Genomic DNA, 100,301 nt, shown 5'->3' with positions numbered 1-100,301 from the left:
CCTGGGATGCGCCGCCGTTGAGCTTCATCTCGTCGGTGGTGGGGAAGCCGAGAATCCCCTGTTCGAACTTCAGGACCGAGTACCTGCCGCGGATACCGTCTTTGACGGCGTGTGCTCCGGTGCTGTTGGACCAGAAGACGGTGCCGTGCTGGAAGGTCTGGGATGCGCCGCCTTTGACGGTGAGTTCGTCGCCGGTGGGCCAGCCGAGCCAGCCGTCCTGCCAGCCGCGCTGGCTCCAGTACTGTTGGATGGCGCCTCTGGTGAATTGTGCCCCGGTGCTTGGCGACCAGTGGATCTGCCCGCGTTGGAAGACCTGGGATGCGCCGCCGTTGAGCTTCATCTCGTCGGTAGTCGGGAAGCCGAGGTCCTGTAGATGCTTCTGGTAGCAGGCATCGATATTGGAGCGGACGGTGTGAACATTGGTGCTGCTGGACCAATACACCGTACCATTCTGATAAGTGCGTTCAGCTCCGCTCTCGATTGCAGTGATCGGCGTGACTTCTGCAGTGGGCGATCCCAGCCATGTATGCGTGGCGGCATAAGCATCGATCGCGCCGTTGGACGGATCGGTGTGCTGATCGGAATCGGTGCCAGGATTATCGGGCTTACTAGGGTTATCCGGATTATCTGGAATGTCCGTATTGTTGCTATTGCTTGTCGTCTGCTGTTGTGCAGGTGCTGTAGCATCGTCCGCATATGTAGGCGATGCCGGAGCAATGACCAACGTCAAGCACATTGTTGCTGCGCATGCCGTTGCGACTGCCCTGCCTCTGGTGAATGGCTGATGATTGATCATCAGGTGTCCTTGTTTCCTCTTCATGTCCCTCCTATGACTGTTCAGTCTTTGCTGGTGATATACAGATCGAGTCCGCTTCTCGTGTTGTATGTCCACTGGGCGGAATAGCCGTCCCAACTGATGGACACCATGCTGGGGTTATCCTGCTTCTTAAGCATTTCCGCAGTGTAGCCAGCCGGAATATTCAGATGATTGGCTACACATTTGAAGGTGGAGAAGTCTGAAGCATTCCCTGAGAAAACGGTCAGTGATTTGCCGTTGTCTTCGAGTACGAGGGCTTCAGTTGTGGTGGCTGTTTCGTCGAATGCCACGCCTTTGTCGCATGCTTGATATGCCGCGTTCAGCGATTTCGCCATCTTGGTCGAAGTAGGTGTGCCGGAGGAGCGTGGCGCCATTGCCGATGTTTGAGTGCTTGACGCAGTATGCTGGGCGGTTCCATCACTCTGTTTGGAGTAGTGCATGAACGCTAGTGCCGCGATAATGCAGACGATAATGAGGATGCCGCCAATGGCTAACCCCAATGCTTTACGATGGTTCCCCATGTGTTTTTTCTCCCCAGATGTCATTGCAGGCAAAAGGTCTTTCCTTACATGGCGGAATCGTACTCCTGGGTGCTGCCATTCAGCTCGCTGTATGGGTTTGCGAATGACTATTGGTTCGCATGGTGGAATCGAAAAGAACAGGATATCTCGGTGGTGATTTACCGGATTCGCGAATACAATGTATGTATACGTGTGCCCTGATGCGGAGCGGCGAGTTTCGTGCGCAGAGTCACCGGTGAGGGGCTGAAGAAAGGAACATTTCGGATGGCTTGGAAGAAGATGTGGTCAGTGGTGGCGACAACTGCTGCGGTCATGGTTTGCGCGGGGGTGCTTGCTTCGTGCGGAACGTCAGGTTCCGCGGCGAATACGACGGTTGATACGGTACTTTCCGCGTCGGCCTCGTCGAACGGGGTCGATAGTGCGCAGGCGGTTATTGCCACGGATGATACATCAGACACGACTGGTACTGATACCATGCCGAGCAATCCCTCCCAGGAGCTTCCGGATTCGGTGGATTCGTCGATTCCGAACAATGCGACCGTGGTTTCCTCTGATCTTGCCGTCACCAAGGACGGTGCGGTGAAGAATCTCGAGACCGGCGAGACCGTGACCGATCCCGAGATTGTGGGTACTGAAGACACGCCTCCGGATCCATTGGCCAAGACCAACGGGCAGCGGTTCATCCCGGTATCGGTGAAGACCGTGCGTAACGCCATCAAAGAGGAATCCAACACCAAGGCGTCGGCATTGAAGCCGAAAGCGTTGTCATCTGCGGGTGCGAGCGTGATGTCTGCTGTGTTGAAGTCCAATACGGGAACGTCGGTTAAGCAGGCGGCGTTGCAGAATAATAGTTACGGTGCGTATTGGGGAACCTATGGCGGTACACAGGCATTCTTTGAGTCAAACGGCACGTTGTTCGCGCAGAACGCTCAAGGTGTGATTGACGTTTCGGAGCATAACGGCACCATCGATTGGGCGAAAGTCAAAGCTAGCGGAGTGCAGGGGGCGATTATTCGCTTGGGCTTTGCCTGGGCGAATCGTTTCGACTATCAGGCGCTACGGAATATCCGCGAATGCAAGCGGCTTGGTATTCCCTTTGGCATCTACTGGTATTCGTATGCGTATGAGGCATCCCAAGCAGCGAAAGAAGCAGACAGCTTGGTTTCCCAGTTGAGGCAAGCCGGTGTCAGCCCCTCTGATCTCTCGTACCCGGTCTTTTATGATTTGGAAAAGTGGACTTGGACTGGGCATACTCCGCCAACCAGCACCTCTGTGTATCAAAGCATTGTCAGCGCGTGGTGGCAACGAGTGCAAGCTGCCGGATACTCCAATCTCAGCGTCTACTCGTATGCCAGCTATCTCAATGGGCCGCTGAATACGAGCGATATCCATTCCAAGACTCGCTGGGCTGCTAGCTATGGTGCACATGTAGGATTCGGTTTCGGCAGTGGATTGCGTGGATGGCAGTATGCGGATAACGGGAATATTCCAGGCATTCCTAATGTTGTGGACCTCAGCGCCTTCGGCAATGTCTATGAGGTTCGAACACTTCCCACGGTCGCCATTCCTAACGGCACGTATTACATCAATGCGATGGTGAAGGATTCGTCTGGTGTGGATATCCAGTGGGGGTCTGCGAGCAATGGTGCTCGAACCCAGCTGTATCAGGCTAACGGTTCATCGGCGCAGAAGTTCGTGTTCACCAAACAGAGTGATGGCAGCTACGTGATCACCAATGCACTCAGCGGCAAGGCTCTGGACGTTGCAAGCGGCTTGGCTGGCGATGGCGCGGTGGTCCAGCAGTACACGCCGAATGGAACCAAGGCACAACGCTGGTACATCAGGGATACCGGCTCAGGGTATTGCATCCAGTCGGCGTTGGGCAACTGGGTACTTGATATTGCAAGCGGGTCATCGGCTAACGGAACCAGCATCAGCCTGTATACGCCGAATGCGAGCAATGCCCAGAAGTTCACCTTGTCTTCGGCGACTGCTGCGATTCCAACCAATGTCAGTCTCAAGATTTCTTCTGTGGAGAATACGTCATTGGCTATGGATGTGCCTGGTGCTTCCACTCAGAACGGGGCGAGGATTCAGATCTATCAGGCGAATGGCTCGAACGCGCAGACATTCAGCGCGCAGCAAGTGGGCAACGGGGTCTATAGCCTCATGAATACCGCTTCCGACAAAGTGCTGGATGTTGCCGGGGCCTCCACCTCGAATGGAGGTGTAGTGCAGCAATATGCATCGAATGGCACTGCGGCACAGCACTGGTCTCTCCTCGACTATGGCAATGGCAAGATTTCATTGACCAGCAATGTTTCTGGCAAGGCAGTCGATATTCCATCCGGTAATGCCTCTTCGTCGGTCAAGCTGCAGATTTATTCCGCGAACGGCACGAAGGCTCAGCAGTGGACGGTGACGAGGGTCAAGAGTGAACGTGACAAGCTCGATGATCTCGCCGCGAAAAACAAAGGCGTACTCACTGACGGTACGATTGCGGTGGTTTCCGCGCTGTCGGCTTCCAAAGCGCTTGATGTGTCCGGTGCGTCACGTTCCAATGGCGCGAACGTGCAGCTGTACCAATCCAATGGTACAGGTGCACAGCGTTGGATTGTTTCGCACGACGGCCAAGGGTACGTTACGCTCCGCAATGCCGCCTCGGGTAAAGTGCTCGATGTTTCTGGCGCGTCAACCGCGAATGGCTCGAATGTGCAGCAATATTGCTCGAATGGCACGTGGGCGCAGAAGTGGATTGCCGTTTCGAACGGTGATGGCACGGTGACCTTGCATTCGGCTTTGAAGTACGGTCTCGTGCTCGATGTCTCTGGCGCGTCCACCGCGAATGGTGCAAACGTGCAGGTGTATGCGTCCAACGGTACGAGGGCACAACGCTGGGTGAGGAAGTGACCATGTGTAGAGGACGCAGACGAGCGGTCTTCTAATCGGAAAAACTTGTGGGGCGGTGCCGATGGCCTCGCCCCACAAGTGTCATTAAGCTTGAATGTCAATCATTTTGATGATTGGCCAGGTGCCGTTTCAAATACGTGAAACGGTTCGCCTCGAGAATGAAGGTCTTCCTGTCGTTCTTAGCCATGACGTCGAGTATGATTCCTGCGACGATGAGCAGTAGTCCCGCGATGACCAGCATGACTGCGCCGATGAGTGTGGGGAACCGTGCAACCATGCCGGTCGCCCAGAATTCCGATGCCACCTGCCCGCAGAGAATGATGCCGATGATGCCGATGATCGAGCCCAGTCCGCCGAAGAAGGGGAGCGGCTTGTACTCGCGGATCATGCGGAAAATCGTTGACATGACCTTCACGCCATCGCCCACGGTGTTGAGCTTGCTTACAGAGCCTGCTGGGCGGTCACGGTATTGGATAGGCATCTCGTAGAGGCGGAGATTGTTGTTGAGTGAGTGGATGGTCATTTCCGTCTCGATCTCGAAGCCGCGGGACAAGACCGGGTACGTTTTCACAAAGCCGAAGGAGAACGCGCGGTACCCGGTCATGATGTCGGTGACATGGGCGCCGAACAAGCCATTGATTGAGCCTCTGACCAGTCGGTTTCCGAAGTTGTGGAAGGGTCGCTTGTTCTCCTGGAAGTACGTGGAACTCAGACGGTCGCCGATCACCATGTCGTAACCTTCGAGGATTTTCGCGACCATGGCCGGGGCCGCATCCGCCGGATAGGTGTCATCACCGTCAGCCATCACGTATACGTCGGCGTCGATGTCCTCGAACATGGCTCGGATCACGTTGCCCTTGCCTTGACGCGGTTCCTTGCGAACGATTGCGCCCTCGGCGGTGGCGATTTCCGCGGTGCGGTCGGTGGAGTTGTTGTCGTACACGTACACGTCGGCACCCGGCAGCGTGGCCTTGAAATCACGCACCACCTTGCCAATGGTGATTTCCTCGTTATAACACGGCAGAAGCACCGCGACCCTAGTATTCTCTTGCACGGGTATCACTATAGCTGATATCGCCGTTGATAGCAGGTACAGGAATGCACTTGCATTTCTGGAGGTACATCTCTGAGTGATGTGTAATGGGGCAAGTGGATGTGAAATCGTACAATCATACGGAAACATGGTGAATGTTAAATAATATGGAAGAAGATAATTTCAAGAAGCAATAAATACGTGCGATAATTGTACCTTTAAGTGGTAGATAATTGCAGGATTGAGAATAGTGCGCCGACAATTCTCGTACTAATACCAGAAGTCACGAGAATGGAGTGTTGTCATGCGCAACGCTATACTGAGAGGGGCCAAGTGCCGAAATTCAGTATTATCTGAGCGTACTACATGGAGCCACTTGTATGAATGTTGCTGTAAAAACAAAACTGGAGCCAAGGGTTGTTATTCCTGTTATTTTAGGTTTCATGTTTGCATTTGGGGATGAAGCATCTAATCCTAACGGTACTTTGACCAAAAATGTAGCGGCATTGTGCCTGAAAATAGTCCTATATTGTGCAACCTTTGTTGCCCTATTCCGTTTCGTTGATACTTGGCGCAAGCGAAAGATGGGTAGTGCATCTGGCGATACCTCAGATATCAACAAACATCATATTTTGAGTTATGAATATTCTGTCAAGGCTTGGCTCTTATGTGCGTTTACTATCGCCATCGGCTGGCTGCCGTATGAAATCTGGCTATTCCCGGGGGTATATTGGTCCGATACTTCGAAGCAGCTTCTTATGTACTATGGTGCGGTTGAGTTTACTGATCATCATCCTTTTTTATTGACTTATATCTTCGGGTGGTTCGCGGATTTTGGCCAGTTGTTGTTTGGCAACCCAATTTATGGACTATATTTGTTAATTATTATTCAACTAATAGCCGCACCGCTATTGTTCTCTTGGATGGTATTGTATACGAAAAAAATAGGTTTGCCGTATCATGCTTGTAGTACAGAATTAGCGTTCTTTGCTCTATTTCCTTTTTTCCCGGTAATGTTTTCGTCCCTAGCTAAGGATATAATTTCCGTCTTATTCTTCATTCCATACACAATTTTGTATATCGATGTGTTTCGCACCAAAGGTGAGTCGACTAGTAAGACGCGCACCCTTGTGCTGATTCTGCTATGTGGATTGCTGACTTGCATGACCAAGAAGGCTGGAGTTTATATAGTTGTGCCTTCATTGTTGTTAATGGTCATAGCTAAAATATCGATAAAGGCGAAGGCGCTCTTGGTGTCGGCAGGTCTTATTATCGCCATCGTAATGGCTATTGTATTGCCGCACCTCATCATGCCTGCGCTACACGTTGCACCCGGTGGGAAGCAAGAAAGTATTCCTTTTGCTATACAACAAGTGGCACATGATGTCAAATACAATGGTAACAATATCACGCCATCGGAGAAGGAACTTATTTCTGATTTTTTAACTATTAAGTATAGTGATATACCTAAGGCTTATAATTCGCAGAGCGTCGACCCTGTGAAAGGGACAAGTTTAAGGAATCCAAAGCTGTTTGGCGATTTCATAAAACTGTGGTTGAAAAAAACTGTTGAACATCCAGTTGGTCATTTTGAAGCGTGGATTGGCTTGGTGCGTGGATGGTTCAGCTTCCAAAATATTGACGGGTCACCCAACAATATGGTGGTGTGCACAGAATCTGCTTGGTACTATGACCCCATTCGAACTTACATTCCTCAGTGGCCTGTCGAAGAGTCACATAGTGCTCTAGCGAGGTCAATGTATAACACTGAACAAAGCATTCCTGTGCTTAATGTACTGTTTTCGCGATCTGTATGGGCTTCAATCATTCCATTTTATATGTTGTATCTTGCCATAAGACGAGGGAAGGGAAAACTGCAACGATTACTTGCAATGCTCCCGCTCAGTTTGACGTTTTTGTATTTATTGTTGGTTCCTGTGTCCGGATATGGAGCGGAACCGACCAGATATGTGTTGCAGGCGATATGTATTTCTCCGCTGTTGCTTGCGTATCTGAGTGTAGGATGCGGAGATGAGAAAAATGCAATGATTGCAAGCTGCAAGACAAGTGTTAAATCAAACCGTTAATAAGAATGAAAACAATATAAGAAACTAGCAATTTACGGATAAGACTGATGAGCCTAATGTCATAAACCAATTCTTATCAATATTCAATAATGTAAATGTTTTATTAATGTCATATGTGGTATTATAGTATTTTGCAATCTAAACATTGCAGCATCAAATTTGAGAAATAAGTAATAAGATTGTGATATAGTATGTGACTCTAATATTTATCGAGTATAAATATTAGAGTCACATTAAGTTATATCAATATATCTGTTGTTAGAAAAATACTGGCACTTTTTGACGTTGTTCAATTGGAAGTTGATGACACTTCCAATTGAACAACGTCGTTGTTGAAGCATACTATTCTCACAAGTGAGCCAACTACCTAGTGTGAACAAAAGCGAGAAACAGACCAGAAAGAATAGAGTCGGCATCATCAACGTTGGTCGAAATTGGACGTTTTGCAGAGTTAGTCGTGGTGCAGACGTCAAGCACTATGCAAAAAGCGACGGGAAAGATGTACGGCCAACGTGCATAGCTGCCGCTTTTAGGCTTCGGAGGTTGAGCAGAATTGCATTTTGGCTGGTGAAATATTTGTACTGCTAAGACTCATGTCGTTTCTCTTTGATTGACAGATTTACCTTGCATTCTTTGAATTATATATCTGCCTAAATAGGCTAATTAGTTTCTTGGCTGCTAACAAGAAGAAGACAGTTAACGAATAATATATCACTCCGCGTAATAGCGGAAGTTGGGGAAGTACAGGAACGATAATCAACTGATTCACAAACAAGATATGGAACAGATACACGCCAAGCGACGCGCTTGACAATATGCGGATCACTTTTGAGAATGACGCAGGTGTGTGCCGTAATCTCGGCTCAAGCCATGCAAAGAGCAAGAATAGGCTGATTGCCTGGATGACTGCCAGCGGTGAGGTCGTGCCGGACCAATAATTGATATATTCGCTGCTCAAACCGGCGGCAGAGCGCCAGCCATTATTAAGCAGTGTGGCAAAGAACATAGCGGTGGACGACAGCAGGAACGCGATTGACGCCATCCATGGGTGTGGTTTGACAACCGGAATGACATAGTTGTTCAGGTAGTAACCAAGCGCAAAGTAGAGTAGTGAGACGGAAGCGAACAGAGGCCATCCGAACAGTTGCCCGAAGTACTTCGAGGGGACGCCAAGGTGTGTGAACAATGGCAGAATAACCGCTACGAAACCTGTCACGGCGATGAGATACCGCATGGTCTTGCGTTCTGTGCATTTGCTGAGCAGCGGGGTCAGCATATACAGGTACAGAATCGAGTAGAAGAACCAGTAGATATCATTGATGCTATTGGTCAGGAAATGCTTCGCGAAACCGATGATGCCGAAGTCGGCGGAAATCGCATCGGTGCCGTAGAACGAAGATGGGAAAAGCCCGAATACCAGATAGCATACGACGCTTCCGACTATCAGTGCGCGGCCTGTACGCCAGGCGCGCTTCTTGAAGAATGTGACGGTGTCGTACTTCTTGCGATACCCGAGCAGGTTCATGCCGCTGATCATGAAAAATATCGGCGTGGCAAAGATGAACAGTGACTGCATGACAACTTGGCGTTTCCACAACATCGTCTGCTCGGGGTGGAATGCCCCGAGCGAGGTATGCAAACAGACCACCGCGATACACGCAATGACGTTCAACACGTCGACAAACAGCCAGTGGCGTTTTACCTGAGTTGTTGCCTGTTGTTCTGCCAGTACGGGATGAACAGTCGCCGTGTCTGTTGTTTCGGCCGTCATATTGTATTTCTTCCCTTCTCGTATGATGACATGTTGTAAAACAGACAGTGCGGTCAGTTCACCGCCCGCGCACAGCGCGCCCGAAGCTCTTGAGCACTTCCCGTCGCCGCGACCCAATCGGCGCGAGCGGGTCGACAACCTTCCTCAGCACGTTGTCTTCGCCGACGGCTCGTGGTGGCTTCGGGCCGCCGACCGGCTTCGCATTGGGAGAGACGATTTTGCCGATGAGCTGCTCATAGAAGGGTGTCTGCCTTGCGTAGCTCCAGTACACGGGCGCGAAATCGCAGTCCGGTTTCACCCACGGCTTCTCGAATCCGGCGTAGTGGATGATCTTCGGATCCTTGCGGGATGCGATGTACTCATCATAGGAATCGTTCGGTGCGAAGGAGAACACGTTCGCCACGCGGTTCGCGCAATCATGGACCACGTTCCACGACCAGTCGAGGAACACGACACGGCCCTCGCAGTGCGCGTTGAGCACGTCTTGGTCGTTGTAGATGAAGTCGGGGTCTGACGCGTAATCCAGCCACTGCTTGATGCTGTACGCCCTGCGCATCTCTTTCGTGTTGAGCACGAGCACGCCCGCCTGGAAGTACTGGAACGGGTGCTTCATGTGGAGCTTCTCGTTCGTGTACTTCAGTCGCTTGCCGTCATTCATGTTGAGGTTGCCCTGATAATCGATGTCGTGTACGGCGGCCAGCAGGTTGTCACCGAGTTCGGTGTCGTACAGCTGGGCGATGTCGCCGTTGATGACGATGTCGGAATCGAGGTAGAGCACCTTGTCGTAGAACGGCAGGGCTTTCTGGATCAGGAAACGGTAGTAGGTCTCAATGCTGATATGCGCGTTGCTGGTCGTCAAGTCGTAGCCCGAGATTTCGCGGCTTACGTCGGCGAAGCGCAGGTTCAGGTTCTTGAACCTGCCAAGCAAGAACTGTCGCATGCGTTCCTGGTTTTCCCAAGCGATGTCCTTCTGCAATACGGTGACGTCATAATACCGGTCAGGATCGGCATTGCTCATCGCCGAGTAGATGGTGGTCGTCAGCTGCGGAACATAGTTGTTGTCAGCCGCGAACACCACCGGGACCACTGTCGTGGGGTCGATTTCGTCGGCAAGCCGCTCAAGCGGGTGGTGCGGCTCGGGGTGAGTGAAGTGCACGCACTGCAGCTCCTTGACCTTCCAACCACTACCGATGCGCTGGTGATGCATCAGGTAGATGTTCAGCAACCGTTCGGACAGATGCCCCGGCGTGCGCAGGGCTTCCTTGCTGTACAGGGACATATCCGTCGTCTCTTCGAACTTCTGGAGAATCGGGAACAGCCATGCGCAATAATCCTGGAAGATATCCTTGCGCATGATGAACATGTTGCAGAAGCAGGAACGATGTCCATGCAGGAACGCGTCGGCATCGGTCTTGTAATCCGGGTGTATCTCGCACAGGATGTCATACATGTGCCGCAGGTCACGCAGGTGGAGCTTCGGCGCATGCTGGTAGATCTTGATGGGGGATCCATAGCCCTCGATAATCTCGCGCAGGTCGCCCCAGCGCGTGGTCACCACGTCGGCGCCGGCAATCGCCTTCTTGATGGATTCGTCATCGAGGCCGTATCGCTTGATGCTGGCGGCGTCGATGTAATCATCCATGATCTCGCCGTACGTGTTCTCCTTGTGCTCAACGCCCGAGAAGTCGAAATAGCGGCGGTAATGGCAGAATCCGTAATAATCGGCATCGACGTTCTTCCACGCCCAGTACTGCGTGGTCAGCTCGCAGTACATCGGGTTCTTGTCGGCGATGTTCTCGCCCTCATCGTCTTGGAATGCCCAAGGGAACCGTGTGGTCTTAGGCCCGACCTGGACCGGCTGGAGAATATCGCTCTGCGGCTTGTCGACCTCCTTGTGGGTGGTCACGAAAATGCGGATGCGCTGCTTGTCGTATTGTTCCTTCAAGGCTCTGCTTTCAATGTCTGTAAGGTGTCCCAATGCGGCCGCTTTCATCGTTTTCAAACGATCTGATGAGGAAAATGGGCGCCCATCATCTTCGATTGATTCAGCTATACTTCTCCAAGAAAACATTTCGTCTTGCTTCTCGGGAAGCGTATTCGAATCAAGGTATGAATATGCGCGATCTCTGACAAAACGCCAGATTTCACGGCATGTGACATCGGTGCCGAACACGTCGTTCATCTGTTGGGCGGCCGCAAGCTTCTCTTCTTCGGGAACTCGTGTCAGCCAGTCGTTTGCGAGAAGCTCTATGGACTTATGTTTCAATCCGGCCAGGCAATCGTCGATGGAATCGATTGCCGCATGCGTCTTGGCAAAATCCTCGGATGCTGTGATGCAGGCGTGGAACTGGTTGCAGAATTCCCTGAACCGTTGAGCGGAAATCTGGGAAACGCCGGTTACACCGATACCGTAGTGGTAACGATACCCGCGGATATCTTCAGCTGGTGCGCATGAATCAGCCAACGCGCAAAGCACAAACATCTCGTATGCGTCTTCAGCGCGTTCGAGACGGGTATCGGTCATGGCGTTGAATCCGCGTACGAGCAGTTCCGTATTGAAGATGCGCTGAGTGGCCCGCCAATCCATGGTCTGGCCGTTGTTCTCATCGAATGTCGCACGCAGAATGTCGCTTCCGTGCAGCAGCTGGCTGGGGGCATTGATGAAAGAGGCGAATGAGGCCGCATCGGTGGCGCTGATTCCGTTCTCGCCAATCACCGAAATGCCGAAATGAAGCATGTCGGCATGAGTTCCCGAGAATCTGGCGACAAGCTGCTCGCACATGTTCGGGTCAAGTTCGTCATCGCCGTCGAGCATGAGCGTGTATGCGCCTGTAGCGGCCAGAACGCCTGTCTTGCGGGCGAGATGGAGGCCTTTGTTCTCGTCATGCCGTAACGCCACGATGCGATGGTCTTGCCGCGCCGCTTTCTGTAGTATTTCCGGGGTGTCATCCGTGCTTGCATCGTCGACAACGATGATTTCAATGTCATGAAGAGTCTGGTTGCAAACGCTGTCGAGACAACGTTGGAGATACGGGCCTACATTATAGGCCGGGATCACAATGGAGACCTGTGGCATGCTTCCTCGTTTCGCTATCATTCGGAACCAGTCTACCCGTATGGGTGCGCAAGAGGCCACTGCTTGTCGCACGCGGCCGGAGGAGTAGGGGAGTTGTGCTGATTGGATGCGGATTGCAACAGGCGCGGACGGGGTGCGCTACCATGACGCTGTCTGTTGGTATTGACTGATAGAGTAGGTTCTTTGTGAAGCAGATGTTCGAACGTATACAGAAGAAATACCACTACGCGATGGTGGTGTTCAAGGAGCTGGTGAAGACCGACTTCAAGCTCCGATACCAAGGCTCGTTCCTCGGCGTGGTATGGTCGGCGCTCAAACCGCTGATGCTGTTCGCCGTCATGTACGTGGTCTTCGTCAAGTTCCTCAAGTTCACTGATGGAACCCCGACCTTCCCCATCTCCCTGCTGTGCGGTACCAGCCTGTGGGGGTTCTTCTCCGAAGCGACGAGCATGAGCATGCACTCGATCGTCGATCGCGGCGATCTGCTGCGCAAGGTGCATTTCCCCAATTATATCGTGGTCGCGTCCACCACCATGGGTTCCATGATTTCCTTGGGCATCAACCTTGCCGTGGTGATCCTGTTCGGATTCTTCGCTCACGCGCAATACACCTGGCGCATTCTGCTGGTTCCGTTCAGCATCATCCAGCTGTATGCGGTCACACTCGGCTTCGCGCTCATCTTGGCGACGATGTTCGTGTATTTCCGCGATATCGCACAGATCTGGGAGGTTGTGCTTCAAGCGTTGTTCTATGCGACCCCTATCATCTACCCGATTTCGATGGTCCAGAACAATCCGGAGTTTAGCTGGGCTGCCGGCCTGCTCATGCTGAGTCCTACCTCACAGGCGATCATGGATATCCGGCATAATCTGCTGTCGCCTCAATACGTTCCCACGGTATGGGATATCGTCCATAACCCGCTGGTGTGCCTGATTCCGTACCTGCTGTCCGCGGTGATTCTCGATGTCGGCATCATGGTGTTCCGCAAATACAGCGCGAAGTTCGCGGAGGTGTTGTAATGGCAAGCAAGGAAACGGCGAAGAAGGAAGACGACCGCCCTGTCGTCCTGTCTGTGCAGCATGTGGCCAAATCGTTCCGTCTGCCCACCGAGCAGGCTACGGGGCTGAAGATGGCCTTCCTCAACTGGGCGAAGGGGGTGAGCGGATTCACTGAGCAGAAGGTGTTGCGTGATATCTCCTTCGAGGTAAAACAGGGTGATTTCTTCGGTATCGTCGGCCGCAACGGCTCAGGCAAATCCACGCTGCTGAAGATTATCTCTGGGATTTACGTGCCGAATAAGGGCACGGTTACGGTCAACGGCAAGCTCGTCTCGTTCATCGAACTGGGTGTCGGCTTCAATCCGGAACTCACCGGTCGCGAGAACGTCTATCTCAATGGCGCATTGCTGGGATTCACCCGGGACGAGATCGACGCCATGTACGACGATATTGTCGATTTCGCCGAACTCGGCGACTTCATGGACCAGAAGCTCAAGAACTATTCTTCCGGCATGCAGGTACGTCTCGCGTTCTCAGTCGCTATCAAGGCGCAGGGTGACATTCTCGTGCTCGACGAGGTACTCGCCGTCGGTGATGAAGCCTTCCAGCGCAAGTGCGACGACTTTTTCGCGCAGATCAAAAAAGACCCGACGAAAACCGTCATTCTGGTCACTCACTCGATGGACGCGGTCAAGAAGTACTGCAACAACGCCATTCTCATCAAGGACGGTGAGATTATTGCATCGGGTGATAAAGATGATGTCGCCGACCGGTATACGCTTGAGAATCTCCGGCAGGAGAAGAAAGAACAGAAGAAGAACACCGGCGAGAACGGCGGTGAAGACCAGCCCGAACACCCGCTTGGATTGAGCGATACGGTACCGGTGCTGGCAGTAAGGCCGACTCGTGAGCCGCTATGCACCATCGACGGGGGATTCGACTTCGAGGTCGAATACGACTACCGGGGAGACAAACCGTTCTACGTGGCGCTGGCTTTGCACGACCTACGTCGCGGTGGCTTGCCGTACGGCGATAGTTTCGACTTGACGCAGCGGGGCCACCATACCGTACATTTCCATCTTCCGATGGATTTGTTCAATAATGGTGATTTTCGCCTGGTCGCTTCCATGCATACATGGGACGGGTCGCATCCTTCCACCGCCGAGATGATCGCGTTTACCAGTGAAAAGAACTGTTGCGATTTCTCGTTGCGTGACAACAAGGGTAAAGACAATTTCGCCTTGATCAACAAGGTCTCGATGTCCTATCAAAGTCTGGACGAGCAGCTTGCCACCCGCCAGCATCCCGTTGAAGAGCAGTGAGTGTGTTCTCGTCTGATGCGCGTGCTATCGCGTGGTAGCTGCTAGGCAAACAGTACAGAAAGGTCTCTGATGTCGTTCACCGTCAATGCGCTGCGCAGGGGTACAGGAAAAGGTTATGTCTCGATTTGCGCTGACACGGATCCCGGGAAGCTGCGTGCGGAAGCGGTGAAAGATGACGGCACCGTGTTTCCGTGCCCCATGTACCGTTTCAGCTTCCCCGGAGAGGATCCTACAGCCAGCAGACAGTGGGGAGAAACCGCCGGTGACCGCCAATATTCGTTCGTGCTCGTCGTTCCGCTGTTTGAGGGAATTGACCTGACTATCCGTCTCGCGTCGCGTGAATCCGGCGAGACGCTGGCGACAATACCGTTCGGACACGTTGCGACAAGAATCCGTTCAAGACTGACTTACCGGCTTCGCCCGGAGACCGCGGCGTCAATGCGCGATATCGATCAGCGGCGGCTGTCGGGCGGGACGTATGTCTACATCACCGGGATTTATCCGGTCGAGGAGCATGAAGTATCTTGTCGTTTCACTGTCCGCTACCCTGTTCTTCAAGACAGCGAGGCGAAAGCTCCCTGCAAGATCGCAGTGTACGACGGCTCTGCCACGCCCATCCAAGTAACTCCTTGCATTCTCGAGGATTCAGTCATTACCGATCCGCATGATGCACACCAGCGGATTCGGCAAATCGTAGCTGCGATTCGTTTGTCCGATACCCCACGGACCTTGTGCATCTGTGCTACGCCTGAACACGGGAACGGCAATTTCACGTGCATCCCCGCATCTTCGTTCAGCGGTTTCTTTACCGGCGCGCTTGACCTGACCAGGCACGTGTTCAACGATGAAGGATACAGCGTCTGGTTTGAGCAGCATCGTGCGACATTCGCTGATATTGACAATCAGCGGCAGATTTGCACCACATGGGATAACACCCCGTTGATTTCCATCGTCACGGTTGTCTACAACACCCCCTTCCCGTATCTGCATGCGTTGATTGACTCGTTGAAAGCTCAGTCGTATGCGCATTTCGAAGTCGTTTTCGTCAATGTCAGCAATGACGACGGTACCGTGGAGCGCGAACTCGAGTCGATCAATGATAAGCGGTTCCGCATCGTTCATGCAGAAAACAAAAGCATCGCCGACAACACGAATGCAGGAATCGTCCAGACCAAAGGCGACTACATCGCTTTCGTGGACCACGACGATGTCATTGAGCCGGATACGCTGTATCAATATATGTGCGTCCTCAGGGACCACCCTCACAGCGATGTGCTGTACTGCGATGAAGACCTCATGGATGAGTCGGGCCATTACTGGAAGCCGATATTCAAGCCCGCTTTCAACCCTGATCTGCTGAATGTCAACAATTACATCACACATATGCTCATGGTGAGTCGTCACGTACTTGAGCAGGTGGAGTTGTCGCCATCCGACGTCGCCGGGGCGCAGGATTACGACTTGACCATGAAATGCGCTGAGCAGGCGCGAGAAATCCATAATGTCTCCAAAATGCTCTACCACTGGCGCATGCATCGGAATTCCACGAGCACCAATCCAGACAGCAAGCCGTATGCCCAGGAAGCAGGAAGAATCGCCCTGACACGGCACTACGAGAGAATCGGCGTTGATGCGACGGTACATGATTCTGAGCTCCCGTTCCGATATCGTACCGAATATCATTGGAATCAACCGCCCAAAGTCAGTATCGTGATCCCGACGAAGGATCACGTCGATGTGCTTTCCAAGTGTCTCGAACGCGTCTTACACGCCACGAACTACCCGAATTTCGACGTGACCCTCGTGGAAAACAACAGCGAGGACCCCCGAACATTCGAATATTACCGTGACATCGAACAGGACGATGCCCGAGTCCATGTCGTCACATGGAAAGGGACGGGGTTCAACTACTCCGCCATATGCAACTACGGCGCCTCTCAATGCGACGGCGAACTGATTCTGTTCCTCAACAACGATACCGAAGCCATCAACGAGGACTGGCTGACCTCCATGGTCGGCTTCTTCGCGCGACCCGAAGTCGGCGTAGTAGGCGCAAAACTGCTATTCCACGATGATCTGGTGCAGCACGGAGGCATCTGGGCCTCGATGGATCATTGCGGGTATTTCGGTGAACTGCTCTCATACAAAGACGGCGGCTATATGGAAACCATGCGATACCCCTGGGATTGTGCGGCTGTCACAGGAGCATGCCAGATGATCAGGCGCTCGCTGTTCACGAAAATCGGAGGACTGGACGAGCAGCTTGCCGTTGTGCTCAATGATGTTGACCTATGCCTCAAAGCTCGGCAAGAAGGATACCTTGTAGTATTCAACCCCCAGGCGAAGCTGTATCACAACGAGCATACGAGCCGTGGACGCGATGAGCAGGACGTGCACAAAGAGCTTCGCGCAATAAACGAGCAGGCGCGTTTCTATGCGAAATGGGATAGCTCGCTGCACCGCGGTGAATTCATCAATCCTAATCTCAACCAGTATGACGGGCATTTCAAGCTCAAATGGTGATTGGGTGCGTTGATTGAGTTCGTTGATCGGACGCATACTAATCGAACGATTCCCGGATGATGCATGATGACGGCACAGGCCTGCATCATGCATCATCCGGGAATTGCGCGGAAATACAAGATATCGCTAGTATTTACCAGTGGTTATCTTCTGTGCAGGAATTCACGGATCTTTCGAAGAACATGATTCGGCGCGGATTCTTTCGCTGAAGAGACAAGCCGTGCGTCATGAAGATGAGAATACGCGATATCCCGAAGTTGCGTGTAGTGGATATTGGTGAGCAGTGGAGGAGTCACCTGCTCAATATCAGTGGCGTACTTCAAATACCGTAACGTGAGATTCTTGTCAGTGTCTTGTCTGGTGGCATCCTCGGGATGCTGGAGATAATCGTAGGCGTAATCCCTCACATACCGGAATAATTCGGCGCATATCACATCACTTGCCCAAGAGCGCTGGATGATAGGCAAAGCCTCGGGTTGCATCGGGGCGGGTAGATTATCTTTCCATTCATTCATCATGTGCTCGCCGAGCCGGTCTCTCACGTCCGCAACACGGTCGTCCCAGTCTTCGCGCGGTATGGTGTTCCGGTTAGCTGCGACGAACTCCTGGATGAGCTGGAGTGCTTTTGCATCCCGTTGCACGAGCCGGGCGAAGGATTCGACCGTTAATGCGCGCCCGAAGGTGTCGCCACGCCCAAGATGATACAAGTACCAAGGGGAGTCGGGCACTGCGAGATAGGTGGTCGCATACGCGTCGATGATGAAGTTCATGTACAGGTCGTCGGAGAGAACCAGACGAGTGTCGGCGCAGGCCATGTACGCCCGGCGCAGCAATTCGCCGCGGAATAGCCTGTGGTGAACATGCCAGTCAAACCCATGTTCGGCAGCGAACTGGAGTTTGAGGATGTCTTGGCCGTGTAACTCCCGTGGAGTGGGACACAAAAACCCCTCCATACCAGCGGCGGCTTTTCGTGCAGCCGCATTTTCCGGTACAACGTGCACTCCGAAGTGGATGATGTCGAATTTGCTGCCTGCAATGTACTGGCGAAGCTGATTGAATGAATTCGGCGCTATTTCATCATCCTGGTCGATGAGCATCACGTAGTCGCCAGTGCTGGCAAGTACACCGTCCCTCCGGGATCGTAACGTGCCGAGGTTGTCGGAGTGGAGTATCAGCCGGATTCTGTGGTGTTGCGAGGATAGGGCTTGCAATGCCTCGACGGTGTTGTCGCTACTGGCATCATCAACAACAATGATTTCATCGTCGCCGGCAAGTTGCGGCAGTACGCTCTCAATGCACTGTGTGCAGTAACGGGCACAATTGTAGACAGGAATGACAACGGAAATACTTGTCATGTGCTACTCCTTTTCTGTTGGTGCATGCGGCTTTCGGCTGGGCATTCACGTTCGCGACTGATGCCGGTACTGCTTGTACACATACTACCTATCTGCATGTGACGGTTGTTGTTGCACCGTCAGTAACGCGCACCCGATCGGTGCGACGCCGAGCATCGGCATAAGGTATCGCAGGCCTTCATAGGTCACCGAACCTCCGGATATCCACATGAACGGCAAGGAGACGAGCATCGGGACTAGCCAAGCGGCATACGTCCAGGACAGTTCTTTCGCTCGTAGTCTACGGACTGTTTCATACAGCTGCATGAACGGCAGCCATGTGACCCAGAACGCCCGCGAAAGCCACGGCTGCATGAAGAACTGATTGCCCAGCCAGATGACGAACTGATCGATGCCGTCGTACAACTTGGTGTGCCGGGATTGCGGTAGACCGGCTTCACCGGTATTCTTCCCTGACGCAGTACGGGTATACAAATAATTCGATTGGAGATTCTCATTGACAATCGAATTGGGCAACGCGATCCACCCTTGTTCCAGCATGAAATACGCTTTTGCGTAGGTTTGCGGATATTTTGTGGCGTTCTTCGCCCAGGCTTGCAGGAATGGCCCGAGCAAGCACTCACGCTGTTGCGTCCAATGCGTGCCCTTGACCTTGTCAACAGCCCACCATTCATAGTTCTCTGCCGCGTTGGGTTCGAGCATCCCGGTAAGGATGTCCTTATCTGTCTTCGACAACTCGTCGCCATGCTCACGCAGCAACAACGCCGATTGCTGCAGAGGGATTGCAATCATTTCCTGCTTGCCGCCAGGAATGATGTGACATGCGGGGAACAGTACGACGGGAAGCAGTACGAATATCACCAGGCCGCTGGCGACAGCTGTTCCCATCAGCTTCATGCGTGCCCGGTTTCCGGCGACGATGAAGACAAGAAGTATGCATGCGAGAACCACCGAGTAGACGCCGGTTTTCTTGGTCAACGACACAAGGAAGGCCAACATAATGAACAATGCGAGAGTCCGGCGGTTCTTCAGGCAGGCACCCTTGGTGCGGGCGACTTCCATGCATTGGGCCGAGAACAGCATGAACACCGGCAGGAAAACAGCATCCTTAACCATTGCCATCGAGAAAATTGGAATAAACGGGAACACACAGAAGAACAGAAACGCCCCAAGATACGCTTTCCTGCTGACTCCGGATTTGGCGAGATAACGGACGGTGTATACGAATACGGCAATTGCGACAGCAGCGATGCAGGTCGTGTACAACGCCACACTGACGGACGGTTGCCCGATCCACGCGCCTAATTGATAGAACACTCCGAAAATGAGCGTGTCAAGAACAGGATGATGATCCGACCATGCACCGCTGGTGATTGCATTGGGCAATCCCTTCCATTGCAATACCTGCTGGACGGTGTCATACCAGATTTCGCCGGGGAGCGCCAGCAGATAGTACGGCAGCCAGCACACTGCCATAACCCCCGCTGCTTTCAGCGCCTGATGCCTGTCTCCAGTGAAATCGGGGGCGATTCGTCGCAGAAGTCTTGACAGGATGCTCGGGTGACTTTGGCTGCTTTCAGTCTGCTTTGAGTCGCGTCCCAGCCAACTGATGAAATGCTCGAACACCAGTGTCATCACCATGAAGAACACCGTCAACGCGATGACATGCAGGGCACGCCTGACGTTACCGCCGCCTTCGTTCAGATAGGCGCAGTATTCTGCCAGCATTGCAAGAACAAGACTGCAACAGAACAACCCGAACCGGGGCAGGCGCAATTTCCGCCGTGTCGCGCTCGTGCTGGCGGTTGACGATTCGACTACTGTTGACATCCTATTCATCAAGGTTCCACCATATCAACTAGGCGCCACGAACACAGCCGGGTATGAGGATTGCGACAATTCTCGCACCCGGCTTGCGCCTGGTTGCTCTTGGCGACCTCCCGCAACTAATCCTGTGCCGGATTCTCCTTGAAAATCCGTTCCCACGTCTCGAAGCTCGTGAAACGCGGATCGCTGTATGCGGTGTGGAGCCGTTTCCAGTTGCGCCTCAATTCGCTGGAAAGATGGAGCGCTTCGTTGATGTCCCGGCGGAATAGACGGTCATCACGACGCATCCAAGTGACGGAATTACCGTCCGGTGAGGTGACCAGAGCCGAATCCACACCATTGTATGCGTTCCAGGTGGATTCCATGGTCGGTACGGCAACATCCGGAGCTGTGGACTTGCGTCCATCGCGAGGCAACAACATCGCCTTCCCGAAGTTCACCGCGCAATCAATGGCACGTCGGATAGACGTCGTCGGCCGGGTGCTGGGCGAAACGAACCTGCGGCGTGGCTCCGGGAACTCATCGAAATCCATAACCGCATGCGTATCTGGGAATGTCGAACGAAGCTTCCTGACACTCGCCATCGCGGTCGAATAGATGCCGATGATGTATTGCGGACCTCGCAGCAGATCCTGGATGGCCCGGTGATGCAATCCGATGCCGGAATACACCAGATGGAGTCCCATATTGATATCGGCGGAAAGCACGTTCACCGGCATGGTCCGAGAAGGTTCCGGATTATGTCGCAATGCGAAAATCCAACGGTTGCGCTGCATGAAATACTCCTCCCATGTGCGGGAGATATCCTTGTCATGCCACCCCTGATGCCACACCGCGACGCCGGGAAGCGACACCGTAGGATAGCCGTGTTCCTTGGCTCGGAATGCGTAATCAATATCGTCGTACTTGATGAACACCGGAATCGCAAGACCGATTTCGCGAATCACCGATGTCGGAATCAAACACATCCACCAGCCGTTGTATTGCGCGTCAAAACGCTGGTGGCATTCGGGGGAGTCCCGTAGCGGATTCGTAGCGAAATCGTGGGATCCGAAGGCATTGCGTAACGGCATCTGGCGCCCGTCGATATCTTCTCCCTGTGACCACAACACCGTACGGTTATCCAGATGCAGCATGCCGCCGCCTACCAGCAACGGCCGTTTCGCGTAATCCGCGAACTGCACGGCGCGCAGAATCGCCTCGGGCTCGCTGATTGCGTCATCGTCCAGCAACAGTACATACTCGCTGTTGCCGGCCTTGCAGGTCTCATACATGCCACGGGAGAAGCCGCCGGATCCGCCGAGGTTACCCTGCCGCAGATACGTGAGCTGGCTGCCCAAATCCTTGGCAACCGCATCGAAATCCGGCTGATTGCGTACCAAATCGGTGCCTTGGTCGGTGCAGTAGATGGTGTCGAGGCGCTCGCGGACGGACGCTTCTCCAGCAATCGCCTTGAGCTGGTTCATGCAGTAGGGTGCGCGGTTGAAAGTGGTGATGGCAATCGACAGTGTGGTGCGGTTCTTCGCTCTGCGCTCTTCGACCGGTGCCTGCCAGCCGGCATCGCTGACCGTGAGTGTGGAATCCGGTGCGGCTTGGGCGTCGAACCAGAAGAATCCGCCGTCCATGAGGCCTTTCATGTCGAATATGCCGGAAACCGCCGTGGGGGTGTCGGCATCGATATTGATGCTGCCTGCGGGGGTGATCAGGCCGCGGCCGTTCGACCGGAAGAGGTTGATTCGTCCCTTACCTGCCGCCGTGGCTACGAACCGTACGTGGCTCACCGCAGTCCACCGGCGCCAGTATGAGGCGGGGAACGCGTTGAAATATGTGCACAGGGAGGCGTGGCCGCCCTGTTGAACTTCCAGCTTGGTGCGGGACACGCATGTGAAGGAGTTTTCGGGTGCTGATGCATCCGCGACTCCCTCGCGCAACAGATGCATCAGATCGCGACGATTCATATGCTTGGTGTCCACGCGGAGCTGGTTGACACGAACGTCCTGGGCTCCGGCGTCTACATGCGGACGCGTCCACTCGACGGCATAGAGGGGAAGAGTCAAATCAGCGTCTTTGACGGGGAAAACAACACGATTGACGGTTTCCCATGCCGATGCTGCTACGGAATCTGCGATATGGGTATCGGACTGCTTCATGCCGACAAGTATACAAACCGTGGCGTATCACGGAGTGGGCTCGCGGGGGAGCGGACACCTGGTAATCTTTCAGCTATTTCGCGGTGGCCATGAAGCTGGTATCTTTCAGATACTGCTTGCCGGCGGTCAAATCGTATTGGATCAGCTGATAATCATGGAGCAGCTCTTTCTGCTGCGTTGTCAGATCCTTCGGCTGGATTCGATTCCCGTCCGCATCCAGATAGACAGGCTTGCTGGCATCGCCGGCGGACGCGGGAACGGAAATCGCTGGAATCGCTGCGTGCATCTCGGTCAAAAATGCGAGATAAGGCGAGACCTTGGCATTGAGATGCTGTGCTGCTTGAGCCATGAAATAGTTGGATGACGTGTAGTCGCTTGTGGTGTCGTCCAGCTTGGTATTTGCAGATGCCGAGGCCGCGTTCGACCAGATGAAGTAGTCGGTTTCGTGCAGGGTGATTTGATTGTGTTTGTCCTCGTTGGCGGTCGAGTAGATACCGGGAAGATGGTCCCCGTAGAAAATCACGGTGATCGGACGGTTGATCTGGTTGAGCTGATTGAGGAGATCCGCAGTCGCCTGATCGGTGTAGTTCACGCCTTTGGCATAGGTCTCGATACTGATTTTCTCATCATTGTCGATATCTGACGATGTATCCTCATCTTTGAATTGGTTGTTCTCATACCAATCGTTATATGGCAGATGATTCTGCATGGTAACAATTTGTATAAATTGTGATGTTTGTTGATTGTCCTCCACTGATTCTAGAACCTGTCTATAGAATGAAGAATCGGAATAATACCAATCTGAATCTATTGATTGTAAGTCTTGGAGCACAAGTTTTCCGTCAGTTGAATAGAATTTTGAGAAACCGAATTTTTGATAATTTCTATCTCTGAAATACATGATGCTTGAAAAATCATGGAACGCAATCGAGCTGGATTTGCCGTTCGCTTGGTTCCAGATTTGATTGAACGTGGGCGTCCACTTGAGCTTCGGCACCAGCTGCTGGTAGGCGATGGACAGCGATGAGTCGTAATTGGCCATGTTGAGGCCTGTCAGCGCCTGATACTCGATATTCGCGGTACCGCCGCCGTACCCAGGGGAGAGCATGAGCCCTGATGTGGTCGCCGACTTGATGGCCCTGATTTGCGGCATCGGGTCTTCAGTGAATGACACGCCCGGCACGCGGGTGGGGTCGGAGAACGATTCGGACAGCACCATGATCACCGTGCTGTCGGTAAGATTCGCTGTGCGAGTCTGGTTGATGGTTCCGGCTTCGCCCGCGTATTTCTTGGCAAGAGCTTCCATGCTCTCCTTGCTGTACCCGCTCGGCTTGTCCATAATCTTGACGCGTGCGAGCCGCAGAAAATTCATGGTAGGGCCGTTCGCCGCCGCATCGCCCATTGCGTTCCATAGTTGCGGGGCGTCCGACAGACCACTTGCGAAATTCTTCGCCCAGGACCCCTCGACAGGCAGCCCCACGTAAACGACGCGCACAGCACCACGCTGAGTATGGCGGTCGCCCACCTGCATACCATGGCGGTGATGTTCTTGACGCTGACGAATGCCGAACGCTTCCACGTGTACGGGATCAGCCCGCGACGCCGGTCGAGGAACTGCAATACCACGCACACCACAATCAGCCAGATTACCCCGGTGACGGCCGAGTTGATGAGCATCATGTCCTTCTTCGTGGTGAATGACATGATGCTGTCGCCGTTGCCACCCGTGATGAACTGCAGATCGGCCGGAATAATCGGCTCGTTGCGCAGCTCCACCTTGATCTTGTCGGCGATGGCGAACACGGTCATCAGTGCGCCGAAGACCGCGGTCGCCACCCAGAACCGGTTGATGACCAGGATCACCGTGAGATAGAGCACGCCCAGCACAATGAAGTTCAGCCACGCCTGGTAGCTCTGGTGCAGCCAGATCTGGCTGACGAAACTCGTAAGCTGCCCGGCGACGGAATTCAGCGCCTTGGTCTGGTCGTCCACAACCTGCCCCTTGGCGTACGTCGGCTCGGTGTAGACGCTCCATTGCAAGCCGATGACACTTGCCGCGGTCACCACAATGAACACGATCGTGTAGAAGGCGAAGGAGAAGCGCATCCGCTTGTCCCAGATGCGGGTCTTGAAGAATCTCAGCGCAGACCAGACAGCCTGCACGGCTTTCAACGCCACGAACGCGTGCCAGCCGCGTGAAATGGTGGATGCGAACGCGTGCCAGCCACGAGCGATGGTGCTGAACATGGGTGCGAGGAACGAAGCCACTGCCGTGAAAACGGTGGATACCCCGCCTCTAAACACACCCCATGCCGTGCTGAAGCGGGCGGCAAACCCTTGCAATCCAAGCTGCATGCGATGCAGCGGAGTCTCAGCGCTTTCGGTATCCGCAGTATCCGGCTGTGCTGCATCGCCGTGTGATTGTGGGGAGTCCGCCGGGGCGCTCGCCGTCTGGGCGGACTGTGATGATGCGTGGGTATCGGGCGAAGCGTTGGAGAAGTCGACCGTGCCATCTGGCCTGAACACGGTGCCAGTCGGCGGTGCCGCCTTTGAAGCAGACCGTTCGTGGTCTGGCTCTTCGCGTTTGGACTCTTCGTGTACCGGTTCTTCGACTGTCGGTTCTTTGCTCATGGGCTTTTCGCTCTTCGGCTTTGCGCTCGTGGACGCCTGTCGTGCGGATTGGTCGGTTGCGGATTGGCCGGTTGCAGACTGGCCGGCATTGGTGTCCGTGGGCTGGTTCGTCATGGTTTCAGCCGTGGATTCGGAATCCTGTGTTGCATCGTTGTGGGTGTGGATCAATCCGTCGTCTCCCGGAGAAACCGTGTAATACCCGATTTCATTCGTATCAAGCAATTCCGCGAACGAGGATGCATCACCAAAGCCACCATCGGTGCGGTTTTCGGCACCCTGTTGCTGTCCTTGTTCGTGTTCCACGAGGCATATCGTACCGGCACCGTGTAGACAAGCAAACCCGTTGATAGACAACGCGTGGGCGACTGAACAATAACTGAATGGTAGCGTAACCATGGATGCCGTGCCGCAACGAGCATCACGGATATTCCCGACCTGAATACAGAAAGCGTGAAAGATGCGTTTTCAAGGTACAACACCGAAAACAATATCGGTTCCCGGTGCATGCCACCGGGAACCGATTACTGCTTGGACTGGTTGGGTCGAGGCCGCCGATACGTGTCAAGTCGTGTCGTATCTGCGTCGCGGCCGTCGATTACTGCCGAGTCTGTCCCTTCCTGCGGCCGCGACGCTTCATCACGCCGGCAGTCGCGTCAGAGGCATCGAACACGGCCACGTGGTCGTCCTGGGAGATTCGCCCGACAATGGCCTGGTATGCGACATGATCCTCGTCGACGTCGGCGAAATCAAAGAACGATACGATTGCGTCCACCACCGACTGCTCGCGCACGGTAACCGATGACGGCTGGTTGCCGTCATCGGCTTTCGTGCCCTTGGGCCGGCTGAATTTCACCGCGTTGCGATCCTCGGCGCTACAAGGCTCGACGGCGATCTGCCGCGTATCAGGGTTGACGAGGATTTTCACGTACTCCGGGCATTCCATTGCGACCACCGTCGCCTTGTTGAACCGGACCAGCGTCTTGGTAACGGTCATCACGACCTTGCCGATGGGCTTGCGGATATTGATCTCCTTGAATCCGTGTAATGAGGTCATTAGATACTCCTTTATATTCTTGCGTTGTTCCGCGGACGTATCCGCGAATTTAACTCAGGCTTCATGCTTGAGTGTTCGTGTATATCGTGATTAAAAAGTATACCGTTGATTTGTGTACTTCTTACCGATTTTTCCGTGAATATTGAAAATGAATACTTTTGACTTCGAAACCAGTAGTGTATCCAGCAGATGCACGGACAAGACAATGCAAATCATCTGAGAATCATGAGCAACAAATCAGCTAGCGTTACCGGCATCCAGCAAGAATTAGGTGGTCGTGTGAAAGAGTGGGTAGGTGGCGGAGCGAATTCTCCCGCTAGTGGTATCGTATAAGAGTTTTTGAGGAGATTCCACGAGAATTGGGGAACCATTGACAATCGCTGATTTACTCCAGGCTGTACGCAAGCATATGGTGGCTGCGATCGCTACGTTCGTCGTGATTGTGGCCGCAGTCGCGGGATATACGTTCTTGGTGCCGCCTCAGTACACTGCGACCGCGGAGCTGTTCGCAACCTACGCTTCGCAAGGGGAGTCGCAGAATTCATCGGACATGAACTCGGGTGCGTCATATCTGTCAACCCAGATCAAGACCTATCCGCAACTGGTGAAAACCGAGGCCGTACTGAAGCCGGTCATCAAGGAACTCGGTCTTGACATGACAACCGAAGAACTCGCCGACAAAGTCACCGCCACCAATCCAAGCAACACATTCATGGTCGATGTCTCCGTACAAGACGGTAACGCCGAACAGTCCGCCCGCATTGCCAACAGCGTAGCGAAGAACCTTTCGGAGCAGATTTCGTCGTCTCTGTACACCGATGAATCCGCGAAATCCCCCATTCAGCTCAACCTCGTGCAAAAGGCCCGTACGCCGCAGTCTCCGAGTTCACCGAAAGTCGGGCTGTACCTTGCAGCGGGCGTGGTGCTTGGCCTGATCTGCGGAGTCGGCATGGCGTTGCTGCTTGACGTGATCAACACGCGTGTCGAGAGCTCCTCCGATGTGCGCGAGCTGACCAAGGCTTCGTCGCTCGGTTCGATTCAGCGTTCGGAACTGCTTGACGAACCGCGGCCTGTCGTTATTTCGCAGCCGAGTAGTAAAGAAGCGGAAGAGTTCCGCAAGATTCGCACGAATATCTCCTTCCTTGCACCGAATGTCAAGGAACACGGTCATCTGCTCGTCTTCACGTCGACCAGGCCGGGCGAAGGCAAGACCACCACGGCAACCAATACCGCGGCCGCCATCGCCGAAGTCGGCAAGAGCGTGCTGCTTATCGACGCCGATTTGCGCCATCCGTCCGTGGCGAAGGAAATGGGCATCGAGGGCCACGTCGGCTTGTCTCATATTCTTTCCGCTCAGGCGACGCCGCGTGACGTGGTGCAGAAGTACTGGAAGCAGAATCTTCATGTGCTGCCCGCAGGCAAGCGTCCTGCCAACGCCAGCGTGCTGCTCAATTCGGAGCTGATGACCGAGATGGTCGAACAGGCGCTCACCCAGTACGATTACGTCATCATCGATACCGCGCCGCTGTCTGTGGCGAACGATGCGACGGTGTTCGGCCGTATGGCGCATGGTCTGATTCTCGTCGTCGGCAGGGGTGTTGCAGAGAAGAAGGATCTTGCAGATACCGCCACATTGCTGAAGGAAGCGGATGTTCCGGTTCTCGGCTTCGTGCTCAACTTTGCGGACGAGAAGAAGCATTCCAATAAGAACGGCAATTATTACTACTATTATTATGATGAATCCACTGGTAATCATGGTGGGAGCAAACATAGCAAGTGACACCCGTCATTGAGACGAAAACGGGGGTAGACGGAGTCGAAGGATTCCGGCTGCCCCCGCGTGTATTTTCTTGGTGCGCGGTGGTACCGACGAGCTAGTAACCGATCGCAATCCGTAGAGGTACCGGCAATGACCTACCATAGGTAAAGATGTGCATGGCGTGACGCGCGGCAAGAGTTGCGCGAAGTGAAACAAGGAGAAGTCGATGACAGGACAGGAGCATCAGCAATCGGATATGAACCTGCTGTTTCCGATCGCCAAGCCGACTGACGATGCTGACAAAGCCTGGCATGCTGACAAAGACGCAGCTGCTGGTAATGCCGAGCAACAGGGGAGTCAGGGGTTCTTGGGTAATGTGGGCGGTTCTGCTGACGCGAATGGTCTCAACGGTATGAATGGCGTGGCTGACTCGGATGCTCCGGGCGGCATCACCACCGATTCTTCCAGCATTCCAGCTGCCGGAGCGCTCGGAACGGGTAATGCTCCGGCGTTCGCCGATGAGGACGGGATACTGCCAGGGGATATCGTTGACACGAACTGGGATATTCCGCTTATCACGTTCCCGATGCTGGACAATGAGCAGAGTGGCGAGGTTTCGCCGATCAGCAAGATTGCGGATATCAGCTCGCGCGCTCCCCGCACCAGCAAGTCAACTGCCGGCGGGCCTGCGGCTGCTTCCGGTGTTGCCGGCGCCGCAGGCGATGTTGCCGGCTCTGCAGTTGCAGGTTCTGCGGCTGCTGCGGCTCCAATATCCCCGTCCAATCTCACAGCGGGAGCGCCTCAACATCGTGCCGGAACAAAAACCGAACAATGGTTGAATGCGGCGAGGCAAGACAATAATCAGGCGGAGACCCAACAATTCGGGGCCGCGCTGGCGCCATCGAATATTGGAACGCAAAGTGGCGTGTCGAATGCGGCGCTTGGGACGTCAAACATCAGCTTGTCGATGCCGGATGTGCCGGGAATGACGATGCCGAATCCGGTAGCTGCTGTTTCGGGTGGTGTTGCTTCGGGCACGGCTGCTTCAGCTGCTGCCACTGCTACTGTTGGTGCTGAGGGTGCTACAGGTGCGGCTGGGGCTCAACGGGGCGGTAATCAACATGTCGATCAACACGTCGGTCTTCAGCAGCCGGGACCATCATTGCTCACTCCTCCGGCTCCGCGCGCGGATGATATCGCTCGTGAACGCGTCGCCAATGCGGAAACCGAAACTATGACGCCCGTCTCCTCGGCGGCTGTCGTCGCTGGAACCGCTGCGATTAGCGCAAAAGTCACGGCTCCGGGGGCTGCAAAAACCAATGCCACCAGGACCATCCATACCCCTCAAAGCGGGATGACCGGTCCGCAGGATGCCGTCGGTTCCTTGCAGGAGGAACTGGTCGACAACAGCGTGCGACAAGCATCGGGTAACGAGCGGAGGCGTGCTGAGGAAGCCGACGACTCTCCATCATCGCGCGGAACGAAAACCCGTAGCCGGGTGATTGTCGTGATATTCCTGATCATCACCATCATCGCTGCCGGGGTGGGCGTGTACTACCTGTACGGGATGGTCCGGACCAATCGCAATCGCAGCAATGCATATTCAAACTGCACGAAAGCGTATAGCCAAGTCAAAGAAAACTCAGAAACCCTTACAGCAACGCTGAAAAGCACTGCGGCGCAACAGAAAATCGGCACCGATCAGGTCGCCGATGTCATGACCGTAGAAAAGCTGAAAACCGCGGTAAGCAAGGCGAAATCCGCGAGCAAGCCGGTCATGTGCAAGACGTCCCTGAGCACGGACGCACTCGGCAAGGCGGCGGAAACCAATCAGACACTGGCCACGCAGCTGGTCAACTTGAATTCCACCGTAAAAGCCGCTGCAAAGGATGTGAAGACCAGCGCGAAAACCAAGCAGACCAATGATTACAACTCTGCGGTCGACACGCTGAAGACAACGACAAGCGAAGCCTCGACTTTGCTGTCCAACAGCCAAGGGGTTGTCGCGGATGACAACACGCGGACGACGCTGCAATCCGCGATTGACGCGGCCAATACGCTGTTGCAGAAGGAAAAGCCGGCGCTCGTGGATGTGCAAAAGGCGCAAAACGACTTGCAAACCGCTTCTGACGCGGTGAACGCATCGATGGAAGAGTACAAGACCCAACGGGCCGCCGCTGATGCTGCAGCTGCTGCCTCGGCCGCGGCTGCGCAGGCTCAAAGTCAAACGCAGGGGCAGACGCAGCACCAGACGCAGAGACAGAATCTGGGCGGGAGCACGACTTCAACCGGTGGGGATACTGGAGATACCGCGAAACAACCAGATAACAAACAATCCACTGATAACACGAGCAAGAATCCCACCACTCCCAGTACTCCTGATGATTCCGTCGCCAATTCCGCCGACAGCACGAGCGGTAAGTAGTTGCCGACGGCTGGTACGTTGGGTGCCAGTGGTGCTGAGCACGGGTTGAACCGGAGATCTAGTGACTATTTCCGGTTCAGTTCGCTGGCGTGGGCTGTCTGATGGCCGGTGTATCGGTTGATCGTCTTCCGAGCGCTGCTGGAGTGTTGGTATTCTGCGGTTTGGTGATTATCGCGGTTGGTGGTCTGTTGGCTGGTGGTGTCGTGCGGACTGGATCGGGAATCGGCCAGTGATTTGCGATTTGGTCCGTGGATCTGGTCAGAGCCGTGGTTGGTGGCTAGGTGGCTGATGTCTGCCGCGCTGGTGGAGTGTTGGTATTCTGCGGTTTTGAGGGAATCGGCCTGGTCGATGGTCTGGAGTCTGGGTGCGTGGCACGGACTGGATCGGGAATCGGCGTACGATTCGCGATCCAGTCCGCGGATTTGGGCCGCCAAGCAGCATCGGCTAGGTGGCTGATGTCTGCCGCGCTGGTAGGTTGTTAGTATTCCGCGGTTTTTGTGTTGTTGTAGTGGATCGGTGGTTTGGTGCTGGATGGTGTGGTCTGGACTGAACGGGATATCAGTACACGATCTCCGATTTGGTCCGTGGGCACGGCCGTCTGATGACCGGTGCCTCGGTTGATTGCCTCCCGAGCGCTGGTCGATTGTTGGTATTCTGCGGTTCCTGTGCTGTCGTTGTGGTCGATGGTCCGGAGTCTGGTGGCATGGTGCGGACCGGATCGGGAATCAGCATACGATTTTCGATTTGGTCCGTGGGTTTGGGCTGCACTGTGGTTGGTGGCTCGATGCCTGGTGTCTGCCGTGCTGGTGGATTGCTAGGATTGAGCGGTTCTTGGATAATCGTCATTGTCGGTGGCAGGGCGCCGGGTATTGTGATTGTGCCCTTGATTCGAAATCGGCGTGTAATTCCTGAGCTGGTCCATTGATTCGGCTACTTGGCGGTTGGTGAGGCGTGGTCGATTGTTGGTATTCTGCGGATCCTGTGTTGTCGGCGTGGTCGATGGCCCGTTGGCAGGGTGCGTGGCGCGGACTGGATTGGGAATCGGCATGCGATTTCCGATTCAGTCCGCGGATTCGGCCGATTTCAAAGATCGACGAGTCGAGGGCCTCTCCGAGGTGTACGCAGATGACCAGAATTCCAGTGCCCGCGCTGCCATGCTGGCGGACCAATCCGTTGCGCGAGGCTGTCGCATGGCAACAAATGGGACCGAATCAGGAATCAATCCCCGATACTCGCTCTAGTCCTGTCATCTGGCGCGTTCGTCAATCAGGCAAAGAATCCGGTCATCAGCCAGCCAATCAGCCCGTAATCTGCCCCAAATATCAATCCAGCATAAGTCCAATCACCACCCCGTCATCGTAGCGAATGCCTACGCCGGTCAGCCAACATCTCCCACGGAATTTGAGTGGACAGCATGAGCGGGTGTCCGGCTCTTTGCGCCCGTGCTGAGGCAATTCTCATGGCAAGGCGCTCGCGGTTGATGGGATTCGCAAGATCAAGTTGGGTCACCTGCAGAATCATCCAACCCATGGATTCGAGAAGACGGTGCTTCTGCAGATCCCTACGCCATTGACGTTGTTCAGTCCGATGCTGGTCACCCGCGTACTCGATGCCGATTTTCAGTTCGCAATCAGCGAGATCAAGAGTGATATCTCCTCCCTGATCGGAAAGGATATCCGGAACCCGATAATTCACTTCGAATCGCTCCAGTCCGTATGAATACAGGCATAACCGCAGCTGGGTCTCCTTTGGCGAATCACTTCCGGTGACGACCAGTGCGAGCGAGGCACGGCATTTGGCTTTGCCCGGGAAACGCTGTGATGTGAGGAATTCTTCAAGTGAGGCTTCCGTCGCATGCCCATGTCTGATAAGCGACTCGGCGACTTCGGTGAGTTCATCGATTCGCAAGCTCGGTGCCAGCAATCCCCATGTCGCTTCAGGCGATAACACCCGCAATCCGGCGGACAGCATAATGGTATGTTCTGCAGTCAGGTCTTTCCACTGGTGCATCGCAATATCCGGACTGTCCGGACCGAATTGTTGACGACGCAAATGGCGTTTGCTTACGGTGATATGAAGCTGATGATCGTTGAGTAGCCGTTCTGGACGTTCGACCCGAAATAGGTCGAGAGCCGTGGTGTGCGAAACCACCCCTTTGAAGCGCACGCTCAGGCAAGTCCGTAACGCTTGCTGTTGTCGTTCTGATAGCGTTTTCGCTGTGATTGGCTTGTACAGTTTGTCTGGGTTGGGTGATGGACTGCTCATGGTTCGACGATATGTGATGGTTAGTGGGAAAACGATTCCGCGCGAACAATGTGGTCAGAAGATGATGGTGAGTTGTCATCAGTGATTCTTGAGGTCGATTACGGATACGTTGTGCTGACAGGAGTAACTCGGGCGCATGATATCGGACGATGGACTGAATCGGAGATTCAACGCCGAGATTGGATTCATTGCAGGGAATGGATACTGTGCAGGGATCGGGTATGGATGCAAGCAAGAGGGCGAATACCGCTGCCTTGCAGGTATCTGATGGGGTGAAACGGTGGTTGAGCGGGACCCATGTGTGTTGGACTGCATCCGATATTCATGATTGATTTAGGATTTGAGCCTAAGAACGGGATATGCGGCGTATGAGTGCTGAGGGAGTGATGATTATGAATTGTTGGTATTCTGCGGATTTCGGTTTAACTGTGAGAGTGGCCGGGGTCCGTCTGCGCGAGGGGCTTGGACCGGATCGGGAATCGGTGGTTGATTCCGGGATGAGTCCTCGATCAGACGCCCTTCAGAGCATGACGGTGTGAAGGCTATGAGGTTAGGCGAGGTGTGGTCTTGCGAGATGGCAGATGCAGGGTGGATATTCGTGGATTGGAATCGAGTTCGGGAATAGATTTTGCATTCAGTCACCGAGGATGGGCGAATGTGCAGGCTCGGCTGATGCAAGCAGAATAGATCTGTTGGTATTCTGCGGATTTCGGTTGCGCTGCAAGAGTAGCCACGGTATGTGCAGATGCGAGGCTCGGACTAAATCCGATACTGCGGGGCAATCCTCGTATTAATCCGCGTCGACGTGCCGGGGAATGGATATCAACCAGGTGCGCCGGATTACAGATCGTTGGTATTTCTTGATTGTGAGATTGGTCATCGGCACAGAATGACTTGGGAATGAACCGTGGGAACTGCCACCGGCGGACTGAATATGATTTCCATACTCGATTTCAGATTCAGTCCGTAATCTGAGGCCGGCTTATGACTGCAGTGATTGAGCGCACGGCCAGGATTGTTGCTATTCCAAGATTCTTGAGCCCTATGCACCTTACATGCGATACGTGGTAGGTGGCAGACATGGACTGGTTCAGTTTTCACCGGTCGATTCCGGCATTGGTCCGTGGAATCGATCACCCGCCCATGTCGGGGGTGGAACATCTCTATTGACAACACACGTAATCGCGGAAATCGTTGGTCGGAGATGTAATGGCGGTATCCAGCTGATGGTAAGCGGAATCATCGCGGGAAATTCTCATCACGCTCAATCAGAGCAAGCCGCTGAACAGCACGACACACGCGTGGAGTCATCCATAGTCATCATTTGGGGCTACATGACAGAATGTGTGTGGTATTCTGCCACTTATCCTTACTGCCGGAAGACGCGTCGCGGTGTAGATTCCGTGGACAACCGAGCAGGTTGCATCGATGGCGCTACCTAGACACACTGGAGTACAACACAGCAAAGCAACACCACACCCTACAAAACAACCTGGCTACGCTGAGCGAGGTCTCAGCGTAGCCAGGTTGTGAGAAAAACAGCCGGCAATCACTGCCAGCAGCAATCGAGCAGCGGATCAGTAGCTGTGCGCGCTCAGCCAGTGGCTATAAGCCCCCTGTACCGAGCCATAGCGGGAGTTGCAATACCCCCAGAACCACAGGAGCTGCGTCTGGTAGTTGGTTGCCCAGTCGGCGCCCGCGGAGGCCATCTTGCTGCCGGGGAGCGCCTGCGGCAGGCCGTACGCGCCGGAGCTTGCGTTGGTGGCGTTTACACGCCAACCTGATTCATGCGTAATGATGTACACGGTCGCCGTGAAATCGGCTTCGCTGCCGCCGTTGGCGATGAGATAGTCATGCGCCCACTGCTGCATCTCGCCAACTGGGGTGGTGGTGCCGATGTCGGTGCTCGTCGGGTTGGAGCTGGCCGTCTTTGTGGTGCCGGTGCCCACGAGAATCACCTTGTCAACAGGAGCTGTCTTCACATACGACGCGAACACGTTGGAAGATACGACCTTGCCGCCTGCGCGCTGCACGAGGCTTGTGGTCTCCATGACGCCGTCCTGACCTTCGGTTTCGACCTTTTCGGTGCCCTTCGGCAGGTCCGCGGTCTCCTTGCGCACGACGTTGTACGCGATTGCGTCATCCGATGTTTCAAGATCTGCACCGGAACGTTCAATGGTGATGACCGTGGATTCGGTGACCTCGGTGGTCAGCGAGGGGGAGACGGTGTCGTTCGGCTCAAGTGTGATATTGCCCGCTTCAAGAACGGACTTGACATTCGTGAAGTCCTTGCCGAGCACCACGCGGGATTTGCCGTTGATCTTCACCGTGATGTACGAGGTGTCGGCGTCGGCGCCTTTGAGGCTGCTACGCGTGGTACCACGGGAGACTTCATCGGCGTTGGCTTCCGTCGCCGAATATGCAGTGACAGTGGACTGGTGATGTTCGGCGGCGTAGTAGTTGCGTGACACGGCACCCGTCCCCACAAGAACGCCCACTGCGGCGATTACCGCCATGACCTTGATTCGCTGACGCTTGCTCAGCGACCTGAGGGTGGACACTTTCTTACGGTGGTTAGCCATGTCGCTCCTTGCTCGACCTACAGATGCCGTGTGCCGGGGTCATCAACTGCTTAACCCCACGTCGCGGACTGCTCAACGCTGCCGCCGTCGGGTTGCACACCTCCTCCATACTACCGCGCTGATGTGAAACATCAAATCCCGGTCGTGGGGGTGGCGGGTGACGGTCGGGCGTCAACCACGCGGAATCCCGGCCTTGCACAAGGGCGTATAGCTGCTGGCGTTCGGAGTGTCATACGGTGTTCGGGCACGTGTCGACGGACGCGTGTTCCGAACTGATCATGAGCGCGATAAGCGCTGTTCGCCTTCTGCATAATTCGTCATCGAGTCGGGGGAAATCGTCTCGGAGGAAATCATCTGTTTTCGGATTCCGGACAGGTGGCAGCGTCGAGATCGGCAATTCTTGTGATAACTCTGATGGTTACGCAGCAGGGGCGCACAGCGTGTGCACTGTACGCCCCTGCTGCATGGGGATTCAGGTTCAGGGGTTTTCAGAGGTTTCAGAAACCAGATCAGGCTTCCTGATCGTCTTGATAAGCCTTCGCCTGCTCGATGAGATTCTCGAGGTCGGAGCCGCGCAAAGCGCCTGCCTGCTTAAAAATGACCTTGCCACCCTTGACGACCATTAGCGTGGGCACGGCCTGGATTTGGGCCGCGGCGGCGAGTTCCTGATTCTGATCGATGTCGACCTTCGCGAAGGTGATGTCGGGATGCTCTTCGCTCGCCTTCTCAAACACCGGGCCGAAGGCCTTGCACGGTCCACACCAGGTGGCCCAGAAGTCAACGAACACCAGGTTGTTGTCGGTGATGGTCTTCTCGAATGTCTGTGTAGTTACTGCGGTGGTTGCCATGATGGCTCCTTACTTCCGGTGTCCCCGCTTTCCGGGCGACTGTCGTGCTATCCGTGAGTCGGATTGTCGCGGTTCGTGTGTGTTTCGTGGTTCCCAGCATCCCACACCGTGCCTGAAAGTCAAGCGCTGTCCGCCGATAGCCGAACCGCAGATGGTTCGGATGCTGGCATGGGGATTGCGCCCCGTGAACGGGCGGATGCGGCGTTGTGTGAGGATTGGTTCGCATGATGGCGGTTTGGCGGGGTGGTTTGGTTGGTTTGGTGGTGCCGGGTGGTCGTTGTGTGAGGATTGGCTCGCATGGTGACCGGTTGGGTGGTTGCGTTTGGCTGGATTGTTGGTCTTGACCTTGTGTGAGGATTCGCTCGCACGATGGCGGGTGAGGCAGTCGGGATTGGGGTTCTGGATGGCTTGGGAAGTCAGTGTGTGAGGATTGGCTCGCATGGTGGCGGCGGTCGCGTGCTTGCACAATCAACAGCAGTCACGGCATCGTGAGGATTCCGTTGTCACCTGCTTGCGACCCCGCGGTCCGCACCTGCTGGCGAACACGCCGCCAGGATTCTTGGGGTTGGGCAATAATGGAACCATGCCAGTGCTGAATGACGAGGTGCCCGACGAGGGCGACTACGATGCGAATCGCCGCAGAGGCGAGTTCGACCATATCACGCCGGAGGATTTCATCCGCGGATCAGGCCACGGCAACCCTCCGGGATGGCTTGACTCGGGCGAAATCACCCGGATCCGTCGTGAAACCCCGATGCCGTACGTTGTCGTTGTGCCGGTGCGCGTTGATGATTTCGGCCGAATCAGCAAGGTCGGCTCCCTCTTGTGTGTCAGCGAGGACGGGTCGGTTGAGCGCACGTTGATTGCCGGGCGAGTGCTGTATCACGAATCCGTGCGTGAGGCCATCGCCCGCAATATCTCCAAGGATCTCGGCGATATCGCGCTGCCGACCCTGCCGCAGAGCCTGCAGCCGTTCACTGTGGCTGAATTCTTCCCAACCCCTGGTATTTCGCCGTTTTATGACCCTCGCCAGCACGCAATCGCCCTGTGCTATGTAGTGCCGATTCCGGGCGATTGCAAGCCACAGGATGAGACGCTCGACGTGGAATGGTGCGATGCACAAGGCGAGCAGCTGACCGAGTGCATCGACCAGATGGCCAACGGGTATGGCGAAATCGTCCGTCGTGCCCTCGCCTGGGCCGGAGCTTGATTTGTGTGGACTGCGGGCCGACGTCAAGCTGCCGAGACGAGAGTTGAGGAATGGCGACGAATGCGGCGACAATAACGCCGAAACCATTGATCCGGCCGCGTTATGACAACGTCAGGCGCGTGCGGATCGCATGAAATCCATGAAATCAAGGTCGCGGAAAACAAGAATCGGAACGGCCGGACGGTCGATTTCGCGGATACTTGGGACCATCGTTGAACGCAGCTTGATGTGATGCAGGGTGATTCGCTGGTGTGGGACACACAGCTGGATGTCAGTCACATGTCAGCGACATACCAGCCGTATACCAGTCGGCACAGGTCAGGATGAAGGAAGGATGAAAGACAACAATGGCAGAACAATGTAATGCTGGATATCGCGATATTTGCGGGGAAGCTGGGGCAATCACGGAAATTGGCGTGACCGACGCAAGCGGCGCAACTACGGCAACCGGCGCAGCACCGGAACCCGAAACACCCGAACCCGCACAAACCGCCGCTACTCCCGGCGTGTCTGCTACCGTTGCCGAGCATCATCATCCATTCGCGCTCAACAACACGGTGTATCGCGACGGCTCGGCCACGCCGATGATTCTGGTGCACGCCTTCCCGGTCGACCACCATATGTGGGACGCTTGCGCGGCCCAGATCATCAAGCGTGCGAACGCGCAAAGGCTGGACACCTTCGCCCTGTGGGCGCCTGACATGCCGGGGGCAGGGGCTGGTCCGATTCCCGCCGTCGCAGACAGCGGCCGCATCGCAGCAGACGGCGCATACACGGACGCGCTCGACCTGATGACCGATGCCTACGCGTCCCTGTTGCGGCGTGCGGGATACCGTAAGGCCGTATGGGTCGGCCTGTCCATGGGCGGATATGTGGTCATGGACATGCAACGACGCCACCCCGACCTGATTGCGGGGCTCGCCATGTGTGATACCAAAGCATCCGCGGACGACGATACCGCACGCGCGAACAGGCTTCGCATCGCTGACGAGTGCGAGCACGAGCGCACGATTGAGCCGGTCATGCATTTCGCCCAGCCCCAGGACGGCGATTCGAGCATCAAACGTTCCGATGCCTTCATCAAGCAGATGACCGCCTGGATTCAGGCCCAAAGCCCGGAAGGCATCGCTTGGCGGCAGCGCATGGCCGCAGGACGGCCGGATTTGGGCGACCAGCTCGCCGCGGTACATGCTCCGGCTGCCGTCGTCAGCGGGGAATGCGATCCGTCCAGCCCGCCGGAGCAGATGCGGGCGCTCGCCGCGGCGATGACCGGCACGGAGGTCTCGTTCACACAGATTCCTGATTGCGGACATTTCAGCGCTGTCGAACATCCTGACGTCGTCGCCGAGGCGTTAGTCAATCTGATGTCGCGTGTTCAGCGGCTTGAGTGCTCCGAGCGTCCCTGACATCGCTCTGGGATATCGCAGGAATATGGGATATCGCGAAAATGAGACAACGATTATGACGGGGATTATTGGAAGTATCGGTCGTAACGGATGTCACGGCCACAATGAACGAATCGAGGACAACCGACAATGAGCATGTTTTCACCGCTTGCGCTCACGCAAGCCCTGCCGTTCCTTCCTCTGGCACAAGGAGATATCGATTATCAGGTCGATCGCAGGAACGACCCGGACCTGTTCTCGTCAGTACTGTCATCGCCGGTGTGCACGGTCATGCTCGTCGATGGCGGCAAAGTCGCCGTACCCAAGGGGCAAGGCGATTTGGTCGATTATGACAATGTCAAGCTGCGTTTGGCAACGCTCCCCGGAGCCTATGTGCTTCCGGAACTCGCCTCGCACCCGCAGGCCGTCCCGATGTTCCTTGGCTCCTATGGCGGCGCTCGCGCGGAACAGGTTGTGGCGGTAGACGTGACGCGCTTGCCGGGGCTTCATGACAACAACCTCGACGACCGTGTGCCGGATTCCGCATACGAGGGTGCCGACGACGCATTCGGCGCTACGACCGGGGGTGCCGCTTCACGCAAGCCACGCGCGGTTCCATCGGCGCTCGAACAGGCGGCGAAACGCTTCGATTGGGTCGATCTGCGAGGATTCGCGCCGCATGCCTCCGCACGTGAGGCAGGGCAGGCCACCACAGCAGCCTCGTTGAGCGTGTGGCATATGCGGCAACGGCACTGCCCGACGTGCGGGGCCGAGATCAAACCAGCGCTGGGTGGTTGGGCACAGCGCTGCATGAACGCGGCGGACGGCAACAGACTGCTGTTCCCTCGCATCGAGCCTGCCGTCATCGTCTCCGTCGTGGATTCGCAGGACCGCTTGCTGCTGCAACATAATCGCGCGTGGCAGACCGCGACCATGTACTCAGTATCCGCCGGATTCGTGGAAGCAGGAGAGAACCTTGAGCACGCCTGCCGTAGGGAAACCCGCGAGGAGACCGGCATCGAACTGGGCGAGGTGAAATATCTCGGTTCCCAGCCGTGGCCGTTCCCGGCATCCCTGATGGTCGCGTTCAAGGCGCGGGCGCTGAGCACGGATATCCGCGTGGACGGCGAGGAAACCGGGGACGCGCGCTGGTTCACCCGCGACGAATATGAGCAGGCGCTCGCATCCGGCGAAGTCACGCCTCCGGTCAAGGCCGCCATCGCGCGCTACATGATTGAGGAGTGGCTCGGGCACGAGCTGTGAACTGGGGTCGCTGCGCTGCTGGATACCTGTGGCTATCTGCTCGAGTGCGGGTATGCGCCTGAGCACGGTTGCGGCACACAGGTTGTGGGTTGAGTCGCATAGGTTGTCATGTACAGGTCGTGCCGCATCGCTCTCGCGTGCCGGATGTGATGTTCGACACATGACATCGTTTTCGAAGCGTGTGCGCCCTGAACTGGTCATGTGATGCGGCTAAAGTCAGGCAGGAATGGATAGGAAAGGCATCAACGTGACCAACACTTTTGACGGTTCCGTGCCACGATACGGAGTTGGGGGCCCCGACATGCCGCGAAAGACGCGCGTGCCGGCGCAGCCTGATGCCCCGGGGGACATCTGGAAAACCAATCTGGCTGCCGATGCTGCCGATGCTGCCGATGTGAACGATGACACGCTCTCGGGTATGGAGATTCCGCTGTATGCCATCTCCGACGCCGGAAACGGTGATGCGGACGATGAGATGGCCACCGCGTTACGCCCGCCGCATAAGCGCCTGTGGCTGAGAATCCTGCTGATTGTGTTCGCAGTGCTTGCCGTCGCGGCGGTCGCCGGCTTCTTTACGGCACGTTGGTACTATCAGGACAAAGCCGCGCCGGGAGTCATGTTCGCCGGTGCATCGGTGGCAGGGCAGAACAGTGAGCAACTGGCCGCCACGGTCAAATCCGCGGTGGAGAACACGAAGATCACTGTCACCGACTCGCAGGGTAATACCGTCACCGCAAGCCTCAAGGATCTCGGCGTCAATGTCAACCAGAAGCAAACGGTATCCGCGCTGATCGCCGCGAAAGACAGCAATCCGTTCGTGCGCAGCAACCCGTTCAGCAAGCAGAATGTCAAGCTCGCCGCAACCACCGACAAGCTTGCGCTCAGCCAATACCTGACTGGCAAGCTCATTCCGAACGACAGCCAGGCCATCGCATCCACCATTGCCTATGATCAGATGTCGCAGAAATTCACAGTGACCGTGGGGCGAGGTGGGCAGGCGCCTGTGACGGACAACGTGGTCAAGGCGATAGATCAGGCGCTAGACACGCCGGGAACCACGCGAACCGCGAGCATCACCTACACGCAGACCGACATGCCGATCAGCGAGGCGGCTGCGACCACCGCCGCCGATCAGGCGAACGCCGGCCTTGGGCTGAGCATCACCATCAACAACGGCGATGCCACGACATACAAGATTCCGGCGGCAACCATCGCTTCGTGGACCGTTACGGCAGCTGACCCGGCGAAGGGCACCATCGCGGTGTCCTATGACAAGCAGGCCATCAGTGACTACATGAATGGCGAGTTGGGCAATCACCTCAACCAGACGAAGACCAATCAGGTCGATCTGGTGGATACGTCCGGCAACGTCATCATGACGAAAACCAAGGGCGTGAACGGTGTGACGATCAAGGACACCGCTACGGTCGCCGATCAGGTGTACAGCGCGTTGAGCGCGAATCGTTCGGCGACGCTGACGGTTGCCAGCGATGTCACGAAGTTTGACACTGAACAGCAGAAAGTCACGTGGAAGATCGTGGTCGACCGCTCGAAGCAGACCGCAACCGTGTACAACAACGACCAAGTTGTCCAGACCTTCAACGTGTGCACCGGTAAGACCGGCAAGCACGAGACCACACCCGGCAACTATTTCATCTATCTGAAATACCAGGTGCAGGACATGCGCGGCACCAATGATGACGGTTCACAATACCTGACCAAAGGTGTCAAATGGATCAGCTACTTCAATGGCGGACAAGGCTTCCATACGGCGGGTTGGAACGCGGCTGGTATCGCATCTGGGGATCCGACCGGTCATGGTTCCCACGGCTGTGTCAACATGAACGAAGCTGACGCCAAGTGGATTTATGATAACTGCCCGGATGGCACGCTCGTTCAGGTGGTCGGTGCCCAACCGACTGCCCCGGTGCGCTGAGCCGCAGGCCGGTCCACAGCTGTTCTCTCCTCACAAACTGTTGACGCTGAGTGCCCGGTTTGCGTAGACAGTTTGTGATATGCGATTGCTGTGGCATGCCGACCGGGTGGGTTGCGGCTGCGGTGTCGCGATCTTTGCGTGGCGGTTGACTTTATGCGATACGATGACATCATGAGCAATAACGAACAGGAAGATGATCGCCCGAATCTTGAAGTCCCGGATCATCTGGAATATTCCGACGAGCATGTGTGGGTCGACGCCAGTGTGGACCCCGCGGTGATCGGCATCACCGAATACGCCGCCAACCAGTTGGGAGACTTGGTTTTCGTCGATCTGCCGGAGGTAGGCACTCGCGTCGAGGCGGGCGACGAGATCGTCGAGTTGGAATCGTCGAAGGCCGTCGAACCCCTGGTCAGCCCGGTCGCCGGCACGGTGCGGTACGTGAACCGTGAGGCCGCGGACGATCCGAGCATCATCAACGGCGACCCGTACGGCGAGGGCTGGATTCTTAAGATCGCACTCGATGACGACGAGCCGGATCTGCTGTCCGCTGAGCAGTATGCGGCGATGCTTCGCCGGCTGTAAGTCACTCCCGGAAGCTACTGCCGACGCTGAGACGCCCGTCAGCGTCGACAGAAGCAGAAGATTGGCCAGAGGCAGCCGTTCTCATCGGAAATGTCCATCGGGGATGTCCCTGAGCCGGCCCTGAATTCTTCCGGAACTCACGTTCCCTCGTCATCCGTTCTTCAACACCCCACCGTATGATGGGGGCATGGGCAGCATTACACAATTCCCTCACAAATGGAATGAGGATGACATGGCGACTGTGCCGATTCCGGCGCGTCGTGTCGTCACCACTTTCGATGCTGCCTCCAAACATGAGCAAATCGGCGTCAAGCCTCTTCCTGTGAGGATTTTCCGCCGCATCGTTACCGGCGTGTTCAGCCTATGGGCGAAGATTTCCACGACAATCGTGACCAATCTGAATTGGCGGCAACAAGTCGAGCCGTATGTTGGGTACGGCACCAGCAATTTCTCGCGGTTGATCTGCCGGACCGTGTACGAGCCGCTCCGCCGCAAACCGGGCGCGCTGATGCGCGGATGGCGCGGCATGCTTGCGGTCCCGGCGCCCAAAGTCAAAGTGAAGCTGTCCATCGACGGTGTTCCGGTGGAAACCGTGCAGGTCGGCACAAGTGAAGTCTACGACCGCGTCGACAGATTCCGCGAGCGCAGCATCGACTATGCGGTCTCTGATTCCGCGGGATATCTGGACTTAGTCGCTGACCGGGCGCTTGAACCCGGAATCCATCACGTGTCCTATCAGGTCGAGGGCCGTCACGCGGTCGATTCCAATCTGTTCACCATCGTGCCGGGCACGCGTGTCGGTGTGATATCTGATGTGGATGACACCATCATGATTACGCAGGCGCCCACCTTGTGGAAGGCTGCATACAATCTGCTGCTGCTCAATCCGCAGAAGCGAGCGTCTGTGCCTGGCATGGCGGTGCTGTTCAACCGGATCGCGGATATTTTCCCGGACGCGCCGTTCTTCTACCTGTCCACCTCGCCGTGGAATGTGGAAAGCTCAATCCGCCATTTTATTGAGAATTACGGCTTCCCGGCCGGCCCTCTGCTGTTGCGGGACCTCGATCCCAGGCCGAAGACCTTCATTCCTTCGGGTGTGCAGCACAAGTTGGAGTATGCCGAGCAGCTGATGGGCGATTTTCCGGACATGAAGTTCATTCTGATCGGCGATGACGGGCAGAAGGATCCGACCACGTATGTGACCATCGCGAAACGGTATCCTGGGCGTGTCCTCGCCATTGGGATTCGGCAGTTGAGCCCGCGGGAATCCTCGCCGCTCGGCCCGGTTCGTGGCATGACGCAGTCGCAGCCTTCGCCGGTCACGGACGTGCCTGTGTTCACGGGTACGACCGGCGCCAATCTCATGAAGACAATGCTGCCGTACCTGCGGCAGTTCGCTTAGGTTACGTTCGTAGCGATGCTCGATGCGCGACGCACGCAACTTCGAGAGGCGGGGTGACTCACGCTGAGCTGCGGGGCGACATGCGTGAACTCGCCGTCATCGGACCGTCCCCGGGCTTGTTTTACGATGGTGCCTATGAGTGACGAACAGCGCAATGACGACCGCCCGCAAGGGCTTTGCGGCAAGGGCTCGCAATCCGGTTCAGGCTTGTCCGGTTCAGGCTTGGGCACTGGCGACAACCCGCCGTACGCCAAGCAGAAGCCCCACCGGCGGATCGAACACGGGGATGTGTTCGACGATCCGTACGAGTGGATGCGCGACAAGGATTCTCCGGAGCTCGCCGCCTACGTCGCTGCGCAAAACACCTACTGCGACCGCCGGATGGCTCCGTTGCACCATCTACGCGAAACCCTGTTCAAGGAGTTCACCTCGCATGTTCAGGAAACCGACATGTCAGTCCCCACACGAGTGAACGACTACTGGTATTTTTCCCGGACCCGTGAAGGCAGCCAATACGCCGCATCCTGCCGCATTCCCGTGCGTGGTGAAGATGATTGGGATCCGCCACATATCGACCGCGGGGCCGAACCTGGTTCCATGCCCGGGGAACAGGTGTATTTCGACGCGAACAAAGAATCACAGGGCCATGATTTCTTCCGTATCGGCGGCATGGACGTGAGCCATGACGGCCGCTGGCTGCTCTACGGCGTCGATACTGCGGGCGACGAACGCTACGACTTCCGAATTCGCGACTTGAATGACGGCAGTGAATTGCCCGAGGTACTCAAAGGCATTGCGGGAGCGTGCTTCACGGCCGACGGCGCATGGGTGTTCTACACCGTGCTTGACGACGCATGGCGTCCGTACGCGGTGTTCCGACATCGCGTCGGCACGCCGGTTGACGACGACGTCGAAGTGTTCCGCGAGCAGGACGAGCGCTTCTGGGTGGGTGTCGGCCTGAGCTTCGACGAACGGCATGTGGTCATCTGCACCGGGTCCAAGACCACCAGCGAAGTGCTCAAGCTCCCCGCAAGCGATCCGACGGGGGAGTTCACGTCGTTCATCCCGCGCCGTGAAGGCATCGAATACGATGTGAGCTTCGCGTGTTTCGAAGGCGCGGGGGAGCATGGCGAAGACATTCCGGTCGCCGTCGTGGACCATAACGCGACCAATCCGAATTTCGAGATCGATGTGATCGATATGCGGTCGCACAAGCCGCCGTACCGGCTCGGTGAAGGCGTGTGCGTGGCTGCCGGGTCGCCGTACGGTTGCGAACAGGGGGATGTGGCGCTCGCCGGTGCGTCCGACATGCCGGTCGGCACGCCATATCATGATCCGCGCAACCCGGCGATTTTGCAGGGTGCGCGTGGGTTGTCCATCGACGGGATAGCGCTGCATCGGCATTTCGTTGCCCTGTCGTATCGCGCGGACAGTCTGCCGCATCTTGCCGTGATGGCGAAAACCGATGCCGCCCAAGACTTTCTTGCGGGGCGTCCTTGGCGATTCCGCGAATTGGTCCCGCCGCCGCTGGCGGAAGCGGGTGCCGGCGATAGTTGCGCAGATGGTACGAACAATGGCGCGGATGATGGTGGCAAAAATGACACTGGTACGAATGATGATGTGAGCGACGATACCAACGACCGCGGTAACGACGGGCGGTTGTACTCCATCGGGGCCGCCGGCAATCCGTCCTATGACGCCCCGCGCATGCGCTACTCCTTCGGCAGCTACACCCGCCCCGGCGAACTGCATGAGATCGATCCGGCCGCGGGCGTGGACACGCTGCTTAAAAGGGCCCGCGTACTTGGCGATTTCGATGCCCACCGGTACGCCGAACGTCGCATCTGGGTGCGCGCACGTGACGGCGAATCAATCCCCGTGTCGCTGGTGTGGCGTCGCGACAAACTGTCTGCGCAACCCGGCGAGCCGGCATGCTATGGCATTCGTGCCGACGGGTCATCTCCGATGTTCATCCTCGGGTACGGGGCGTATGAAGTCAGTTCCGACCCCGGATTCTCGGTTGCCCGGCTCAGTCTGCTCGATCGCGGCGTGCTGTACGCGTGCGTGCACGTCCGTGGCGGCGGGGAAATGGGCCGTGCTTGGTATGAGCAGGGGCGGCGGCTCAACAAGAAGCACACCTTCGAGGATTTCGTCGATGCGACGCGCGCCCTGCAACGCATGGGGCTCGCCTCGCCGGCGCGTACGGTTGCGGAAGGCGGCTCGGCGGGCGGCCTGCTCATGGGCGCGATTGCGAATATGGCTCCGGAATGTTACGCGGGCATCGAGGCGGACGTGCCGTTCGTTGATGCGCTGACTTCGATTCTTGACCCGTCGCTGCCGTTGACGGTGACGGAATGGGACGAGTGGGGCGATCCGCTGCACGACCGCGCGGTGTATGAGTACATGAAATCGTATTCACCGTATGAAAACGCTCCCGAACCGGGAGACCCGCGGGCGCGCGCCTTCCCGAAGATTTTCGTGACCACGTCAATGAACGATACGCGCGTGCTTGTCGTCGAACCGCTCAAATGGGTGGCTCGCTTGCAGGCGGCTGGCGTGGATGCCGTCGAGAAGATCGAAACCGAAGCGGGGCATGGCGGGACGTCCGGCAGGTACCGTCAGTGGCGCGAGATTTCGTACGAGAACGCGTGGTGCCTGGCGACTATGGGCATCACGAGATAGGGATTATTTGGGCGTGTGCTTTAGCCGGGTGTCTCTTTGGCCCGGCGTCTTGGGGTGTGTGCCCTTGGACAGGCGCTTTGACCGGGCGTCGGGTGGGTGTCTTGGGCCGGGCGCCGGTGCCTGTGGCGCTCGCCAGCCGATAGCGGGCTTGTGGACAATCATGCCGAAAACCCATGAATTTGGCCGAAATGCGGACGTAATTCCATCATTCGGACTGGTGTCCAACTGACGGAATACGCGTGTCTCGGCCGCAGGTGAACCGACTATTGTCGCGAACATGAGCACAACCAAGACATATCGGATTGCCGTCATCCCGGGCGATGGCATCGGCAAGGAAGTCACCCCCGTCGCCCAGGCCGCGCTCGAAAGAGCGGCTGACGGTGTGGCATCATTCACTTACGAAAGCTTTGATCTCGGTGCGGAACGCTACCTGCGCGACGGCGCGATTCTGCCGGACGAGGATCTCGAACGCATCAAGGGCACCGACGCGATCCTGCTTGGTGCAGTAGGCGACCCGCGCATCAAGGCGGGCATCCTCGAGCGTGGCCTGCTGCTCAAGCTGCGTTTCTCGCTTGACCAGTACATCAACCTGCGCCCGTCCAAGCTGTACCGCGGCGTCACTTCGCCGCTCGCCAATCCGGGCGACATCGACTTCGTCGTCGTGCGCGAAGGAACCGAAGGCCTGTACTGCGGTGCCGGCGGCGCAGTCCGTCGCGGCACGCCGAACGAAGTGGCCACCGAGGTGTCCATCAACACGGCGTTTGGTGTCGAGCGCGTGGTCCGTTACGCCTTCCAGTTCGCCATGAAGCGCAAGAAGCATGTCACGCTCGTGCACAAGAAGAACGTGCTCGTCAACGCGGGCGACATGTGGCAGCGGATCGTCGACAAGGTCGGCGAGGAATTCCCGCAGGTCACGCACGACTACCTGCATATCGACGCGACCACGATCTTCCTCGTGTCGAACCCCTCGCGCTTCGACGTGATCCTCACCGACAACCTCTTCGGCGATATTCTCACCGATGAGGCGGGTGCCGTGGTCGGCGGCGTCGGATACTCCGCCTCTGGCAACATCAATGCTTCCAACGAATACCCCTCGATGTTCGAACCGATCCATGGGTCGGCACCGGATATCGCGGGCAAGGGGATCGCCAACCCGACGGCCGCCGTGCTGTCGAGCGCGATGCTCCTGCGCCATCTCGGATTCGACGAGGCCGCCGCGAAAATCGACCGTGCGGTCGAAGCGGATATCGCCGAACTCGGGTCGACCAAGCGCACCACCGAAGAAGTGGGACGCGACATCTTGGCGCGCATCTGATACCTCTCACGCCACAAGCGTGTGAGCGCCGCCCTGCAATCCTGTGCAACGGAAGAAGTCAACAACAGCACGGGGATGCAGGGCGGTTTATTTTCTGTATCGTAATCACCCCCATGTCCACTGTGAAGATTCGGTGAGTTGGGTGGATGAGTGCGGGGTTTGCATGAGATGGCACGCTGGGTGGCGGATTGTACTTGATGTGTCAGGTTGTGTATGTCGGGGCATGCGTGCGGGGTCGGTTGCCGCCGTTGGCTGTGGGTTCGGTGAAGGTTCTGCTGGCTTGTGTATGTCGGGGCATGCGCGGGCGGGTGAGATGGTTCTTGCAGTCAGGGAAAGGGAGCGGTTCTGGCGGGTTGCGTATGTCGGGGCATGCGTGACGTGACGTGCACCGGGTTTGGAGGTCCTGCTTGTGATTGAACGTCCACGGGGGTGTGGTTTCGGTGGGTTTTCGCATTGCAGACGCTGGATGTCCATGAGCGGTGGCTTCGGCATCGGCAAAGGCATGGGTTATGCGATACTGGCGGTATGGAAGAAAATAACCAGAGCAGCCAGGCTCCCGACATCACAGGTCAGGAAGCGCCGCAGCAGTCCCAGTACGCGTCGGCTGCATCGCAGCAGTCAGAGTACGAGCAGTCCGCGCAGGCTGCTCCGGAATCGCAATCGGAAACTCCGCAACCCCAATACGGTCAGGAGTACGGGCAGCAGTCCGCCCGGCCGCAGCAGTTTGGACAGCCTGCGTATAACCAGCAGCCGTCGTACGAGCAGCAGTACAATCAGCAGTCATCCGCGCAACCGCAGCCCGCGCCCGATCAGTACAATCAGTACGGTCAGTCCCAGTCGGATCAGCCCGGGTACGCACAGTATTCCCAGCCGGCATCGCAGGAATACACCTATGGTCAAGGCAACACCCAAACCACCCAATATCAAGAGGGATACCAGTACGCATCTCCGCAGCAGCAGTACGAGCAGCCTGCAGCGTCGGCAGCTTATCCGGCTGCCGGAGTGGCGATGGGCGAGGGCTACCAGTACCAGCAGCAGCCCTACGGCCAGCAGTATCAGCAGTCGTACGAGCAGCCGTATCAAGCTGCGCAAGGCTATCCCTATCCGCCGGCGAACTATGGCGGGTACGGATACGTCGGCCAGAAATCAAAAATCGCAGCCGGTCTGCTGGGTATCCTCTTCGGCTCTCTCGGGGTGCATAATTTCTACCTCGGCAACACCGGCAAGGCGGTGGCTCAGCTGTTGTTGACGTTCATCGGCTGGATTGTGCTCATTGGTCCTGTTATCGCAGGTATCTGGGGGTTGATTGAGGGCATTCTCATCCTGACGTCGTCTACAGGCAGTGAATGGCATAAGGACGGCAAGGGGTACGAGCTTCGGGACTGAGGATCTGCCCTATGCGCGGTGAATATAAAACTCCAGGCGGCAAGCTTGTCGGGGTCACGGTGGCGTGTGACCCCGCTGGCTTCATCACCTCATGCAGCATTGACGGCGATTTCTTCATGGAAGGCGAGGAATCCGAGCAACAAGCCATGCTGGACGCGCTCGCGAATGCGTTGCGTCACGGGGACGATCTCAACGCCGTATTCTCCGCCCATCCGCACGTCCAGTTGATTGGCGCCGATGTTGACGCGTTCCTCATCGCATTCCATCGGGCGGTCGACAACGGCGGCGCGGCACCGCACTCCACGGCCATGCGTGATACCGCATCGTCGCGCGGTCACACGGCGGCGACATCCAGCCAAGCACATCGCCCCTTTGAACAAGCTGAGCGGAAGACGGAACGACGCCGTCGAGCACGCTGGCAGGCGCTGAAACCGGAAGTCATCCACGACACCCCGCGCATGCCCCAAGAGCAAATGGACATCGATATCCGCCTTGCTGAGCGTGTCGCCGCCGGTAAGATGCCGCCTACCTTGCGCTTTTGGGAGTGGGCCGCGCCCGCAGTCGTCATCGGCAGATTCCAGTCGCTTGAAGACGAAGTGAACCTTGACCAGGCGCAGCAGTCCGGGTTCACCGTCGTCCGTCGTTGCACGGGCGGGGGAGCCATGTTCATCGAACCGGGCAACACCATCACCTACTCCTTGTATGCCCCGCGTGATTTCGTCGCCGGTATGGACATCGAGGAATCCTATCGGCTGTGCGACCAATGGCTGATTGATGCCCTGCGTGATATGGGCATCGAGGCCTCGTTCAGCTCAATCAACGACATCTCGTCAAGCGCGGGGAAGATCGCAGGGGCCGCCCAGCGACGGTTCCCGCCGATCGGGAAAGGGCCAGGGGCCGTGCTGCATCACGTGACCATGGCCTACGACATCGATGCGGTCGCCATGTCCCGCGTACTGCGGGTTTCGCAGGAGAAGATGTCGGACAAGGCCGTGAAATCCGCCGTCAAACGCGTGGACCCGCTGCGCTCGCAAACCGGGTTGAGCCGGCGTGAAATCGTCGATCGGCTGATTGAAGCGGCGCGTCGTCAGCAGCCAGCGGTGATGCCTTTCGCGTTGCCGTTCGTGTGACGCTGTCCGGGTGACGCTGTCCGGGTGGCGTCACGCGTAACATCGTTCGCATGACGCGGTCTAGGTGACGCGGCCCGTGCCACGCCGTGCACGTGAGTGCGCACGTATGAGGTGCGTGGCCGATGCGATGCAAAGCTTGACCCAGCGGGGACCGTGCAATCGGCGACCCGAACCGGTGCCTGATACCGGCAGTTGCATATCTGCGGTACTGATCTGTGGCACCGCCAAGCGTGCATCTTGTCTATCTGTAGTACCTCCACGATCATATCTTCACTATCTGTGTGCGTATGCACCCGATACCGCAAGTATGACTCGCGCAATTCCAACGGCATACTCCGGGTATCAGCCGTCGGCGCACACAAATACGCGAGATAGCTTGTGCGAAGTACTACAGATACCGCAGATAGCGGCAAAGCTGCGAGTGGTATTGCGCTGTACCGTACCGATATCTGCCGAAGAAGCCCCGGCCGGCTGCCGGCGGTGTCAATCGCAGGCGACATTGACCCATGCGACCCATGCGACCCATGCGTTAACCTGGGAACAGCACTGATTTCGTCGGGAAGCGGGATACAATGGGTGCCGTATGTGTCGCATCGACGCCAAGCGAAGCGGCAAGGAGGAGCCCATGGTCATGCCCAAGCCCAACGCGATGCCCGAGCCTGACAATATCCTGTTGCGCACCGCGCTGTTCAAACAGGTATCCGAGCAGCAGGCGGCGCGGCTTCTGCCGTACCTGCAACGTGCGCAGTTCGGCAAGGGCGGCGTGATTTTCGCGGAAGGGGACACCGATCACCGCATGTATCTGCTGGAGTGGGGGCGCGTGAAGCTCACCCGGCGTTCCAGCGACGGCCGCGTGCAACTTCTGAGCATTCATGCTCCGGGTGAAGTATTGGGTGAGATTCCGGTGTTCGACCCGGAAGGCGGGCCTCGTACGGCATCGGCGATCGCCATTTCTAGCCCGACTCAGGTTGTCTGGCTTGAGCATGACGCGCTGTTCGCGTGGCTCGACCAATATCCGCGTGTCGCCGTCGACATGTTGCAGGTGCTCGCACGCCGTATGCGCGCGAACAACGAGCGCATCAGCGACCTGGTATTCATGGATGTGCCCGCCCGATTGGCGAAAACCCTGATCAATCTGGCGTCCCGCTTCGGTGTACCGGAAGAAGCCGGCGTCAAGATTCCGCACGATCTGACCCAGGAGGAGCTGGCACAGCTGGTCGGCTCGTCCCGCGAGACGGTGAACAAGGCGTTGACTGAATTCGCGAACCGGGGGTGGATCGCGCGTGACGGCAGAAGCATCGTCATCTACCAACCGGGAGCGTTGATTCGCCGTTCCAAGCGTTGAGCCGGCACGGGATTCACTCATTCGGATTGAGGCCGTCGGGTGGTGGTTTCCACAATGCATCCGCTCTCCGACAGGCCGATTTTCGGCTTGTTTTCAGTCTTTTCCGCATTTCCGGCGGAATGTGCAAATACCGTGCCGTTGTGCGAGCGGCAACGCGGTAATGGTACAGGCGACACCATAGAATGGGGCACATGCCCAAGAAGAACTCCCTGACCGCTCGACGTGCGCTCGCTTTGCTGCTCGCGTATCTGACCCTCTGTATCGCCGGAGGCGTCGTCGTGAGCCTGATGGCGATGCCCGCCGTGTTCGGGGCGAACAACGCGGCGAAAGCGCTTGCACCATCCCTGACTGTTGAGGGCATTGATTTCGATGTGACCAGCCTGCCGCAGAAATCCACGCTGTACGCGTCCGACGGCAAGACGGTGATCGCCTCATTCTATGCGCAGAACCGCGAGGTCGTACCGATCAAGAACATTTCCGTATACATGCAGCGTGCCGTGGTCGCGCGTGAGGATCGCCGATTCTTCGAACACGCCGGCGTCGACGTCCAGGGCGTGCTGCGTGCGTTCGTGCAGACCTACGTGGCCAAGGGTGACACCCAGGGCGGCTCGTCCCTGACCCAGCAGTATGTCAAGAACGTGCTCATGGTCAAGGCCCGCGAGGACGATGACCCGATTGCCGAATACCATGCCTCAGAGGACACCGTCGCGCGCAAGTTGCGAGAGATGCTCATCGCCGTGCAGATGGAGAAGAAATACTCCAAATACGAGATTCTGCAAGGGTATTTGAATATCGCCCAATTCGGCTCCGGCAGCCTGTACGGCGTGGAAGCGGCGGCGAAACGCTACTTCAACACGACCGCGGCGAACCTTTCCGTCGTTCAGGCGGCCACCATCGCGGCAATCACCAAGAACCCGGAGAAATACGATCCGTCGATCGAGTCCAATCAGAAAACCGCTGAAGAACAGCGAAATATTGTGCTGGACCTGATGCTCCAAGAGAAGTTCATCACAAAAACCCAGCATGACAAAGCCAAAGCCACCCTGCTGAAAGATACGCTGAACATCCAGTCCGTGCAACAAGGGTGCCAGGTGGCCGGCGATGCCGCGTTCTTCTGCAGCTACGTGACCAACCAGATCCTCAATTCCAAGGAATTCGGCAAAACCGCGCAAGCCCGGCAGAAGTTGCTGAACGAGGGCGGCTTGGAAATCTACACTACGATGGATGTCAACGCGAACAACGCTGCGATGAAAGCCGCGCGTGACACCATCCCGGTCGATGACCCCACAGGCTTCGAAGTGACGATAGCCGCAGTCAAACCGGGGACGGGCGAGGTGCTCGGCTTCGGCATCAACCGAACCTATGATGCGACGGATGCGGCGAAAACTGATCCTACACGAACATCCATCAACTATGCGGTCGACCAGAAAGACGGGGGAGGTATCGGCTTTAACGTCGGCTCTACGTGGAAGCCGATCAACATGATTGCTTGGATGTTGCAAGGGCATTCCATCAACGAATCCTTGAGAACCTACACGAGTTACGCGAACAGTTCCTTCAACTGCTCGAAGTTCTCCGGACACGGCACATGGTCGCTGCACAACTCCGAAGGCGGCACCGTCAGCCAGGAGACCCCGTTGCAGGGCCTGATCAAATCGCATAACACCACGCAAGCGTCCATGACACAGCAGATTGGCCTGTGCGCGATCGCGGATGCGGCGAAAACCGTCGGCTACCACAACGCGATCCTGGGTCAGGAGGACGTCTACTCGGCCAACTCGTTCAACCCGCCTATGATCATCGGTTCCGTTCAGGCGTCCCCGCTGACCATGGCGAATGTCTATGCGACCATCGCGGCGAACGGTGTGGAATGCACGCCAATCGCCATCAAGAAGGTCATCAAGCAGAACGGCAAGAGCGTCAAGGTGCCAAGCGCGAACTGCCATCAGGCCATCGCACCGGAAATCGCCCAGACCACGGCATACGCTTTGAATCAGGGCGTGCTGAAGGGCGAGGCGAAAGCGGCACAACTTGACAACAACCGCAAGACCTTCGCGAAAACCGGTACCAACGAGCAGACGTACATGTTGACGGCCGGGTTCGTGCCCAACCAGGTGGCGGCATTCGTCGCCGTCGGCAACGCCGAGGTACAGGAGAGCTTCTCCGGCAAAACCATTAACGGGGTCAGCCACGGCACTTGGTACGGCATGTACATCGCGTCTCCGGCGTGGAAGGAATTCGTGGACACGTATCTAGCCGCAATCAACGCGCCGATTGACAACGATTACGGCACACCCGCCGAGCAATATATGAGGTGATTCGGCTGGGGCATCGGCACGACGGCCACACAGGAGGCGATTCGCGGTTGCGGGTCGCCTCCTGTCGTATTTCGTTGCGAATCGGCGTGGACCGTCGCCTCGTCGCGGATCGGCGCCGAAGTCGGTGCACGGACGTTTGGCAGATGCTCGGCGGACGCTTGTTCTTCCGTTGTTCACCGAATCTGTCGGCGATTTGCAACCGGACATCATACAATACAGATGGAGGCACACGAGAGACCAACGCGGGCGATTCGCGCATGGGCCAGTTGTCGAACGGCATCGAACGGCATCGAAGAGTCGTCGACGGTTCATCGCGGCCCGCTGAAAGGAGTCGATATGGCGAAAGACGATAAGACCACGAAAGTGAAGGACATCAAGGGGAAGGGAGACAAGGGACAGAGCGACAAGGAACAGTCCCGCGTCGATAGCAAGCTGTTCGAGCCGTTCCAGCTGCGCGGCTTGACGATGCGCAACCGCATCTGGCTGCCCCCGATGGACACCTATTCGGTGTACGCGCAGGACGGCAAGCCGACGCCGTTCCACTATCAGCATTATGTTTCCCGCGCCATCGGCGGGTTTGGCATGGTCATCGTCGAATCCACTGCGGTGAGCCCGGAAGGCCGTATTTCCCCATGCGATGTCGGCCTGTGGAACGACGACCAGATCCAAGCGTGGCGTTGGATTGTCGAAGGTGCGAAAGCGACCGGAGCTCGCATCGGCGTGCAGCTCAACCATGCCGGCAGGAAAGGTAATACCGGCAGTTTCTCGCTGGGATATATCCATGAGAATGTGCCGCAGGACAAGGGCGGCTGGCGGACCGTCGCCCCGAGCCCGATCCCGTATGCGAAGCTGGATGCTCCGCGCGAGCTGAGCGTTGATGAGATCCACGGGATCGTCGCACAGTTCCGCGATGCTGCGGCGCGTGCTGTGGATGCCGGCTTCGATATGGTGGAAATCCACGCAGCCCACGGCTACCTGCTTTCGGAATTCCTTGATCCGCTGACCAATGCGCGTGAGGACGAGTACGGCGGTTCGTTGGAGAACCGGATGCGCTTGGTGGTCGAAGTCGTGGATGCCGTCCGCCAGGTGATTCCCGACTACATGCCGCTTGTGGTGCGTGTTTCCGCGACCGATTGGGCCGCCGGCGGTTGGAATTTGGTCCAGACTGTGGAGCTGTCCCGTGTGCTCAAGGAGCATGGTGTGGATTTGATCGACGTGTCGACCGGCAGCATCATCCCGCATGTGAATGTGCCGGTCAAGGATGGCTGGCAGGTGCCGTTCGCCGCGGCGATCCGCAAGGAGGCCGAGATTCCGGTGAGCGCGGTCGGGCTGATCACCAAGCCTAAGCAGGCGGAAAAGATTGTGCGCAAAGGCAAGGCGGATGTTGTGGAAATCGGCCGTGCCGCGTTGCGTGACCCGTATTGGCCGTTGCGCGCCGCTTACAAGCTGGGGGTGCCTGCCGACCAGGCGCCGTACGCGGACCAGTACCGTCGGGGAGCTTACTGCTGAGGTTGTTTTCGATGCAGCTGGGCTCTGCCGTAGGGCTTGTTGCCGAGTTGAGCGTCGGGTTTGGCACTGTGTTGGGTGGGACATGCCGTCGGGTTTGGCGGGGCTCATCATTGTGCTGGGCGTGGGTTTGGTGGAACGCGTCGCCGGGCTGGGCGTCGGACTGATGGTTCCCGGCCTCTTCCGGGCGTTTTCCAAGTCATCCCTGTGCAACATGGCTTGTGGAACATCCCTCGCAGCGAGAGCTTGGCGCGCCATCTGCGTAACGCCGGCAACGATTTGAGCATGGTAGCGCGTTCCTCGATGACGTCATTCCAATACCGGTCGACTTGATGCTGATCGATGGTGTTGCCGGAGAAGGAGACATAGTCCGCTTCCTTGCCCAACATGACCAGCGCGTCTAACGTGAGGCCCATTTCCTTGGCGATGGCTTGCGCCTGTTCGTTTCTGGTGCCGTGAACGCTGAGACCGCTTTGCATGGCGGTTGCGGTGACCGCCTGCCAGCCTGCAGCGACGCGTTGCGATGGGCTGCCGTGCTTGCGTGCCCATAGCAGCGCGATTGCCTTGATGGCGAGCAGCAGTGTACATACGGCGAGCAACACCCAGATTGGGCTGCCATACAGGGCGACCGCTCGGGCAATGGTACGGAACCGTGCCCAAGACGTGTTATCCGGTGCCTCATCAGCCATGCTGCCGCCGATTGATGATGCGCCGGTGGCTTGATTGTCGTCACGCAAGGGGTTGGTGAGCGGGACTGCGGGCTGGCGCACCAGTGTCTGCGGATTCGGCGGGGTCAGGTTCCGGTTGTCGTCCGGGATTTTTGTTTCCTTCGGTGTCGGGTAGAACGGCACCCAATCGTATCCGTCCAGTTTGATTTCCACCCACGCGGTTACATCGTTGCCGGTGAATTGTGTGACGGTGGATGAGCCGTGCTTCTCGGTGCGGCTTTCGCTGATGTCGCCCTCATCGTTCTTTGGCAGGAACCCGAGCACGACGCGACTGGGCATGCCAAGGCTGCGGGCCATCAACGCCATCGCGGAGGCGTATTGCTCGCTGTCGCCGACCATGGCGGACCCCGCCAACAGCTGGTCGATACGGTAATTGCCGTGGCCGGCACTGGAGGGGTAATCTCCGTCCAGCCCATGTGAGAACCAGCCTGATTCCTTGAGCTGCTTCGCGATGGATTGCGCCGCCTCGCCGCCGCTGGCCTGTCCGCCGGCCGTGGCGTTGGCGAGTTTATCCACGCTGTCGGGCACGTCTTCGGCTTTGGGCTGACTGATCAGGCTGATTGCCGCCTTGGTGATTTCCTTGTCGGTCGGTATGCGGGGGATGATGCCGGTTTCCGTGTAGGACAATCCCGCGTAGGTGCGTGCGGAGTAGATGGAGGACATGGTGTCGGTGTTGTAGTAGAACGAATCGGCGTCGGACGTGTTGGCGAATTGTACGCTTGACGCGGCCCCGGCGATGGGCAGCCAGTAGTCGGTCAGCCCTTTGTTCACTGTGAATTTGGCAGTAAAACGTTTGCCTTCCGCGGTGTTGCGGATACTGGTGCCGACACGGCGGTAGCTGGAAGAGTCCGAGGCCATCGCCGAGTCGGACAGGTTCCACACATTGCCGTCGAACCGGTCCATGACGGCAAGGCGTACGGTGGAGCCGGCGGGCAGATCGGTGACGGTCAGCAGCACGTCATCCTTGTGGTTCTTGACGTATGAGCGCATGCCGCTGAGCGGGCTCGTGTACTGGTAGGGGCTCAGCGGCGGTTCGTAATGGTCGCGCATGATGGTGCGGTGCTGTTCGACAACCGCGCATCCACCGACCGCGAGCGACGCCGAAATCAGCACGATGACGATGCTGCTCAACCACCGGCTCAGCTCCAGCAGATTCCATCGCGAGCTGATCCATGCCACCAGCGTAATGGCTGTCACGGTGCCCGCGGCGATGCGGTGGAATCCGGTCGGGGAGCCGAGCAGCGCGCAGACCGCCGTATTCGCCAAGATAGGGATGACGGCGATTATGATGTACCGTCCGTCCTTGGTGACGGCGAAGATGCCGGTTAGCAGCGCCGCCCACAGGCAGATTGTCCAGACGGCTAGGAGCGAGCCGTCTGCCGTCCCCACCGGCGGGTCGAGCGCAAGCAGGTATTTGAACGAGCCCAGCATACTCATCCACCCCTGTCTGATGGTGCGGACTGTCGGAATGATATGGGCGATGGTGGTGTCGTTGAGTATCAAGGCGGGGCCGACCACCAGTTGCGCGAATGCCATGAACAGCATCTGCCACCATAGGCGCAGCACGGGGAAGAGACCGGCGAGCGCCACCAGCGAGCCGATGATGGTGGCGGGGATCGCTGCCGTGGCCCATGACAGCGCGGATCCATAGACATCAATCAGATTGCTGGATGCGACGAGGGTGAGCAGCGCGGCGATAAGCAGGCTTGCGTAGGGTGCCGCGCAGTGCCGCGTGCCGGCGATGGGGGCGGGTTGTCCTGGGCGCGTTATCCAGATTGCCGAGCGCTTAGAGTCCATCCATGTGCCGGTGGCTGTCGTCGTCGCCGTGGATGTGACAGTCGATGCGGCGGCGCCGGTCAGGTCCGTGACATTGGTGACATCGCCGGTGTCCATGGTATTGACGGGGTTCGTGGGGTTCATACCAGTGCTCCCATGATGATCGGGAGGTTGTCGAGGTCTCCTATGGTTGCCAGGGTGAAATCGGGGTAGTGCTTGATGGCGCATGGCTGTCCCGGCGCGGTTTGCAGGACTACGCAGGTCGCGCTGTGGGGGAGCGCCAGCGCCATGCGTTTGATGATGCCAATGGTTTTGAGGCTTCCGACCGTGAAGAAATAGAACGATGCGTCCCGGGCGTGCGCAAGCGTGTCCTGCGCGAGATTGGGGTTGTCGTCGATATCGGGGTCGATGCCGCTGCAATCATCCAGGAATTCCGTGGGATTGCGGGGTGTTGTGTGGTTGATGCCGGCGTGGGCGGTCACCGGCCGGTCCTGTTGCAGGCACTGCACGCCGATGGATGCGTGGACTGACACCGCAAGTTCAAACTCCTGCGAGTGCGCATAATCATGGGGATTCACACTGATGGTCAGCGAGGTGTCGGTGCGTCGGGTGGCTTCGTATTGGCGGATCATCAGTGTTCCGGTTTTCGCAGAGCTGAGCCAGTGGATGTTGCGCACGTCGTCGCCTGGGGCATATTCGCGCAGACCGTGGAAATCCAGGTCATCGTCCACGATTTCGTTGCTTGGCTGGCCTTCGAGGTCGCGGGGGACGCCTGCGCTGAGCGTATTCAGCGCGACTGTGCGCGGATGGATGAACACGGTGATCTGCTTGGTGAGTCGCCTCTCACGGCGCACTAGGCCGAATGGGTCGCCTCTGCGGATGGACAGGGGGCCGATGGGCAGGATATCCCGCGATACTGCGGTGAATTCCACGGTTGTCATGCGTGACTGGCCTGCGGCGAGCATGGGGATGGTGAAGCGCTCGTGGTCGTCGCCGATGGGCAGGTCGCCTCGCGCCGAAGCGGTCGGTGTACGGCCGGGATTGTCGACGCATACGTTGACGGCCACCTTGTCCGATACAGTGACCCGGCGGCGGGACACATCGATGGTGGCGTTGCAGGTGGTGTTGCCGAGCGACAGCACAACCGCACATATCATCATGGCTGTGAACGCCACCGCCATGGCGAGCAGTTCGTGCCATCCGAGCATAAGGAACGCCGTCGCCGAGATGATGGCCAGGGCGATGACGGTCCACCCGGGAACGGAGATATACGAGGTGAGCAGCCGTTTGGCCCGGTGCCGGATGCGTCGCAGGGTGCGTACCGTGGCTGTTCTGCGCCGCATGGTGTGCGATTGCTGCATTCCTTGACCTTTCGATGAGGGTGGTTTACCGGTCCGATATGGTTCACGCGCTGGTACCAAGGGTTGGCGCGGGGACGTCTTCTAGAATCTGCCCAATCAGCTGTTCAGGGGTTGATCCGGCGAATGTAGATTCGGCGGTCAGGGTGATGCGGTGGGCGAGGACCGCAACCGCGAGATGCTTCACATCGTCGGGCACCACGTATCCGCGATTGTCGGCGGCCGCCCAGACGCGCGCACACCGGGTGAGTGCCAGTGCGCCTCGCATGGAGGGCCCGACTCGGATGCGCTCGTTGTGGCGGGTGGCTTCGACCAGCCGCACGATGTATTCAAGGATTGAATCATCGAGCCGCACATGCTCGCTGATGCCACGCATGCGCAGTACATCCTCCCCGGAAAGCACCGGGTGTACGGTGGCGGCTCGGTCAGTGACGTTGATTTGCCTGAGAATGTCCACGCTGACGTCATGACTGGGGTAGCCGACGGTCGTTTTGATGAGGAAACGATCCATCTGTGCTTCGGGCAGTTTATATGTGCCGAGCTGTTCGATCGGGTTCTGGGTGGCGATGACCATGAACGGCTGAGGTACCGGATGGGTGACGCCGTCGACGGTGACGTTCTGCTCCTCCATGACTTCGAGCAGTGCCGACTGTGTTTTCGGGGAGGCGCGGTTGATTTCGTCAGCGAGCACGATGGAAGCGAAGATGGGGCCTTCTCGGTATTCGAATTCGCCGGTTTTCTGGTCGTAATAGGTGACGCCGACCACGTCGGACGGCAGCAGATCCGGTGTGAACTGGATGCGCTTGAACGGCATATCAATGGAGTTGGCCAGACCGCGTGCAAGCTGGGTTTTTCCCGTTCCCGGGTTGTCTTCGAGCAGAATGTGCCCGCCGACCACCATGGCGGCGGCGCATTGGCGGATCGGTGTTTCCTTGCCGACCACAACGTGGGAGACGTTGTCAACGAGTTTGGAGAACATGCTGTGGAATTCGGCGATGTCCGCCGATGGGGCGGGAAGCAGGGACGATGGGGCGTGCGACTGGGCTGCCTGTCCCTGTTGACCGTGCCATTCCTGTCGTGGTTGCGCAGGTTGAGCGGGTCGGACAGATTGGGCAGGTCGGGAAGGAGAGACCATGGATTGCGTGGCGTGCGATGTCTGTGGAGTCAGCGGTGCCTGTGGAGTCATCGGAGTGTGCGGGGATTGCTGATTTGGCGTGGGAACGATTCCCGTTGGTTGGCCTTGCGATGGTGCCGGGGTCATTTGTATCGCGGCCGGTGGTGTCGTCAACGGCAGCGTGCCGCGAGTGCTCAGCAACGTACCTTCCATATCGTCATCTGGATGCGCCGGTGGAAGTCCTTGGCTTGGAGCCGTTGCCGCAGTGGATACCGGTGCCGCGACTGGAGGTTCGGCTGTGGTCGCGAAAGAAACCGGCGTCGGAGCCGGAATCGCCGGCTGGGCCGGTTGTTGTCCGGTTTGCGAAAGGAACGGCTGTGGCACCTCCGGGTGGCCGGGAATGCGCGGTGTACGGCCGATGGAGCCCAGTTGGGTTTCGTCGTCGAATTCGTCGCTCATGGGATGATTGCTCCTTGCTGTTGGGTGATCATGGTCGGGATGCGTTGCTCCTTGGTCGACGGCGTACGCCATGCCCTGAGTCCTAGGGCTTGGATCTGCTGCCGATGCTGGAACAGCGTCATGGGGGAGACGGGGGCCGATTCCCGTCTCGCCGTGTTCACGGTAACCGTGCCTGTGAGTGCCTTGTTCGTCCTGTTCGATAGGACATTCCGACTTGTGCTGGGAGTCACGCCGAGAGTTGTGCTCGGGTTCTTGCGGGGGTTTGCGATGGGACTCGCGCTCGGGCCCGGTGTCGGATCCGGCTGCGCGGGCGGCTGGTACCTGTTGGCATCTTTCAGGTGCTCACCGCTGGTCTCATTGCTCAATGCCGGGTCGTCGCCGACCACGCGCGCCTTCCAGACATAGTCGGCTCCCGTCGGAAGTATGTTGTTGACGTTGAGCGTGCGATCGGAGGATGCCCACGGGACATCGTACGACTTGCCATCTGCTGTGAAGGTGATCATGGTTTTGCCTGACTGCCCGTACATGTTCACGGTTCCGCCGGTGATGTCGATGGTGTCCGCATCGGTGCTGCTCCAGCGCAATTGCGGTGCCTGGATGCCCGCTTTCTGCTTGTTCACATAGGCAGGGGAGGCGCTGCCTTCGGTCGGTTTGCTTGTCACGCCCTTGAACCGCTGCATCACGCTGGCCGAAGTGCAGGACTGCCATGGGGCCATCATGAAATCGTGCGACCGTTCGGACGCCCCGGCCTCATAGGGATCGAACCCGCTTGCGTGTACGGTGTACCCGTCGGCGTGCCCCCGCATCTTCCATGTGACCGTGCAGATGCCGTTGTCGCCGGAAACGGAGACGCGTTCCGGCTTCTCCACGGTGTACCGCGGGGTGAAAGTCACCTTGGCGGGGTCGCTTCGCGTCGCCTTCTTGCCGATGACGATCGCTTCGACGACGTATTCCTTTGTGTTGAGATTACGCTCCGGGATGTCGAAGGATTCCGATCCAGAGCAGGACATCGTCATGGTGACGTCTCCGGACAGTTCAATGGACTTGCACCCCGCGTTGCGTGTATTGCCTACCGATTCGACGGTGACGGTTCCGCGCGTGTCATCATTGGTCAATGTGACGGCAGGGGCGTCCGGCTTGCCCCAGGGCTTCGCATCGCCGGACTGTTTGGAAGGCTGGCTCCAGTTCACGTTGTTGTGCGATTGCACGGTCGCCTTGTAGGATGCGCCGTCGACAATCGTGTTGTTTTCGATGGCGAAGGTGACGCTGGTGCCGGTCGTTTCAACGGGGGCGGGCGCGTTCGTGCCGCTCAGCGTCACCCGGTACTTGTCAATCGCGGAGAAATCGCCGTTCGTGGCTTTCCACGTGACCGTGACAGTGTATTCACCTGCTTCGGCCGTCACATCTGTCGGCGCGTCCGGCAGTTTGTCGGGTGTGCTTTCCACGGCGTTGGATTCCTTCGACCAGCCGACCTCGTTCTTCGCCTGCACCTTGAACGTGTAGGTTCTGCCGTTTCTCAGGCCGTCCACCGTACACGAGGTCGCCGCGCCGCAGGATTTCTGGCCGGAACCCTCGCCGCCCCAGATGACCCGATATTCGGTGATTGGGCTGCCGTTGGCCGATCCGGCCGTCCAACTCAAATCGACTCTGCCATCCTGCGGTTTGCCCGAAACCGCGGACAGGAGCGGCGCATCGGGCTTGTCCGTCACGGAAACGTTGATGGTCCCGGTCACTTCGCGGTCCTTGGCCTGGGTGGCGTCGCGCACGGTGACAATCACCCTGTTCGTGCTTGCGCCGATGTCTAAGGCCGCCTTGATGGATACCACGCCGTCGGGCGAACAATCCACGGTGAATTTCGCGTTCTTGTCCGAAACGCAGCCGGTTACGGTCAAAGGGATGTCCGGGAACGGGTTGAAAGCGTCGGACAGCATATTGACCTGCCTGACGGACCCGGCTTTGATGGTTATCGCCTTGTCACCCAGACGCGCCAACGGTCTGGTGGATGAGGTGACGCGCACCGTCAAGCCGGCGTTGACTGTGCCTTTCGCATAGGCGATGGCAATCGGCACATTGACGGTGGTGCCGGCTGTGGCGGTTTTATCTGCGGACACGGTCAGTTTGCCGGTCGAACTCACCTTGGCGGTGACACCGTTGGTGCTCGCCCCACCGGAATACGTGTATTGCTTCTCGTCATCGTATAATCCGGATGCCGAATGGGTCAGCGCTTTCAAGTCGATGGTTGAAGCGCTTTCGCCGGCAACCACATCGATTGTGGAAGAGGAGAAGGTCGGGGCGGGCACGTCACGTCCGATCACGGTGATCGACAGGGTGAGCACCGCGGAATTGACGATTTTCACGTTGTCGTTCTTGCCGCGTTTGCCGTCCGTTGCCGTGAAGGTGATGGAAGCCGGGCCGGCATAGTCGCTGGGCGCGGTGAACCGTAGCGTTTGGTCGTTGACGTACAGGTTGTCGTCCGCGGCTTTTGTGGCGCTCACCGAATCCGCGCCGTCCACGTAGGCTGTTTTGCCCGCGCCCACACGAACATAGTCGGCGATGTTGATGGTGATGGTTTCACGCGCGTTGACTTTCAACGCGGGGGCTTTTGGACGCAGGGTGGGCGGGAAGACGCCGTACGCCGGCACTTGGATGAATGCGGTGGATGTGAGGCCGTACGTCGTGTTTGTCACGGTGTACGGGACCGCACGTGCCTCGTCGGTCAGCTCCACAGTGATGGTGGTGGAACCCTTGCCGCCTTTGACATGAGCATGCCCCGTGGCGGAGGGGGCGACGCCCACGGTCAGCTCGTCTGCGGTTCCCGAAGGATTGGCAATCCACTGCGAGACGTCCACATCTACGGATTTCTTGTCGATTGTGGCCGCTGCGGGAACGCGGTAATCGTAAGCGGTCGGAGGGTCGATGGGGGCGTTCGCGTCGACGTTCACCGTCAGGGTCGCGGTGTCGGACAGACCGGCCTTGTTCTTGATCGTATACGCCGCGTAATAGGTGCCTGCCTGTTTCGGCGTGGTGAACGCGAGCATACCGTCGATGACGGTGATGCCGTTGATGCCTTGCGATTCGACATGGTCGGCGACCGTGAGATCCGTGTTGTCGCCGCAGATGTCGTTCTGGGCTACTGGTACGGTCGTCGCCGTATTCGGGCGCAGGGTGATTTCGTCATCGCGTGCGTACACGCCCGAATCGGAGCCGGAGGAGAAGACGCCCACGCGGATCTGCGCGGTCGCCCGCTGTCCGGTCCAATCCTCCACGGCGTAGGAGAAGGTGTCGGTGCCTGACGAATCGGCGTACGCCTCATACACCAGGTATGTGGCGCCCACTTCGGTGATGCGACCGAGTTTTGGCGCCTTGTTACCCAATCCGAGCAGTTGCACGTCGTCGCCGTCAGGGTCGATACCGGTCAGTGTGATCGGGATTTGGACCTTTCTGCCGGCTGCCACTTGGGCTTCCGCATCCGAGGGGGTTGGAGCAGCCTTGTCGGCGGCATCCTTGCGGTGCACATCAATGATGATGGTGGCGGAGGCTGTGTTGCCCAGATTGTCTTTGACCGTGTATGTGACGGGGTAGGACCCGGGTTCTCCCGTGGCCTGATAACGTACGGTGTTCCCGGAGACGAACACCAGGCCCTTGAATGTGGCCTTGTCGACCTGCAGATTGTCTTGCAGTTTCACTGTGGTCCCGTCCGAGTAAGTCACATGGTCGAGCACGTTTACGGACACGATGCCGCCGGTCCTCACCCGCGCTGTGACATTCTCGGCTTTCGGTACGGAGTTCGATCTGGTCGATGCGGGCGGTTGCAGGGTGATGATGCCGGTCGAAGATCCCGCGGCATTGGCCACGGTGTATGTCAATTGCACCGGTTCGGTCGGCACTTGGCGGGCGGTGATGTAGATTCGCTTGTTGCCCACAATACCGGCTTTGATGCCGCTGTGCGTGTCCGCAGCGACGCTGGTCACTGACAGGACGCCGCCCAACGGGTCCACATCGTTGGTCAGCGGCTCGACGATTGCGGTGTTATCCGCGCCCAGCAGAGCCACATCGTTCGCCGCAACCGGCTTGGCGGCGTCGCCGGTCACGGCCTGCACCTCCACCCGTACGAGGCCGGTCGCCGCAATGGTGCCTTGGGTGATGGTGTACGGCACATAGTAGGTGCCCGGGCTTGACGCGCTGAACGCAATCGACATATCCGCCGCGTTCATGGTGGCGGATACGCCGGGCACGGATTCCACCGAGGTCAGTTGGGCGGGTTCCGCGCTGGTGCCGTGCACATACTGCTTGAGCGCGATGGTGGTGCGGGTACCGGGCGTGGTCTGCCTAGCCACCGGGTCGATCACGGCGGCGAGCGTGTTCGCCGGTTTCACCGAGAAATAGATTATCCCCGTACCGGTCTGCTTCCCGTCCGACACGGTGACTTCGATGCCCGCGCGTCCTGAGGACATAGAACCGGCGTTGAACACAAGTTGGCCGTCGGCTCGCGTGGAGACAGTCACCTGATTGGTGTTCTGCGGTGACGCCGAAACCAAGGTCAGCGGGTCCCCGTCGGGATCGGAGAAGCTTTCCAACGCATTGGCAGTGTAGGAAGCCCCCTGTTCGACGTCGATTTCCGGGGGAACATCGGTTTGTTGCGGGGCCCAGTCCTCGCCGTCGGTGAGGTTCAGGGACACGTTCGCACTGGCGGTCTGGCCGCGTCCGTCAGAAATCTCGTAGCTGAACGTCACTTCACCCGCCCCTGCGGCCGAGGCATCAAGTTGCAGGTACCGTCCGTCATAAATGGGCAAGACCGAGATATTCGCGCCGTCGGGCGCGCTGACCGAATCGATGTGCAACACCGAACAGTCGGTCTGCTCATCGTTACGCAACACGTCGAGAATCTGCTGCGATCCGGTACGCGCGCCGAACGCATCGTCCTGCGCCCTGATGTGCCCTGACTGGGAGGAGCAGCTCTTGCTGAAACGGCGTTGATTGTTGGCGCTGTTGTTGCGCTCCTGCTGCTTGGATTCCTTGGTTTCCACCTTGTTCCACTGGATTTTGATGACTTTGGCGGAATCCTGCGGGTTCCACACATTGCCGTTGATTACGTCGTTGAGGACCACCAGACGATGGTTGGTGCGGAAGACGAGTTGCGAGGTGGGGTCGATGGATTCCAGCGATGAGTATGTCGCTCCCTTGCCGTTTGCATCGCATACACTGACGTAGTTTTCCGCCCGCTGCGCCCACGCCGCGAAGACGCATCCGCCGGTCGACACCGGTCGTGCCGCGTCGCCCTTGCCCGCTTTCGGCAATGTGTTGACAGCACCGGAATGCAGATTGACCAAGGCGAGGCCGCGCGGGGTCGCCGCCGCCACCCAGTTGCTCTGCTTGCCATCGGTGGGCGGGGCCTGTAGCGTCACCTTGCCTTGCAAGCCGATGTCGGCGTTTCCTTTCGGCCAGAACACCTTACCATTGCCGGCGACGACCGGCGTGCCGCCGATGACCGTGAACGATTCAACCCCCGTGGCGTTCTCGATTCGAGCGACCTTACTCGGCGAGCCCTGTGGGCCGTCAACGCTCAACACCGCATAATCGGACGGGCGATACCCGTACACGACACCATCATGGGTCACGGCAATCGCACCCGAGGAGCCGAGCTTCATAGCCGGACTGCCGCTTGTCGGGTTCAACGAGGCGATATCGGAGGCGGAACCCACCCACACGTTCCCCGTTTTCGTGTTGATAATCGCCGCAGTCTTCCCGCCGATCACGGTTTCCATATCGGCGGTGATGCTGGTGTTTCCGTGTACGCTGACTGTGGAAGCCGCGATATTGCTCGCTTTTGTCCCCTCGGCAATCACGGTGTCACCATCGTGCTGGGCTATGTCGAAACGTGCTGCTGTCGAAGTGACACCGGCGTCGGCATCCCTGTTCTTCACGTTGAACCGCGCGGCTTTATGGTCCTTGAGCGAAGTGACCCATACCGTGCCGTCATCAAGCTGCACGTGCGGCTGTGTCACCGAACTGACAATGACGCAACCGGCAACGATGCCAAGCAGCAGAACCAGCATGACGACCGGGGTAATCCACCGCCGGTTGCCGGACGGCACCAACCGGCGCATCATGGCAGGGAAACGCTTCCGTCTCTCTCTGGACGGCGGCAACAGTTGACGTTCGGTGAAATTGCTGCTGCTCATATTCTGGCTCTTCCTTGGGCGTGAAATGTGCTGTGTTCTTGCGCTCGCGTTTACGGCCTGATGGCGCATGCCATCGCAGGGGTGTCGGACATCCGTCTGTCCGCGCGGATCAGACTCACCTTGATACAAGTCTGTGCTGCACCGGACGGGTCAATGTCGATGGATGTCGACGACGTCAGCGCGCTTCGCGAACTCGCACGTTCGCCCGTGCCGCCCACAAGCGACCACGCGTATGCGTCGCCATCTCGGGGATCAGGATTGGTCCACGAGAACGTCGCTTTGGTGCCGGCAGCGTTGTACGCGCCGGAAAGACCGTGCACTTGTGGGACTGAGTCGGAGACAACCGCCGAATCAGGGGCGTCCCCGTTGCGTTGTTCCGAAGTCTTGTTGTCGAGGCCACTGCCGAGAATCTGCATGGTCAGGTCGCCTGAGGTCGTGTCCATATTCGGGGCGATCAAGAAAACGAATCCTGACACAACCGCGACGATTGCAGCGAGAGCGGCCAATGCGATGACAGGCGGTTTCGTCCATGGTAGGCTGCGGCGGGACGACTCGACAGTCGCCGGCGTTGTCGTCGTGGCCAAGCGTGCGTTCGTGGCGACATCCGCGGGGATATCCATCTCGCCCTTGATTGTCGTGCACGCGGTATGACCGTACATTTCCAGTTGCGCGCGCTGCATATCGCGAGCGAATTCCAGCGCCGAATAATACCGGTCCTCGGGAGCCGGGCTCATCGCCCTGTGCAACACCCGCTCAACGGGGGCGGGAATATCCGGACGGCGGAATGCCGGCAACGGCTTTGCCAAGATGATGGACTGCAACCGTTCCGCCCGTTCCTTTCCGCGGGAATCGCCCAACTCGTCGGCAAACGCGTATTCATACGGGGATTGCCCAGTCACCATAGCGAACAGTGTGGCACCTAGGGAATAAATATCGGACGCCTCATTGCCGCCTCCGCCGTTGGCCAGTACCTCGGGCGGTGCCCAGGCAACGGTGAATCCCACACCGGGGCCTCCATAGATGGTGCCCGCGATACCGAAATCAGCGAGCATGGGCATATGCTGCGCGTTGATGAGTATGTTGCTTGGCTTGATATCGCGGTGGATAATGCCTTTACGATGTGCGGTGAACAGTGCGCTCGCCAGATCGATACCGATGGTGAGCATCTGGTCTGCGGTGAGTCTGTCATGTTCGAGGAAGGCCTTGAAATTGCCTCCCGGGGCGTACTCGAACACAGTGTATCCGTGTCCAGTCGCGGTGATGCCGCTTCCGTAAATGGAAAGAATATAGGGATGTGCAGAGATTTGGCCCATGAAATCGGCTTCGGAACGGAAACGGTTCGCCACCTGCGAATCCAGTTTCTGCTTGCTGATCTTGATGGCGACCTTGCGATTCGGGACATGCTGACGGTACAGGTACACGTCGGCTTCCGAGCCCGATCCAAGCTGCATGATGGGTGAGTAGCCAGGGATGCGCCCGACTGCGTGTTCCGTGATGCCCGCTTGGGCCGTCTGGGTTGTCCGAAATACCTCGATGGTTCGGTGTGTTTGCGTGCTCTTTGCGCTCCACGACGAATACCTGGCCTCGGCATCCGGCCTTGCAACAGGTCGCTCGTGTGGGCCACCAAGTGACAGCGGTGCACTGATAGTCATGACAGTTCCCCCTACAATTGTGCATACATTGTCCCCCATGCGCGTTGGTGTTCGCGCGAATGTATTGGTCGAAATCGTATCCTGTGCCGGGGATTACAATGACGTGTCTCGCCGGTAACGAATTGCCTTCTGACACGAAGCAATGATTCTGGAAAACGGCGATGTTCTGCGTCATAAAACGTTTCACTTCATTTGTTCGCATTCGTGTTTGTCGGCTGGACGGGTTATTGATTTCCTTGAAACGGAGCGGTGCCCATATGCTGAGACGGCGTGTCGGACGCGTGCAGTTGATGTCCCGACGTGGAAGCGGGGCGTCGGCGTACATAAGCGGCGTACATAAGAGGGAATGACAATGCGCGATTGGTACTGCTGAGGTATATTCATGAGCATTGATGTCGCCGACAATCGGCTGACATGTATGGACGGACAACGGAGACTGGTAACCGGCTGGTCGGTGATGATTGGTCAGTGATGACTGTCACGACGCATGGAGGAAGAATATGGGCAATCCAAATATGATGCCGCCGGTTGGCCGCGGTGGACTGATGCCGCACGATGGACGGATGTCGTCCGGCAGCCAAGTACCGGGGCAGCTCGGTTCGTCCGGTCAGCTGCCGTATCCGCAAGGGCGGTATGTGCAGACGCCGTCTCCGTACGGGTCGTATTCGCGGCAATCTGCGATGCCATCAGTGCCGCAACAGCCGGGTCCGCCGGCGCAATCTTCCTCCCGTCCGGGTGCATCCACGCCATCGATGCCGAGGTATGCTCAGGCCCCGCAACGAGCTCCTTGGCCGCAGCAGTCGGCGGTTTCCGGGCAATCGCAGCCTTTGCAACAATCGCCGATATCGCAGCAACCACAACCCATGCAACGGTCACCTTGGTCGCAGCGAGTCCGCAACAAGGCGGGCCGAATAGCAATCCCAATCCTGCAGCTGGTGTGGCGGCGACTGAATCACAGGATCATCGTTTCGACCTGCTGCCCAATCGAATCGTCAATATCGTGTTCAGTGTCGTATCGTTGTTCATCATGTTCCTGCCCGGCCTTTCTTGGGGCGTTGGTGCCAGTGGTCTGCGCGGCAAGCTCATATTGGCAGTGGTGCTGCTTGTGGTCGGTGTGGTTGGAATCGTTTACATGCTTGTCAAGGCGGTGCCGCGACTGCGTCTGGCCAAAGACGTGGGGTGCGGCTGGAAGGTTGGCATGTCCGGGCGGACGGCGGTGGCGCTGACGGTGATTGTGCTGGCGGCAGGCGGAGTCTTGACGGCGTTCACGGCCTCGGATTATTCGACCGGCCCGGTGACCGACACGGTCACATTCGTGGAGAGGGGTACGTTCAGCGGTTCCATGACGAGTGCCTATTACGAATTCCGGACTGACTCCGGCAGGAAATTCCGTATTTCGTTGGCGAACGGTGATGAGGGACTCATGCCGTCAGGCCTCGAATCCGGTCAGCGCGTCACCCTGACGTACTACCCGCGGACGGGAATCCTGGTGCCTGATCCCGCGCCAACACTCGCCGAATGAGCGGGGTGGCGCGGGGCGTCTGCGGGCGCCGCCCATTTGGTGGTACTGGTCGGAATATCGGCTGATTCCAATCTGCGCGAGAGTGCGTCTGTGTGAGGATTGGTTCGCACGGTGGCGGGCCGGGTGGTCTCTGGCGGCTGGTGTGGCGGTCCTTGAGGGTCATTGTGTGAGGATTCGTTCGCACGTTGGCGGTTTTGGGCGTACGGGGATGGCTGATTTTGCAGTGCCGAAGGTCGTTGTGTGAGGATTGGCTCGCACGGTGGGGCATCAAACCAGTCATGAATCCCGTCTCTTGCGGAACCAATGTGGGGACTTCGCGCGTTCTACAAACTGGTTACGCTAACTCCTTTGTCAGCGTAGCCAGTTTGTAGAAAAAGAGCGGATGGGTGATTGCAGCGGTGCAGTGGGTTGGTGAGTTGTTGGATGGGTTGGTGAGCGGTTCGGTGGTGTCAGTTCGTGTATCTCCTGACATACGCGAACCGTCTGATTGGCTTGCTTGGCGGCTGATCCCCGAGGCATTTGCTGGATTGTGCGTGCCCCGGCATACGCAATCCAGCAGAAAACGCGGGTCAGTGTCGAACCGTCAGTTTTCTGTCGTGTTTTGTATGTGGTGACATGCTTGATGTGGAGTTCATCCGCCGCGCGAACCCTGCCACGTGAACCCCAGCACAATCAAACGCAATCAAACGCAATCAAGGCGCAGTACAACACCGCCATCAAGCCCCGATCAAGCCCTGATCAAGCGTCGACGCCGACCGCCTCGCTGACGTGCTCGAACCCGTCCCGGCGCAACAGTTCGGCGAGTCCGCGCTTGAGCACCGTGATCTGCTGCGGTCCGCGATACATGAGCGAGGAGATGAACATGACTAGGCTGGAGCCCGCGCGGATCTTCTCGTACGCCTGCTTGGGGGTAAACACGCCGCCGATGCCCCCGATGGCGAAGCGGTCGCCGTACTCGCGGTAGGCCTGCCAAATCATCGCGTTGCTCGCGCGGTAGGTCGGCCCACCGCTCAGTCCGCCCTTCCACATCGCTGGTATCTCCATACCGCTGCGGTCCTTCTGCAGGTTTGCGATGCTGACGCCCTGCACATTGTGTTCCGCCAGCACGTCAAGCAGCTCGCGGAATTCTGGCCACGTCTTATTCAGTGGCATCTTGACGAGCACCGGCTGCGGGCGGTCGATCTTGTCCAACGCGCTGAACAACCGGTCGAGGTTTTCTGGCTCGCCGAACGGTTCGCCGACATAGGTGTTCGGGCAGGAGATGTTGATTTCAATCATCGCCGTGTGCCCGGCCGCCCGGCGCATCGACGTGCAGTAGTCTTCGATGCCTTCGTCGATGTCTCCGCACAGTTTGTCGTTCGTCCGCGCGATGGACACGGACACTTGCATGCTTTTCGCCTTGTCCCATGCGCGTTCGGCCCGCGGAATAACCCGTTCGCTGCCGTCGTTGGCAAGCCCGACATGGACGATCATCGAATCGTATTCCGGTAGCCGGTGGAACCATGGCTTCGGATTGCCCGCGCACGGGCGTGCGGTGGTCGAGCCGACCGTTTCGAAACCGAATCCGGCGTTGTCGAGCAGCACCGGCATGTCGCAGTTCTTGTCGAGGCCGGCGGACAGACCGAAGGGGTTATCGAAATGCACGCCCATCACATCGGTTTCGAGAATCGGGTCGGTGTAGTCGAGCATTTCGCGCAGCAGCCACATGAGCGGCGGAATATTGCGGGTGACACGGCAGAATTCAATCATCTGGTCGTGTGCAACGTCAGGTGTGTGGTTGAACACGAAGAACGGTTTGACGATGTGCTTGTAGCCGAAAGTGAAAAGGTCGGTAGTCGCCTTGTTGACGGCGTCGTGCAACGGCTGTTCGGAAACGTAACTCATACCTCATATTGTGGCACTGTTGTCAGCGTGTTCGCAACAAACGCGGGTACTGTGAACACAGAGTCCAATTGGGGCTGGTGGCGTCAAACGGCTTGAGGCGGCACAGACGGCTTGCAGTCGTTTGACGTGGCATGAAGTGATGAAAAAACGACGTGAAGCAGCTTGAAAGGGGAGTCATGACAGCATCTGCGAGTGGAACCGGCATGGCGGGGGACGGCGTGTGCGTGGTGATGCCGACATATAACGAGCGCGAGAACCTCCGCACGACCCTGGATGGTGTGTTCGCCTACAATCCGGATGTTGACGTGCTGATCGTCGATGACGCCTCCCCGGACGGCACGGGTGAGCTCGCCGATCAGATGGCACAGGACAATGGGCGTATCCATGTGCTGCACCGCGGGGGCAAAGGCGGCCTGGGGCCGGCATATCTGGCTGGGTTCGCATGGGCGTTGGAACGCGGGTATGCCGTGGTGTGCGAGATGGATATGGACGGTTCGCATCGCCCGCAGGATTTGGCGCGGATGCTCAAGGTGATGCGCTTCGACCGTGGTGTGGACCTGGTGATCGGCTCGAGGCGCGTGCCTGGTGGCCGTACGGAAGGATGGCCGTGGTATCGCGACATGATTTCCCGTGGCGGGTCCTGGTATGCACGCAGGATGCTGGGGTTGGGTGTGCGCGATATGACCGCCGGGTTTCGCGCGTACCGGGCCGATTTGCTCAGGCATATGGATTTGCGGTCCGTTGAGGCGAACGGCTATGTCTTCCAAATTGATATGACTAGGCGCGCCGCGGCGGTCGGCGGCAGGATTCTCGAGGTGCCGATCGTCTTCCCCGAACGTCGCCGTGGTGTGTCGAAGATGGATTCGGCGATTGTCGTTGAGGCGATGCGGAATGTCACCTTGTGGGGGATTGCGCGGATGCGTTCGGCCCATGGCCGTCGTGCCGATTAGCGGATCGACTAGCGGGTGCCGGGTAACGGGTACCACGCGGTAGAGAGCATTCAGCCTGTGACGCGCAGCAGAAGATAGCCAGCAGACGGTATCCGACAGACGACACCCAGCGGGTGACGCGCAACAGGCGACACACAGCGGGCGACACGCCGATGACCACAACGAGGATGCGTTCGTTTATGTTCATCTTGCTTACGGAAGGTGCGGAAAACTTAGCGTTTTTGTGAGTTTTCATGATGTTGTCGAGCGTTATCCGCTCAATGCTGTCACTTGTGTGCGCAATTATGTGCGATAATGTTCATATGATTTCGTCACAACGTCAGCATCTGATTCTCAGCAGACTGCGCACCCGCGGTGCGGTGCGCATCACCGCGCTGTCCAAAGAGCTCGGCGTGTCAGCCATGACCGTGCGCAGGGACATCGCCGAACTCGCCGACAAGGGCCTGCTCAAACGCGTCCACGGCGGCGCAGTGACCACCAGCACCCTGCTGAGCGAACCTCTGTTCTCTGTAAAATCGCAGATGGACATCGGCCTCAAGGATGCCATCGCACAGGAGGCAGTCAACTACGTCTCCCCGGGCGACGTCATCGCCATCGGCGGCGGTACCACCGCCTACGTGTTCGCCCAGCACCTGCTTGAATCCCAGCAGTCCAGCGGCGTCACCATCCTCACCAACTCGATTCCCGTCGCCGAACTCGTTCAGGCGCTCGAATCCAAGGATGTCGAGGTGATTGTCACCGGTGGTGTCATCACCCGTTCCAACTCTCTGGTTGGGCCGATTGCGGACAAGGTCGTGCAATCCCTGCGCGTGAACACCGTGTTCCTCGGCACGCATTCGGTGTCCATTCCGCGTGGCTTCCTCATGCCGAACTCATTGGAAGCGGCCACCGACATGGCGATGATGGATATCGCCGACCGGACGATTATCCTCACCGACCACACCAAATGGAGCAGCACCTCGCTGTCTCTGTTCGCCAACTTCGACCAGGTCGACACTGTGATTACCGATGACGGGCTCGACCCTGATTCCGTCACCAAAACACGCGAACTGGTCAAGGAACTCGTGCTCGCCAAACAGGGCGAGTCGGACGAATCAATCCGTTCGCCCCGCCGGATACACCCGAACGAGAACGGCGTGGTCGCCGAACATGTCGGGGCGCATGCTGCCGCAGGAGGCCCGGGATATCCCGATTCCGTCGATGACGAGTATGACCTTCCTGCGGATCGTGGACCTCGCGGCAGGCAGATGAAGGCCGGACGGACAACGGGGACGCCGAGGCCGGTCGGCAAGTAGCAGACAACCACAACCAGACCCGGCGGCGGGCAGCGCAGCCCGTCGCCGCGACAGAGGCGCAACGCGGCGTATTCAGTCTTGGCGACGCATGCGATTCTGTTGTGAAAGAAACAGACAACATAAGCTCAACCGTCCGACAAAGGAGACGACATGACCACCCAATCATCCCAATCGGCCCAGCAGACGCCGGCATGGCAGTACTACCAGCCCGGCGCATACGCGAGCGCCAACATCCGCATCACGCCGACCACCCTCGCCGACGGACGCGACTTCTTCTATCTCGATGACGACCCCGAGTACGTCAGCGGCAAGAAGACCCGCGAACTGCATGATCCTCGCCATCTCGCCTACCGTTTCGCGCCTCATTTGGACGCCGACGGCAACGAGGTGCCGTACGCTGCACCGCAGATGCGCCGCGACCCGCTGACCGGCGACTGGATCATCATGGCCACTGCGCGCATGAACCGGCCGATCACCGCCGGTCCGGGGGCCACTGCGAAGGGCAACCCGCTCGCCGCGCGCAAGCCGGGTGACCCGTATCAGGACGGCGAAGTGCCGGATACCGATTACAACGTCGTTATCTTTGAAAACCGTTTCCCCTCGATGGTGCGCGTGCCCGGCGTGCCTGACACGGTGACGAATGTCGACGGCAACCCGCTGTGGCAGCAGAAGATGGCCGGCGGCAGGTGCGAGGTTATCTGCTTCGACCCCAACGAGCATGGTCTGCCCGCCGATTTGCCGGTGCGCCGCCTGCGCACGGTTGTTGAGGCGTGGGCCTTCCGCACCGCCGAGATCTCGCATATCGACGGTATTGAGCAGATCTTCCCGTTCGAGAACCACGGTCAGGAAATCGGCGTCTCGCTCGCCCACCCGCACGGCCAGGTCTACTGCTACCCGTTCATCGCGCCGAAGCTGGAAACCGAACTGCAACACACCGAGGCATACCACGAACGTACCGGCGGCAACCTGCTGCGCGACCTCATGAACGCCGAAATCGAGGCGGGGGAGCGGATTGTCATGCGCAACCACAGCTGGGTCGCCTACGTGCCGGCGGCGGCGCGCTGGCCGTTGGAAGTGCATGTCGCCCCCCTGCGCGACGTGCTCACCATCGACGAGCTTGACGACCAGGAGCGGTGGGATTTGGCACAGATGTACTCCACGTTGCTCAAGCGTGGCAACGCCTTCTTCGACAAGGGCGACGGCAAGGGCATGGATCTGCCGTACATCGCCGCGTGGCATCAGGCGCCGATTCATGACGCCCGCCGTGCGAACTACCGACTCAACCTCCAGTTCTTCTCCTTCCGCAGGGCGGCGAACAAGATCAAGTATCTGGCAGGTTCCGAATCAGGTATGGCCGCATGGGTGTCCGACACGACGCCGGAACTCATCGCCAAGCGGTTCCATGAGCTCGGGCCGATTGACATCGACGACTGAACGCGTACCGGCTGGCCGTGCGGCGTTTGACCAGGCATTGGCGTGCAGAACGTAGGCGGGCCCGGGCCGGCAGCAGGCGGGCAGCACAGCGGCACATCAGCGCAACATCATTCGAAAGGAATAATCATGACAACACCAGACCAGCAGCATGCAACGCAGGATGCAGCCGGAAGCATCCTGTTCATCGACGCGATGGGCGACGCGGAAGGCGCCGCCGCAGCACGAGAGCTGTTCGAACAGGCATACGGTGAGGCGCCGGCAGGTGTGTGGGCGGCTCCGGGGCGTGTGAACCTCATCGGTGAGCACACCGATTACAACGCGGGTCTGTGCCTGCCGATCGCGCTGCCGCACCGCACGTATATCGCGCTGAAACCGCGCGAAGACACGAGTGTGCGTGTGGTTTCCGATGTTAGCCCCGACAAGGTCGCACAAGCCGATCTGGACGGTCTCACAGCCGGAGGCGTCGACGGGTGGGCGGCCTACCCGGTCGGCGTCGCATGGGCGCTGCGTGAAGCCGGATTCGGGCAAGTCAAGGGCTTCGACGCGGCCTTCGCCTCATGCGTGCCGCTCGGCTCCGGGCTGAGCTCCTCCGCCGCGATGACCTGCTCGACCGCCCTCGCCCTGGACGACGTGTACGGGCTCGGCTTCGGCTCCAGCGATGCGGGGCGCATCACCCTGATCAACGCGGCCATCGCCGCGGAAAACGATATGGCGGGCGCCTCCACGGGCGGGCTTGACCAGAACGCCTCCATGCGATGCACGCCGGGGCACGCCCTGCTCCTGGACTGCCGGCCGGGCCTGAGCGCCCTCGAAAGCGTGTCCCAGCAGGCATTCGACCTCGACAAGTACGGGCTCGAACTGCTGGTCGTGGACACGCGGGCCCCGCATCAGCTCAACGACGGGCAATACGCCCAGCGCCGCGCCACCTGCGAACAGGCGGCTGCCGGGCTCGGGGTGGAGAACCTGCGGGTGATTGCCGACCAGGTCAACGCCGCCGACGACCCCGAGGCCGCGCTTGCGGACGTTCTCGGCAAGCTCGATGATGACGTGGTGCGCCGGCGTGTACGTCACGTAATCACCGAAATCGGCCGTGTCGGACAGTTCGTCGATGCGTTTGCAGCCGGGGATATCAAGCGTGCTGGCAAACTGTTCAATGCCTCCCACGATTCCCTGCGCGACGACTACCAAGTTACGGTGCCGGAACTCGATGTCGCCGTGGACACCGCGCGGGCCAACGGCGCGTACGGCGCCCGCATGACCGGCGGCGGCTTCGGCGGCTCCATCATCGCGCTGGTGGACAAGGGGCGCAGCCGTGAAGTCGCGCAAAAGATTGCCGACGCGTTCGCAGTGCATGGATTCCACCATCCTCGGGCGCTCGCCGCGGTCGCATCCGCTTCGGCGCACCGCGTCGACTGATACAGATCGACTGACACGGGGGAACGCCAGCAAGGCCGAGATGCCCGGAACGGACCGTCGGCAACAATGCCGAGTTCGTTTCGGGCGTCTTTCGTTTCGAATGTTTTTCGTTTCGGGTGTTTGTTGTTTCGTTGTCTGTTGTTTTGTGTGTCCCCGCTTCAGGTGTCGTTGACTTGACGTCCGTCATTCTCACAGCGAGTCGGTGCCCTCAGCCCTAGGCAAATCGTCCCGAAACGGACATTCCCGGCCCGATGACGTGTGCATTCCCTATACTTGAATCCATCTGGATACCATCGCACCGATTTTCCAAGGGAGATCCATGAACAAGGCAATCATCACCGTCGTAGGCCAGGACACCGTCGGCATTATCGCCCGCGTCTGCACGTACCTTTCCGGTCACCATGTCAACGTCCTCGACATCTCGCAGACCATCATCGACGGGTTCTTCAACATGATGATGATCGTCGATTACAGCAACGCCGACAACGAATTCGGCACCATGGTCAACGACCTCGACAAGCTCGGCGAGGAGATCGGCGTGCGCATCCGCTGCCAGCGCGAAGAGATCTTCACCAAGATGCATCGCGTCTGAGTCCAGTTATCACGCGGATCGCCGCGCAAGAACGCAACCGAACGAATCGAAAAGGACAGACACGACCATGCTGAATATCATGGAGGTCCACGAGACCAACAAGATGATCGAGCAGGAGAAGCTCGACGTGCGCACCATCACCATGGGCATCAGCCTGCTTGACTGCGCGGCCGACACCGTGGACGAGGTGTGCGACAACATCTACCGCAAGATCACCACGTACGCCAAGGACCTGGTTTCCACAGGCGAGGCCATTGAGCGCGATTACGGCATTCCGATTGTCAACAAGCGCATCACCGTCACGCCGATTTCTCTGGTCGGAGCCAGTGCTTGCAAGAGCTCCGAGGATTTCGTGCGCATCGCCCATGCGCTTGACAAAGCCGCGAAAACCGTCGGTGTTGACTTGATTGGCGGCTACTCCGCACTTGTTTCCAAATCCATGACGCCCGCCGAGGAGATGCTCATCCGCTCCCTGCCGCAGGCGCTGAGCGAAACCGACATCGTGTGCTCGTCGGTGAACGTCGGCTCCACCAAGACCGGCATTGATATGAACGCGGTTTACCTGCTCGGCCAGATCGTCAAGGACGTTGCCTACGCCACCCGCGAGACCGACAGTGACGGCTGCACCAAGCTTGTGGTGTTCTGCAACGCGCCGGATGACAACCCGTTCATGGCGGGCGGCTTCCATGGTGTCACCGAAGGCGACGCGGTCATCAATGTCGGCGTTTCGGGCCCGGGTGTGGTCTCCCGCGCGCTTGACGAGGCCAAGGGTAAGGATTTCGAATTCCTGTGCGAGACCATCAAGCGCACCGCGTTCAAGATCACGCGTGTCGGCCAGCTGGTCGCCCAGGAGGCGTCGCGCCGGCTCGGCATCCCGTTCGGCATCATCGATTTGTCGCTTGCTCCGACCGCCGCTGCCGGTGACTCTGTCGGCGAAGTGCTTGAGAAATGCGGGCTTGAGCAGGTCGGCGCGCCCGGCACCACCGCAGCGCTGGCCATGCTTAACGACCAGGTTAAGAAGGGCGGCATCATGGCGTCCTCGTACGTCGGCGGCCTGTCTGGCGCGTTCATCCCGGTTTCTGAAGACAAGAACATGATCGATGCGGCTGCTTCCGGTTGCTTGCGCATCGAAAAGCTCGAGGCGATGACGTGCGTGTGCTCGGTCGGTCTTGACATGATTGCGATTCCGGGCGATACCACGCCGTCCACTATCTCCGGCATGATCGCCGACGAGGCGGCTATCGGTATGGTCAACCAGAAGACGACCGCCATGCGTGTGATTCCGGTGATCGGCAAGGGTGTCGGCGAATCCGCGGAATTCGGCGGGCTCATGGGTTATGCGCCGATTATGCCGGTCAACACCGCCAGCTGCGAGGCTTTCGTGTCGCGCGGTGGGCGAATCCCGGCGCCGATCCACAGCTTCAAGAACTGAGTCGGAACAAGGTTCCATCCAGCGATATCTGGTGTGTCCGCAACGGGCCGCGCCACCGGTTCCATTCCGGTGCGCGGCCCGTTCGTGATACGGGCTGATGATGAAAAGCGGGGGTTGTAAGCCAATGCGTGTGTCCGGTGGTGGGACGTGTGGGAGCCGGGAGTGATTGTTCCGGTCTTCGTGCGTGTCGTGTGTGCCGGGGCATGCGTGGCTGAACAGATATCGACGGAAAGCGGCAGCTCCGGGCCGTGTCCCGTGGTTTGCGCGTGTCGTGGAATCACAACTTGGCATTACGGCTACCGACAGGGTGGGAGGCCTTCCGTCCGGTGCGTGATGTGTGCCGGGTCGTGCGCGGCGAGGCATATTTGAGCCGTCCGCATGCTATGAGCCGCTACGGGGCGCTGGCTTCGGACACACACCCCACCCGGCCTAGAACGTGGCTGCATGAGGATTCGAAACCGCGACACGCCTGACAGCACAACCCCTCGCACCCGATCACGGACACACATTCTGGACTATACCCACAGATTTCAGGCGGGTTGCGATTGCTGGTGCGCTTTCACCTTCTGCCGATGCTGAGAGGTGGGTCGGCGTCGGCAGAAGGTGAAGAGTGCGTGGATTTCGTTGCGCGAATACGGAACAAGTCGTGTCGATATGCGGTTCGTCGGCCCCAACGGCAATCGCTTGAAATCCGGTGCGGGAAATCTGTCGTGAACCGGCCTTAGGTGAATAATCTCCCGCTTCCTTGCGGGAGATTACTGCGAATATGTCATTCTGCTGTTGTTCTCCCGCGAACCGCTTCTGGGTTGATTTTTAAGAATCGCGGAATTTCAACGTTTCTGATGGGAGATTATCCGTTGAGAGGGCGGATTCCCATAAACTCCCGCGGGTTGCGCGGGAGCATAGCCATGGATTGCGGAATCCGCGATTTCTCCCGGGAGAACAGCCGGGGATTTCGCAACCCGTTGGCTTCTCCCGGGAAAAAGCAACCGGCATGCCGATTTCGGCTCGGACTCCCATCGGTGCCCAAGCAGGGGAAGTCTCCTGGTGCAGACGACACCACTGTGAAGCGTTAACGCGGTGGATGTACTGGATCGGGACGATTGATGAAGCTCATACAATCACGCGCGGGTGTGTGTTTTCTGCTTCGGCCCTCGATACAATCGGCCCTCAGCGGCGCTACGAAATGGCCCACTGGACCATTTCGCTTACGCGCCGCCCTTGAATTTGAGTTGGCGCCAGGCTTCGTAGATGGCGATGGACGCGCAGTTGGTCAGGTTCAGGCTTCGCAGGCTCGGGCGCATCGGCAGTCGCACCTGCTCGGCGACATGCGGGCCGAACATGATATCCGTCGGATCGGGAATATTGCCTGGCTCAGGGCCGAACAGCAGAATATCCGTCGGCCGGTACTCGACCTCCGTGTACAGCTTCGTCGCATGCGCAGTGAACGCGATGATCCTGGAATCCGGCATCGATTCAACCAGATTGTCGAAATCCGGATGCAGCACCACATGCGCCATGTCATGGTAATCCAATCCAGCGCGGCGCAACTTCGTATCATGCAGGTTGAATCCAAGCGGCTCGACCAGATGCAGAATCGTCCCCGTCACCGCGCACAGGCGAATCGCCGACCCCGTATTGCCGGGGATACGCGGCGAGTAGTAGCACAGGTGCGGCGTGCTCGTCTCGGCTTTCGCCGCATCCTCGGCACTCATCATCGCATCCGTCACACTGATTGGATTGCCGTGCGCGTCGGTGACGAGCTCATCCGGCCCATAATTCGACTTGCGATACCCGTATTCGAACATCGACTCGACCTTAGCCTCCGGATTCGCCGACGAACCGGCGTCCTGAGACTGCTGCGGATTGGCTTCATGTGTCATACGCTCCAACCTAACCCGTTCAACCGACAGCCGCGCGGCACGTCATACACGCCCCGGTCGAATGCTAAGATACGGCACACGATGAACACCAACCGACCTGACACCCCGCATACGCCAGACGCGCCATTCGTCCGCGCGAAGCCTGCCGCCACAGACCACGTGCCCCAAATCCGACACACGCCTGAAATCCAGCGCGTGCTCACCTTGTGGTGGCACGCGAACGCCCGCGACCTGCCGTGGCGATTCGGCCGCACCACACCGTGGGGCGTCCTCGTCAGTGAAGTCATGAGCCAGCAGACCCAGATGAGCCGGGTCGTGCCCTACTGGACCGCGTGGATGCGCCATTGGCCGGACCCGGAAGCACTTGCCGCGGCATCCACGGCAGAGGTCATCACCGCATGGGGGCGCCTCGGCTACCCGCGTCGCGCTTTGCGTTTGCAGGAGTGCGCCCGCGAAGTCGCCACGCGATACGGCAACCGGCTTCCTCACAGTTACGACGAGCTGGTCGCGCTGCCCGGAATCGGCGATTACACGGCGAGTGCGGTCATGAGTTTCGCGTTCGGAGAGCGTATTGCCGTCATCGATACGAATATTCGGCGTGTTCTGTCGCGCCTGTTCGTCGGCGAGGAATCGTTGGGCGGGTCCACGACGGCGAAGGATCGGGATCTGGCTTCGCGCGTGCTTCCCGAAGGTCAGGCAGCCAGCGTCGTGTGGAACGAGGCGGTGATGGAGCTCGGCGCACTGGTGTGCACGGCGAAATCTCCGGCTTGTGAGACTTGCCCGGTTGCGTCGGTTTGCGCGTTTCTTGCGGCGGGCCGTCCGAGACTGGGACAGCGCCGGACTCGTCCCCGTCAGCGGTTCGCGGGTACGAATCGACAGGTGCGCGGCATTGTGTTGGCTGCGTTGCGCGCGCTGCCTGCGGATGCCCCGGTATTGTCGCGCGCGCGGGTGGCGTTGTTGTGGCCCGACCAGACGCAGCTTGATGCGTGTGTCGCCTCGCTTGACGAGGACGGATTGATTGAAATCATTGGTGATGAAGGGATTCGTCTGCCCGCCGGGAGCGTCCGGAATGCTGATACCGACGCGGACTCGGGTGCCGTTGCCGATGACAGTGCTGGTGCCGCTGGCAGCGCCGATGCCAGTGCGATCATCGAAACGCACGCCAACACTTCGCAATCTGACGCTACTTCGCAATCCGACGTAGCGTCAGCGTGACACGTCACCACCGGCATGACTACACTGGAACATATGTCATCGAGCAGCCAGCGCACTTCCAACAACCCGCGGAATCGCCGTCCCCGCCGAAAATTGTCCAAACGGCAGCGGCAGATCTACCGCAGGCGTCGCATTGTCGCGTTGATTGCGTTGATTGTCGTTCTTGCATTGATTGCGTTTTGCGTGTACAGCCTCGGCCGGGGGATGATGGCGATTGATGCGTCGATCCGCCATGACGACCAGATGGCGCTGACTCGTTCGACGGTGCCGACGCCGATGCAGCAGAGCAAAGTCAAGGATTGTACGGCGTCCGATATCGATTTGTCGTTGCAGTCGGATTCCCAGACGGTTGCTGTCGGTGGTTCCATGAAATTCACAGCGACCATCAAGTATGTGCCGAAGGGCAAGAGCAGCTGCCTGATCGATGCCGCGGACGATTCGCGGGTACTGACCATCAAGTCGGGAAGCGACACCGTGTGGCGGTCTGACGTATGCGATGTGGATTCGCGTCAGCTGCTTCTGGCGGTAGGGGATACTGACACGCAGACGATGACGTGGAACACGAATCGTACCGGGGACTCGTGCGCCGAGGATTCGGCGCTGCCGAAAGTGGAGGCCGGGACGTACACCGCGCAGCTATCGATGAAGGACCATCCGAAGATTGTGAGCAATAAGGTGACGATTACCGTCGGGTAGCTGGTTTGGGTATGCCGCGTTGGCTGGCTGCGTTGACGGTGGCGTTGGGCAGTCGGAAAGATTATTCGCTTGGGGGGCGTGTAATCGGCGGCTTGCGAATCAGATCGATGATGTATGCGCCCGCATGCGCAGTGTCGCGTATGCGCAGTGAGGCTGATCGGTCGGGGAGTGGTCAGGCGCGTCGTCGGGGCGCTTGGCGCACGATTTGCCGGATTGTGTATGTTCCGGCATGTGTGTCCGGTGATTTGGCGGCGCGAGTGGGCTTGTTGGAAGCTGATCTGTCATGTTGTGTATGTCGCGGCATGCGTGTGAGGTGGTTTGGCAGTGTATGTGGACTTGTATGGGGTTGATCTGCCGTGTTGTGTATGTCGCGGCATGCGCGCCAGATGGTTTGCGGGGTTGATTTGGCCGGCCGGACCGCAATCTGTCGAGTTTCGTATGTGCGGGTATGCGCGAAGAGTGATGGTGCCCCATAGCTGGCTTGTCAAGGCAAGTCATCCTGTGAGGATTCGTTCACATGATTGCTGATGGCTGGGCTGGATCTTCGGAATGGGGGTTTGACCGTATCGGTGGCCATCGTGTGAGGATGTGGCTCACATTCTGGCGGTCGGTCTGGCGGTCGGTGTGGCGGACAGACCGCCCATCGCTCTCACCCCCACCATCCCTGTCCACCTCCCACAAGCGTGTCGCATTTGCGGCGCGCGCAATCATCGGCTAAACTATTGACTTTGCGTAAAGTGTGTCATATTGCGGGCATGCTGACAGTCAAGAAGCGCCCGCGAACAGCATATAGTGGCCGTCCGCCCGCGTTTCCGGGGAACAAACGACAAAGCGAGCGATAAGGAACGTCCATTGGCTGCTGAACAAGCTACGACGAACACCACCAAAGTCATCGCACGTGCCGACGAGCATGACATCAAACTGTACAAGGCGTCGGATCGCGTGAATTTCGGCTCCATCCGTGAGCCCATCGATGTGCCCTACCTGCTGGGCGTGCAGACCGACAGCTTCGATTGGCTGATCGGCAACGAGCGCTGGAAGAAGCGCGTCGAGGAAGACGAAAAGAACGGCACCAACACCGTGCCGCACGTTTCCGGTCTTGACGAGGTCTTCCAGGAGATTTCTCCGATCGAGAACTTCACTCAGACCATGAGCCTGACCTTCTCCGACCCGTACTTCGAGGAGCCGCGTCACACGGTCCAGGAGTGCAAGGAGAAGGATTACACCTATTCCGCGCCGCTGTATGTGAACGCTGAGTTCGAAAACGGCGACACCGGCGAGATTAAGAGCCAGACCGTCTTCATGGGCGATTTCCCGCTGCAGACCCCGCACGGCACTTTCATCATCGGCGGCACCGAGCGCGTCATCGTTTCGCAGCTCGTGCGTTCTCCGGGTGTGTATTTCGACCGTCAGCAGGACCGCACCTCCGACAAGGAGGTCTTCGGTGCGAAGATCATCCCGAGCCGCGGCGCATGGCTCGAGTTCGAGATCGACAAGCGCGACGTCCTCGGCGTCCGCGTGGATCGCAAGCGCAAGCAGTCCGCGATCGTGTTCCTCATGGCCATTGGTATGACCAAGCAGGAGATCGCCGAGTCCTTCAAGGACTACCCGCTCGTGCTTGACGCGCTGGCGAAGGAAACCTCGATCAACACGCAGGACGAGGCCCTCGTTGACCTGTACCGCAAGATTCGTCCGGCGGACACCCCGACCCCCGAGGCCGGCAAGAACCTGCTGGATTCCTTCTACTTCAACACCAAGCGTTACGATTTGGCGCGCGTCGGCCGCTACAAGATCAACCGCAAGCTGGGCCTTGAGCGTGATTACAACGATCGCAGCCTGAGCCGCGAGGACATCATCGCCACCATCAAGTACCTGGTGACTTTGCATGCCGGCGACAAGACCTTCCCGGGCATGCGTGACGGCAAGCCGGTCGATCTGCGTGTGGACGTCGACGATATCGATCACTTCGGCAACCGTCGAATCCGCCAGGTCGGCGAGCTGATCCAGAACCAGCTGCGCACCGGCCTGAGCCGTATGGAGCGTGTCGTGCGTGAACGCATGACCACCCAGGATGCCGAGGCAATCACACCGCAGTCCCTGATCAACATTCGCCCGGTCAACGCGACCATCAAGGAGTTCTTCGGCACTTCCCAGCTGTCCCAGTTCATGGACCAGAACAACCCGCTGGCCGGCGTGACGAACAAGCGTCGTCTGTCCGCCCTCGGCCCCGGCGGCCTGTCCCGTGACCGCGCATCCATGGAAGTGCGAGACGTGCACCCGTCCCACTTCGGTCGTATGTGCCCGATCGAATCCCCTGAAGGCCCGAACATTGGCCTGATCGGCTCGCTGGCGACCTTCGGCCGCATCAACCCGTTCGGCTTCATCGAGACCCCGTACCGCAAGGTCGTCAACGGCCATGTGACCGACGAGGTCGTCTACATGACCGCCGACCGCGAGGCCGAGCACGTCATCGCGCAGGCCAATCAGGAGCTTGACGAGAACGGCAACTTTGTCTCCAAGGAAGCCCTTGTGCGTGACGCCCAGGGCGAAGCGGAAGATGTCCCGGTCGAGATGGTCGACTACATGGATGTCTCCCCGCGTCAGATGGTGTCCGTCGGCGCCTCCCTGATTCCGTTCCTCGAGCATGATGAAGGCCACCGAGCGCTGATGGGTACCAACATGCAGCGTCAGGCCGTCCCGCTGGTCAAGTCCGAGCGCCCGCTCGTGGGCACCGGCTCCGAATGGCGTGCAGCCGTCGATTCCGGCGATGTCATCCTCGCCGAGAAGGACGGTGTGGTCACCTACGCGTCCGCCGACATCATCCGCACGATGAACGACGACGGCACGCAATCCAGCTACAAGCTCGCCAAGTTCCAGCGTTCCAACCAGACCACCTGCTACAACCAGGTCCCGCTTGTCAAGCATGGCGAGCGCGTGGAGAAAGGCACCGTCCTCGCGGATGGCCCGGCCACCGAGAAGGGCGATCTGGCACTGGGCAAGAACCTGCTCATCGCGTTCATGCCTTGGAACGGCTACAACTACGAGGACGCTGTGATCATCTCCCAGCGTCTGGTGCGCGACGACACCCTGTCCTCGATCCACATCGAAGAGTACGAGATCGACGCCCGTGAAACCAAGCTCGGTGCTGAGGAAATCACCCGCGACCTGCCGAACGTCGGCGAGGACGCGGTCGCGAACCTTGACGAGCGTGGCATCATCCGCATTGGTGCCGAGGTCGAGGCCGGCGATATCCTCGTCGGCAAGGTCACCCCGAAGGGCGAGACCGAGCTGACCCCGGAGGAGCGCCTGCTGCGTGCTATCTTCGGCGAGAAGAGCCGCGAAGTTCGTGATACCTCGCTGCGCGTGCCGCACGGCGAGACCGGTACTGTCATCGCGGTCAAGGAAATCACCCGCGAGGATGCCGAGGAGGACGGCGACGAGCTGCCCAACGGCGTCAACCAGATGATCCGCGTGTACATCGCCCAGCACCGCAAGATTACGCAGGGCGACAAGCTCTCTGGTCGCCACGGCAACAAGGGCGTCATCTCCCGGATTCTTCCGGAAGAGGATATGCCGTTCATGGCCGACGGCACCCCGATCGACATCATGCTCAACCCGCTGGGCGTGCCGAGCCGAATGAACCTGGGCCAGGTGCTCGAGCTTCACTTGGGCTGGATTGCACACGCCGGCTGGGATATCAGCATCGACCCGGATGTTGAGGCCGCTTGGAAGAAGTACGTGCCTGAAGGCGCCGAAAAGGGCGCGCCTGGCACCCCGGTCGCGACCCCGGTGTTCGACGGCGTCCGCCCTGACACCTTGAAGGGCCTGCTCAAGTGCACGCTGCCGGACAAGGACGGCAACAAGCTCGTGGGCGAGGACGGCAAGGCGCAACTGTTCGACGGCCGCACCGGCGAACCGTTCCCGAAGCCGATTTCCGTGGGCTACATGTACATGCTTAAGCTCCACCACCTCGTGGACGACAAGATTCACGCGCGTTCCACCGGCCCGTACTCGATGATCACGCAGCAGCCGCTCGGCGGCAAGGCCCAGTTCGGTGGCCAGCGCTTCGGCGAGATGGAGGTGTGGGCCCTCGAGGCTTACGGCGCCGCCTACACGCTGCACGAGATGATGACCACCAAGTCCGATGACGTCGACGGCCGCGTGCGCGCCTACGGAGCCATCGTGAAGGGCGAGAACCTGCCGCCGGCAGGCATCCCGGAGTCCTTCAAGGTGCTTTTGAAGGAAATGCAGTCGCTCGCCCTGAACGTCGAGGTGCTCAACGCCGACGGCCAGGCGATTGACATGCGCGAGGAAGACGACGACCCGGCTTCCAACTCCAACGATCTCGGCTTCAACATCGGTGCCCGCCCGGACGCCTCCGCCAAGGAGGATCAGGCCGCGGAAGAGCCCGAATACAAGTGACGACACAGCTGTCCGTGCCCCGCCTGAAGCGGGCCGGGCGCGGACAGCTCCCGCAAACGTGATGGAAACAATTTCAAAGACAGGAATCAAGAGTGCTGGACGTCAACGCATTTGACAAGCTTCGCATTGGCATGGCCACCGCCGACGACATCCGCGGCTGGAGCCATGGCGAGGTCAAGAAGCCTGAAACCATCAATTACCGTACCCTCAAGCCTGAGAAGGACGGTCTGTTCGGCGAGCAGATCTTCGGCCCGACCCGTGACTGGGAGTGCGCGTGCGGCAAGTACAAGCGCGTGCGCTTCAAGGGCATCGTGTGCGAACGCTGCGGTGTGGAAGTCACCCGCTCCCGTGTGCGCCGCGAACGCATGGGCCACATCGAGCTGGCCGCCCCGGTCACCCACATCTGGTATTTCAAGGGCGTTCCGAGCCGTCTGGGCTACCTGCTTGACATCGCTCCGAAGGATCTCGAGAAGGTCATCTACTTCGCGGCCTACATGGTCACCGAGGTGAACGAGGAGCAGCGTCATCAGGATCTGCCTGACCTCCAGGAAGAATTCGACAACGAGATCGCGAACCTCGAGCGTCGCCGCAACAGCGACATCGAGGCGCGCGCCAAGAAGGTCGAAGAGGATCTGCGCGCCCTCGAAGAGGCCGGCGAGGCCAAGGGCAGCGCACGCGCCAAGCTGCGTAGCGGCGCCGAACGCGATATGGCGGCTATCCGCCAGCGTTACGACGACCAGATCCAGCGTCTGACCGCCGTGTTCGACCGTTTCAAGAGCCTCAAGCCCGGCGATATGGAAGGCGACGTCGACCTGTGGCGTGAAATGAAGGATCGCTACGGCGATTACTTCGACGGCTGCATGGGCGCCGAAGCCATCAAGAAGCGCCTGCAGGACTTCGATCTGAAGGCTGCGGCGGAAGAGCTGCGCGAGGAGATCGACAAGGGCACCGGCCAGCGCAAGGCCCGTGCGCTCAAGCGTCTCAAGGTCGTCAACGCGTTCCTGACCACCGACAACAAGCCGGAGGCCATGGTGCTTGACGTGATTCCGGTCATCCCGCCGGATCTGCGCCCGATGGTCCAGCTGGACGGCGGCCGCTTCGCGACCTCCGACCTCAACGACCTGTATCGTCGCGTCATCAACCGCAACAACCGTCTCAAGCGCCTCATCGAGCTCGGCGCCCCTGAAATCATGCTCAACAACGAGAAGCGCATGCTCCAGGAAGCCGTCGACTCCCTGTTCGACAACGGCCGTCGCGGCCGTCCGGTCACCGGCGCTTCGAACCGCCCGCTCAAGTCCCTGGCTGACATGCTCAAGGGCAAGCAGGGCCGCTTCCGTCAGAACCTGCTCGGTAAGCGCGTGGATTATTCTGGCCGTTCCGTGATCGTCGTCGGCCCGAGCCTGCGCATGCACCAGTGCGGTCTGCCGAAGCCGATGGCGCTTGAGCTGTTCAAGCCGTTCGTCATCAAGCGTCTTGTGGACCTCAACTACGCGCAGAACATGAAGAGCGCGAAGCATCTGGTCGATCGCGGCGACCCGGCTGTGTGGGGCGTGCTCGAGGAAGTCATCTCCGAGCATCCGGTGCTCCTCAACCGTGCACCTACGCTGCACCGTCTGGGCATTCAGGCCTTCGAGCCGATTCTGGTCGAAGGCAAGGCCATCCACCTGCCGCCGCTCGCTTGCGCCGCATTCAACGCGGACTTCGATGGCGACCAGATGGCAATCCACCTTCCGCTCAGCGCCGAGGCGCAGGCTGAAGCCCGTACGCTCATGATGGCGTCCGACAACATCTTGAAGCCGGCAGACGGCCACACCGTTACCATGCCGAGCCAGGATATGATCCTCGGTCTGTACTACCTGACCACAGTGGTCGAGGGAGCCAAGGGGCAGGGCCGCGTGTTCGGCTCGCTGGACGAAGTCATCATGGCTCTGGACAAGCACGACATCGACATGCAGGCCAAGGTGCTGATTCGCATGCCGAAGGACTTCGTGCTGCCGACCGGTTGGGAGCCGGGCGAGCTCAAGGTCACCGACCCGGAGCCGGGCAGCCCGGATGTCGTCAAGGAGGAGCGCTTCTCCGACGGCACCTACCTGTTCGCCACCTCCTACGGACGTGTCCTGTTCAACGGCACCCTGCCGGTGGACTACCCGTTCATCAACGAGCAGGTCCCCAAGGGCCGTCTCGCCAAGATCGTCGATGACATCGCGACGCGCTACTCCACGCAGCAGGTCGCCGCATCCCTTGACGCGCTCAAGGATCTCGGCTTCACCCGCGCACCGTGGTCCGGCGTGACCATGGCGTTCTCCGACATCGTCGAGCCGCCGGATCGCGAGCCGATCATCAAGGATTACGAAGGCCAGGCCGCCAAGGTCAACTCCCAGTTCGACCTCGGTCTGTTGACCGACGAGGAGCGCCGCCAGGAGCTCATCAACCTGTGGACCGAATGCACCGACAAGGTCGCCGAAGCCATGCGCGACAACTTCCATGATGACAACAACGTGAACATCATGGTCCAGTCCGGTGCACGAGGCAACTGGATGCAGATCCGCCAGATCGCAGGTATGCGAGGCCTCGTGGCTAACCCGAAGGGCGAGATCATCCCGCGTCCTGTCAAGTCCAACTACCGCGAAGGCCTGTCCGTGCTCGAGTACTTCATCTCGCAGCACGGCGCGCGTAAGGGTCTGGCCGATACCGCACTGCGTACCGCAGAATCCGGTTACCTGACCCGTCGTCTGGTCGACGTCGCGCAGGAAGTCATCGTGCGTGAAGAGGATTGCGGCACCAAGCACGGCCTCGTCATGAAGGTCGCCGAGCGTGATGAGAACGGCAATCTCGTGCTCGTCAAGGCTGCCGACGGTGGTCCGTACTCGCGTCTGCTCGCTGAGGATGTACTCGACCCGAAGACCGGCGAAGTGCTCTACAAGCGTGACGAAGCGATGTCCATGGACGTGCTGCGCGACATGGTCGCCCACGGCGTGGAGGAAGTCAAGGCGCGTTCCGTGCTTACCTGCGAATCCAAGCGCGGCGTGTGCGCGAAGTGCTACGGCTGGTCGCTGGCCACCAACACGCTGGTTGATGTCGGCGAGGCCGTCGGTATCGTCGCGGCCCAGTCCATCGGCGAGCCTGGTACTCAGCTGACGCTGCGTTCCTTCCACTCCGGTGGCGTCGCTTCGGCGTCCGATATTACGCAGGGTCTTCCGCGTGTCACCGAGTTGTTCGAAGCTCGTAGACCTAAGGGCGAGGCGCCGATTACGGATTTCGCCGGTACCGTCAAGGTGCAGGACACCGATCGTGGCCGTCAAGTTACGCTGTCTCCGGACGGCGAAGGCATCGAGCCGATCGTCTACCCGGTCTCGCGTCGTGCTCCGCTGCTGGTCAAGGATGGCGACCATGTCGCCGCCGGCACCCAGCTGTGCGAAGGTTCCGTCGATCCGAAGAAGATCCTGCGCATCCTTGGACCGCGTGCCGCTCAGGTCAACATCGTCGAGGAAGTGCACAACGTGTACCGCTCCCAGGGCGTGGATATCCACGACAAGCACATCGAGGTCATCGTGCACCAGATGTTGCATCGCGTGACCGTGCTCGACGCGGGCGACACCGCGCTGCTGCCGGGCGAGCTCGTCGATCGCCAGAAGTTCCAGGAGATCAACAAGCAGACCATCAAGAACGGTGGCAAGCCGGCCGCCGGTCGTCCGGAGCTCATGGGTATTACCAAGGCTTCGCTCGCCACCGATTCCTGGCTGTCCGCGGCATCCTTCCAGGAGACCACGCGCGTGCTCACTGAGGCCGCCCTGAACGAGAAGGAAGACGATCTCAAGGGCCTCAAGGAGAACGTGATCATCGGCAAGCTGATCCCGGCCGGCACTGGTCTGGCGCGTTACCGCAACGCGACGGTCGAGCCGGACAAGGCGATCCGCGACACCATCTACCCGAACTTCGGGCTGGGTGGCGACACCGACGCTCCGCTCGACTTCGGCGACGAGAACGGCGACATCGACCTGTCGAACATTGATTTCGGCGACATGAAGCTCGGCGGCGATTTCAACCCTGACGACTTCAATGCCGGCGATTTCAATCCTGACGACTTCCTGGACGACCAGGGCGGTCAGGAGGATATTGACAACGCCGGTGATGATGCGTCTGGTGACGGTACTGACGAAGCTGGTACTAATGGCGCCGACGCTGATGGTGCCGATGGTGACGGGCAGCAGGCCTGATAGACCTGTGATCCGCAGGGCGCGCTGAGAGCGCTCAGTATTTTCGAGTCGGGCCGGGCGACTGTGTAAACGCAGTCGCCCGGCCCGATTCGTGTATGTCGGGTGTGTGCGACTGACGCGTCGCATGGCTGGCGGGTGCCGTCGGGGTTGAGGGTTGATTGGCTGGCTATCTGGCTGTCGTGCGACTGACGTGTCGCGCAGCAGGGTTGTTCACACCGGAATGGACGGTATCATCAATGGTTCTGGACAGTTGTGGCAATGATCGTGAACGCAGCAGTCAGCAATATTCGCGACGCCAGGCTTCTGCGTACCGCGTTCGCCGATAGCGAGCGAGGCGACACGCCGAGAACGCGGAACATTCGGGAATACTTGGGATTGCTTGGGTAATGATTGAGCGTCTGACGTATGTCACCACAATGTTACTTTCGCCACACTAGGGGCGAAAATGTAGTTACACGTTTGACGTGGTTGCAAACAAGTTCTATAAATAGGGCTGATCATTGGGGGAATAAAAATGCATTGAAGCTGTACCGGCTTGAAGAAGTCGGCGCGTTGCTGATATGTATCCCCAGTCCCAACGGAATGTTTGCGTAACCATTTGATCGCGATTAATCGATTGCCGGACAATCCCAGGGGGTGAGAGCATGGAGCACGCACGTCATACCGCTTGCAGCGAATCGTCCGCGAGCCGCAGACCGGCAACAGACCGGCGGGACGTTGACCGGTTGCCGTTTGTCGGCATTTCGTCAAGTAATATCATGATTCGCCGCGCTGGACGTCGCTTGCGCCGGATTTAACGTCTTGCCGGACGACGGTTGCAGCAGATGTTCCACTTCGAATCATCGGCGTGTCGCACACATATGATGGATTTCATAGGAGGTACATCTATGCGAAGCAACACGACGTTCGGCGGGCGTAGCGAAAGCGGGCAGCCCTGCGATGATTTGGTGCGGGCGTTGCTCGCCGGCACGCTGACGAACGGCTCCGGGGACCATACCCGGACGCTGGTGGTTTTGGGGGCGCCTTGCAGCGGCAAAACGCAGTTCGCCTATCGTGCGCTGCTTGAAGGCATTCGCACGTTTGGGGACACGCGCGCGGTGATGACCGTATCCGGTCGCGTTGCGGCGGATGCTTTGGGTAACGAGGCCATTCGTGCGCTCGGGGCGGTTTCTCAGGCCCGTCCGGTGACAACCATGTCGGCGCTCGCGTTCAGGGCAATTACGGCAGTGCGGTCGGCCGAGGGCAAGGCGTTGCCGCGTCTGCTCAACGGCGCTGAACAAGATGCGCTGCTGCGTTTGGTGGTTGCCGAGCATATTCAGCATGCCCGTAGTGGAGACGAATGCCCCACATGCGCGCTGTTGCGCGAGTATTTCGCCCAGGATTCCTGGGCGGATATGGTCTGCGATGCAGTACCGCAGCAAGGTGCGCGCGCAGGCGCAAACCCGAGCGGGGTTTCCGGGCGTGGTGCGGCATCGGAATCCACATCGCTGGCGATGTTCACCAAAGGTATCAGTGACGCGTTCATCATCCAGTTGCGCGATATCATCTCCCGCATCAATGAGCTCGGACTGCGTGAGCCAGACGAGCAGCCGCTGATTGGGCGCTTGCACACGATTGCCGGGGCAACGGGGACTTCCGGCGCGGGTATGGGGCCGCAGGCGAAACGGCTTGATGTCCAGTGGCGTCTTGCCTTCGCATTGCGGCAGGAATATGCGGCGGCGATTGAGCACAATTATCCGGGGCAATACCGGCTTGACCCGTCCATGCTGCTTGTTGAAGGGGCGCTTGCGGTGCCCTCGTTGAGCGGGGAGGATCTTCCCGAACTCATTGTGATCGACGACGCACAGGATTTGACGCTCGCAGGTCTCGCTTTTCTCGAACAAGCGACCAGTGCCGGTGCGCGGTTGCTCATTGTGGACGATCCGGACGAATCGGTGCAGGCGTTCCGCGGGTCGCATCCGGAATATGCGTTGGGGCGTCTGTTGGCGGCGGAGGGCGTATTTCATGCCGCGGTAGGCGCGCTGGACAAGCCTGAGCAGGATGGGTACCGTAATCTGGTCGTTTCACGGGTGAGCCTCGACATCGCCTCTGAAGAACAACTCGATATGCCGATTCCGGAACGTCCGTGGAAGAACGCGGTCGTGCCCGGAAGCTATCCAATCGCATCCATCAACACTGAAACGTCGGACGAAAGCATCACTGACCATACCCAGGATGGCAGCGTGGGCACCCGGCTGTATGCTTCGGCGAATGAAGAGCTCGAAGCTGTGGTCGCTGCCATCAAGGCAGAGCATCTCGATCATGGGCGTGTGTGGAATGATATGGCGGTTATCGCGCATGACAACGCGACTGTGCGGGCGTTCGGTGAGAGGCTGCGTCGTGACGGTGTGCCGGTGCGGTACTCGTCGGTGACCACGCCGTTGAAGGACGAGTCGTTCGTCCAAGGGCTCTTCGCGTTGATTGAACTCGCCCAAGTGCGTCTGCGCGGTGCATCCGCCGTCAATGATGCACGATTCGTCGGGACTGCCGACACGGGTGCCGCTGGGCGGGACAATATTTCGAGGCTGGCTGCGTTTATCCGTTCCCGTGTGCGTATGGCCATGGGCTCGCCGTTGATTACCGCTCGGCGGAAGAGCGGTAAGTCCCCAGCGCGCCTCGAACCCGTGGAGTTGGCCATGCAGTCTCTAGTCTCGCTGTCCACAGTCATGCGGCAGCAGACCGCCGGAAAGACAGGCCAAACTTCTGATACCGGTAATGCTATGGGTACCGTTCACGTTGAGGATGTTGGGAATGCCGGTGGGGTCGGTGCAGATTCTGCTACACAACCTCGGAATGAAGCCCCGTTGCGGTTCTTGGAACAGCATTGGGGTGCGCTACGAGACGCGCTGGTTCAGGCAGGTGAACAAGACGGCCAGACATCTCCAGAAGCAACGTCAAACGAGACGACCGAGCCGCCGGCGTTGACGCTGGACGCGATGTACTTGCTGCTCACTTGCCCGCAGGCAGCACACGGTGCTGGAACGCATGAGGAGGAGAACGAAGACGCGTCTGTGCAAGTGTTGGGCGCTTTGAGTTCCATATCCCGTCATGACGCGGACATTCGTGCGTTCGGCAACCTGTGGCGGATTGTGAGCGAGATTGCCTCCGGTATCACCAGGCTTGACGACACCAAGCCGGTGTATGTGTTGAGTCTGGCTTGGGAGCGTTGCCATGTCGCCACTGCCTGGCAGACGGCGGCGCTGGTCAATTCGCAGGAGGGGCGTGCCGCCAACGACCGGCTCGACGTGGCGATGCGTCTGTTCGACTACGCTTCCGGCGCGGGCGCAGGAGGCGATATCACCACCTTCTTTCGCAAGGTGCGTTCGATGCGTATCGAAGCGGATTCGTTGGCCAAAGTCGCGCCGATCGACCAAGCGGTCACGTTGACGACACCGGCGGGTTCGGGCGGCAGACACTGGCCGCTTGTATGGATTGTCGCCATGCAGCAGGATGTATGGCCGAATCTCATGCCACGCAACACGATGTTCGGCGGCGAAGACCTGGACGACCTCGTATTGCATGGCACACTGCCATCATTGGACCATGGGGCGCATCGGGACGAACGGCTCACCGCGGTGCTCCACAACGAACAGAAAGGCCTGCTGGTGGCTTTGACGCGTGCCAGCGAGCACGTGATGCTCACCGCGGTACGCTCGGACGATCTCATCCCGTCGGACTTCCTGTTGCGGTATCTTCCTGAACGCTTCGACGGTTCAGATGTCGGCGGGTCTGATGCAGGCGAGACCGCTGGCGGTGATGTTGCAGACGGCCAAGGTGCAGGCATGGCCGCCGGAGGTGAAACCGCCGTTGCACAGAGCGGAACGGATATGCCGGTTCTTGATGCGCAACTCGACGCCATGTGCACCGACGTGCGTGGTCTGGTGGCGGCGGCTCGTATCACGCTCGCCCGCAACACCGGCGATACTGAGACCGAACGGCACGCCCGTGAGGACGCGTACAAGACCCTGACCATGCTCAAGGACCACGGAGTGCTGTCGGCGGATCCACGCAATTGGTCCTTCCTCACTGCGGTGCCGACAGTGCCGGAGAGCAACGGGGAGCATACCGAGCCCGCCGCGGATGTCCAGATATCGGTACGGCAGCAGGGGGAGCAGGCTGGTCAAGGGGAACAACACAACCCCAACGAGGTGAAACTGTCCCCGTCGTCCGTTGACGGTCTGTGGGCGTGCCCGGTGTGCTGGATGATGGACAACCAGTTCGCTGGACCGCGCCCCGGTGGAGTGCAGGCAAGTATTGGCACCATCGTCCACCAGATTGCCCAGGAAGCCAGCCAGGACTGGCATCTTGACGCGCCTGACAACCAGCAGGGAGAAACAGAGGATCAACGCATTGCCGCCATCAGTGATCAGATGATGGCGCGCTATCAGGAATTGCGCGTCGATCCTGCTACGGTCAGCGACCCCGCCGACCGCTACACCCTGCTATACAAAGACGCCCAAGTGAGCACCATGCTGGGCAATATCGCCTCATACTTCGTGAAGTCCAATGACCCGGAGTATGCGATACGCCGTGGCGGCAAAGACACGGAACCAATCGAAGTCGGCAAACTTGAGTCGGCTGAATGCGAGAAAGAATTCAACGCCAAGTTCACCTTGAGCGACATCGCTGAGGCATACAACCGAGTCAAGCGTGTTACCGTACCGGCGACTGCTGCCGAAATCGGTGCCATTATGGGTGCGCTTGTCGGCGGCTGGCCCGAAGGCATGAGTGAGGATCTGACGATTCGCCCGTCAGGACGCATCGACCGCGAGGAACACCGGAGTGTCAACGGCAATCAAGTCATCAGGCTCATCGACTACAAAACTGGCAAAAAACCCGACGTCAAAGGGATTTTCAACGATCTGCAGCTGGTGTGCTACCAGCTGGGGCTTGCCTACCCATCCGAAGGAGCAAGACTCGGCGAAACGAGCCAACCGTTGGTTGCCCAAAGCGAACTGTTCCATGTCAGCGCACATGCGACTCCCGCGGAAAGCTATGCTCCGGAAACCGTGTACCAGCCCCCGCTCTTTGTCGATGGACATCTCAACGACCATGAGTTCTCCGATCGTTACTACTACCGTAATCCTGAAAAGTTCTACGATTATCCCCGCAACGGCGAACCGCCTGTGGAAGTGCGAGAAGAGTTGTGGAAAAACTTTACCGAGATCTCGGCCGGCACCCAGATTGCCTGGGCGTTGGCGATGATCGCCCGGGTGTTCTACGCGGGCGCCGCCCTACGGTCCGAACGGATTGTCGCGCATCCGCAGAAAGCCCATCTGACATATTGCGACGGGAATGGCATTTGCCCGGCGTGCGCAGGGGAAATCAACACGGTGTTCGAAACGAGGAAAGCATGAACGGAATGAAAGCCAAGGGGAACGCATTCCAGCCGAGCGACGAGCAGCGGCAAGTCGCCTATGCGCCCGAAAACGATGACGTGCTGGTCGTAGCCGGCGCAGGAAGCGGCAAAACCACGACGATGACCGCGCGCGTGAACCACCTCATCGCATGTGGGGTTCCGCCGGAGCGCATCCTCGGCCTGACCTTCACAAAAAAGGCGGCGGCCGAACTGTCTGAAAAAGTCTCAGGCGGCCTCCAGACCGGCACAAATATGCTGCTCAAGCCCACGGTTATGACCTACGATGCGTTCTTCCAGTCAATCGTCAGGCAATACGGGCTTCTAGTCGGATTCGACCAGGATACACAGCCGTTGAGCGATGCAGGCGCCATCCAACTCGCCTCCAACGTCATCGAAGCGCATCTGGACGAACTGTTCGCCGCCTCCGGGCAAGACGGCGACGACGGACAAGACGGCGAATCCAACACCGACGAACCGGATGGCACACAGCAAGGCAAGTTCCGTACGCTTGTCGGAAAACTGCTCAACCTGTCACACGCCATCGGCGGAGCCATGATCGGCGGTGACTGTGATTCAATTTCCGAAGCGGTACACCGCATCCGACATTGGGACGACGCATTCATCGAGCGGGTGCAACGCATCGTCGATGCCGATATCAAAGAGCGGAACGCTGTGATTCCGTCCCGGGACCCGCTGGGTGAAGATGAGAAAAAGCGGCGCAAAAGAGCGAAGAAAGACACCGATGAACAGTATGCCGAGAAAGTGAGGAAACAGGAAGAAGAATGGCGTCGGCAACGCGCTGATGCCGCGCTGTTCCACTGCGCGAAGATGCTCGATGCAACCAAACAGCGCAACGTCCTGCTCAATCTGGTCGAAGCCTATGAGCAGGCGAAGCGCGAAGCCGGCATGGCTGAATTCAGTGATTTCACCATCGCCGCATACCAACTGGTCAGGCGTTTCCCGTCCATCGGGCAGCAATATCGCCATCGGTACACCCATGTCTTGCTTGACGAATACCAGGACACGTCAACCACGCAGTCAGAACTGATCGCCGCACTGTTCCACCCTGACGCAGGCGGTTCAATCGCCGATGCCGGCAGGTCCGCGGTAACTGCGGTGGGCGATCCATACCAGTCCATCTATGCTTGGCGTGGCGCAAGCCCGGGCGCGCTGCGGATCTTCCAGCGTGCGTTCGATTTGGAACAGCCCGGATTCAAGCCATACCCGATGACCATCAGCCGCAGGAACCCGCGCATGGTATTGCAGATGGCGAACAATCTCACCTTGGGACTACGCCGGACGCACCGCAGGCGGAGCAGCTCGCGCATGTCCGAAGTCGATGTGCTCCCGCTGAACAACAATCCCGACAACACCGAACGCGGCACGGTCGGCGTTCAGGAGTATGCGACACTCGGGCAGGAAATCGACGCCGTCGTGCGCTTCGCCAAATTCGCCATCGCACGTCACACGAATGCCGATCCGGCGGCGGACGCCAAAGAGCGGCCGCATGTCGCAGTGCTATTCCGTAGCAAACGGCAGATGCCGTACTACGAGCAGGCATTGCGCGCCAAAGGTTTGAGCGTACAGACCGTCGGATACTCCGCGCTGCTTGAGCGTGCGGACGTACGCGATGTTCTTGCCTTGCTGCGTGTCGCCGCGGATCCCACCGACTCGCAATCGCTGATGCGTCTGCTGGCAACCCCTCGATTCCATATAGAAGCCAGGCAGCTGACCACGCTTGCCAGATGTGCCGATCAGCGAGACACCGAGCGGCGGTATCAGGCGCTTGTCCAAGCCGGTTACGCCACAGGCGAGGAAACGGCCCGGCAGCGGGCCGAAGTCGTGCGGGAACATCGAGGGCAACTGCCGCATATGGTCTACCTGTCCGATGTGGTCGCCGACACTCATGAACCCGCCGATCTTGCTGGTTGCAAGCTGGACGAGACCGCGGTGGATGCCGTAGTGCGTGCCGGCGGCATCCTGCGCGAGGTGCGGCAGGCCATGGGCTTGCCGTTGGAACATGTGGTTCGCGCCGCAATCCGCGCTTTGGACCTGGATGTCGATACCGTGCTCGCCCAAGCGTTCGCCGATTCCCGGCAGTCGGTCAATCCGACTCTTGCACATGCGCCGGTCGAATCCATCATCGAACTGGTTGGCACCTACACCCAGGAAATCGTGCAAGCCGGTCAGTCGACGCTGCGAGGCTTTATCAGCTGGATTGATTCGCTGAAAACCGTGGACGACCCGACCGCTGCCGCGCATACGGGGCCAGTCGATGTCGTGCTCATGACAATCCATCAGGCCAAGGGCTTGCAATGGGATGCCGTCGCCGTCGTCGACGTCAACGACAAGACCTTCCCCAGCAACCAGGGCGACTCTCTCAGCGTCAAACCCGCCGACGACACCAAGACCGTCAGCTCAACGAACGCAGCAGGGGAGTGGGAGCCGCCGGAATACACGGAAAAAGCCAACACATGGCTGACCTGTGCCGATATGGTGCCCGCACCGGTTCGCGCCGATGCGGATATTCTGCCGCGCTTCCCGCACGACGCCGTCCAGGGTGCTGATCCGACCGAAGCCTTCAGCGAATTCGAAGACACGCTCACCCTGGCGGACGAGGAATACGGAACAGGCCGCAATCTGCCGATTGACGGCATGGACTCCATCGACAAGAACAAGCTGTTCCTCACCCAGCGCGAAGAATACGGCCGGCGCCTGCATGAAGACGAACGGCGATTGGCATACGTCGCCGTCACCCGCGCCAAGCACGAGGTCTTCGTCACCGCAACCCAGTCGAGCACCATCGATATGTGGCCCGAAGACGGAAAAAGCAACACAAGGTCCGTCTTCTGGCAGGAAATGTACGATTCCATGAGGCATTACGCGAAGACGGAAGGACTGCAACCGGCGGCGTTGCCCTCATGGGCGGATCGGCGCGAACTCGAAGCTGACCAGGACGCAGACCCGAAGGACGGGCATCCGCATACGCTTGCATCCGTCGGCCAACCGCTGCCGGATGGTTTCTTCGTCGGTGATGGCGCGCAGGACTTCGAGGACGCGGTCGTGGGGCAGGCGTGGAGGACTCCTGTGGAGCTGATCCACAAAAAAACGAGTTTGGCGTGGCCAGCGAATTTGAGCGAGAACATCCGCAGAAAACTCGACGAATCCGCACAAGAGACGCTCGACTGGATGGCATCGGCGGAATCCGCGAAGTCTGTGAGGCCTGTTGAATCTGTGGAATCGTCGGAATCCGCGGTGT

At 58.6% G+C, this 100,301-nt stretch carries 52 protein-coding genes and 2 pseudogenes (1 of these 54 only partly in view); 33 read left to right on the top strand and 21 right to left on the bottom strand.

The window, feature by feature from the left end:
- Nucleotides 1–820, bottom strand: an 820-nt coding sequence (locus K315_RS0106250; protein ID WP_244874297.1) for an LGFP repeat-containing protein, incomplete at its 3' end; no start/stop codon positions are given.
- Nucleotides 821–837: 17 nt separating this feature from the next.
- Nucleotides 838–1,371 (bottom strand): hypothetical protein, encoded by a 534-nt coding sequence (locus K315_RS10440; RefSeq protein ID WP_152571432.1) that lies wholly within the window; start codon nucleotides 1,369–1,371, stop codon nucleotides 838–840.
- Nucleotides 1,372–1,602: 231 nt separating this feature from the next.
- Here K315_RS10440 and K315_RS0106240 point away from each other — a divergent pair, with 231 nt between their 5' ends.
- Complete coding sequence (locus K315_RS0106240; RefSeq protein ID WP_029576679.1) at nucleotides 1,603–4,248, top strand: RICIN domain-containing protein; 2,646 nt, start codon at nucleotides 1,603–1,605, stop codon at nucleotides 4,246–4,248.
- A 97-nt stretch (nucleotides 4,249–4,345) separates the two neighbouring features.
- Here K315_RS0106240 and K315_RS0106235 read toward each other — a convergent pair whose 3' ends face one another.
- Nucleotides 4,346–5,302: a glycosyltransferase family 2 protein gene (locus K315_RS0106235; protein ID WP_029576678.1), complete on the bottom strand. Its 957-nt coding sequence runs from the start codon at nucleotides 5,300–5,302 to the stop codon at nucleotides 4,346–4,348.
- A gap of 359 nt (nucleotides 5,303–5,661) precedes the next feature.
- On the opposite strand from K315_RS0106235, the gene K315_RS0106230 reads away from it, so the two are divergent.
- Nucleotides 5,662–7,368 (top strand): DUF6020 family protein, encoded by a 1,707-nt coding sequence (locus tag K315_RS0106230; RefSeq protein WP_029576677.1) that lies wholly within the window; start codon nucleotides 5,662–5,664, stop codon nucleotides 7,366–7,368.
- Between the two features lie 619 nt (nucleotides 7,369–7,987).
- Here the strand turns inward: K315_RS0106230 and K315_RS0106225 are convergent.
- Both K315_RS0106225 and K315_RS10220 read right to left on the bottom strand, forming a co-directional pair.
- Nucleotides 7,988–9,139, bottom strand: coding sequence for an acyltransferase (locus K315_RS0106225; RefSeq protein WP_029576676.1), 1,152 nt, complete (start codon nucleotides 9,137–9,139; stop codon nucleotides 7,988–7,990).
- Between the two features lie 58 nt (nucleotides 9,140–9,197).
- On the bottom strand, nucleotides 9,198–12,215 hold the full coding sequence (locus tag K315_RS10220; RefSeq protein WP_029576675.1) for a DUF4422 domain-containing protein: 3,018 nt from the start codon (nucleotides 12,213–12,215) through the stop codon (nucleotides 9,198–9,200).
- Between the two features lie 194 nt (nucleotides 12,216–12,409).
- On the opposite strand from K315_RS10220, the gene K315_RS0106215 reads away from it, so the two are divergent.
- From K315_RS0106215 to K315_RS0106205, 3 genes are all read left to right on the top strand, one after another.
- Entirely contained in the window at nucleotides 12,410–13,234 is an 825-nt protein-coding gene (locus K315_RS0106215; RefSeq protein ID WP_420796741.1) for an ABC transporter permease, read from the top strand.
- The gene (locus tag K315_RS0106210) at nucleotides 13,234–14,535 is read left to right on the top strand and encodes an ABC transporter ATP-binding protein (protein WP_029576673.1); all 1,302 of its coding nucleotides are present in this window, start codon (nucleotides 13,234–13,236) and stop codon (nucleotides 14,533–14,535) included. Before K315_RS0106215 ends, K315_RS0106210 begins: the two co-directional genes overlap by 1 nt.
- Before the next feature lie 69 nt (nucleotides 14,536–14,604).
- Complete coding sequence (locus K315_RS0106205) at nucleotides 14,605–17,058, top strand: glycosyltransferase family 2 protein (protein WP_029576672.1); 2,454 nt, start codon at nucleotides 14,605–14,607, stop codon at nucleotides 17,056–17,058.
- A 143-nt stretch (nucleotides 17,059–17,201) separates the two neighbouring features.
- Here K315_RS0106205 and K315_RS0106200 read toward each other — a convergent pair whose 3' ends face one another.
- From K315_RS0106200 to K315_RS0106180, 6 genes are all read right to left on the bottom strand, one after another.
- Nucleotides 17,202–18,413 carry a glycosyltransferase family 2 protein gene (locus K315_RS0106200; RefSeq protein ID WP_029576671.1) on the bottom strand — a complete coding sequence of 404 codons (1,212 nt, stop codon included), beginning with the start codon at nucleotides 18,411–18,413 and terminating at the stop codon, nucleotides 17,202–17,204.
- Between the two features lie 84 nt (nucleotides 18,414–18,497).
- Complete coding sequence (locus K315_RS0106195; protein WP_029576670.1) at nucleotides 18,498–20,141, bottom strand: DUF6020 family protein; 1,644 nt, start codon at nucleotides 20,139–20,141, stop codon at nucleotides 18,498–18,500.
- Nucleotides 20,142–20,359: 218 nt separating this feature from the next.
- A complete protein-coding gene (locus K315_RS0106190) occupies nucleotides 20,360–22,390 on the bottom strand; it encodes a glycosyltransferase (RefSeq protein WP_029576669.1) in 2,031 nt (676 codons plus the stop codon).
- 73 nt (nucleotides 22,391–22,463) lie between these two features.
- Nucleotides 22,464–23,792 carry an LTA synthase family protein gene (locus K315_RS10730; protein WP_052316561.1) on the bottom strand — a complete coding sequence of 443 codons (1,329 nt, stop codon included), beginning with the start codon at nucleotides 23,790–23,792 and terminating at the stop codon, nucleotides 22,464–22,466.
- On the bottom strand, nucleotides 23,759–25,324 hold the full coding sequence (locus K315_RS10725; protein ID WP_052316560.1) for a hypothetical protein: 1,566 nt from the start codon (nucleotides 25,322–25,324) through the stop codon (nucleotides 23,759–23,761). Before K315_RS10725 ends, K315_RS10730 begins: the two co-directional genes overlap by 34 nt.
- A 292-nt stretch (nucleotides 25,325–25,616) precedes the next feature.
- Complete coding sequence (locus K315_RS0106180) at nucleotides 25,617–26,075, bottom strand: hypothetical protein (protein WP_029576668.1); 459 nt, start codon at nucleotides 26,073–26,075, stop codon at nucleotides 25,617–25,619.
- Between the two features lie 370 nt (nucleotides 26,076–26,445).
- On the opposite strand from K315_RS0106180, the gene K315_RS0106175 reads away from it, so the two are divergent.
- Both K315_RS0106175 and K315_RS0106170 read left to right on the top strand, forming a co-directional pair.
- Nucleotides 26,446–27,855, top strand: coding sequence for a tyrosine-protein kinase domain-containing protein (locus tag K315_RS0106175; RefSeq protein WP_029576667.1), 1,410 nt, complete (start codon nucleotides 26,446–26,448; stop codon nucleotides 27,853–27,855).
- 205 nt (nucleotides 27,856–28,060) lie between these two features.
- A complete protein-coding gene (locus tag K315_RS0106170) occupies nucleotides 28,061–30,259 on the top strand; it encodes a hypothetical protein (RefSeq protein ID WP_029576666.1) in 2,199 nt (732 codons plus the stop codon).
- Nucleotides 30,260–31,612: 1,353 nt separating this feature from the next.
- Here K315_RS0106170 and K315_RS09585 read toward each other — a convergent pair.
- From K315_RS09585 to trxA, 3 genes are all read right to left on the bottom strand, one after another.
- Complete coding sequence (locus K315_RS09585) at nucleotides 31,613–32,524, bottom strand: PDDEXK family nuclease (protein ID WP_152571431.1); 912 nt, start codon at nucleotides 32,522–32,524, stop codon at nucleotides 31,613–31,615.
- A 1,577-nt stretch (nucleotides 32,525–34,101) separates the two neighbouring features.
- Nucleotides 34,102–35,106: a resuscitation-promoting factor gene (locus K315_RS0106155; RefSeq protein WP_029576663.1), complete on the bottom strand. Its 1,005-nt coding sequence runs from the start codon at nucleotides 35,104–35,106 to the stop codon at nucleotides 34,102–34,104.
- Between the two features lie 509 nt (nucleotides 35,107–35,615).
- Nucleotides 35,616–35,954, bottom strand: a complete 339-nt coding sequence (gene trxA / locus K315_RS0106150; RefSeq protein WP_029576662.1) for a thioredoxin — start codon at nucleotides 35,952–35,954, stop codon at nucleotides 35,616–35,618.
- A 583-nt stretch (nucleotides 35,955–36,537) separates the two neighbouring features.
- On the opposite strand from trxA, the gene K315_RS0106145 reads away from it, so the two are divergent.
- The 13 genes from K315_RS0106145 to K315_RS0106080 all read left to right on the top strand — a co-directional run bounded on the left by K315_RS0106145 (nucleotide 36,538) and on the right by K315_RS0106080 (nucleotide 55,420).
- Nucleotides 36,538–37,164 carry a DUF4916 domain-containing protein gene (locus K315_RS0106145; RefSeq protein WP_015449947.1) on the top strand — a complete coding sequence of 209 codons (627 nt, stop codon included), beginning with the start codon at nucleotides 36,538–36,540 and terminating at the stop codon, nucleotides 37,162–37,164.
- A 584-nt stretch (nucleotides 37,165–37,748) separates the two neighbouring features.
- Nucleotides 37,749–38,570 carry an alpha/beta fold hydrolase gene (locus K315_RS09580; RefSeq protein ID WP_044086060.1) on the top strand — a complete coding sequence of 274 codons (822 nt, stop codon included), beginning with the start codon at nucleotides 37,749–37,751 and terminating at the stop codon, nucleotides 38,568–38,570.
- A 129-nt stretch (nucleotides 38,571–38,699) separates the two neighbouring features.
- Complete coding sequence (gene nudC / locus K315_RS0106130; protein ID WP_029576660.1) at nucleotides 38,700–39,812, top strand: NAD(+) diphosphatase; 1,113 nt, start codon at nucleotides 38,700–38,702, stop codon at nucleotides 39,810–39,812.
- Between the two features lie 301 nt (nucleotides 39,813–40,113).
- Complete coding sequence (locus K315_RS0106125; protein ID WP_029576659.1) at nucleotides 40,114–41,748, top strand: L,D-transpeptidase; 1,635 nt, start codon at nucleotides 40,114–40,116, stop codon at nucleotides 41,746–41,748.
- Between the two features lie 171 nt (nucleotides 41,749–41,919).
- A complete protein-coding gene (gene gcvH, locus K315_RS0106120) occupies nucleotides 41,920–42,333 on the top strand; it encodes a glycine cleavage system protein GcvH (RefSeq protein WP_015449952.1) in 414 nt (137 codons plus the stop codon).
- 187 nt (nucleotides 42,334–42,520) lie between these two features.
- The gene (locus K315_RS0106115; RefSeq protein WP_033520621.1) at nucleotides 42,521–43,735 is read left to right on the top strand and encodes an App1 family protein phosphatidate phosphatase; all 1,215 of its coding nucleotides are present in this window, start codon (nucleotides 42,521–42,523) and stop codon (nucleotides 43,733–43,735) included.
- 135 nt (nucleotides 43,736–43,870) lie between these two features.
- A complete protein-coding gene (locus K315_RS0106110; RefSeq protein WP_152571430.1) occupies nucleotides 43,871–46,417 on the top strand; it encodes a S9 family peptidase in 2,547 nt (848 codons plus the stop codon).
- A 277-nt stretch (nucleotides 46,418–46,694) separates the two neighbouring features.
- Nucleotides 46,695–47,732 (top strand): 3-isopropylmalate dehydrogenase, encoded by a 1,038-nt coding sequence (locus tag K315_RS0106105; RefSeq protein ID WP_029576656.1) that lies wholly within the window; start codon nucleotides 46,695–46,697, stop codon nucleotides 47,730–47,732.
- 525 nt (nucleotides 47,733–48,257) lie between these two features.
- A complete protein-coding gene (locus tag K315_RS0106100; protein ID WP_029576655.1) occupies nucleotides 48,258–49,118 on the top strand; it encodes a TM2 domain-containing protein in 861 nt (286 codons plus the stop codon).
- 11 nt (nucleotides 49,119–49,129) lie between these two features.
- Nucleotides 49,130–50,248, top strand: a complete 1,119-nt coding sequence (locus tag K315_RS0106095; RefSeq protein WP_029576654.1) for a lipoate--protein ligase family protein — start codon at nucleotides 49,130–49,132, stop codon at nucleotides 50,246–50,248.
- A 625-nt stretch (nucleotides 50,249–50,873) separates the two neighbouring features.
- Complete coding sequence (locus tag K315_RS0106090) at nucleotides 50,874–51,593, top strand: Crp/Fnr family transcriptional regulator (RefSeq protein WP_029576653.1); 720 nt, start codon at nucleotides 50,874–50,876, stop codon at nucleotides 51,591–51,593.
- A 191-nt stretch (nucleotides 51,594–51,784) separates the two neighbouring features.
- A complete protein-coding gene (locus K315_RS0106085) occupies nucleotides 51,785–53,911 on the top strand; it encodes a transglycosylase domain-containing protein (protein ID WP_029576652.1) in 2,127 nt (708 codons plus the stop codon).
- A gap of 336 nt (nucleotides 53,912–54,247) precedes the next feature.
- Complete coding sequence (locus K315_RS0106080; RefSeq protein WP_029576651.1) at nucleotides 54,248–55,420, top strand: NADH:flavin oxidoreductase/NADH oxidase; 1,173 nt, start codon at nucleotides 54,248–54,250, stop codon at nucleotides 55,418–55,420.
- A gap of 107 nt (nucleotides 55,421–55,527) precedes the next feature.
- Here the strand turns inward: K315_RS0106080 and K315_RS0106075 are convergent, their stop codons facing one another.
- Genes K315_RS0106075 through K315_RS0106055 form a run of 5 tightly spaced genes read right to left on the bottom strand, consistent with a single transcriptional unit; the run spans nucleotide 55,528 to nucleotide 68,485 of the window.
- Nucleotides 55,528–58,065: a transglutaminase TgpA family protein gene (locus tag K315_RS0106075; protein WP_029576650.1), complete on the bottom strand. Its 2,538-nt coding sequence runs from the start codon at nucleotides 58,063–58,065 to the stop codon at nucleotides 55,528–55,530.
- Entirely contained in the window at nucleotides 58,062–59,282 is a 1,221-nt protein-coding gene (locus tag K315_RS0106070; protein WP_029576649.1) for a DUF58 domain-containing protein, read from the bottom strand. The genes K315_RS0106075 and K315_RS0106070 overlap by 4 nt, the downstream gene beginning before the upstream one ends.
- Before the next feature lie 43 nt (nucleotides 59,283–59,325).
- Nucleotides 59,326–60,852: an AAA family ATPase gene (locus tag K315_RS0106065; RefSeq protein ID WP_029576648.1), complete on the bottom strand. Its 1,527-nt coding sequence runs from the start codon at nucleotides 60,850–60,852 to the stop codon at nucleotides 59,326–59,328.
- Nucleotides 60,849–67,034 (bottom strand): Ig-like domain-containing protein, encoded by a 6,186-nt coding sequence (locus tag K315_RS0106060; RefSeq protein ID WP_029576647.1) that lies wholly within the window; start codon nucleotides 67,032–67,034, stop codon nucleotides 60,849–60,851. Before K315_RS0106060 ends, K315_RS0106065 begins: the two co-directional genes overlap by 4 nt.
- Before the next feature lie 50 nt (nucleotides 67,035–67,084).
- Nucleotides 67,085–68,485 carry a serine/threonine-protein kinase gene (locus K315_RS0106055; RefSeq protein WP_029576646.1) on the bottom strand — a complete coding sequence of 467 codons (1,401 nt, stop codon included), beginning with the start codon at nucleotides 68,483–68,485 and terminating at the stop codon, nucleotides 67,085–67,087.
- 988 nt (nucleotides 68,486–69,473) lie between these two features.
- Here K315_RS0106055 and K315_RS10435 point away from each other — a divergent pair.
- On the top strand, nucleotides 69,474–70,208 hold the full coding sequence (locus tag K315_RS10435) for a hypothetical protein (RefSeq protein WP_152571429.1): 735 nt from the start codon (nucleotides 69,474–69,476) through the stop codon (nucleotides 70,206–70,208).
- Nucleotides 70,209–70,946: 738 nt separating this feature from the next.
- Here K315_RS10435 and K315_RS0106045 read toward each other — a convergent pair.
- The gene (locus K315_RS0106045; RefSeq protein WP_029576644.1) at nucleotides 70,947–72,092 is read right to left on the bottom strand and encodes a quinone-dependent dihydroorotate dehydrogenase; all 1,146 of its coding nucleotides are present in this window, start codon (nucleotides 72,090–72,092) and stop codon (nucleotides 70,947–70,949) included.
- Between the two features lie 176 nt (nucleotides 72,093–72,268).
- Here K315_RS0106045 and K315_RS0106040 point away from each other — a divergent pair, with 176 nt between their 5' ends.
- The 6 genes and pseudogenes from K315_RS0106040 (at nucleotide 72,269) to K315_RS0106015 (ending at nucleotide 79,211) form a co-directional block, all read left to right on the top strand.
- Complete coding sequence (locus tag K315_RS0106040; protein ID WP_044085969.1) at nucleotides 72,269–73,042, top strand: polyprenol monophosphomannose synthase; 774 nt, start codon at nucleotides 72,269–72,271, stop codon at nucleotides 73,040–73,042.
- 302 nt (nucleotides 73,043–73,344) lie between these two features.
- A pseudogene (locus K315_RS0106035) lies at nucleotides 73,345–74,136 on the top strand (DeoR/GlpR family DNA-binding transcription regulator); the annotation flags it as partial.
- 351 nt (nucleotides 74,137–74,487) lie between these two features.
- Nucleotides 74,488–75,771, top strand: a complete 1,284-nt coding sequence (galT, locus tag K315_RS0106030; protein WP_029576641.1) for a galactose-1-phosphate uridylyltransferase — start codon at nucleotides 74,488–74,490, stop codon at nucleotides 75,769–75,771.
- A gap of 192 nt (nucleotides 75,772–75,963) precedes the next feature.
- The gene (gene galK, locus K315_RS0106025; RefSeq protein ID WP_033520645.1) at nucleotides 75,964–77,187 is read left to right on the top strand and encodes a galactokinase; all 1,224 of its coding nucleotides are present in this window, start codon (nucleotides 75,964–75,966) and stop codon (nucleotides 77,185–77,187) included.
- A gap of 319 nt (nucleotides 77,188–77,506) precedes the next feature.
- Nucleotides 77,507–77,779, top strand: coding sequence for an ACT domain-containing protein (locus K315_RS0106020; RefSeq protein WP_015449974.1), 273 nt, complete (start codon nucleotides 77,507–77,509; stop codon nucleotides 77,777–77,779).
- A gap of 67 nt (nucleotides 77,780–77,846) precedes the next feature.
- Complete coding sequence (locus tag K315_RS0106015; RefSeq protein WP_029576639.1) at nucleotides 77,847–79,211, top strand: PFL family protein; 1,365 nt, start codon at nucleotides 77,847–77,849, stop codon at nucleotides 79,209–79,211.
- 1,208 nt (nucleotides 79,212–80,419) lie between these two features.
- Here the strand turns inward: K315_RS0106015 and K315_RS0106010 are convergent.
- The gene (locus tag K315_RS0106010; protein WP_081666416.1) at nucleotides 80,420–81,094 is read right to left on the bottom strand and encodes a tRNA (cytidine(34)-2'-O)-methyltransferase; all 675 of its coding nucleotides are present in this window, start codon (nucleotides 81,092–81,094) and stop codon (nucleotides 80,420–80,422) included.
- 81 nt (nucleotides 81,095–81,175) lie between these two features.
- Between K315_RS0106010 and K315_RS09575 the strand changes: the two are divergent.
- From K315_RS09575 to K315_RS0105980, 6 genes and pseudogenes are all read left to right on the top strand, one after another.
- Nucleotides 81,176–82,147 (top strand): annotated as a pseudogene (locus tag K315_RS09575) (HhH-GPD family protein); the annotation flags it as partial.
- 195 nt (nucleotides 82,148–82,342) lie between these two features.
- The gene (locus K315_RS0106000; protein WP_044085971.1) at nucleotides 82,343–83,005 is read left to right on the top strand and encodes a hypothetical protein; all 663 of its coding nucleotides are present in this window, start codon (nucleotides 82,343–82,345) and stop codon (nucleotides 83,003–83,005) included.
- Between the two features lie 852 nt (nucleotides 83,006–83,857).
- On the top strand, nucleotides 83,858–87,427 hold the full coding sequence (gene rpoB, locus K315_RS0105995; RefSeq protein ID WP_029576635.1) for a DNA-directed RNA polymerase subunit beta: 3,570 nt from the start codon (nucleotides 83,858–83,860) through the stop codon (nucleotides 87,425–87,427).
- Nucleotides 87,428–87,519: 92 nt separating this feature from the next.
- The gene (locus K315_RS0105990; RefSeq protein ID WP_029576634.1) at nucleotides 87,520–91,644 is read left to right on the top strand and encodes a DNA-directed RNA polymerase subunit beta'; all 4,125 of its coding nucleotides are present in this window, start codon (nucleotides 87,520–87,522) and stop codon (nucleotides 91,642–91,644) included.
- Nucleotides 91,645–92,531: 887 nt separating this feature from the next.
- On the top strand, nucleotides 92,532–97,040 hold the full coding sequence (locus tag K315_RS0105985) for a PD-(D/E)XK nuclease family protein (protein ID WP_029576633.1): 4,509 nt from the start codon (nucleotides 92,532–92,534) through the stop codon (nucleotides 97,038–97,040).
- Nucleotides 97,037–100,301, top strand: partial view of an ATP-dependent DNA helicase gene (locus tag K315_RS0105980; RefSeq protein ID WP_029576632.1) — the 5' portion only. It continues 1,172 nt past the right edge of the window; only the first 3,265 of its 4,437 coding nucleotides appear in the window; its start codon is at nucleotides 97,037–97,039; the stop codon falls past the right edge of the window. Before K315_RS0105985 ends, K315_RS0105980 begins: the two co-directional genes overlap by 4 nt.

It is taken from the genome of Bifidobacterium thermacidophilum subsp. thermacidophilum DSM 15837 (assembly GCF_000426425.1).
Taxonomy (GTDB): domain Bacteria; phylum Actinomycetota; class Actinomycetes; order Actinomycetales; family Bifidobacteriaceae; genus Bifidobacterium; species Bifidobacterium thermacidophilum.
Note: the sequence above shows the minus strand (reverse complement) of the source record. Positions and strands in the feature narration are given on the sequence as shown.

Coding starts and splice junctions, on each gene's coding strand:
- K315_RS10220 (WP_029576675.1), bottom strand. CDS start 12,215: ATGCCACAGGTCTCCATTGTGATCCCGGCCTATAATGTAGGCCCGTAT.
- K315_RS0106180 (WP_029576668.1), bottom strand. CDS start 26,075: ATGACCTCATTACACGGATTCAAGGAGATCAATATCCGCAAGCCCATC.
- K315_RS0106040 (WP_044085969.1), top strand. CDS start 72,269: ATGACAGCATCTGCGAGTGGAACCGGCATGGCGGGGGACGGCGTGTGC.
- K315_RS0106100 (WP_029576655.1), top strand. CDS start 48,258: ATGGAAGAAAATAACCAGAGCAGCCAGGCTCCCGACATCACAGGTCAG.
- K315_RS0105985 (WP_029576633.1), top strand. CDS start 92,532: ATGCGAAGCAACACGACGTTCGGCGGGCGTAGCGAAAGCGGGCAGCCC.
- K315_RS0106090 (WP_029576653.1), top strand. CDS start 50,874: ATGGTCATGCCCAAGCCCAACGCGATGCCCGAGCCTGACAATATCCTG.
- trxA (WP_029576662.1), bottom strand. CDS start 35,954: ATGGCAACCACCGCAGTAACTACACAGACATTCGAGAAGACCATCACC.
- K315_RS0106075 (WP_029576650.1), bottom strand. CDS start 58,065: ATGAACCCCACGAACCCCGTCAATACCATGGACACCGGCGATGTCACC.
- K315_RS0106225 (WP_029576676.1), bottom strand. CDS start 9,139: ATGACGGCCGAAACAACAGACACGGCGACTGTTCATCCCGTACTGGCA.
- gcvH (WP_015449952.1), top strand. CDS start 41,920: ATGAGCAATAACGAACAGGAAGATGATCGCCCGAATCTTGAAGTCCCG.
- K315_RS0106065 (WP_029576648.1), bottom strand. CDS start 60,852: ATGAGCGACGAATTCGACGACGAAACCCAACTGGGCTCCATCGGCCGT.
- K315_RS0106210 (WP_029576673.1), top strand. CDS start 13,234: ATGGCAAGCAAGGAAACGGCGAAGAAGGAAGACGACCGCCCTGTCGTC.
- K315_RS0106085 (WP_029576652.1), top strand. CDS start 51,785: ATGCCCAAGAAGAACTCCCTGACCGCTCGACGTGCGCTCGCTTTGCTG.
- K315_RS0106125 (WP_029576659.1), top strand. CDS start 40,114: ATGCCGCGAAAGACGCGCGTGCCGGCGCAGCCTGATGCCCCGGGGGAC.
- K315_RS0106045 (WP_029576644.1), bottom strand. CDS start 72,092: ATGAGTTACGTTTCCGAACAGCCGTTGCACGACGCCGTCAACAAGGCG.
- galT (WP_029576641.1), top strand. CDS start 74,488: ATGACCACCCAATCATCCCAATCGGCCCAGCAGACGCCGGCATGGCAG.
- K315_RS0106205 (WP_029576672.1), top strand. CDS start 14,605: ATGTCGTTCACCGTCAATGCGCTGCGCAGGGGTACAGGAAAAGGTTAT.
- K315_RS0106110 (WP_152571430.1), top strand. CDS start 43,871: ATGAGTGACGAACAGCGCAATGACGACCGCCCGCAAGGGCTTTGCGGC.
- K315_RS09580 (WP_044086060.1), top strand. CDS start 37,749: ATGATTCTGGTGCACGCCTTCCCGGTCGACCACCATATGTGGGACGCT.
- K315_RS0106195 (WP_029576670.1), bottom strand. CDS start 20,141: ATGCTGGCAGAATACTGCGCCTATCTGAACGAAGGCGGCGGTAACGTC.
- K315_RS0106215 (WP_420796741.1), top strand. CDS start 12,410: ATGTTCGAACGTATACAGAAGAAATACCACTACGCGATGGTGGTGTTC.
- K315_RS0106145 (WP_015449947.1), top strand. CDS start 36,538: ATGCCAGTGCTGAATGACGAGGTGCCCGACGAGGGCGACTACGATGCG.
- K315_RS0106055 (WP_029576646.1), bottom strand. CDS start 68,485: ATGCAGCTTGGATCGGGCTCGGAAGCCGACGTGTACCTGTACCGTCAG.
- K315_RS0106105 (WP_029576656.1), top strand. CDS start 46,695: ATGAGCACAACCAAGACATATCGGATTGCCGTCATCCCGGGCGATGGC.
- galK (WP_033520645.1), top strand. CDS start 75,964: ATGGGCGACGCGGAAGGCGCCGCCGCAGCACGAGAGCTGTTCGAACAG.
- K315_RS0106000 (WP_044085971.1), top strand. CDS start 82,343: ATGTCATCGAGCAGCCAGCGCACTTCCAACAACCCGCGGAATCGCCGT.
- K315_RS0106155 (WP_029576663.1), bottom strand. CDS start 35,106: ATGGCTAACCACCGTAAGAAAGTGTCCACCCTCAGGTCGCTGAGCAAG.
- K315_RS0106240 (WP_029576679.1), top strand. CDS start 1,603: ATGGCTTGGAAGAAGATGTGGTCAGTGGTGGCGACAACTGCTGCGGTC.
- K315_RS09585 (WP_152571431.1), bottom strand. CDS start 32,524: ATGAGCAGTCCATCACCCAACCCAGACAAACTGTACAAGCCAATCACA.
- K315_RS0106095 (WP_029576654.1), top strand. CDS start 49,130: ATGCGCGGTGAATATAAAACTCCAGGCGGCAAGCTTGTCGGGGTCACG.
- K315_RS0106070 (WP_029576649.1), bottom strand. CDS start 59,282: ATGCAGCAATCGCACACCATGCGGCGCAGAACAGCCACGGTACGCACC.
- K315_RS0106020 (WP_015449974.1), top strand. CDS start 77,507: ATGAACAAGGCAATCATCACCGTCGTAGGCCAGGACACCGTCGGCATT.
- K315_RS0106080 (WP_029576651.1), top strand. CDS start 54,248: ATGGCGAAAGACGATAAGACCACGAAAGTGAAGGACATCAAGGGGAAG.
- K315_RS0106190 (WP_029576669.1), bottom strand. CDS start 22,390: ATGAAGCAGTCCGATACCCATATCGCAGATTCCGTAGCAGCATCGGCA.
- K315_RS0106115 (WP_033520621.1), top strand. CDS start 42,521: ATGGGCAGCATTACACAATTCCCTCACAAATGGAATGAGGATGACATG.
- K315_RS0106015 (WP_029576639.1), top strand. CDS start 77,847: ATGCTGAATATCATGGAGGTCCACGAGACCAACAAGATGATCGAGCAG.
- K315_RS0106060 (WP_029576647.1), bottom strand. CDS start 67,034: ATGAGCAGCAGCAATTTCACCGAACGTCAACTGTTGCCGCCGTCCAGA.
- K315_RS0106010 (WP_081666416.1), bottom strand. CDS start 81,094: ATGACACATGAAGCCAATCCGCAGCAGTCTCAGGACGCCGGTTCGTCG.
- K315_RS0106200 (WP_029576671.1), bottom strand. CDS start 18,413: ATGACAAGTATTTCCGTTGTCATTCCTGTCTACAATTGTGCCCGTTAC.
- K315_RS0106230 (WP_029576677.1), top strand. CDS start 5,662: ATGAATGTTGCTGTAAAAACAAAACTGGAGCCAAGGGTTGTTATTCCT.
- K315_RS0106170 (WP_029576666.1), top strand. CDS start 28,061: ATGACAGGACAGGAGCATCAGCAATCGGATATGAACCTGCTGTTTCCG.
- nudC (WP_029576660.1), top strand. CDS start 38,700: ATGAGCATGTTTTCACCGCTTGCGCTCACGCAAGCCCTGCCGTTCCTT.
- K315_RS10730 (WP_052316561.1), bottom strand. CDS start 23,792: ATGGGCGATGCGGCGGCGAACGGCCCTACCATGAATTTTCTGCGGCTC.